This window comes from Ralstonia sp. SA306 (assembly GCF_054792405.1).
This window is the reverse complement of record NZ_CP096451.1, coordinates 2,679,885-2,791,887: the sequence shown is the minus strand read 5'-3', so window position 1 is coordinate 2,791,887 and position 112,003 is coordinate 2,679,885. Positions and strand designations below refer to the sequence as shown.

112 protein-coding genes and 2 pseudogenes (2 of these 114 only partly in view) are annotated in these 112,003 nt (G+C 64.2%); 50 read left to right on the top strand and 64 right to left on the bottom strand.

Features of this window, described 5'->3' with window-relative positions; all coding sequences use genetic code 11:
* From M1D44_RS13355 to M1D44_RS13275, 17 genes are all read right to left on the bottom strand, one after another.
* On the bottom strand, positions 1-228 hold the beginning of the coding sequence (locus M1D44_RS13355) for a hydroxymethylglutaryl-CoA lyase (protein WP_112186168.1). The gene continues 702 nt to the left of window position 1, outside the view; the window shows 228 of its 930 coding nt (coding positions 1-228); it begins with the start codon at positions 226-228; the stop codon falls past the left edge of the window.
* 1 nt (position 229) lies between these two features.
* The gene (locus M1D44_RS13350; RefSeq protein WP_316683824.1) at positions 230-1,171 is read right to left on the bottom strand and encodes a 2-hydroxyacid dehydrogenase; all 942 of its coding nucleotides are present in this window, start codon (positions 1,169-1,171) and stop codon (positions 230-232) included.
* A gap of 98 nt (positions 1,172-1,269) precedes the next feature.
* Positions 1,270-3,294, bottom strand: coding sequence for an acetyl/propionyl/methylcrotonyl-CoA carboxylase subunit alpha (locus M1D44_RS13345; protein WP_316852809.1), 2,025 nt, complete (start codon positions 3,292-3,294; stop codon positions 1,270-1,272).
* A 618-nt stretch (positions 3,295-3,912) separates the two neighbouring features.
* The gene (gene bioB, locus M1D44_RS13340) at positions 3,913-4,995 is read right to left on the bottom strand and encodes a biotin synthase BioB (protein ID WP_316852808.1); all 1,083 of its coding nucleotides are present in this window, start codon (positions 4,993-4,995) and stop codon (positions 3,913-3,915) included.
* Between the two features lie 43 nt (positions 4,996-5,038).
* Entirely contained in the window at positions 5,039-5,833 is a 795-nt protein-coding gene (locus tag M1D44_RS13335; protein ID WP_316852807.1) for an enoyl-CoA hydratase/isomerase family protein, read from the bottom strand.
* On the bottom strand, positions 5,830-6,768 hold the full coding sequence (locus M1D44_RS13330) for a dienelactone hydrolase family protein (RefSeq protein ID WP_316852806.1): 939 nt from the start codon (positions 6,766-6,768) through the stop codon (positions 5,830-5,832). The genes M1D44_RS13335 and M1D44_RS13330 overlap by 4 nt, the downstream gene beginning before the upstream one ends.
* 30 nt (positions 6,769-6,798) lie before the next feature.
* Positions 6,799-8,406 carry a carboxyl transferase domain-containing protein gene (locus M1D44_RS13325; RefSeq protein ID WP_112186154.1) on the bottom strand — a complete coding sequence of 536 codons (1,608 nt, stop codon included), beginning with the start codon at positions 8,404-8,406 and terminating at the stop codon, positions 6,799-6,801.
* Positions 8,407-8,434: 28 nt separating this feature from the next.
* Positions 8,435-8,875 (bottom strand): YchJ family protein, encoded by a 441-nt coding sequence (locus M1D44_RS13320; RefSeq protein WP_024976845.1) that lies wholly within the window; start codon positions 8,873-8,875, stop codon positions 8,435-8,437.
* Positions 8,875-9,564 carry an HAD family hydrolase gene (locus M1D44_RS13315; RefSeq protein WP_112186150.1) on the bottom strand — a complete coding sequence of 230 codons (690 nt, stop codon included), beginning with the start codon at positions 9,562-9,564 and terminating at the stop codon, positions 8,875-8,877. The genes M1D44_RS13320 and M1D44_RS13315 overlap by 1 nt, the downstream gene beginning before the upstream one ends.
* Before the next feature lie 63 nt (positions 9,565-9,627).
* Positions 9,628-10,233, bottom strand: coding sequence for a 2-hydroxychromene-2-carboxylate isomerase (locus tag M1D44_RS13310; RefSeq protein ID WP_045202366.1), 606 nt, complete (start codon positions 10,231-10,233; stop codon positions 9,628-9,630).
* 40 nt (positions 10,234-10,273) lie between these two features.
* Positions 10,274-11,404 carry an acyl-CoA dehydrogenase family protein gene (locus M1D44_RS13305; protein ID WP_316683820.1) on the bottom strand — a complete coding sequence of 377 codons (1,131 nt, stop codon included), beginning with the start codon at positions 11,402-11,404 and terminating at the stop codon, positions 10,274-10,276.
* 10 nt (positions 11,405-11,414) lie between these two features.
* Positions 11,415-12,137, bottom strand: a complete 723-nt coding sequence (locus M1D44_RS13300; RefSeq protein ID WP_316852805.1) for an SDR family oxidoreductase — start codon at positions 12,135-12,137, stop codon at positions 11,415-11,417.
* A 9-nt stretch (positions 12,138-12,146) separates the two neighbouring features.
* Positions 12,147-13,328: an acetyl-CoA C-acetyltransferase gene (locus M1D44_RS13295; RefSeq protein ID WP_024976840.1), complete on the bottom strand. Its 1,182-nt coding sequence runs from the start codon at positions 13,326-13,328 to the stop codon at positions 12,147-12,149.
* 669 nt (positions 13,329-13,997) lie between these two features.
* Positions 13,998-14,678 carry a carbonate dehydratase gene (gene can / locus M1D44_RS13290; RefSeq protein ID WP_024976839.1) on the bottom strand — a complete coding sequence of 227 codons (681 nt, stop codon included), beginning with the start codon at positions 14,676-14,678 and terminating at the stop codon, positions 13,998-14,000.
* A 23-nt stretch (positions 14,679-14,701) separates the two neighbouring features.
* A complete protein-coding gene (aceK, locus tag M1D44_RS13285) occupies positions 14,702-16,537 on the bottom strand; it encodes a bifunctional isocitrate dehydrogenase kinase/phosphatase (RefSeq protein WP_024976838.1) in 1,836 nt (611 codons plus the stop codon).
* A 159-nt stretch (positions 16,538-16,696) separates the two neighbouring features.
* Positions 16,697-17,878: an isovaleryl-CoA dehydrogenase gene (locus M1D44_RS13280; RefSeq protein ID WP_024976837.1), complete on the bottom strand. Its 1,182-nt coding sequence runs from the start codon at positions 17,876-17,878 to the stop codon at positions 16,697-16,699.
* A 178-nt stretch (positions 17,879-18,056) separates the two neighbouring features.
* Positions 18,057-18,554: a MerR family transcriptional regulator gene (locus M1D44_RS13275; RefSeq protein WP_024976836.1), complete on the bottom strand. Its 498-nt coding sequence runs from the start codon at positions 18,552-18,554 to the stop codon at positions 18,057-18,059.
* 185 nt (positions 18,555-18,739) lie between these two features.
* Here M1D44_RS13275 and M1D44_RS13270 point away from each other — a divergent pair, with 185 nt between their 5' ends.
* Together M1D44_RS13270 and M1D44_RS13265 are read left to right on the top strand one after the other, a co-directional pair.
* Positions 18,740-19,819, top strand: a complete 1,080-nt coding sequence (locus tag M1D44_RS13270; protein ID WP_024976835.1) for an MBL fold metallo-hydrolase — start codon at positions 18,740-18,742, stop codon at positions 19,817-19,819.
* Positions 19,820-19,852: 33 nt separating this feature from the next.
* On the top strand, positions 19,853-20,239 hold the full coding sequence (locus M1D44_RS13265; RefSeq protein ID WP_024976834.1) for an antibiotic biosynthesis monooxygenase family protein: 387 nt from the start codon (positions 19,853-19,855) through the stop codon (positions 20,237-20,239).
* A 72-nt stretch (positions 20,240-20,311) separates the two neighbouring features.
* Here the strand turns inward: M1D44_RS13265 and M1D44_RS13260 are convergent, their stop codons facing one another.
* From M1D44_RS13260 to argS, 5 genes are all read right to left on the bottom strand, one after another.
* Positions 20,312-21,157, bottom strand: a complete 846-nt coding sequence (locus M1D44_RS13260) for a helical backbone metal receptor (RefSeq protein WP_024976833.1) — start codon at positions 21,155-21,157, stop codon at positions 20,312-20,314.
* Positions 21,154-21,954, bottom strand: a complete 801-nt coding sequence (locus tag M1D44_RS13255; protein ID WP_024976832.1) for an SDR family oxidoreductase — start codon at positions 21,952-21,954, stop codon at positions 21,154-21,156. Before M1D44_RS13255 ends, M1D44_RS13260 begins: the two co-directional genes overlap by 4 nt.
* A 119-nt stretch (positions 21,955-22,073) precedes the next feature.
* Positions 22,074-22,730, bottom strand: coding sequence for a thiol:disulfide interchange protein DsbA/DsbL (locus M1D44_RS13250; protein WP_004633713.1), 657 nt, complete (start codon positions 22,728-22,730; stop codon positions 22,074-22,076).
* Between the two features lie 161 nt (positions 22,731-22,891).
* Positions 22,892-23,602 (bottom strand): SPOR domain-containing protein, encoded by a 711-nt coding sequence (locus M1D44_RS13245; RefSeq protein WP_024976831.1) that lies wholly within the window; start codon positions 23,600-23,602, stop codon positions 22,892-22,894.
* A gap of 60 nt (positions 23,603-23,662) precedes the next feature.
* Positions 23,663-25,453 carry an arginine--tRNA ligase gene (argS, locus tag M1D44_RS13240; RefSeq protein WP_112186144.1) on the bottom strand — a complete coding sequence of 597 codons (1,791 nt, stop codon included), beginning with the start codon at positions 25,451-25,453 and terminating at the stop codon, positions 23,663-23,665.
* A gap of 177 nt (positions 25,454-25,630) precedes the next feature.
* On the opposite strand from argS, the gene M1D44_RS13235 reads away from it, so the two are divergent.
* Positions 25,631-25,954: a DUF1840 domain-containing protein gene (locus tag M1D44_RS13235; RefSeq protein WP_024976829.1), complete on the top strand. Its 324-nt coding sequence runs from the start codon at positions 25,631-25,633 to the stop codon at positions 25,952-25,954.
* Positions 25,955-26,080: 126 nt separating this feature from the next.
* Here the strand turns inward: M1D44_RS13235 and M1D44_RS13230 are convergent, their stop codons facing one another.
* The 3 genes from M1D44_RS13230 to M1D44_RS13220 all read right to left on the bottom strand — a co-directional run bounded on the left by M1D44_RS13230 (position 26,081) and on the right by M1D44_RS13220 (position 27,421).
* Positions 26,081-26,638, bottom strand: a complete 558-nt coding sequence (locus M1D44_RS13230; protein ID WP_024976828.1) for a ferritin-like domain-containing protein — start codon at positions 26,636-26,638, stop codon at positions 26,081-26,083.
* A gap of 35 nt (positions 26,639-26,673) precedes the next feature.
* On the bottom strand, positions 26,674-27,105 hold the full coding sequence (locus M1D44_RS13225; RefSeq protein WP_112186141.1) for an ElaB/YgaM/YqjD family protein: 432 nt from the start codon (positions 27,103-27,105) through the stop codon (positions 26,674-26,676).
* A 142-nt stretch (positions 27,106-27,247) separates the two neighbouring features.
* Positions 27,248-27,421, bottom strand: a complete 174-nt coding sequence (locus tag M1D44_RS13220) for a DUF1328 family protein (protein ID WP_004633727.1) — start codon at positions 27,419-27,421, stop codon at positions 27,248-27,250.
* 223 nt (positions 27,422-27,644) lie between these two features.
* Here M1D44_RS13220 and M1D44_RS13215 point away from each other — a divergent pair, with 223 nt between their 5' ends.
* Positions 27,645-29,087: a sensor histidine kinase gene (locus M1D44_RS13215; protein ID WP_024976826.1), complete on the top strand. Its 1,443-nt coding sequence runs from the start codon at positions 27,645-27,647 to the stop codon at positions 29,085-29,087.
* A gap of 84 nt (positions 29,088-29,171) precedes the next feature.
* On the opposite strand, the gene M1D44_RS13210 is transcribed toward M1D44_RS13215, so the two are convergent.
* The 6 genes from M1D44_RS13210 to M1D44_RS13185 all read right to left on the bottom strand — a co-directional run bounded on the left by M1D44_RS13210 (position 29,172) and on the right by M1D44_RS13185 (position 35,335).
* Positions 29,172-29,312, bottom strand: a complete 141-nt coding sequence (locus M1D44_RS13210; RefSeq protein WP_024976825.1) for an entericidin A/B family lipoprotein — start codon at positions 29,310-29,312, stop codon at positions 29,172-29,174.
* Between the two features lie 73 nt (positions 29,313-29,385).
* Positions 29,386-29,826 (bottom strand): response regulator, encoded by a 441-nt coding sequence (locus tag M1D44_RS13205; protein ID WP_024976824.1) that lies wholly within the window; start codon positions 29,824-29,826, stop codon positions 29,386-29,388.
* A gap of 102 nt (positions 29,827-29,928) precedes the next feature.
* Entirely contained in the window at positions 29,929-30,561 is a 633-nt protein-coding gene (locus M1D44_RS13200) for a response regulator (protein ID WP_009277190.1), read from the bottom strand.
* 310 nt (positions 30,562-30,871) lie between these two features.
* A complete protein-coding gene (locus M1D44_RS13195) occupies positions 30,872-31,285 on the bottom strand; it encodes a hypothetical protein (RefSeq protein WP_316683817.1) in 414 nt (137 codons plus the stop codon).
* Between the two features lie 241 nt (positions 31,286-31,526).
* Positions 31,527-34,244, bottom strand: a complete 2,718-nt coding sequence (gene metH / locus M1D44_RS13190) for a methionine synthase (protein ID WP_024976822.1) — start codon at positions 34,242-34,244, stop codon at positions 31,527-31,529.
* A gap of 50 nt (positions 34,245-34,294) precedes the next feature.
* A complete protein-coding gene (locus M1D44_RS13185; protein ID WP_024976821.1) occupies positions 34,295-35,335 on the bottom strand; it encodes a homocysteine S-methyltransferase family protein in 1,041 nt (346 codons plus the stop codon).
* 152 nt (positions 35,336-35,487) lie between these two features.
* Between M1D44_RS13185 and M1D44_RS13180 the strand changes: the two genes are divergently transcribed.
* Positions 35,488-35,880, top strand: a complete 393-nt coding sequence (locus M1D44_RS13180; protein ID WP_439004508.1) for a rhodanese-like domain-containing protein — start codon at positions 35,488-35,490, stop codon at positions 35,878-35,880.
* Between the two features lie 113 nt (positions 35,881-35,993).
* Here M1D44_RS13180 and M1D44_RS13175 read toward each other — a convergent pair whose 3' ends face one another.
* From M1D44_RS13175 to M1D44_RS13160, 4 genes are all read right to left on the bottom strand, one after another.
* Positions 35,994-36,251, bottom strand: a complete 258-nt coding sequence (locus M1D44_RS13175; protein ID WP_012760982.1) for a BTH_I0359 family protein — start codon at positions 36,249-36,251, stop codon at positions 35,994-35,996.
* A 319-nt stretch (positions 36,252-36,570) separates the two neighbouring features.
* A complete protein-coding gene (gene pcaD, locus M1D44_RS13170) occupies positions 36,571-37,410 on the bottom strand; it encodes a 3-oxoadipate enol-lactonase (protein ID WP_316852804.1) in 840 nt (279 codons plus the stop codon).
* A 1-nt stretch (position 37,411) separates the two neighbouring features.
* The gene (locus M1D44_RS13165) at positions 37,412-38,548 is read right to left on the bottom strand and encodes a DUF3108 domain-containing protein (protein ID WP_428984642.1); all 1,137 of its coding nucleotides are present in this window, start codon (positions 38,546-38,548) and stop codon (positions 37,412-37,414) included.
* The gene (locus M1D44_RS13160) at positions 38,514-39,386 is read right to left on the bottom strand and encodes an IclR family transcriptional regulator (RefSeq protein WP_024976817.1); all 873 of its coding nucleotides are present in this window, start codon (positions 39,384-39,386) and stop codon (positions 38,514-38,516) included. Before M1D44_RS13160 ends, M1D44_RS13165 begins: the two co-directional genes overlap by 35 nt.
* An 82-nt stretch (positions 39,387-39,468) precedes the next feature.
* Here M1D44_RS13160 and M1D44_RS13155 point away from each other — a divergent pair, with 82 nt between their 5' ends.
* Positions 39,469-40,461 carry a fumarylacetoacetate hydrolase family protein gene (locus M1D44_RS13155; protein WP_024976816.1) on the top strand — a complete coding sequence of 331 codons (993 nt, stop codon included), beginning with the start codon at positions 39,469-39,471 and terminating at the stop codon, positions 40,459-40,461.
* Positions 40,462-40,464: 3 nt separating this feature from the next.
* Here M1D44_RS13155 and M1D44_RS13150 read toward each other — a convergent pair whose 3' ends face one another.
* Entirely contained in the window at positions 40,465-41,373 is a 909-nt protein-coding gene (locus M1D44_RS13150) for an IclR family transcriptional regulator (protein WP_024976815.1), read from the bottom strand.
* A gap of 104 nt (positions 41,374-41,477) precedes the next feature.
* On the opposite strand from M1D44_RS13150, the gene M1D44_RS13145 reads away from it, so the two are divergent.
* From M1D44_RS13145 to M1D44_RS13125, 5 genes are all read left to right on the top strand, one after another.
* The gene (locus tag M1D44_RS13145) at positions 41,478-42,482 is read left to right on the top strand and encodes an LLM class flavin-dependent oxidoreductase (RefSeq protein ID WP_316852803.1); all 1,005 of its coding nucleotides are present in this window, start codon (positions 41,478-41,480) and stop codon (positions 42,480-42,482) included.
* Between the two features lie 84 nt (positions 42,483-42,566).
* Positions 42,567-43,730 carry an ABC transporter substrate-binding protein gene (locus M1D44_RS13140; RefSeq protein ID WP_316852802.1) on the top strand — a complete coding sequence of 388 codons (1,164 nt, stop codon included), beginning with the start codon at positions 42,567-42,569 and terminating at the stop codon, positions 43,728-43,730.
* Between the two features lie 68 nt (positions 43,731-43,798).
* Entirely contained in the window at positions 43,799-44,617 is an 819-nt protein-coding gene (locus M1D44_RS13135; RefSeq protein WP_024976812.1) for an enoyl-CoA hydratase/isomerase family protein, read from the top strand.
* A 49-nt stretch (positions 44,618-44,666) separates the two neighbouring features.
* Positions 44,667-45,545: a PhaM family polyhydroxyalkanoate granule multifunctional regulatory protein gene (locus M1D44_RS13130; protein ID WP_024976811.1), complete on the top strand. Its 879-nt coding sequence runs from the start codon at positions 44,667-44,669 to the stop codon at positions 45,543-45,545.
* A 3-nt stretch (positions 45,546-45,548) separates the two neighbouring features.
* Positions 45,549-46,733 carry a patatin-like phospholipase family protein gene (locus tag M1D44_RS13125; RefSeq protein ID WP_051541470.1) on the top strand — a complete coding sequence of 395 codons (1,185 nt, stop codon included), beginning with the start codon at positions 45,549-45,551 and terminating at the stop codon, positions 46,731-46,733.
* On the opposite strand, the gene M1D44_RS13120 is transcribed toward M1D44_RS13125, so the two are convergent.
* Entirely contained in the window at positions 46,734-47,429 is a 696-nt protein-coding gene (locus M1D44_RS13120) for a glutathione peroxidase (RefSeq protein ID WP_024976809.1), read from the bottom strand.
* A gap of 404 nt (positions 47,430-47,833) precedes the next feature.
* On the opposite strand from M1D44_RS13120, the gene M1D44_RS13115 reads away from it, so the two are divergent.
* Both M1D44_RS13115 and rfaE2 read left to right on the top strand, forming a co-directional pair.
* Entirely contained in the window at positions 47,834-48,688 is an 855-nt protein-coding gene (locus M1D44_RS13115; protein ID WP_009239234.1) for a ferritin, read from the top strand.
* Positions 48,689-48,762: 74 nt separating this feature from the next.
* Positions 48,763-49,260, top strand: coding sequence for a D-glycero-beta-D-manno-heptose 1-phosphate adenylyltransferase (gene rfaE2 / locus M1D44_RS13110; RefSeq protein WP_316683814.1), 498 nt, complete (start codon positions 48,763-48,765; stop codon positions 49,258-49,260).
* A gap of 4 nt (positions 49,261-49,264) precedes the next feature.
* On the opposite strand, the gene M1D44_RS13105 is transcribed toward rfaE2, so the two are convergent.
* The 3 genes from M1D44_RS13105 to M1D44_RS13095 all read right to left on the bottom strand — a co-directional run bounded on the left by M1D44_RS13105 (position 49,265) and on the right by M1D44_RS13095 (position 51,911).
* The gene (locus M1D44_RS13105) at positions 49,265-50,050 is read right to left on the bottom strand and encodes an SPOR domain-containing protein (protein ID WP_112186129.1); all 786 of its coding nucleotides are present in this window, start codon (positions 50,048-50,050) and stop codon (positions 49,265-49,267) included.
* A gap of 101 nt (positions 50,051-50,151) precedes the next feature.
* Positions 50,152-51,033: a type III pantothenate kinase gene (locus M1D44_RS13100; protein ID WP_316852801.1), complete on the bottom strand. Its 882-nt coding sequence runs from the start codon at positions 51,031-51,033 to the stop codon at positions 50,152-50,154.
* Complete coding sequence (locus tag M1D44_RS13095; RefSeq protein ID WP_316683812.1) at positions 51,030-51,911, bottom strand: biotin--[acetyl-CoA-carboxylase] ligase; 882 nt, start codon at positions 51,909-51,911, stop codon at positions 51,030-51,032. Before M1D44_RS13095 ends, M1D44_RS13100 begins: the two co-directional genes overlap by 4 nt.
* Positions 51,912-52,097: 186 nt before the next feature.
* Here M1D44_RS13095 and M1D44_RS13090 point away from each other — a divergent pair, with 186 nt between their 5' ends.
* The 5 genes from M1D44_RS13090 (at position 52,098) to M1D44_RS13070 (ending at position 57,051) form a co-directional block, all read left to right on the top strand.
* Positions 52,098-53,222: an MlaE family ABC transporter permease gene (locus M1D44_RS13090; RefSeq protein ID WP_024976804.1), complete on the top strand. Its 1,125-nt coding sequence runs from the start codon at positions 52,098-52,100 to the stop codon at positions 53,220-53,222.
* Positions 53,219-54,097, top strand: a complete 879-nt coding sequence (locus tag M1D44_RS13085) for an ABC transporter ATP-binding protein (protein WP_024976803.1) — start codon at positions 53,219-53,221, stop codon at positions 54,095-54,097. The genes M1D44_RS13090 and M1D44_RS13085 overlap by 4 nt, the downstream gene beginning before the upstream one ends.
* Positions 54,097-55,065, top strand: a complete 969-nt coding sequence (locus tag M1D44_RS13080; protein WP_316852800.1) for an MlaD family protein — start codon at positions 54,097-54,099, stop codon at positions 55,063-55,065. Before M1D44_RS13085 ends, M1D44_RS13080 begins: the two co-directional genes overlap by 1 nt.
* 9 nt (positions 55,066-55,074) lie before the next feature.
* Positions 55,075-55,740 carry an ABC-type transport auxiliary lipoprotein family protein gene (locus M1D44_RS13075; RefSeq protein WP_112186121.1) on the top strand — a complete coding sequence of 222 codons (666 nt, stop codon included), beginning with the start codon at positions 55,075-55,077 and terminating at the stop codon, positions 55,738-55,740.
* A 120-nt stretch (positions 55,741-55,860) separates the two neighbouring features.
* Positions 55,861-57,051, top strand: a complete 1,191-nt coding sequence (locus M1D44_RS13070) for a VanZ family protein (protein ID WP_316683810.1) — start codon at positions 55,861-55,863, stop codon at positions 57,049-57,051.
* Here the strand turns inward: M1D44_RS13070 and M1D44_RS13065 are convergent.
* Together M1D44_RS13065 and M1D44_RS13060 are read right to left on the bottom strand one after the other, a co-directional pair.
* A complete protein-coding gene (locus M1D44_RS13065) occupies positions 57,039-58,283 on the bottom strand; it encodes a rhizoferrin export MFS transporter (RefSeq protein ID WP_316852799.1) in 1,245 nt (414 codons plus the stop codon). The genes M1D44_RS13070 and M1D44_RS13065 overlap by 13 nt on opposite strands.
* On the bottom strand, positions 58,280-60,244 hold the full coding sequence (locus tag M1D44_RS13060; protein ID WP_316852798.1) for an NRPS-independent rhizoferrin synthetase: 1,965 nt from the start codon (positions 60,242-60,244) through the stop codon (positions 58,280-58,282). Before M1D44_RS13060 ends, M1D44_RS13065 begins: the two co-directional genes overlap by 4 nt.
* 384 nt (positions 60,245-60,628) lie before the next feature.
* Between M1D44_RS13060 and M1D44_RS13055 the strand changes: the two genes are divergently transcribed.
* Both M1D44_RS13055 and M1D44_RS13050 read left to right on the top strand, forming a co-directional pair.
* On the top strand, positions 60,629-60,847 hold the full coding sequence (locus M1D44_RS13055) for a hypothetical protein (protein ID WP_024976797.1): 219 nt from the start codon (positions 60,629-60,631) through the stop codon (positions 60,845-60,847).
* An 86-nt stretch (positions 60,848-60,933) separates the two neighbouring features.
* Positions 60,934-63,036, top strand: a complete 2,103-nt coding sequence (locus M1D44_RS13050; protein WP_316852797.1) for a phosphocholine-specific phospholipase C — start codon at positions 60,934-60,936, stop codon at positions 63,034-63,036.
* A gap of 180 nt (positions 63,037-63,216) precedes the next feature.
* Here M1D44_RS13050 and M1D44_RS13045 read toward each other — a convergent pair whose 3' ends face one another.
* The 3 genes from M1D44_RS13045 to M1D44_RS13035 form a co-directional block, all read right to left on the bottom strand.
* On the bottom strand, positions 63,217-63,519 hold the full coding sequence (locus M1D44_RS13045) for a hypothetical protein (protein WP_112186114.1): 303 nt from the start codon (positions 63,517-63,519) through the stop codon (positions 63,217-63,219).
* The gene (locus M1D44_RS13040; protein WP_112186112.1) at positions 63,516-64,586 is read right to left on the bottom strand and encodes a DMT family transporter; all 1,071 of its coding nucleotides are present in this window, start codon (positions 64,584-64,586) and stop codon (positions 63,516-63,518) included. The genes M1D44_RS13045 and M1D44_RS13040 overlap by 4 nt, the downstream gene beginning before the upstream one ends.
* A gap of 187 nt (positions 64,587-64,773) precedes the next feature.
* A complete protein-coding gene (locus tag M1D44_RS13035; protein WP_024976793.1) occupies positions 64,774-66,219 on the bottom strand; it encodes a helix-turn-helix domain-containing protein in 1,446 nt (481 codons plus the stop codon).
* Positions 66,220-66,488: 269 nt separating this feature from the next.
* On the opposite strand from M1D44_RS13035, the gene M1D44_RS13030 reads away from it, so the two are divergent.
* From M1D44_RS13030 to M1D44_RS13010, 5 genes are all read left to right on the top strand, one after another.
* Complete coding sequence (locus M1D44_RS13030; protein ID WP_316683802.1) at positions 66,489-68,012, top strand: aldehyde dehydrogenase family protein; 1,524 nt, start codon at positions 66,489-66,491, stop codon at positions 68,010-68,012.
* 17 nt (positions 68,013-68,029) lie between these two features.
* Entirely contained in the window at positions 68,030-69,751 is a 1,722-nt protein-coding gene (gene betA, locus M1D44_RS13025; RefSeq protein WP_024976791.1) for a choline dehydrogenase, read from the top strand.
* A complete protein-coding gene (locus M1D44_RS13020; protein WP_112186106.1) occupies positions 69,751-70,560 on the top strand; it encodes a TorF family putative porin in 810 nt (269 codons plus the stop codon). The genes betA and M1D44_RS13020 overlap by 1 nt, the downstream gene beginning before the upstream one ends.
* Before the next feature lie 65 nt (positions 70,561-70,625).
* Complete coding sequence (locus tag M1D44_RS13015; protein WP_024976789.1) at positions 70,626-70,928, top strand: CBU_0592 family membrane protein; 303 nt, start codon at positions 70,626-70,628, stop codon at positions 70,926-70,928.
* A gap of 245 nt (positions 70,929-71,173) precedes the next feature.
* The gene (locus tag M1D44_RS13010) at positions 71,174-71,635 is read left to right on the top strand and encodes a hypothetical protein (RefSeq protein WP_316683800.1); all 462 of its coding nucleotides are present in this window, start codon (positions 71,174-71,176) and stop codon (positions 71,633-71,635) included.
* A gap of 78 nt (positions 71,636-71,713) precedes the next feature.
* On the opposite strand, the gene lipA is transcribed toward M1D44_RS13010, so the two are convergent.
* The 3 genes from lipA to M1D44_RS12995 all read right to left on the bottom strand — a co-directional run bounded on the left by lipA (position 71,714) and on the right by M1D44_RS12995 (position 73,966).
* On the bottom strand, positions 71,714-72,715 hold the full coding sequence (gene lipA, locus M1D44_RS13005; RefSeq protein ID WP_012761007.1) for a lipoyl synthase: 1,002 nt from the start codon (positions 72,713-72,715) through the stop codon (positions 71,714-71,716).
* A 42-nt stretch (positions 72,716-72,757) separates the two neighbouring features.
* Entirely contained in the window at positions 72,758-73,447 is a 690-nt protein-coding gene (gene lipB / locus M1D44_RS13000) for a lipoyl(octanoyl) transferase LipB (RefSeq protein WP_045202435.1), read from the bottom strand.
* A gap of 159 nt (positions 73,448-73,606) precedes the next feature.
* Positions 73,607-73,966 carry a DUF2917 domain-containing protein gene (locus tag M1D44_RS12995; RefSeq protein WP_024976786.1) on the bottom strand — a complete coding sequence of 120 codons (360 nt, stop codon included), beginning with the start codon at positions 73,964-73,966 and terminating at the stop codon, positions 73,607-73,609.
* A 150-nt stretch (positions 73,967-74,116) separates the two neighbouring features.
* Here M1D44_RS12995 and M1D44_RS12990 point away from each other — a divergent pair, with 150 nt between their 5' ends.
* On the top strand, positions 74,117-75,079 hold the full coding sequence (locus M1D44_RS12990; protein ID WP_316852796.1) for a transcriptional regulator GcvA: 963 nt from the start codon (positions 74,117-74,119) through the stop codon (positions 75,077-75,079).
* 89 nt (positions 75,080-75,168) lie between these two features.
* On the opposite strand, the gene M1D44_RS12985 is transcribed toward M1D44_RS12990, so the two are convergent.
* From M1D44_RS12985 to M1D44_RS12970, 4 genes are all read right to left on the bottom strand, one after another.
* A complete protein-coding gene (locus M1D44_RS12985; protein WP_024976784.1) occupies positions 75,169-75,468 on the bottom strand; it encodes a YbeD family protein in 300 nt (99 codons plus the stop codon).
* 20 nt (positions 75,469-75,488) lie between these two features.
* Complete coding sequence (locus M1D44_RS12980) at positions 75,489-76,691, bottom strand: D-alanyl-D-alanine carboxypeptidase family protein (RefSeq protein WP_024976783.1); 1,203 nt, start codon at positions 76,689-76,691, stop codon at positions 75,489-75,491.
* Between the two features lie 92 nt (positions 76,692-76,783).
* Positions 76,784-77,431, bottom strand: a complete 648-nt coding sequence (locus M1D44_RS12975) for an alpha/beta hydrolase (protein ID WP_024976782.1) — start codon at positions 77,429-77,431, stop codon at positions 76,784-76,786.
* 34 nt (positions 77,432-77,465) lie between these two features.
* A complete protein-coding gene (locus M1D44_RS12970; RefSeq protein ID WP_045202559.1) occupies positions 77,466-77,795 on the bottom strand; it encodes a (2Fe-2S) ferredoxin domain-containing protein in 330 nt (109 codons plus the stop codon).
* Positions 77,796-78,246: 451 nt separating this feature from the next.
* On the opposite strand from M1D44_RS12970, the gene M1D44_RS12965 reads away from it, so the two are divergent.
* The 3 genes from M1D44_RS12965 (at position 78,247) to M1D44_RS12955 (ending at position 82,998) form a co-directional block, all read left to right on the top strand.
* Positions 78,247-79,536, top strand: a complete 1,290-nt coding sequence (locus tag M1D44_RS12965) for a dicarboxylate/amino acid:cation symporter (RefSeq protein WP_024976780.1) — start codon at positions 78,247-78,249, stop codon at positions 79,534-79,536.
* Between the two features lie 101 nt (positions 79,537-79,637).
* A complete protein-coding gene (locus tag M1D44_RS12960; protein WP_316852795.1) occupies positions 79,638-81,656 on the top strand; it encodes a sensor histidine kinase in 2,019 nt (672 codons plus the stop codon).
* A 25-nt stretch (positions 81,657-81,681) separates the two neighbouring features.
* Positions 81,682-82,998 carry a sigma-54-dependent transcriptional regulator gene (locus tag M1D44_RS12955; protein ID WP_232041799.1) on the top strand — a complete coding sequence of 439 codons (1,317 nt, stop codon included), beginning with the start codon at positions 81,682-81,684 and terminating at the stop codon, positions 82,996-82,998.
* 57 nt (positions 82,999-83,055) lie between these two features.
* Here M1D44_RS12955 and M1D44_RS12950 read toward each other — a convergent pair whose 3' ends face one another.
* The 3 genes from M1D44_RS12950 to M1D44_RS12940 all read right to left on the bottom strand — a co-directional run bounded on the left by M1D44_RS12950 (position 83,056) and on the right by M1D44_RS12940 (position 85,114).
* A complete protein-coding gene (locus M1D44_RS12950) occupies positions 83,056-83,793 on the bottom strand; it encodes a DUF2278 family protein (protein WP_316852794.1) in 738 nt (245 codons plus the stop codon).
* 143 nt (positions 83,794-83,936) lie between these two features.
* The gene (locus M1D44_RS12945) at positions 83,937-84,497 is read right to left on the bottom strand and encodes a TlpA family protein disulfide reductase (protein ID WP_112186093.1); all 561 of its coding nucleotides are present in this window, start codon (positions 84,495-84,497) and stop codon (positions 83,937-83,939) included.
* Positions 84,498-84,598: 101 nt separating this feature from the next.
* A complete protein-coding gene (locus M1D44_RS12940; protein ID WP_024976775.1) occupies positions 84,599-85,114 on the bottom strand; it encodes an O-acetyl-ADP-ribose deacetylase in 516 nt (171 codons plus the stop codon).
* 86 nt (positions 85,115-85,200) lie between these two features.
* Between M1D44_RS12940 and M1D44_RS12935 the strand changes: the two genes are divergently transcribed.
* Together M1D44_RS12935 and M1D44_RS12930 are read left to right on the top strand one after the other, a co-directional pair.
* The gene (locus M1D44_RS12935) at positions 85,201-85,770 is read left to right on the top strand and encodes a hypothetical protein (protein ID WP_316852793.1); all 570 of its coding nucleotides are present in this window, start codon (positions 85,201-85,203) and stop codon (positions 85,768-85,770) included.
* Positions 85,771-85,866: 96 nt separating this feature from the next.
* On the top strand, positions 85,867-86,508 hold the full coding sequence (locus M1D44_RS12930; RefSeq protein WP_024976773.1) for a LysE family transporter: 642 nt from the start codon (positions 85,867-85,869) through the stop codon (positions 86,506-86,508).
* Positions 86,509-86,572: 64 nt separating this feature from the next.
* Here the strand turns inward: M1D44_RS12930 and M1D44_RS12925 are convergent.
* Positions 86,573-87,247, bottom strand: a pseudogene (locus M1D44_RS12925) (ATP-binding protein); the annotation flags it as partial.
* 151 nt (positions 87,248-87,398) lie between these two features.
* Here M1D44_RS12925 and M1D44_RS12920 point away from each other — a divergent pair.
* The gene (locus M1D44_RS12920) at positions 87,399-87,977 is read left to right on the top strand and encodes a TnsA endonuclease N-terminal domain-containing protein (protein WP_316852792.1); all 579 of its coding nucleotides are present in this window, start codon (positions 87,399-87,401) and stop codon (positions 87,975-87,977) included.
* Positions 87,956-89,179: a helix-turn-helix domain-containing protein gene (locus M1D44_RS12915; protein ID WP_439004507.1), complete on the top strand. Its 1,224-nt coding sequence runs from the start codon at positions 87,956-87,958 to the stop codon at positions 89,177-89,179. The genes M1D44_RS12920 and M1D44_RS12915 overlap by 22 nt, the downstream gene beginning before the upstream one ends.
* A 581-nt stretch (positions 89,180-89,760) precedes the next feature.
* Here M1D44_RS12915 and M1D44_RS12910 read toward each other — a convergent pair.
* The 3 genes and pseudogenes from M1D44_RS12910 to M1D44_RS12900 form a co-directional block, all read right to left on the bottom strand.
* Positions 89,761-90,657, bottom strand: a pseudogene (locus M1D44_RS12910) (YifB family Mg chelatase-like AAA ATPase); the annotation flags it as partial.
* A 214-nt stretch (positions 90,658-90,871) separates the two neighbouring features.
* Positions 90,872-91,384, bottom strand: a complete 513-nt coding sequence (locus M1D44_RS12905; RefSeq protein WP_024976771.1) for a hypothetical protein — start codon at positions 91,382-91,384, stop codon at positions 90,872-90,874.
* Positions 91,385-91,552: 168 nt separating this feature from the next.
* Entirely contained in the window at positions 91,553-91,810 is a 258-nt protein-coding gene (locus tag M1D44_RS12900; protein ID WP_024976770.1) for an accessory factor UbiK family protein, read from the bottom strand.
* 531 nt (positions 91,811-92,341) lie between these two features.
* Here M1D44_RS12900 and M1D44_RS12895 point away from each other — a divergent pair.
* The 10 genes from M1D44_RS12895 (at position 92,342) to bfr (ending at position 101,523) form a co-directional block, all read left to right on the top strand.
* On the top strand, positions 92,342-93,157 hold the full coding sequence (locus M1D44_RS12895) for a TorF family putative porin (protein WP_024976769.1): 816 nt from the start codon (positions 92,342-92,344) through the stop codon (positions 93,155-93,157).
* 46 nt (positions 93,158-93,203) lie between these two features.
* Complete coding sequence (locus M1D44_RS12890) at positions 93,204-93,542, top strand: P-II family nitrogen regulator (RefSeq protein WP_004637070.1); 339 nt, start codon at positions 93,204-93,206, stop codon at positions 93,540-93,542.
* A 30-nt stretch (positions 93,543-93,572) separates the two neighbouring features.
* Entirely contained in the window at positions 93,573-95,120 is a 1,548-nt protein-coding gene (locus M1D44_RS12885) for an ammonium transporter (protein ID WP_024976768.1), read from the top strand.
* 365 nt (positions 95,121-95,485) lie between these two features.
* A complete protein-coding gene (gene gshA / locus M1D44_RS12880; protein WP_024976767.1) occupies positions 95,486-96,781 on the top strand; it encodes a glutamate--cysteine ligase in 1,296 nt (431 codons plus the stop codon).
* Positions 96,782-96,812: 31 nt separating this feature from the next.
* Positions 96,813-97,784: a glutathione synthase gene (gene gshB / locus M1D44_RS12875; protein WP_024976766.1), complete on the top strand. Its 972-nt coding sequence runs from the start codon at positions 96,813-96,815 to the stop codon at positions 97,782-97,784.
* Between the two features lie 119 nt (positions 97,785-97,903).
* Positions 97,904-98,359 carry a PTS sugar transporter subunit IIA gene (locus M1D44_RS12870; protein WP_024976765.1) on the top strand — a complete coding sequence of 152 codons (456 nt, stop codon included), beginning with the start codon at positions 97,904-97,906 and terminating at the stop codon, positions 98,357-98,359.
* Positions 98,328-98,597 carry an HPr family phosphocarrier protein gene (locus tag M1D44_RS12865; RefSeq protein WP_004637085.1) on the top strand — a complete coding sequence of 90 codons (270 nt, stop codon included), beginning with the start codon at positions 98,328-98,330 and terminating at the stop codon, positions 98,595-98,597. Before M1D44_RS12870 ends, M1D44_RS12865 begins: the two co-directional genes overlap by 32 nt.
* A 44-nt stretch (positions 98,598-98,641) precedes the next feature.
* Entirely contained in the window at positions 98,642-100,393 is a 1,752-nt protein-coding gene (gene ptsP, locus M1D44_RS12860; RefSeq protein WP_024976764.1) for a phosphoenolpyruvate--protein phosphotransferase, read from the top strand.
* 230 nt (positions 100,394-100,623) lie between these two features.
* The gene (locus tag M1D44_RS12855; protein WP_024976763.1) at positions 100,624-100,899 is read left to right on the top strand and encodes a (2Fe-2S)-binding protein; all 276 of its coding nucleotides are present in this window, start codon (positions 100,624-100,626) and stop codon (positions 100,897-100,899) included.
* 144 nt (positions 100,900-101,043) lie between these two features.
* Positions 101,044-101,523, top strand: a complete 480-nt coding sequence (gene bfr, locus M1D44_RS12850; RefSeq protein WP_004637092.1) for a bacterioferritin — start codon at positions 101,044-101,046, stop codon at positions 101,521-101,523.
* A gap of 67 nt (positions 101,524-101,590) precedes the next feature.
* Here bfr and M1D44_RS12845 read toward each other — a convergent pair whose 3' ends face one another.
* From M1D44_RS12845 to gpmA, 3 genes are all read right to left on the bottom strand, one after another.
* Positions 101,591-102,340, bottom strand: coding sequence for a HesA/MoeB/ThiF family protein (locus M1D44_RS12845; RefSeq protein ID WP_316852789.1), 750 nt, complete (start codon positions 102,338-102,340; stop codon positions 101,591-101,593).
* Positions 102,341-102,409: 69 nt separating this feature from the next.
* Positions 102,410-104,026 carry a S41 family peptidase gene (locus M1D44_RS12840; protein WP_024976761.1) on the bottom strand — a complete coding sequence of 539 codons (1,617 nt, stop codon included), beginning with the start codon at positions 104,024-104,026 and terminating at the stop codon, positions 102,410-102,412.
* A 118-nt stretch (positions 104,027-104,144) separates the two neighbouring features.
* Positions 104,145-104,891 carry a 2,3-diphosphoglycerate-dependent phosphoglycerate mutase gene (gpmA, locus tag M1D44_RS12835; protein ID WP_024976760.1) on the bottom strand — a complete coding sequence of 249 codons (747 nt, stop codon included), beginning with the start codon at positions 104,889-104,891 and terminating at the stop codon, positions 104,145-104,147.
* 174 nt (positions 104,892-105,065) lie between these two features.
* On the opposite strand from gpmA, the gene M1D44_RS12830 reads away from it, so the two are divergent.
* The 4 genes from M1D44_RS12830 to M1D44_RS12815 all read left to right on the top strand — a co-directional run bounded on the left by M1D44_RS12830 (position 105,066) and on the right by M1D44_RS12815 (position 107,582).
* Positions 105,066-105,488, top strand: coding sequence for a rhodanese-like domain-containing protein (locus M1D44_RS12830; protein WP_024976759.1), 423 nt, complete (start codon positions 105,066-105,068; stop codon positions 105,486-105,488).
* A gap of 18 nt (positions 105,489-105,506) precedes the next feature.
* Positions 105,507-105,764 carry a glutaredoxin 3 gene (gene grxC / locus M1D44_RS12825; RefSeq protein ID WP_024976758.1) on the top strand — a complete coding sequence of 86 codons (258 nt, stop codon included), beginning with the start codon at positions 105,507-105,509 and terminating at the stop codon, positions 105,762-105,764.
* 173 nt (positions 105,765-105,937) lie between these two features.
* On the top strand, positions 105,938-106,456 hold the full coding sequence (gene secB, locus M1D44_RS12820; RefSeq protein ID WP_024976757.1) for a protein-export chaperone SecB: 519 nt from the start codon (positions 105,938-105,940) through the stop codon (positions 106,454-106,456).
* Between the two features lie 109 nt (positions 106,457-106,565).
* Complete coding sequence (locus tag M1D44_RS12815) at positions 106,566-107,582, top strand: NAD(P)H-dependent glycerol-3-phosphate dehydrogenase (RefSeq protein WP_024976756.1); 1,017 nt, start codon at positions 106,566-106,568, stop codon at positions 107,580-107,582.
* Positions 107,583-107,615: 33 nt separating this feature from the next.
* Here M1D44_RS12815 and trmL read toward each other — a convergent pair whose 3' ends face one another.
* Together trmL and M1D44_RS12805 are read right to left on the bottom strand one after the other, a co-directional pair.
* On the bottom strand, positions 107,616-108,086 hold the full coding sequence (trmL, locus tag M1D44_RS12810; RefSeq protein ID WP_024976755.1) for a tRNA (uridine(34)/cytosine(34)/5-carboxymethylaminomethyluridine(34)-2'-O)-methyltransferase TrmL: 471 nt from the start codon (positions 108,084-108,086) through the stop codon (positions 107,616-107,618).
* A 112-nt stretch (positions 108,087-108,198) separates the two neighbouring features.
* A complete protein-coding gene (locus M1D44_RS12805) occupies positions 108,199-108,921 on the bottom strand; it encodes a ComF family protein (RefSeq protein WP_316852788.1) in 723 nt (240 codons plus the stop codon).
* A gap of 108 nt (positions 108,922-109,029) precedes the next feature.
* Between M1D44_RS12805 and M1D44_RS12800 the strand changes: the two genes are divergently transcribed.
* The 3 genes from M1D44_RS12800 to ctaD form a co-directional block, all read left to right on the top strand.
* Complete coding sequence (locus M1D44_RS12800) at positions 109,030-109,971, top strand: methyltransferase domain-containing protein (protein WP_112186078.1); 942 nt, start codon at positions 109,030-109,032, stop codon at positions 109,969-109,971.
* 626 nt (positions 109,972-110,597) lie between these two features.
* A complete protein-coding gene (coxB, locus tag M1D44_RS12795; protein ID WP_024976751.1) occupies positions 110,598-111,854 on the top strand; it encodes a cytochrome c oxidase subunit II in 1,257 nt (418 codons plus the stop codon).
* A gap of 41 nt (positions 111,855-111,895) precedes the next feature.
* Positions 111,896-112,003 carry the start of a cytochrome c oxidase subunit I gene (gene ctaD, locus M1D44_RS12790; protein WP_092973475.1) on the top strand. It continues 1,497 nt past the right edge of the window, so only the first 108 of its 1,605 coding nucleotides appear in the window; it begins with the start codon at positions 111,896-111,898; its stop codon lies off the right edge, out of view.

Here is a 112,003-nt window from a genome sequence, read left to right as displayed (position 1 = left end):
CAGCGTGCCCGGCCGGCGCTGGATGCGCGCCATCACATCGGCGCCATCGGCCATGGCCGGCACCCACTTGGGCGACACGAACGACGCGGCTTCCACGTTCACGAAGCCGGCCTCGGACAGCCGGTTCACCAGTTCGACCTTGGTGTCGGTGGAAACCGGCGCCTTCTCGTTCTGAAGACCGTCGCGCGGGCCGACCTCGACCACTTTCACGAAATGCGGAGTGCTCATCTCAGTAACCTCGTTGCAGATCGACGATGCCGGCTATCGGTTCGCCGGCTTCCAGCGCGCGGATCTTGCGCGCGATCTGGGCAATGCTGACCTCGCGCAGCGTCAGCGCCGAAATGTGCGGCGTGATGTGGATGCGCGGTTCGGTCCAAAAAGGATGGTCGGCGGGCAGCGGCTCGGTGCGGAATACGTCGAGCGCGGCGCCGGCAATGTGGCCGCTGCGCACGGCGGCCAGCAGGTCGTCTTCCACCAGATGCTTGCCGCGCGCCACGTTGACAACGAACGCGCCGGGTGCGAGCTGACCGAGCAGCTTTGCGTCGATCACGTTTTCCGTGTCGGCGGTCAGCGGCAGCACGTTCACCAGCACGCGCGTGCCGGCCAGGAAGCCAGGCAGGGCTTCGCTGCCCGCACGGCAATCGACGCCCTCGACGTGCTTGGCAGAACGGCTCCAGCCGCGCACCGGAAAGCCGAAGCCCGCCAACGTCTTGGCGATGTGCGTACCGAGCACGCCCAGGCCCAGCACGCCCACGACAAACTCGTCACGGTTGAACGGCTTGAGGAAGCGCCACATCTTGGCTTGCTGCTGGCGCTCGTATTCATCAAGCCGGCGGAAGAAGCGCAACACGGCATGCGTGACGTACTCGCCCATCTGCGCGGCCATGCCGGCATCGTCCAGACGCACGATCGGCAGGCCTTCGGGAATCGCATCGGGCGATTGCGCGCGCAGGCCGAGGATGGCATCCACGCCCGCGCCCAGGTTGAACACGGCGCGCAGATCCGTGCGGCCGCGCAGCATCTCGGCGGGCGGCTGCCAGACCACGGCGTAATCAGCGTCCTGCGCCGCACCTTGCGCCCATACCGACAGCCGCGCCTCAGGCAGTGCCTGCGCAAAACCGTCGAGCCAGGGTTGGGGCTTGCCGTCGGGCGTGTAGATCTGGATGTGCATGTGGGGCGACTTCAATGCGGGTAGTTGACGTATACGTCAAGCAGTGTAGCAGGGGCCGGCAACGCGCGTTGCAGCCCCGCCTGCGCGTCATTCAGCCATCACTCCGCCGGCTTGAACGCCAGCAGTTGCACGCCTTCCGTTACCTGATCGCCTACGCCATACAGCACGGATTCGACGACGCCGTCGGCCGGTGCGGTGAGCGTGTGCTCCATCTTCATGGCTTCCATCACGACGAGCGGTGCGCCCTTGGTGACGGTCTGCCCCGGTGCGGCCAGCACGGCGATGACCTTGCCGGGCATCGGCGCGGTCAGCTTGCCGCCTTCGTCGTCGGCTTCGCCGGCATGGGCGAGCGGGTCGTGGCGCTCCAGCGTCCAGTGCGCGCCGCCGGTGAAGACGTGGAATGTGTCGCCGTCGACATGCACCTGACCAGTCGCCTTGTGCGAGCCCAGCGTGACGGTGAAGGTCTCTGCATGGCGCTGCGAGGTGAATGGCGCTTCATGCCCGTTTGCTTTCAGACGCGAGCCGTCGCGGCCATAGACGAGCGTGGCGTCGACGGCCTGTTCGCCGTGCGAGAAGCGCAGCGTGCGCTCAGCCGCGCCGTTCAGGCGCCAGCCGCTGCCGCGTGCCCACGGCGAATGCGGATCGCGTGTGTCCGTGCGCAGGCTGCGTGCCTCGCGGGCAAGCAGGGCAGCCACGGCCAGGGCGATGGCGTCTTGCGGAACGTCCGGCGCTGCCGGGAACAGCGTGTCGTGATTGCGCGCGATCAGGCCGGTATCCAGATCGGCGGTCGCAAACGGCTTCGATGCGACTAGGCGGCGCAGGAAGGCCACGTTGGATGACAGCCCCACCAGGTGGAAGCTGCCCAGCGCCTGCAGCATGCGCGCGAGCGCTTCTTCACGGTCACGGCCCCAGACGATGAGCTTGGCGATCATCGGATCGTAGTAAGGGCTGATGGCATCGCCTTCGCGCACACCCGCGTCGATGCGCACGGCCGCGGGTTCGCCATTGGCCTGCGCGCCCACGGTAAATTCCACCGCTGCCGGCGTGCGCAGCACCTTCAGCGTGCCGATGGACGGCAGGAAATCGCGCTCGGGGTTTTCTGCGTAGATGCGTGCTTCCAGCGCGTGGCCGTGGATGTGCAGTTCGTCCTGCGCGCGCGGCAGCGGCTCGCCGGAGGCCACGCGCAATTGCCATTCGACGAGGTCTTCACCCGTGATCATTTCGGTGACCGGATGCTCGACCTGCAGGCGCGTGTTCATCTCCATGAAGTAGAACGTGCCGTCTTCGTCGACGATGAATTCGACCGTGCCGGCACCCACGTAGCCCACGGCGCGCGCGGCAGCCACAGCGGCTTCGCCCATCGCGCGGCGACGGTCCAGCGTCATGCCGGGCGCGGGCGCCTCTTCCAGTACTTTCTGGTGGCGGCGCTGCACCGAGCAGTCGCGCTCGAACAGGTAGACGGCGCCGCCGAAGCTGTCGGCAAACACCTGGATCTCAATGTGGCGCGGGCGCGTGAGGTACTTCTCGATCAGCACGCGGTCATCGCCAAAGCTGGAGGACGCTTCGCGCTTGACGGAGGCCAGCGAGGCTTCAAACGCATCGCCCGATTCCACCACGCGCATGCCCTTGCCACCGCCGCCCGCACTCGCCTTGATGAGCACCGGGTAGCCGATGCGATCGGCCTGCGTGCGCAGGAATGCGGCGTCCTGGTTGTCGCCGTGGTAACCAGGGACGAGCGGCACGCCTGCCGTTTCCATCAACGCCTTGGCCGCACTTTTGCTGCCCATGGCTTCGATGGCCGAGGCCGGCGGGCCGACGAAGATGATGCCGGCGTCTGCGCAGGCCTTGGCGAAGGCTTCGTTTTCCGACAGGAAACCGTAGCCTGGGTGGACGGCCTGGGCGCCGGTGGCACGCGCCGCTTCGAGGATGCGGTCGGCGCGCAGGTAGCTGTCGCGGGCGGCGGGCTCACCGATGTGGATGGCTTCGTCGCAGGCCGCGACGTGGCGGGCATTGGCGTCGGCATCGGAGTAGACGGCGACTGTGCGGATGCCCAGCTTGCGGCAGGTGGCGGCGACTCGGCAGGCGATTTCGCCTCGGTTGGCGATGAGGAGCTTGGTGATCATGGTGTTGTTACGTCTCCTGGTTTTGGTTTTGCACTTGTGGTGCGTCCTTTGTTTCATCCCCTGCCGGGGCTGACTCACTTTCTTTGTCTTGCCAAAGAAAGTAAGCAAAGAAAGGCGCGCCCGAGATGGCGACACCTTCCTTGAATTTTCGTAACCGTGCGGAGACGGGAAAAACTCGCTGCGCTCAGACAGTTTCCCGTCTTTTTTCCGCCCGCTTACGAAAATTCAAGGCGCCATCAAGGGCAGGAACGTCAACGGCCAAACCGTTGGTGTGTCTGCTCTGTCAGGCTCTTGCTTGTTGCTGTGTTGCCTTTTGCTTCGCTCCGCGTTTTGCCGCGTACCCACTACTGCGTTTGTGCTGCGATGGTGTAGCCGTTGGAGCCCTAGATGGCGCCTTGAATTTCTGTTGCAGGGAGGAAAAAGAGGGGAGGCTGTTTGAGCGAAGCGAGTTTGCCTCTCCTCCCTCCCTGCGACATAAATTCAAGGAGTCTTTCGCCATCTCGGGCGCGCCTTTCTTTGCTTACTTTCTTTGGCAAGACAAAGAAAGTGAGTCAGCCCCGGCAGGGGATGAAACAAGGGATGGACCACCAACAGAAAACCATCCCCAAAACCAAAGCCTCAGTCCGCCGGCGTAATGTCGATATGACAATGCGAAGAATGCGAGTGCGAAGCCTCCGCACCCTGATGCATGTGATCCTGCACGTCCACCCGCATCCCCAACCGCGCCAGCAGCTTCCGATCCGCATCCGCCTCCGGGTTGTCAGTCGTCAGCAGCTTCTCGCCATAGAAGATCGAGTTGGCGCCCGCCATGAAGCACAGCGCCTGCAAGGCATCGTCCATCGCCTCGCGGCCAGCGGACAGCCGCACCATCGCCTTAGGCATCGTGATGCGCGCCACCGCAATCGTGCGTACGAAATCGAACGGGTCCAGTTCTTCGTTGCCGGCCAGCGGCGTGCCTTCCACCTTCACAAGGTTGTTGATGGGCACCGAGTCCGGATACGGTTCCATGTTCGCCAGCTCGGCGATCAGGCCTGCACGCTCGTGCACCGATTCCCCCAGCCCGACGATGCCGCCGCAGCACACGTTGATACCGGCATCACGCACATGATCCAGCGTGTCGAGCCGGTCCTGGTACGTGCGCGTCGTGATGATCTCGCCGTAGAACTCGGGCGCGGTATCGAGGTTGTGGTTGTAGTAATCCAGGCCCGCGTCCTTCAGTTGCGCGGCCTGTTCCTGCTTGAGCATGCCCAGCGTCACGCACGTTTCCAGCCCCATCGCCTTCACGCCGCGCACCATGTCGGCCACGGCATCGAGTTGATGCGGTTTCGGGTTGCGCCAGGCTGCGCCCATGCAGAAGCGGCTTGCGCCGTTCTGCTTGGCGCGCGATGCGGCTTCGAGCACGGCGTCGATCGGCATCAGCTTTTCCGCCTCGACACCCGTGTCGTAGCGGGCCGATTGCGGGCAGTACGAGCAATCTTCGGGGCAGCCGCCGGTCTTGATGGACAGCAGCGTCGAGAGCTGCACCGCATTCGCATCAAAGTTGGCGCGGTGCACCTGCTGTGCCTGGAACAGCAGGTCGTTGAACGGCAGCGCGAACAGCGCTTCGATGGCTTCGCGGCTCCAGCGCGCGTCGGGCGCCTGGCCCGGTGTGACGGGCGTCTTGGCGGCGTTCGGAACGAAGTTGAGCGGAGTGGATTGCATGAGGACTTCCTTCAAGTGATGCGTGGTTTCGTTGTTATGTGGATCAGGCCGGCAGCAGCCAGTTAGGCTTGCGCTTGCCCAGGAAACTTTGCACGCCTTCGCGGCCTTCTTCCGAAGCGCGAATGGCGGCGATGCGTTCAGCGGTATCGGCCAGCAGTGCGTCATTGACCGCGGCGCCAGACACCTCGCGCACGAGGCGCTTGCTCTCGCGCACGGCGTTCGGGCTGTTGGCGACGAGCGCAGCGGTGATGTCAGCCACCTTGGCGTCGAGCGCATCTGCGTTCACCAGCTCATGCACGAGGCCGAGGCGATGCGCTTCGGCAGCCGAAAAGCGTTCTGCGGTGATGAAGTAGCGGCGCGACGCCTGCTCGCCCAGAGCGCGGATCACGTACGGGCTGATGGTGGCCGGAATCAAACCGAGCTTCGCTTCCGACAGGCAGAAGTTGGCTGTGTCAACGGCAACGACGATGTCGCATGCGGCGACCAGGCCGACGCCGCCGGCATACGTATCGCCCTGCACGCGCGCAATGACTGGCTTGGGGCAGGTGTAGATGGCGCGCAGCATTTCGGCCAGACGCAGGGCATCGGCACGGTTCTCATCGTCCGAGTAGCCGGCCATCTTCTTCATCCAGTTCAGGTCGGCGCCCGCGCAGAACGCAGGGCCGTTGCCCGACAGGACGATGGCGCGCACGCTGGGCTCATTGGCCAGCGTGCGGAACGCGCCGGTCAGCTCGGCGATGACCGTTTCGTTGAAGGCGTTGCGCACGTCGGGCCGGTTCAGCGTGAGCGTGGCGACGGCGCCGTGCTGCGCGAAGGCGAGGGTCTCGAAAGCGTTCATTCGGGGTCCTTGTTGGTGTCGGACTTGGGGTCGTCTGCGCCGGAGGCTTCAGCGTTGCTGCCCGGTGCCACCGCTTGCAGCGGGCCTGCGGGCAGGCCGAGTTCGCGCAGGAAGGCATCCACCTGCGGCAGCCAGATGGCAAGCCCTGCATGGCTTGCAAACATGCCGTGCGAGTCGCTCTTGAAGTTGCCGAAATCCACCAGCCGGCCGTTGCCGCCGGCACTGGTGTAGGCGGCGAACATTCTCTCGGGCATCGGCTTGGGCCAGTAGCTGTCGTTGTCGCCGTAAAACCAGAGCGATGGGTAGCGTGACTGGCGGCCGTACGTCTCGAAGGCGCGCACGAGGTTGCCTTCCCAGTCGACGCAGGTGTCGTTGCGCAGGCCGCCGGCAAAGTTCACCAGCCCACGCACGCCGGGGTAGGCGATGGTGCCGAAGGCCAGCGTGGTCAGGCCGCCATGCGACTGGCCCATGACGACGATGCGGTTGCGGTCCACGTACGGCTGCGCGGTCATGTAGTCGAGCGCGGCCACCACGTCTTCGGCCTGGATGATGCCGTTGGCTTCGACGTTGCAACCGCTGCCGATATACGCGCCGCCGGATTTGGAAAACCCCTGCCGCATCGGAATGGCCACCACGTAGCCGCGTGCGACCAGTGCAGCAGCCTGCTCGCTGTAACGGGCACGCGCTTGGAATGCCGCCTTGCCGCGCGCCTTGCCATGGTTGAGCACGATGAGCGGGAACGGGCCGTCGCCGGCCGGCTTGTAGACGGTCGTCTCCAGCTTGAGGGTGAAGATACCCGCAGACTTGGGCACCTCCACGATGGTCTCGCTGATGCCGGACGGCGTGGTCTCGCTCGCATGCGCGGTCGCAAGCAGCAGCGCGCAGCCAACGGCTGCCCAGACGCTGCGCCACGTTCGCGCGGTGATGCTGTTCACTGCAAATTCCCTGGTCGATGGACGGCCCGCTTACATGCGGAACACGCCGAAGTTCATATCGCCGATCGGCGCGTTCAGGCTGGCCGACAGCCCGAGGCCCAGCACGCTGCGCGTGTCGGCGGGGTCGATCACGCCGTCGTCCCACAGGCGCGCGCTGGCGTAGTACGGGTGGCCCTGGCGCTCGTACTGATCGCGGATCGGTGCCTTGAAGGCGGCTTCTTCATCCGCGCTCCATTGGCCGCCCTTGGCTTCGATGCCGTCGCGGCGCACGGTGGCGAGCACGCTTGCGGCCTGTTCGCCGCCCATCACGGAGATGCGCGCGTTCGGCCACATCCACAGGAAGCGCGGCGAATACGCGCGCCCGCACATGCCGTAGTTACCCGCGCCAAACGAGCCGCCGATGATGACCGTGAACTTCGGCACCTGCGCCGTGGCCACCGCCGTCACCATCTTCGCCCCGTTCTTGGCGATGCCTTCGTTCTCGTACTTGCGGCCGACCATGAAGCCGGTGATGTTCTGCAGGAACACCAGCGGAATCTTGCGCTGGCAGCACAGCTCGATGAAGTGCGCGCCCTTGAGCGCCGCTTCCGAGAACAGGATGCCGTTGTTGGCGATGATGCCGACCGGGTAGCCCCAGATGCGCGCAAAGCCGCAGACCAGCGTCGTGCCGTAGCGTGCCTTGAATTCGTCAAACGCAGAATCGTCGACGATGCGGGCAATGACTTCGCGCACGTCGAACGGCTTGCGCGTGTCGGTCGGGATGACGCCGTAGAGCTCTTCGGCGGCGTAGCGCGGCTCGATGGGCGCGTGAATCTGCACTTGATCCGGCTTGCGGCGGTTCAGGTGCGCGACGATGCTGCGGGCCTGGGCCAGCGCGTGCGCATCGTTGTTGGCGAAGTAATCCGCCACGCCCGACAGGCGTGTGTGCACATCGGCGCCGCCGAGGTCTTCGGCGCTCACCACCTCGCCCGTGGCGGCCTTCACCAGCGGCGGGCCCGCCAGGAAGATCGTCCCTTGTTCCTTCACGATGATCGATTCGTCGCTCATGGCCGGCACATAGGCGCCGCCGGCGGTGCACGAGCCCATCACCACTGCAATCTGCGGAATGCCCTTCGACGACAGGTTGGCCTGGTTGTAGAAGATGCGACCGAAGTGATCGCGATCAGGAAACACGTCGTCTTGGTTCGGCAGGTTGGCGCCGCCCGAATCGACCAGGTAGACGCAGGGCAGGTGGTTCTGCTCGGCAATCTCCTGCGCACGCAGATGCTTCTTCACTGTCATCGGGTAATACGTGCCGCCCTTGACGGTGGCGTCGTTGCAGACGATCACGCATTCCTGCCCTGAGATGCGGCCGATGCCGGTGATGATGCCGGCGCCCGGCGCGGCGTCGTCGTACATGCCATACGCCGCCATCTGAGAGAACTCCAGGAACGGCGTGCCTGGGTCGAGCAGTTGCTGCACGCGGTCGCGGGGCAGCAGCTTGCCGCGGGCGAGGTGCTTGGCGCGGGCGTCTTCACCGCCGCCCTGGGCGATGCGTGCAACCTTGTCGCGCAAGTCGGCGACGAGCGCGCGCATGGCATCGGCGTTGGCCTTGAAGTCTTCAGCGCGGGGGTTCAGCTTGGTCTCTAGCGTCGGCATGGCAGCAGTGCAAGAAGGTCGGTGCGGTTCAGTCAGGGAAGGTGCCGTCGACGTATAGCCAACGGCCTTCGGCGGATTCAATGCCGCTGGCGTCCAGGCGGACGAAGCGGCTGGTTTCATGCAGGCGATGCGCGCGGCCGCCCACCTTGTAGCGCGCGACGAATTCCACCGTGGCATGCGTGGCGTCTTGCGGCGTGTGGCGCTTGACGTCCAAGCCAAGCCAGCGCGTGGCGGTGGCGTCTGCTTCGCTGGTTTCCAGGTCGGCAGGGCAGGTGGACGGATGCCACGTGCGGCGCAGATACGCCGTGTCGCCCAGCACGTAGGCGCTGTAGCGCGAGCGCATGAGCTGCTCGGCCGTAGCCGGCACGGCGTCGCCCGCGTGGAAAGGGCCGCAGCAGCGTGCGTAAGCGCTGTTGCCGCAAGGGCAAGCGTCGGCCGGGCCGATGGGCCTGGTTTGTGCGACAGGCATCAGCCCAGCAACTCCGGCAGTTCACGCATGTCGGTGAACGTGCGGGTGGCGCCAGCGGCGATCAGCGGGCCCGGCGCATTGCGGCCGGCGTACGCGAGCACCGTCATGCCGGCAGCGTGCCCGGCGGTGACACCCGTGGGGCTGTCTTCGATCACCAGGCAACGCGACGGCGAGACCCCGAGGCTGCTGGCGGCCAGCAGATACACATCGGGCGCGGGCTTGCTGCGCTCGACTTCGGTCGCCGAGAAGATGCGCACGTGCGTGGGCTGGAAGTGCTCGATCAGACCGGTGCGGTTGAGCTGCAATTCAACTTTCGTGCGATCGGCGCCCGAGGCGACCGCCATCGGCAGGCCCAGCCTGGAGAGCACATCAATGGCGTGCGCGATATGCGGCACGGCTTCCACCTCGGCTTCGAGCAGCGCGTTGCGGCGCGCGTGGAAGGTGGACAGCCAGTTCGGCGGCAGCGGTGCGCCGCGCATCTCGGCAATCGCATCCAGTTCTTCGCGGATGGCCTTGCCCAGGAAGCGCTCGATGGAATCTTCCGGGCTGATGTTGATGCCAAGCTCGGTCAGCATCTGCCAGATCAGGCGGTTGACGAGGGGTTCGCTGTCGACCAGCACGCCGTCGCAATCGAAGAGGATCGCGTCAAAGTGCGGGTGGTTCGAAACAGAGGAAGTCACTGCAGTCATGCTCTCTTCGTAGAGGGTTCGTCAGCGGCGGCTCGTACATCGGCCGCTGTTTTGGAATTCGTTTTATATGCGTCCGTCGCGCAGCAACGCTTCAATCTGGTCAAATCGGTCGAAGCCCCAGAACGCTTCGCCGTCGACGATCACGTAGGGCGAGCCGAACACGCCGCGCGACATGGCCAGGTCGATCTCGGCCTTGAGCTGATCCTTGATCTGCTGGCTGCTTGCGCCGGCGTTGAGCGCGGCACCGTCGATGCCCATGGCGTCGGCAATCTTCATGACCTCTGCCGGTTCGCCGATGTTGATGTCGTCCACGAACAGCGCGCGGTAGAGCGCACGCGCAAAGTCGATGGCGCGGTCGCCGCCGTGGTGGTCATGTACCCACAGCGTGGCGCGCGCCGCGTATTGCGTGGGCAGTGGGAAGTGCGTCGGCTTGCGGTATTCGATGCCGTTGAAGCGTGCAGTGCGCTCGAAATCGCGCCATGCGTAATCGCCCTTGAGCGGCACCTGCGGCAGCGGGGAGCCGCCGGTAGTTTTGAAGACCACCCCCAGCAGGATCGGGTGCCATGCTGTCGCCCGGTTGTACCGCTGGGCGAGCTCTTCCACGCGCGTGCTGGCGAAGTAGCCGTACGGCGATGAGAAGTCGAAGTAGAAATCGATGGCCCCGTTCATGATGTGCTCCCCTGTTGTGCTGCGCCTTCCCCGAAAATGCCTACGCCAGAGCGCGGGCGATCAAGATCTTCTGGATGTCGCTCGTACCTTCGTAGATCTGGCACACGCGCACGTCGCGGTAGATGCGCTCCACTGGGAAGTCGCTGACGTAGCCGTAACCGCCGAAGACCTGAATGGCATCGGAGCAGACGCGCTCGGCCATCTCGCTGGCGTTGAGCTTGGCCATGGCCGCCTCTTTCAGGCACGGCCGCCCGGCGTCTTTCAGGCTGGCGGCATGCCAGACCATCTGTCGTGCCACATCCACGCGTGTGGCCATCTCGGCCAGGCGAAACTGCACGGCCTGATGCGCGAACAGCGGCTGGCCGAAGCTCTCGCGCTCCTTGGCATACGCCAGCGCTGCTTCAAAAGCCGCACGCGCCATGCCCACGCTCTGCGCGGCAATGCCGATGCGCCCGCCTTCCAGCCCCGACAGCGCCATCTTGTAGCCCGCGCCTTCGTCGCCCAGCAGGCAATCGGCGGGGATGCGGCAATCTTCGAACACGATCTGCGCCGTGTCGGACGAGTGCTGGCCGAGCTTGTCTTCCAGCCGCGCGACGATGTAGCCGGGCGTGTTGGTCGGCACCAGGAACGCGCTGATGCCGCGCTTGCCTGCTGCCTTGTCGGTCACGGCCATGACGATCGCCACGTCGGCATGCTTGCCGCTGGTGATGAACTGCTTCACGCCGTTCAAGACCCAGCGGTCGCCATCTCGCACGGCCGTGGTGCGCAGCGCCGATGCATCGGAGCCGACATGCGGCTCGGTCAGGCAGAACGCGCCCAGCATCTCGCCGCGCGCCAGCGGCACGAGCCACCGCTGCTTCTGCGCGTCATTTGCAAACGCCATCAGCATGCTGCACACGGGGCAGTTGTTCACGCTGATGACGGTGGAGGTGCCACCGTCGCCGGCAGCAATTTCTTCCAGGATCAACGCCAGCGAAAGATAGTCGAGCCCCGCGCCGCCCAGTTCTTCCGGCACGGCTACGCCATAGGCGCCCAGCTCGCCCAATTGACGGTGCACGTCTTTCGGGAACGTCGCTTCACGGTCCCATGCGGCTGCGTGCGGCACGATCGCCTCGCGCACAAAGGTGCGGATGGCGTCGCGAATCATCTCTTGCTCTTGGGTCAGCAGCATCGTTCCGGCCTCACCATTCAATGACGCTGCCGTCGTAGTTGCGGAACCCGCCGTTGTCGGCGCGCGTGGCACCGGCAATGACGCGGCGGATACCGGCCACGCTCTCCTGCGGCGTGATGGCCGCGCCCGCGCCGCCCATGTCGGTCTGTACCCAGCCCGGGTGGAAGGTCAGGCACGTGGCGTTCTTGGCGTCGATCGACACCCCGCGCAGCACGGCATTCACCGCCGCCTTGCTGGCGCGATACAGCCAGCCTCCGTTGCCTGTCATGTCCCCAATGCTGCCCATGCGGCTGGAGATCACGGCGAGCACGCCGCCCGCTTCGTCCGCGCCACCCGCAACATGATGGCCGGCTTCCACCATCGGCAGCACCGCAGGCAGCACGCCCATCGGCGCCCACACATTGGTGTGCATCACGGCATCGAAATCCGCCTGGCTGACGGGCGTGGCGCCCTGCGTGCGCGGGCCGTAGATGCCCGCCACGTAGATCGCCACGTCCAGTGCTTCGCCGTCGAGCTTCCATGCCAGGCCGGCAACGGCGTTGGCGTCGGTCAGATCAAGCACGTGCGTTTCCGCACCCAATGCCTGCAGCGCCTGCGCTGCTTCTTGCGTGCGCACGGTGGCAATCACGCGCCAGCCATCCGCACGGTATTGCTTGACCGTTTCCAGGCCGATGCCGCGCGACGCACCCAGGATGAGCGCGGTGCGCGTGCGGCGGGACGTTGCGTTCGTCATGCGCGTGCCTTAGTAGAGTTCGATGCCGACAGCCGTGGCTTCACCACCGCCGATGCACAGGCTTGCCACACCGCGCTTGCCGCCGCGGTGTTGCAGCGCGCCCAGCAGCGTCGCGATCAAGCGCGCACCTGACGCGCCGATCGGATGGCCCAGCGCACACGCGCCGCCGTTCACGTTCACCTTTTCGTGCGGGATGTGCAGGTCGTGCATGGCGGCCATCGGCACCACGGCAAACGCCTCGTTGATCTCGAACAGGTCAACGTTGCCCGAGTTCCAGCCGAGTTTCTTGAACAGCTTGTCGATGGCCGTAACCGGTGCCGTGGTGAACCAGCCAGGCGCTTGCGCGTGCGTGGTGTGGCCCAGCATCACAGCGAGCGGCGTGATGCCGAGTTGCTTGGCAGTCGACTCGCGCATCATCACCAGCGCAGCCGCGCCATCGTTGATCGACGAAGACGACGCGGCCGTCACCGTGCCATCTTTCTTGAACGCGGGTTTGAGCGAGGGGATCTTGTCGACCTTAATGCGGCGCGGGCCTTCATCGGTGTCGATGACGGTGTCGCCAGCTTTGCTCGACACGGTGACGGGTGTGATCTCCCAGCGGAACGCGCCGGATTCGGTAGCCTCTTGCGCGCGGCGCACGGACGTCATCGCGAAGTGGTCCTGGGCCTCGCGCGTGAAGCCGTATTTCTCGGCGCAGTCCTCGCCGAAGGTGCCCATGGCCCGCCCCTTGTCGTAGGCATCTTCCAGGCCGTCGAGCATCATGTGGTCGTAGATCATGCCGTGGCCGATGCGATAACCGCCGCGGCCTTTCGGGATCAGGTACGGCGCGTTGGTCATGCTTTCCATGCCGCCCGCAACCACAACATCCAGCGACCCTGCCAGCAGCGCGTCGTACGCGTTCATCGCGGCGCGCATGCCCGAACCGCACATCTTGTTGACCGTGGTGCAGCCGACTGACAGCGGCAGGCCCGCGCCCAATGCGGCCTGACGTGCCGGCGCTTGCCCCTGGCCCGCAGGCAGGACGCAGCCCATGATGACTTCTTCAATCTGTTCCGGTTTCAAGCCCGCTCGCTCGACTGCCGCACGAATGGCGGCAGCGCCGAGTTGCGGAGCGGTGAGGCTGGCGAGTTCGCCCTGGAAGGCGCCCATCGGGGTGCGGGCGGCGGAGGCGATGACGATGCGGTCGGACATTGCTGCAATCTCCTGGAACTGTGCTTGGGACAAGTTCTGCACTTGTGGTGCAGGGGTTGTGTGTCTCTTGCTTTTTGGGTGGGCCTTGTTGGTCCATCTCCGTTTCGTACCCTGCCGGGCACGACCTACTTTTCTTTGTCTTGCCAAAGAAAAGTAGGCAAAAGAAAGGCGCGCCCGAGATGGCGACCCCTTCCTTGAATTTGTGTAACCGGGCGGAGATGGGGAAAACTCGCTGCGCTCAGACAGTTCCCCATCTTGTTTCCGCCCGCTTACACAAATTCAAGGCGCCATCTAGGGCAGGGTACGGCCACACAATCTGTGTGTTGACCTAGCTGGCTCTTGGTTGTTGCTGTGTTGCCGTTTGCTTCGCTCCGCGTCTTGCCGCGTACTCACTACTGCGTCTGTGCTGCGATGGTGTAGCCGTTGATGCCCTAGATGGCGCCTTGAATTTCTGTTGCAGGGAGGAAAAAGAGGGGAGGCCTGTTTGAGCGAAGCGAGTTTGCCTCCCCTCCCTCCCTGCGACATAAATTCAAGGGGAAGTCGCCATCTCGGGCGCGCCTTTCTTTGCTTACTTTCTTTGGCAAGACAAAGAAAGTGAGTCAGCCCCGGCAGGGGATGAAACAAGGGATGGACCACCAACAAAACAACCCACCCCAAACACAAAAAAAATCAGAACCCCACCGGACTAGGCGTACTCCCTTCCTTCCCATAATTCAGCCAAGCCTCACCAAGCTGAGCATGCAGTTCCTCATTGGAATTTGCCGCCATCCCCAGATTGCGCAACATCCCGTCCTTCACGCCGTAAATCCAGCCGTGAACGGTCAGCGGCTGCCCGCGATCCCATGCGTCCTGCACGATCGTCGTTAGGCACACGTTGTTGACCTGGTGAATCACGTTCAGCTCGCACAGCCGGTCATGCTGATCCTGCTCACGGACCACCGTACCGAGATACGTTTCGTGTTGCTCGGCCACGTCACGCACGTGACGAATCCAGTTGTCGGCCAGTCCGAAACGTTGCTTGGTCAGCGCGGCCTTCACGCCCGAACAGCCGTAGTGGCCGACCACCGTGATGTGCCGGATCTTCAGCACTTCCACCGCAAACTGCAGCACCGACAGACAGTTCAGGTCCGAGTGCACCACCACGTTGGCGATATTGCGGTGGACGAACACCTCGCCCGGCGGCAGACCGATGATCTGGTTGGCAGGCACACGAGAATCCGAGCAGCCGATCCAGAGGTATTCCGGGTTCTGCTGGTTGGCCAGGTTGGAGAAGAAATCCGGGTCTTCAGCGTGGACGCGCTCGACCCACTTCCGGTTGTTCTCGAACAGCTCTTTGATGCGATGTGGCATGGTTTCCCGTCGTGTTGAGAGAGTTAAGCGGCGGCGCGCTGCAGCGTCGTGTTGTCTTGCGCTGCGTTGTCGGGCGCGCTCGCGCCGTAGCGATTGACGAAGCGTTCGGCTGCGTCATACGCGTAGAAATCGTGCATCTGCCCGGAGAGCAGGCGCTCCTTGTACCCCTGCCACATGGAGGCTTCGAAGAAGTCCGCGTGGTGCTTCAGGAAGGCTTCGCGCACGCGCGTGTCGCCTAGCAGGAACGTGCGGTATGTCTCCGGGAAAATGTCATGCGGGCCGACGCTGTACCAGACCTCGCCGGACATCTCTTCTTCTTCCGTGCGCGGTTCGGGTACGGTGCGGATGTTGCAATCGGTGAGATATTCGATCTCATCGTAATCGTAGAAGACCACGCGGCCGTGGCGCGTCACGCCAAAGTTCTTGTACAGCATGTCGCCCGGGAAGATGTTCGCGGCGATGAGTTCCTTGATGGCGTTGCCGTATTCGATGATGCCGTGCTCGACCTGCGCATCGGTGCCTTCGTGCAGCCAGATGTTCAGCGGCGTCATGCGGCGCTCGATGTAGACGTGGCGGATGACGATCTCTTCGCCGCCGTCTTCGCTGCGCTGGTATTCCACCATCGACGGCGCGTGCTTCTCCAACTCCTTGATGAGGTCGTCATCAAAGCGCGAGAGCGGGAAGGCTACGTCCGAATACTCCAGCGTATCGGCCATGCGCCCCACCCGATCGTGGCGCTTCACAAGCTGGTACTTGCTCTTGATCAGCTCGCGCGTGGTTTCCTTCGGCGGCGGGAAGTAGTCCTTGATGACCTTGAACACGTATGGGTACGAGGGCAGCGTGAACACCAGCATTACGAGGCCCTTGATGCCGGGCGCGATGATGAACTTGTCCGACGAGTGCTGCAGATGATGCAGGAAGTCGCGATAGAACAGATTCTTGCCCTGCTTCTGCAGGCCGAGCGAGGTATAGATCTCGGCGCGCGGCTTGCGCGGCATCAGATCACGCAGGAAGGTCACGTAGGCAGACGGAATCTCCATGTCCACCATGAAATACGAGTGCGTGAACGAGAACAGGATCAGCAGTTGTTCTTGCTGCAGCAGCACCGTGTCGAGCGAGAGCTGGCCCGCGGCATTGCGCAGGATCGGTACGGCCAGCGGAAACGTTTTGTCTCCGTTGATCACGCGCCCGATGATGTACGCGGCCTTGTTGCGGAAGAACAGCGACGACAGCACATGAATCTGGAAATTCGGCGCGATGCGGAAATCGCCAAAGTGCTCGCCCACCGCGCGCACGATGTAGCCGATGTCGCGCTCCAGATCTTCAAACGGCGCGTTGAGCTGGAAGTTGTGGACGATGCGCTCGAAGCAGGCGCCCAGGCCGTCGCGTGTGCCGGGGTAGTAGGCGCGGTACGTCGGCTTGGTGGGCGATTCTTCGTTCTCGATGTATTCCGTCGAGATGGCCGGGCGCACGAAGATGAAATCGTTGTTGAAGTACGAGCGGTGCAGGATGCGCGTACACACCGAGTTGAAGAAGGTCTCGGCGCACTCGGGCTGGTGATGGTTGGTCAGCAGGCCGATGAAATGCAGCTTGATCTGACGCCAGATCTCGTCGTCGATGTTCTCGGCGTCGTATTCGTCTTCGAGGATGACCGACGCTTCGCGCACGCGCTCGTCGTAGTAGGCGATGCGGTCGCGCTGCAGTTGCTGCAGGCCGGCCCAGTCCCCGGTCTCGAACGCAGTCTTGGCCTGTACGCTGACTTCTCGGAACAAGCGGTAGTGCTTGTCGAAGCCGTCGAGCATCGTGCGGGCGACGTCAAAGGCGATCTGCGACGAGAGGAGCTTGGGGAAATGGGACATGGCGTGTGCGCGGGGAGGGGCAGGGAAGCGGCGAAACCAGCAAACCAGGCAGACCTAGATTGTATGGTCTTCGGTGCCGTGTTCGCGTCCTGAAACCGTTGCGCCTCCTTATCCGTTCGGCTGATGGCCCCGTGCCACCAGCCCGCCTGCTCTCGCCCGTTACATCGTCTCTGCGTACAGCTCCCGACCGATCAACATGCGGCGGATTTCCGACGTGCCGGCGCCAATTTCGTACAGCTTGGCGTCGCGCCACAGGCGGCCGACCGGGAATTCGTTGATATAGCCGTTGCCGCCCAGGATCTGGATGGCTTCGCCGGCCATCCAGGTGGCCTTCTCGGCCGTGTAGAGGATCACGCCGGCGCAGTCCTTGCGCACCTGGCGCACGTGGTCGCGCCCCAAAGAGTCGAGGTTCTTGCCGACCGTGTACAGATACGCGCGGCAGGCCTGCAGCGTGGTGTACATATCGGCCATCTTGCCCTGGATGAGCTGGAATTCGCCAATGCTCTGGCCGAACTGCTTGCGGTCGTGGATGTACGGCGTGACCACGTCCATGCAGGCCTGCATGATGCCGATCGGGCCGCCGGAGAGCACCGCGCGCTCGTAGTCCAGGCCGCTCATCAGCACCTTGGTGCCGCCGTTTTCCTGGCCAAGGATGTTTTCCACCGGCACTTCCACGTTCTCGAACACCAGCTCGCCGGTGTGCGAGCCGCGCATGCCGAGCTTGTCCAGCTTCTGCGCCACCGAGAAGCCCTTCATGCCCTTTTCGACGATGAACGCCGTCATGCCGCGCGCACCCAGTTCGGGATCGGTCTTGGCGTAGACGACCAGCACGTCGCAGTCGGGGCCGTTGGTGATCCACATCTTGGTGCCGTTGAGCACGTAGCGGTCGCCTTTGAGCTCCGCGCGCAGTTTCATGCTGACAACGTCAGAGCCGGCATTCGGCTCGCTCATCGCCAGGGCACCGACCCATTCGCCCGACACCAGCTTGGGCAAGTACTTGGCCTTCTGGGCCGCCGTGCCGTTGCGGTGGATCTGGTTCACGCACAGGTTCGAGTGCGCGCCATACGACAGGCCAACCGACGCCGAGGCACGGCTGATTTCTTCCATGGCGATCATGTGCGCCAGGTAGCCCATGTTGGCGCCGCCGTACTCCTCGGCCACCGTGATGCCGAGCACGCCCAACTCACCCATCTTGCGCCACGCGTCCATCGGGAACTGGTCGGTGCGGTCGATTTCGCCGGCACGCGGTGCCAGCTCGCCCTGCGCCCAATCGCGCACGGCCGAACGCAGCATCTCGATGTCTTCGCCCAAGTCGAATTTCAGGCCGGGCAGATCAATCATGGTGGTCTCCTTGGGCGCGGCTCAAGCCGCTGGTGTCTCTGAGTAATGGGTCTGGCGCTGTGCGGTGCACGCCGCTTGTGGCGGGCGCACCGGTGCCGGAAGGGTGCTTTAAGGTGTTGCGTATTGTATTGACGTTTACGTAAACGTCAATGACCGGTTGTTACGTAGATTTGCGGAATCAGGCGGCCTTGCGTCGCTTGGGCGGCTTGCCCGTGCCGCCCTGCGCGTCTTCCAGCAATCGACGGCACTGGCGCTCATGCTGGTCGATCTCGGCCAGTTGAGCGTTCAGATCTTCCAGTTGCTGTGTAAGCACCGCGCGGTGTTGCGCCAGCGACGCCAGGAAGCGTTCCAGTTGCGGCACCGTATCGCGCGGCGACTCATACAGATCCAGGATCTCCTTGATCTCGCCCAGCGACAGGCCGAGCCGCTTGCCGCGCAGGGTCAGCTTCAGGCGCGTGCGCTCGCCGGCCGAATACACCCGGCGACGCCCGCCCGGGCCTTGGCGATCCGGCGCCAGCAGCCCCTGGTCTTCGTAGAAGCGGATGGCGCGCGGCGTGATGTCGAACTCGCGGGCAAGGTCGGTGATGGTGAAGCTAGCGTCGGCAAGCTCACCGGCATCGCCCGATTCAAGATCGGCGGCGAGCGCGGCGGCGGCAGACGGAGTAGAGGCAGACATGCGGCGAGGAACGGAGTAACGACAGAGGTGTGATTGCGCATGCACGCCGGGCAGCGACATTAAGTTTTCGCTTAAGATGGAAGACCGGCGGCAAATTGACGTTTACGTTAGCGTCAATGGCGCCAAACCGCAATCGCAAAGACCGCCCCGAAGCACCCAAAGGCGGCGACCGAGACCACATCCCCATGAACGCGCTCGAACACCAACTCGACTATCCCTTTGGCGACACGCTTCCCGAAGGCGGCACGCGGTTTGAAGTCGCCCCCGGCGTCTACTGGCTGCGCATGCCGCTGCCGTTTGCGCTCGATCACATCAACCTCTGGCTGCTGCGTGATCGGCAGGACGGGAAGGAGGGCTGGACGATCATCGATTGCGGCATCAATCACGAAGCAATTCGCGGGTACTGGGAAACAATCTTCGCGAACCACCTCGACGGCTTGCCGGTGCTGCGCGTGCTGGTCACGCACTGCCATCCGGACCACGTTGGCCTCTCGAACTGGCTGTGCGAAGGCGGCGACGAAAAGCGCTGGAACGTGCGCCTGTGGATGAGCCTGGGCGACTACGCCTTCGCGCGCATGCTGGTGGGCGGCACCGGCGCGTCGAATGCAGGCGGCGAATTTGCCGCGCGCCATTTCGAGCGCCACGGCTTGACGGACCCGACCTCCATCGAAGGCATCCGCAACCGCAAGGATTACTACAGCACGCTTGTGCCGGGCGTGCCGAGCCAGTACCGCCGCCTGATGGATGGCGATGTCGTCGCCATCGGCGAGCACAAATGGCGTGTCATCACCGGCTTCGGCCACGCGCCCGAGCACGTCGCGCTTTACAGTGAAGATGCCAACGTGCTGATTTCCGGCGACATGGTCCTGCCGCGCATCTCCACCAACGTGAGCGTGTTCGATCTGGAACCGGAAGCGGATTCGCTCACGCTGTATCTGGATTCGCTGGGTAAATACGAGCCGCTGCCTGCGGATGTGCTCATCCTGCCGTCGCACGGGCGGCCGTTCCGCGGGCTGCATACGCGCATCCAGCAACTGCGCGACCACCATGCGGACCGGCTGGCCGAAACGTTGGCTGCGTGCAAGGCCGCGCCGCAATCGGCACGCGACATCGTCAATGTCATCTTCAAGCGCCAGTTCGATGTGCACCAGATGACCTTCGCGATGGGCGAGGCGCTCGCCCACCTGCATGCGCTGTGGCATCGCGGCGAACTGGTGCGCGAAACCGGCGCGGACGGTATCGTTCGATTCCACGCAACTGCATAACCGCACAACCCGTGCTTTCCACCGGAGCCGACCATGGCTGACCAGCATGACGTTCTCGACGACAGCGCCGTCGTCCTGCCGTTTCCCGCGCAAACGCCCACTGCGCCCTATTACGCCGTGATCTTTGCCTCCACGCGCACCGACGGCGACAACGGCTACGGCGCCATGGCCGACCGCATGGTGGAGTTGGCGCGCAGCATGCCGGGGTTCCTCGGCATCGAGTCCGTACGCGATGAACTGGCCGGCGATCAGGGGCGGCCGGGCATCACGGTGTCGTATTGGTCGTCGCTGGAGGCCATTCGCGAGTGGAAGAACCAAGGCGACCACCTTGCCGCGCAGAAGCTGGGGCGCGAACAGTGGTACGCGTCGTACCACCTGCGCATTGCAAAGGTGGAGTACGACTATGGGTTCGAGCGATAACGCATCGCTGCGGCCAACGGAAAACCCGCCAACCGGCGGGTTCTTTTTTGGCTGCGGCCTGATGATTTCACTTTAACGCAGCGTCTTCGCAAACTGCCCCAGATACCGCACGCCATCGATCGCGCGGCTGCCGTACCACGACACCATTTCGCCATCGACGAGATAGACCGGTTTGCCGATCTGCTTTTCCAGCGCGTCGACATGCTCTTCGGTAAAGCTGTAAGGCTCGGTGGAGAGCAGCACGCAGTCGATGTTGCGCACCACCTCATCGCTCCAGCGGAACGTCGGGTAGCGCGTGTCCGGCCGGTTGGGGCGGGCGCAATCGCCGCTCTTATCAGTGCCGCATTGCACAGGCGCCGGATCGTCCGGCCACGTATGGCAGTTCACGAGCTTGAGCATGCGCGAGATGTACGTATCGCGCGACACCGTCATCCACGGGTCTTGCCAGATGGCGTACAGCACGCGGTGCGGCAGGAAGTGGCGGGCGCGCAGCGCTTCCAGCTCCTGCGTGAGCGCGTCGGATAGCTTCTGCGCCTGCGCCTCGCGGCGGAAGATGCCGCCCAGCAGCTGGTATAGCGCGAGGTTGTCTTCCGGCGAGCAAGGATGCGTGACGATGATGTGCGGGATGAATTCGCGCAGCTTGTCGACGGTCGGGCGCGTGTTCTCGTCAATGTTGACGATGACGTGCGTGGGCGCCAGTTCGCGCAACTTGTCGAGTTTGACGGTCTTGGTGCCGCCGACCTTCGGTACGTTGCGCACCGCTTCGCGCGGGTGGATGCAGAAGCCGGTGCGGGCGACGAGTTGATCGCCCAGGTCAAGCGAGAACAGCAAGTCGGTAATCGAAGGGACCAGGCTGGCGATGCGCGGTGTGGTGTCGACAGGGGCGTGCGCGAGGCCAGCCGCATCGGTGTAAGTCATGACGAAATCTCGGGGTTGCGGGGTTTGCGCCCGGCGCGCGCAAATGCAAAGTCATAGAGCCCGCGCGGCAGCACGTGCAGCAGCTTGGCGACGACGCCCATCTGCCATGGCAGCACCGTGAAGCGCACGCCGCGATGGATCGCATTCACGGCTTTCTGCGCGAAGCGGTCCACCGGCATCAGGAAGGGCATCGGATACGGATTGTGTTCGGTCATCGGCGTCTGGATGTAGCCGGGGGCGATCGTCACCACGCGCAGGCCAAGCGGGCTGAACTCCACGCGCAGGCTCTCCATCAGCTTGATCACCGCCGATTTGGAGGCGCTGTACGCCGCCGCGCCCGGCAGCCCGCGCACGCCGGCCACGCTGGCAATGCCGACCAGCGTGCCGCCGGGCTGCCCAGGTTTGGCGCGTGCCAGCATCGGCCCGACGAACGGCTGGAACGTGTTGAGCACACCCATCCAGTTGGTGTCCATCACGATGGCAAAGGCTTTCAGGTCACCGGATTCGCGCAAGTCCGTGCCGACCGAGATGCCGGCGTTGGCGATCACCACATCGGGCAGTCCAACTGCGGCGATAAAGACATTTGCCGCATCGCGCATGGAATCGGCGCTGCGCACGTCGGCAGCGTAGCAATGGCAGCGGCTCCGGATACCGGCAGGCAGCGTCTGCACAAACTCATGGAGCGCGTCGACACGTCGTGCGACCAGCCCGATCGTGGCGCCCTGCGCTGCGTACTGACGTGCCAGTGCCTGCCCGATCCCGCTGGAAGCGCCCGTGATGAAGACGATCTCGCTCATGTCGATGTCCTGTTGGTGTGAAGATGTGAAGAAGGCCGACGCACAAAAAACGCCCGCACAGGGGCGGGCGTCGATGGCGGTGTCACGCCCGGGCAGAGGCCCGGAAACGCGGCAACCCGTCACATCTTGCGGTTGCGCACCTGGTCGACGAGGTAGTCGAGCGTTTGGGCGGCGCCCACGTTGCTGCCTGCATCTGCCGGCGAGGTGGTGTACTTGCCCTGCACGACCACGGTCGGCACGCCTTCGATCTTGTACTGATCGGCCAGTTGCGCGGCGCGTTTGGTATTGGCGTTCACACTGAACGAGTTGTAGGTGTCGCGGAACTGCTTTTCATCGACGCCGTTGGCGGCCATGAACTTGGCGATGTCATCCAGTTCGGACATCGAGCGGTAGTTCTTGTGCAGCTGGTCGAACACGCGGTCATGCAGCGTCTTGCCGCTGGCGTCCTTGGCGTCGAGCTTGCCCAGCGCTTCCAGCGTGTAATAGATGCGGGTATGCGGCTCCAGCTTGGCATTGAAAGCCACCGGCACGCGCTTGATCACCACGTCCTTGCCTTGCTTGGCGACCCACGCCGTCCAGGTGTTTTCAAAGTCGTAGCAGTGCGGGCAGCCGTACCAGAAGAACTCCGTCACTTCGATCTTGCCTGCGGGCACGGGCTGCGGCGTTTGCAGCACTTTGTATTCCTTGCCGGCGGTGGGTGCGGCATTGGCCGGCGCGGTCATCAGGAAGCCGGCGCCGGTGGCGAGAGCGATCAGGAAAGCAGCGAGTTTTTTCATGGTGAATGGACGACGGATTAGACGACGAACTGGACGAAGCAACGGAAAAACCAGCGAAATCGAGTGCCGAGCCGCTCGACGCGGGTGTCAGCGTAACTGAATCTCAGGTTTCTGACCGATCACAGCCCGCCGGGTTCACAGCGGGCTGCTCGGACTTCACGTTACTGGCGGGCGAAGCGGATGACCGATGATTCCACGCCCGTCGACTGCAGGCGGCTGCGCACGGCGGTCATCTCGTCGAGCGAGTTGAACGGCCCCAGGCGCACGCGATACATGGTGGCGCCGTTCACCTCGCGCTGCGTCACCTTGGCTTCAAAGCCTTGCATGGCCAGGTTGCCCTTCTGGCGCTCGGCGTCTTCGGAGGATTTGTAAGCGCCAACTTGCAGGAAATAGCCCGTCTTGGCGGCATCCTGGCGGGCGATCTCGGCAATCGGGTCCGTCACCGGCTTCTCGTTGGAGGCAGTGACCGGCGGCTTGGGCGGCTTGGCGCCCGGTGCGCTTGCCACCTGCGGGGTCGAGCCCGGCTGGGCCGGGTGGATGGTGATGCCCGGCGGCGGATTGTTCTGCTCGGCGGCCTGATCGACCGGCTTGGCCGGCACGCGGCTCCACAGCGGCGCGTTCGGGTCCGCCGCCTGCGGAGCGCTCGCCTGCGGCGCAGGTTGCACCGGCACCGGAAGCGTGTTGACCACGTTGCCCGCTTCGCTCGGCTTGGGTTGCGCGCCGCCACGCGAAACGAAGGGCACCGGGGCCTTGGTGATGTACACCGCCACCACCACGGCGATCGCCAAACCGACGATCAAGCCGAGCACCAGACCCAGAAACGTGCCGCCCCGTTGCGAGCGGGCACGGGAAGATTGCGTATTGCGTGCCATGTCGATCCTTCTAGAAGCGCCCGATTATAAGAGCGCCGTGTGATGCCAAATCGTGCGCATTTACATCTTTTGCGGCGCGGACACGCCAATCACCGCCAACCCGTTGCGTAGCACCTGTCGCGTGGCAGCTAGGAGCGCCAGACGGGCACGCTTGACGGCCTCGTCATCGACCAGCACGCGATCGGCGTTGTAGAACGCGTGGAAATCGCCCGCGAGGTCGCGCAGGTAGAAGGCCACGGCGTGCGGGGCCAGTTCGCGTGCGGCGTCGGCCAGCATGTCGGGGAATGCGGCCAGGCGTTGCACCAGGGCCGTCGCCTGCGGGCTGACGTCGGGGCCCGTCACCGCGGCCAGATCTGCGCTGGTGAGCGAGGCGGCGTCAACGCCTGCGCGTTCGAACACCGAGCAGATGCGGGCGTGAGCGTACTGCACGTAGTACACCGGGTTCTCGTCGCTTTGCTTGAGCGCCAGATCGACGTCGAAGACAAATTCGGTATCGGCCTTGCGGGACAGCAGGAAGAAGCGCACGGCGTCGCGGCCGCGCGTGAAGCGTGCGGGCCAGTTCGGCTCGCCGGCGTCCACGCAGGCGCGGATGGTGTCGACGCCGGCTTCGCTCTCGGCGTCACCGTTGGACCATTCGATCAGGTCGCGCACGGTTACGTACGAGCCGGCGCGCTTGGAAATCTTGACCTCGGCGCCGTCCTTCATCACCGTGACCATCTTGTGCAGGACGTAATCCGGATAGCCTTTCGGGATGCCGATGTTCAGGCCCTGCAGGCCGGCGCGCACGCGGGCGATGGTGCCGTGGTGGTCGCTGCCCTGCACGTTGATGACCTGTGTGAAGCCGCGGCCCCACTTGGTCGTGTGGTACGCAACGTCGGGCACGAAGTAGGTGTAGGCGCCGTCGGACTTGCGCATGACGCGGTCCTTGTCGTCGCCGTCGTCGGTGGTGCGCAGCCACAGCGCGCCTTCCTGCTCGTATGTCTTGCCGGCGGCAACGAGCGTATCCACCGTCTGCTGCACCTTGCCTTCGGTGTAGAGCGACGATTCCAGGTAGTAGCGGTCGAACTTCACGCCGAAGGCTTGCAGGTCGATGTCCTGTTCGTTGCGCAGATACGTCACGGCAAAGCGGCGGATGGCTTCGATGTTTTCAACGTCGCGCTCACCCGTCACTGGCTCGCCATCGGAGGCACGTACGGTCTTGCCGGCGAGGTAATCGGCGGCGATGTCGGCAATGTAGTCGCCGTTGTAGGCGGCTTCGGGCCAGTTGGCATCACCGGGTTTGAAGCCGCGCGCGCGGGCCTGCACCGAGACGGCCAGGTTGTGGATCTGCACGCCAGCGTCGTTGTAATAGAACTCGCGGTGGACCTTGTGGCCTTGCCAGTCGAGCAGGCTCGCCAGCGCATCGCCCAGCGCGGCCTGGCGGCCGTGGCCGACGTGCAGCGGACCGGTCGGGTTGGCCGAGACGAATTCCACCAGCACGGGCGCGCCGTCATGTGTATTGGCGGCGCCGTAGCGGTCGCCTTCCGCAAACACGGCGGCAATCACGTCGGCGCGCGCGGCGGCCGACAGGCGCAGGTTGATGAAGCCGGGGCCGGCGATCTCAACGGCGGACACCAGGCGCTGGCCGCGGGCATCGGCGCGGATGGCATCGGCGATCTTGCCGGCCAGCTCGCGCGGATTGGTGCCCAGCGGCTTGGCGAGCTGCAGCGCGACGTTGCATGCGATGTCGCCGTGCGCGGCCTGCTTGGGGCGCTCCAGGACGATCTCCGGTCGGGCTTGGCCCTCGGGCAGCAGGGAGCCGACGGCGTCGGACAACAATTGGGCGATCGTCTGTTTGTGGGAGGGCAGCATAAAGAAACCATGACGCCGACAGTGCTGAAATGGATTGAAATCCAGTTCTGGCGCCGCCAGTTGCGTTGTTCGGGGAAAAGTACGAAATTTTATCAGGTGAGCCGTGGTCTCAGAGGTATCCGCCCCCAGTCATGGCAATCTGCGGCTCCCCCACCCAACCAAGGGAAACAAGAAATCATGATCACCTTTACTTCGCACGCTTCGCAAAAATTCTCGATGCAGAAGGATCTCGCCATGGTGTTGCTGGGCGTGATCGGCAAGACGCTGGGCGAGCGCGGTGTCATTACGCCCGAAGAAATGCCCCACGCCATCGATCGCCTCAAGCGCGCCATCAAGGATGACACGCACCAGGCACATATCAAGGTGGCCGAACTTTCGGCGCCCGAGCTGGACGAAGACGGCGAAGAAGAGCCGCCACATCTCGGCCAGCGCGCCTATCCGCTGCTGCACATGCTGGAAGAATCGCTGGTCGAAAAATCCAGCGTGCTCTGGGGCGTCTGAGCTTCGGGCGCAGGCCCAAAAAAATGCCCGGCCGCCAAACGGGGCGGTCCGGGCATCCGGCCACACGGGCCGGGAGCGGGGGAGGGGCTGGCGCGTTGGCCGGTGTCTCGTCCTGCTGCGGTTGCGTTATTGGTCGTGGAGCATGTCGGACAGTTCGTCCGCGTGTTCTTCCTCAACGGCCAGAATCTGCTCCAGCACGCGCCGCGTGGTGGGGTCTCGGTCCCCGATGTAACGGATCATCTCCAGGTAGCTGTCGATCGCGATCCGCTCGGCCACCAAGTTCTCCTTGATCATGTCGACCAGGCCGTCGGCTTCCACGTATTCAGAATGGCTGCGCGTGGATAGGCCTTCCGGGTTGAAGTTGGGCTCGCCGCCCAGTTGCACGATGCGCGTGGCGATGCTGTCGGCGTGCGCCTGCTCCTCGTTGGCGTGCACAAGGAATTCTGCGGCGATCGGTTCTGCATTGATGCCCTTGGCCATGAAGTGGTGACGTCGGTAGCGCAGCACGCAGATCAGTTCCGTGGCCAGCGCCTCGTTCAGCAGCCGCAGCACGGTTTCCCGATCGGCTTTGTAGTCTCCGGTCACCGCGCCTTCCTCGATGTGCTTGCGGGCACGTTCGCGCAAGGTTTTGATGTCGGTGAGGAAGCCGCTTTCCGAGGGGGCGGCGACGTTGGTCCGGCTCATGTGGTTGCTCCTGCGAGGTGATTGGCGGGGGTGGTCTATTCGCTGCTGGCGTCGCGTCGGCTGCTGCCGCCGGCCAGCGCGACGACCAACCCGATCGCTGCGCCAATCGCCACGGCTACACCAACCGACTTGAATGGCGCCGCGGTAATGGTTTCTTCGGTGCGATCGAGCGCCCAGTCCATGCGTTCGCGGGCTTGCTGCGCGCGGTCGTTGGCGGCTTGGCGCAGTTGGTCGGCACGCGCATGCAGCGTGCGGCTGGCGCGCCGGGCTTCGGTGCTGCCTTCGTCGGTCAGTGTATGGATGGCGTTTTCGAGCGATCGCAGCAGGCTCTGCACGTCTTCCACGGCGGGGCGAGCAGCGTAGCGGGCGTGGTCGACGGCGTCGCTGGCACTGTTCATGGCGCGGTGCGCGCGATCATTGACGTCATCAATTCGGCTTCGGACGCGTTGGCTGGCAAAGAGTGACATGGTGAAGCTCCTCATCGTGGCGCCGCGGGAGACACACACCGGGCGCGGTTGGTTCGGGTGCGATTTCGGCTTTTGCGAAAGCGGGCCGTATGCCAAAGGGTCTAGCAAGACACGGGCCGCGCTACCGCCTGGGTGGTCCGCGCTAATCGACGGCCTTGAAGACGGTGACGCCCAGCACCAGAAACAGCACGAACAGCACCACGAAGATGAAGAACAGGACCTTGGCGATACTCGCCGCGCCTGCGGCAATGCCGGTAAAGCCCAGCACGCCGGCCACCAGGGAAATGATGGCGAAGATGAGTGCCCATTTCAGCATGTTGTCGTCTCCGGTTCGGATGGATGGAATGCAGGGCAGCCGCGTATTGGGTGAGAGGCCGGCGCCCTGTCGCGTACTCCCACGCACATCGCGTGCCTGACCGGGGTGCGCCCCAAGTGTCGCGCGGCGCGCCCACGCGGTATCATCCGAATTGCCAAAAAAACACAAACGCAACGCGCGCCGCGTCGGGCGGTTTGACGCGTTTCCTATGGGTCTGCATGCCATGCGGTCATCCTTGCGCTCCACTCTGCTGCTCGCCGGCGGCATTCTGCTGACGCTCGGGGTGCTGATTGCCTCGGAGACGGGCAACATCCGCCTGAGCCAGGGCTATCGGCAGGTGATTCAGTCGCAGCAGGCTGAAACCGCCATCAACGAACTGCTTGCCGAGCTGGTGAACGCCGAGGCCGGGCAGCGTGGTTTCCTGCTCACGGGCAAGGACGAATACCTCGATCCGTACAACAAGGCCATCCCGCATATCCACGCGTTGATGGCAGAAATTCGCGATCACTACGCCAACGATCCGGACGCGCTGAAGCTGTTCTCTGAGACGGCGCTCCAGGTGAGCCGCAAGCTCACCGAGATGGAACTCACACTGATCTACGGCAAGCGTGACCTGGAAGTTGCGCTCGATCTGGTGCGCACCGATTTCGGCAAGGCGTCGATGGAAGCGGTGCGCCAGGGTCTGGATCGGCTGCGTCAGCGCGAGATTGCCACGGTGGCCCGCAGCCTTGAACACGCCGAGCGCGATCTGGCGCTGTCGCGCTACGGCATTGCGCTCATCACGGCGGTCAACATCATCCTGTTGGTGGTGCTGGGCATGCAGCACGCCAAGCGTCTTGCCGTGACGGAGCGCGAGCGCGACATGGCGGAGGAGGAAAGCCAGAAACTCGACCGCATGGTGCGTGAGCGCACGCGGCAGTTGTCCGACTTGGCCGCCCACTTGCAGCGCGTGACCGAGGACGAGAAGACGCGCCTCGCGCGCGAGCTGCACGACGAGCTGGGCGCTATCCTCACCGCCACCAAGATGGACCTGCACTGGCTGCGTTCACGCATTCACGCCAACGAGCCGGCCGTGAGCGAAAAGATCACGCGCGTGATGGCCCACGTGGATCAGGGCATCCAGATCAAGCGCCGCCTGATCGAAGACCTGCGCCCGACGATCCTGCTCAACCTGGGTTTGGTGGAGGCGCTCTCGCAGTTGACGGAGGACGTCGGCACGCGCAACGGCTGGCACACGGAAGTGAGCCTGCCAGACGACATGCCCAAGCTGACCGACGATGCGGCCATCGCGCTGTATCGCATCGTGCAGGAATCGCTGACCAACGCATCGAAATACGCGCATGCGACCACGGTGTCGGTGGCGCTCGATGTGGATGACCAGGGCGTGCGTTTGCGCGTGCGGGACAACGGCCGTGGCTTCCCGGCCGACATCGAGCGGCGCCGCATGGTCGGCCATCACGGACTGCTGGGGATGGAGCAGCGCGCCATTGCGCTGGGCGGCACGCTCGTCATCGATTCGATGCCCGGTGGCGGCGTGACGATCATCGTCGAGCTGCCTCCCAGCGATGCGGTATTCGATCGAGGTGCGGCCAACGAACCATCGGGCATGCAGGCGCTGACTGGCGGTATTGCGCCCGCGCCGGGCCACGGCGGCGCGACGGTGTGAGTCGCCCAGCGTGATGTCAACGCCCAAACAAAAAAGCCCCATCGCGGGGCTTTTTTGTTTTTGATGCCGGTGTAGCTGACGGCGTTACATCTTCTGCTTGGCGTTGTCGGCCGAGTTCTCCAGCTTCTGGCCACCGGTCTGGAGGTCCTTGCCGGCACCGGCCATGGTGTTGCAGCCGGCCAGGAATACACACGTCAGTGCAAGTGCGGCACACAAGGTCTTCATCGAACGCTCCTTGGGGGTGAGAAATGGCGTTGGGCGCGCGCCACGACAGCAGACGCGGCGGGCGCGAAGAATCTCAGGGGTGGAAATGCTGCGCGGGCTGCTGGCGGGGGCGGCCGACGCCGGCGCGCTCTTCGATCACTTCGAACACCTTGTCGAGTTCGAGCGATTTGTCGAAGAAATAGTTGGCGCCTGCCTCAAAGCAGCGTTGCCGGTAGGTCGGCACTTGCGCGTGGTTGGTGTAGACGATGCGCACGCTGGGCGACGCTTGATCGCGCAACGTTTGGAGGACCTTGAAGCCATTGCCCTGCCGCAATTGCAGATCGACGATCACGACGTCATAGGGGCCCTGTCCGAGAAGGCCCAGCGCCAAGTCTTCGGTGTCTGCCCATTCGACCGTCGCCACGAAGGCGGAAGCCTTGAGGTATTCCAGCACCATGCCGCGAAGCACGGGGGAGTCCTCGATCAGGAGGACGCGCAGGCCACGGGTGGAGAGGGTGACGGCTTGATCCAGCATGGGTTGATGTTAGCCAGCGGGTTGCCGAGGTGGTATCAGGCGTTGTCCTACATGCCAGTTGGGTTTGCGGCGCGCCGAGGGAATTTGGCGCCCTACCTGATGCTACTCAACCAAGCCGTTCTTGATGGCGTAATACGTCAGATCGGCATTGGATTTCATGCCCATCTTTTCCAGAATCCGCGTGCGGTACGTGCTCACCGTCTTGACGCTCAGGAACAGCTCTTCCGCGATGATCGACACCGATTGCCCGCGTGCAAGCTTGCAGAAGATCTGGAATTCGCGTTTGGACAGCGTCTGGTGCAGGGGTTGGTCGGTCGGCTTTTCCAGGCCGCCAATCAGCAGCTCGGCCACCGTCGGGCTCACATAGCGACGGCCTTGCGACACGGTGCGAATGGCTTTCACCAGCTCATCCGGCGCGCTTTCCTTGGTCAGATAGCCCGATGCGCCCGCGCGAATCAGGTTGATGGCGTACTGGTCTTCCGGGAAGGTCGACAGGATCAGCACCGGCAGATCGGGATGGCGCTGGCGGGCGAGCTTGAGGGTGTCGATGCCGTTGCGATCGGGCATGGAAATGTCGAGCACCACGACGTCAAAGGCGCCGGTGCGGAGTTGCTCCATCACCTCTTCCCCGCTGGCCGCTTCCCCCGCGACTTCGATGTCCCGCTCTTCGGACAGGAACTGTCGAAGGCCGGCACGGACGATCTCGTGGTCGTCCGCAATCAGGACGCGAATCATGCTGCTCCTTATGAGCGCGCTGGGCGGGCTGCCCGGCTCCGCGCGCTGCGCTTGTTGGTTCGATACGACAGCAATTGTATCGGACTGTTGCGCCAAAACGGGGCTCCTCTTGCTGGCGCGGTCAGGGGGAGTTGTCAGCGTTTCCATAAAATACCTCGGGAATGTGCATGAATCGCAACATGTCGATGCCTGCCACTGAGCAATCCATGTGCCTGAGCGCGTGCGCCCAAAGAAAACGGGGCGGAAGAGTTCCGCCCCGGGGTCGCTAAGATGCGCCGGGCCGTGCCCGGCTATCCCACGTAGTGACGTGTTACTTGGTCTGGGTAGTGGCCGTGGCGTTTGCGCCGGCGTCGGCGCTCAGGCCAGGAGCGGTCTCAGCCTTGGCGGCCTTGCCCGACTTCTCTGCCGATTTTTCCGTCTTGCTGACCGACTTGCCGACCTTATCGGCGGTCTTGTCGATGCCGGCTTCCGCCTTGGCCTTGTGCTCGTGCGCGGCCTTGGCGCCGTGCTCAGCCTTGGTGTTCAGTTGGCTCTTCGTGGACTCGGTGTCCAGCTTGGTGCCGGCATCGGCCTTCAGGCCTGCGCCGGTATTGCCTTGTGCCGGAGCCACGGCAGCCGTGCCATTGGTTTGCAGCGATGCGCCGGCCGACGGGGTTTGCGCGTTGGCGTAAGCCGAAGCAGCAGCGATGGCGATGGCGGACAGGGAGATCAGCAGCTTGTTCATGGAAGAGACTCCTTTCGTTCTGAACGGCCACGCGAAGGATTCGTCGCGGCATCACTCTGTGTGTGTTGAGTGAATGGGTTCAGTCTATGGAGCTCTTCCGGTTACGACTGTTAGGGGGTGTAAGCCTTTGTAATGTAAGGATCGCCCCTCTTGAAACCCCGGCGAAACCAATGCCGGCAAGGGTTTGCGGACGTAAGACACAGTGTGGGTCACACCATGTCTTAAACGTCTTGTCACAGAATCAGAGATTCGGCGCGAGGGCGCGCTCCACAAACGCGCGGTCTTCACCGCTGCGGGCGATCATGTCGTCCACTTGATCCTGTCCGATCTTGCCCAGCGTGAAGTACGTGCTGTCCGGGTGCGACAGGTAGAAGCCCGATACCGATGCAGCGGGGGTCATCGCCAGCGCCTCGGTCAGGTTCATGCCGATCTCCTGCGCGTCCAGCACGCGGAACATGTCGCGCTTGACGGTGTGTTCCGGGCAGGCCGGGTAGCCGGGCGCGGGGCGGATGCCCTTGTACTCCTCGCGGATGAGCGCGTCGTTGTCGAGCGTTTCATCCGCCGCATAACCCCACAGGTCGCGACGCACGCGGGCGTGCAGGCATTCGGCAAAGGCTTCGGCAAAGCGATCGGCCAGGCCCTTGAGCATGATCGCGCTGTAGTCGTCGTTGTCGGCTTCGAACTGCTTCTCGCGCTTTTCCACCCCAATGCCGCCCGTCACGGCGAACAAGCCGATGTAATCGGCAATGCCGGTGCTCTTGGGTGCGATGAAATCCGCCAGGCAGCGGTTCGGGCGCATCACGCCGTCGATGATCGGGCGCTCGCTTTGCTGGCGGATGTTGCGCCAGGTGAGCGCGACTTCCGAGCGCGATTCGTCGGTGTAGATCTCGATGTCGTCATCGTTGACGGTGTTGGCGGGCAGCAGCGCGATCACGCCGTTGGCCGTGAGCCAGCGGCCGGCGATCAGCCGCGCGAGCATGCTCTTGCCATCGGAGAACACGCGACGGGCCGACTCGCCCACGATCTCGTCGTTGAGGATGTCGGGGAATTTGCCGGCCAAGTCCCACGTCTGGAAGAACGGGCCCCAGTCGATGTACTGCGCGAGTTCGTTCAGGTCGTAGTTGCGGAACACGCGGCGGCCGATGAACTTGGGCTTGGGCGGCGTGTAGTTCGACCAGTCGATCTTCGTCTTGTTGGCGCGCGCGGCAGCCAGCGACACCATCGGCTGGGCCTTCTTGTTGGCGTGCTGGGTGCGGATGCGGTCGTAATCCGCATGCAGCTCTTCGACGTAGCGCGCGGCGCCTTCGTCCGACAGCAGGCTCGACGCCACGCTCACCGAGCGCGAGGCGTCCGGCACGTAGACCACTGGGCCTTCGTAATTTGGGGCGATCTTCACGGCGGTGTGCACGCGGCTCGTCGTCGCGCCGCCGATCAGCAGCGGGATCTTCTTCACGCGGAAGTATTCGTCGCGCTGCATTTCCGATGCCACGTAGGCCATCTCTTCGAGCGACGGCGTAATCAGGCCCGACAGCCCGATGATGTCCGCGCCTTCCACTTTCGCCTTTGCCAGGATGTCGTTGCACGGGACCATCACGCCCATGTTCACGACTTCGAAGTTGTTGCACTGGAGCACGACGGTGACGATGTTCTTGCCGATGTCGTGCACATCGCCCTTGACCGTGGCGATGACGATCTTGCCCCGCGAGCGCACGTCGCCGCCGGCTGCTGCAATCTGGCGCTTCTCTTCTTCGATGAACGGAATCAGGTGGGCCACCGCCTGCTTCATCACGCGGGCGGATTTCACCACCTGCGGCAGGAACATCTTCCCGGCGCCGAACAGGTCGCCGACGATGTTCATGCCGTCCATCAGCGGGCCTTCGATTACCTGGATCGGGCGGCCGCCCGCGGCAAAGATTTTCGCGCGGACTTCTTCGGTGTCTTCGACCACGTAATCGTTGATGCCATGCACGAGCGCGTGGGCCAGGCGCTTTTCCACCGGCTCCTGCCGCCAGGCGAGGTTTTCTTCGCGCTTGGTTCCGCCTCCCTTGTAGCGGTCGGCGATTTCCAGCAGGCGATCGGTCGCATCCGGGCGGCGGTTGAGCACCACGTCTTCCACGCGGTCGCGCAGTTCGGGGTCTAGGTTCTCGTATACACCCAACTGGCCGGCGTTGACGATGCCCATGTCCATGCCCGCCTGAATCGCGTAGTACAGGAACACGGTGTGGATCGCCTCGCGCACCACGTCGTTGCCGCGGAACGAGAACGACACGTTCGACACGCCGCCGCTCACCTTCGCGTACGGCAGGTTCTGCTTGATCCAGCGCGTCGCTTCGATGAAGTCGACCGCGTAGTTGTTGTGCTCTTCGATGCCGGTGGCCACCGCGAAGATGTTCGGATCGAAGATGATGTCTTCCGGAGCAAAGCCGACCTTGTTGACCAGGAAGTCGTAGCTGCGCTTGCAGATCTGGGTCTTGCGCTCGAACGTGTCAGCCTGGCCCTGTTCGTCGAAAGCCATGACCACGGCCGCCGCGCCGTAGCGCCTGATCAGCTTGGCGTGGTGCGCGAACTGTTCTTCGCCTTCCTTGAGCGAGATCGAGTTGACGATCGCCTTGCCCTGCACGCACTTCAGACCGGCCTCGATCACTTCCCACTTGGACGAGTCGATCATGATCGGCACGCGCGCGATGTCCGGCTCGGAGGCGATCAGATTCAGGAAGCGAACCATCGCCGCCTTGGAGTCGAGCATCGCCTCGTCCATGTTGATGTCGATGACCTGCGCGCCGTTTTCGACCTGCTGGCGCGCCACGGCCAGCGCCTCGTCGAACTGGCTGTTCAGGATCATGCGCGCGAACGCCTTGGACCCGGTGACGTTGGTGCGCTCGCCGACGTTGACGAACAGGGTGCTCTCGCCGATGTTGAACGGTTCGAGGCCGGAGAGGCGCATGGGGTGGTCGGTCATGATCGTTTGATGCGAATGGGGACGGCGGTGTACGGGCGTGGGGCCTGTGCTCAGGCGGCTTCTTTGTATTGGCCGGGCCAAGCGCGCGGTTTGCGATTCGCCACGCGCTCGGCAATCGCCTTGATGTGCTCAGGCGTCGTGCCGCAGCAGCCGCCCACCAGGTTCACCAAGCCGGCCGACGCAAACTCGTCGACCAGGCTGGAGGTGACCTCTGGCGTTTCATCAAAGCCCGTGTCGCTCATCGGGTTGGGCAGGCCGGCATTCGGGTAGCACGAGACGGCCGTGTCACAGATCTTCGCCAGCTCGGCAATGTACGGACGCATCAGCGCGGCACCCAGCGCGCAGTTCAGGCCGAAGGTGATCGGCTTGGCGTGGCGCAGGCTGTTCCAGAATGCCTCGACGGTTTGGCCCGAGAGGATGCGGCCCGAGGCGTCGGTCACCGTGCCGGAGATCATCACGGGCACGCACTCGCCGGTATCTTCGAAAAGCTGATCGATGGCGAACAGCGCCGCCTTGGCGTTGAGCGTGTCGAAAATCGTCTCGACGAGGAATACGTCCGCGCCGCCTTCGAGCAGCGCTTTGCCCTGTTCGTAGTACGCATCGCGCAGCAGGTCGAAGCTGACATTGCGTGCGCCCGGGTCGTTCACGTCGGGCGAAATGCTGGCGGTCTTGGGCGTCGGCCCAAAGGCGCCGGCCACGAAGCGGGGCTTGTCCGGCGTGCTGTATTTGTCGCAGGCCTCGCGCGCCAAGCGGGCGGCCACGACGTTCATCTCGTAAGCCAGCTCCGCCATCTTGTAGTCTTCTTGCGCGATAGTCGTCGCACCGAAGGTGTTGGTTTCGATCAGGTCCGCGCCGGCCGCCAGGTACTGCTCATGGATTTCACGGATGACGTCGGGGCGCGTGAGCAGCAGCAGCTCGTTGTTGCCCTTCACGTCGATCGGGTGGTTGGCAAAGCGCTCGCCGCGGTATTGCGCCTCGGTCAGCTTGTAGCGCTGGATCATGGTGCCCATCGCGCCGTCCAGGATCAGGATGCGCTCGCGCAGCAGCGCGGGCAGGTTGGCGGCACGGGTGTAGGGCAGGGGCGCGGTCATGGGGAGGGACTCCGAGGTGCTGCGGCCGGTCAAATATTCCGGATTTGCGGCCAAAGGTGAATTTTACCAGTCGCATCAATGACTTGCCGCCGTTGTGGGCAATCGCGCTCCTATAATCCACATCACGCCATTTGCCCGCCCTGACGCTCGCCATGCAATTGCTCGATCCCACAGACGCCCACGCTTTCCTGGAGCGTACGCCCGCCGCGCTTTTTGTCGACTGCCGCAGCGAAATGGAACACCTGTTCGTCGGCCATCCGGCCGGCGCCCATCACGTCTCGTGGAACGATGGCCCGCATTGGGAGGTGAACCCCGAGTTCGTGCCGACCGTGCGCAAACTGACCGGCCATGGCGTCGAGCGTCCCATTGTGCTGATCTGCCGGAGCGGCAATCGCTCAGCCGCTGCGGCGCACGCACTGGAAGAGGCGGGTTTCCGTGATGTTTATGTCGTGTGCCACGGCTTCGAGGGAGACCTGGACAGCACGCGCCATCGCAACACGCTGAATGGCTGGCGTCATGCCGGCCTGCCGTGGGAGCAATGCTAGAAGGGCGCTATCGACCCGATAGTCGATCGACACATGAAAAAACGCCCGGCAGCGCCATGCTCCGGGCGTTTTTTGTTGATCCGTCTGGCGGGCGATCTTGCCCGCGCTGTAGGTCAGTGCATCGTCACCGGCTGCGTCATCACCGTGTCGAATTTGCCGAGAAAGTCGTCGACTTCTTCAACGGTGGGCTCGCTGGCGATGAGCTTTTTCACGTCCTCACGGAAATGCTCGGCTAACTCGCCGCCGAGGAAGATTTCACGTTTGAGGTTCTTGTCCACGATCTCGTAGCCACCCGCTGCCAGCATGGCGTGTTGGCCGTCTACACCGAACTCAACAACACAGTAGTTGTCGCTGTTGTAGATCATCTGCATGGTGCACCTCCGAGGCGTCAATCGTCTTGCTGTTGTGGGGACTGCTCTACTGCTGCACCGGGTAGATGGGGCCCACGACCATGACTTCAAGGGCCGATCAACTCCCGCCTCCTGACCGTTCTGCTCCATCTGCTCCTTGGGCTTTATGATCGGTCACAAAGTTCGCGAACGCGAGGCGAAATGTGTGACGTGCGTTGTGATCGCGTAACAAGACCTTTCCGCTCCTGCATCGAAAGAAGCAAGCGGCCTTCCGCCATTCGGCGGGTAGACGACGGGCCGTGTGCGGGGCGCCTGCAACTATCGGCAAGGCAAGCAGGCCTTATGGCGTGTCACATTGGCTCCCGCATCCTGCGTGCCCGAGGAATTCATCCAGATCGGTGAGGAAGGCCTCCTCCTGTTCGATAGGCGCCAGGTGCGCTGCGTGCGAAATCACTTTCAAACGGGCGTCGGGAATGAGCGAGGCGATCTCGCGCGCTACTTCCACTGGCGCGCCGGTGTCTTGTTCGCCGGTCATGACGAGCGTTGGGCAAGCGATGCGTGCAAGCGAGCTGCGTGTGTCGAGCGCCTTGATGGCCAGGCATGCACCGACATAGCCGTGCGGAGGCGTGGCGCGCAGCAAGCCGCGGATGTGTTCAACAACGTCGGGATGGGCTTCACGAAACGGCGTGGTCAGCCAGCGCTGCATCGTGGGTTCGACAATGCCGCTCATGCCGTGCGCTTCGACTTGGCCGATGCGTTCGTCCCACATGGCATGCGCTGACACCGGCGTGTAGCACACGGTGTCGCACAGCGTGAGCGAGAGCAGCCGCTGCGGGTATCGTACGCCCAAAACCTGCCCGACCATGCCGCCCATCGACAGGCCAACGAAATGCACCTGTTCAATCGACAGGGCATCAAGCAAGCCGGCCACATCATCCGCCAATTGGAACAGCGTGTAGGCGCCGTGCGGCGCGCTGGTCTTGCCGTGGCCGCGCGCGTCGTAGCGCAGCACGCGGTGGCGGCTCGCCAGGCGTTGGGCGATGCTGTCCCACAACCGGTGGTCCACGCCCAACGCGTGCGCAAGCACGACCCATGACCCATCTGTGCCGTCGGTACGGTAGTGGATATCGATGCCGTTGGCGCGCACCGTGCCGGAGTTGGAGAGGGCGTTGGCGTCCATGTCAGCCTCCTTCTTGGGACTGGTAGACCAGATCGAATTGCATGCCGTTGGGCTCGGTCTGGCGCAGGCGTACTGGGAGCCAACCGTGATCGGCAGACAGCCAGATCTCTACACGCCGTTTGTCGTCTGCACGGCGCGGCAGGCGTATGAAGTGTTGCGCACGAATCGTGCCGTTCGGGGTGTCGATGGTTTCCTCGCCAACGTGCTGGACGCGGGCCACTTCCACGCTGTCGGTATCGGCGATCGGGAATTCCAGCGTGAGGCCGGGGCTGGCGATCCGCTCGGGGCCGCCACGGGCCAATCCGGTCAATTGTAGGAAGACGCTGAAGCGGTCTTGCGTGCCCTCGGGCAACGGAAGCACGGCCGGCGAGCGGGTGAAAGTGACCGTGGGTGCGCTCTGTGCGCCGGATGCCGGTATGGGATCGGTCGCGTAATGGAACGTCGTCACGTCGGGTTGTCGGCGCCCGCGCACTTCTTCGTAGCGCGTGGGGGTGAGGCCATACGGGCCGACCACACCCGCGCTGCGAAACGCGAGTTTGCCGAAGAAGAGCGGCAACGGAATTTCCACGGCAAGCGTGTAAGTTTTGCCATCGGTGGCCCAGCGGATCACGCCATCTTCGTTGCGCACGCCGTTGACGTAAGTGGCGTACCGCAGCGTGGCTGAGGGCGGCAGCAAGAACGCGTCGCCCGGCGGTGCAGGCGGCCCGCTCGGGCCTTCGCCGCTCAGATCCTTGACCACGCCCGTATCGCCCGAGGCTTGAGCGCCAGCGCTGGTGAATTCGGACGGGTCCATGCTTGCCAGATCGGGCGCGGGCGGCGTGGGTGTCGGCGCCGGAGCGGGTGGGGTCTGAGAACGCGGACGGGGCGAAGCCGGGCGGGCCTTGGGCGCAGCCGGGGGCGTTGGCGGCTGCACGGGCTCGGGATGCAGCAACAGCGTGGGGATGATCTGCTCGGGCGCCGGCGGCCACGTCACCTGACGGCTGCGCGCGATCCACACGACGGCAATGATGTGCAGCACGAGCACGGCCAGCAGCACGAGCCCGAACCGGCCAAGCCGATAGAAGCGACGCCTGCGGGGTTGCACGCGGTCGGTATTCAGTTCGTCAGGATTGCGGGGCGTGGGGTGCAACGTATCCAAGATCGGCGGAAAGCTGTTGTGCGGCCAGCCGCAAGCGCCGCTCCAGCGGGCTGCTCCAAGTGGTGTCGAAGGTGCTTTGTGCGCCCAACGCGATCAGCACGAGACACAATTGGCCGTTGGCGTCGAACACAGGCAGCGACATCGCGTTGATGCCCGGCAATACGCCGCCGTGGATGCGCGAAGCGCCGTGCTTGCGCACGTCTGCGCAGATGGCGTCGTAGGCTTCGAGCGTTTGCGGCAGCTCGGGGTTCTCGGCGCTCGGGGTATTCCCTGCTGCCGTAATGCGGTCGAGTTCGCGCTGGATGAACGCACGCGTTTGCGCACGCGGCAAGTAAGCGCCGAACACGCGACCGGTGGCCGAGTTCAGCATCGGCATCACGTCGCCCAGGCGCAGGCTGACCGTTACGGGATGGCTGGCTTCTTCCCAGTGGACGATGGCTGGGCCCTGGTTGCCCCACACGGCCAGGCCGATGGTGTGATCGATCTCGTCGCGCAATGCGGCGGCTGCGGGCCGGGCGCGGCGCATCGGGTCTTGCCGGTTCAGGCTTACCAACCCCATTTCCAGCGCGAACGGCCCCAGGTCGTAGCGGCCTTCGGGCGTTTGCGTGACGAGCCCCAGACGCGCAAAGCTCACCAGATAGCGGTGCGCCTTGGCGGGGTTCATGGGCGCCGCACGCGCCAGGTCGCGCAGCATCATCGGGCCATCGGTGTGCGTGAGCACTTCCAGCAGCCGGAAGCCGACTTCGATGGACTGGATGCCCGAGCGCGCGGGCGCATCCAGTTCGCCATCGGCATCGGACTCCAGGTCGAGATCGGTGTCGGCGGGCAGCGGTGACATGGTGAGGGGTGAGGGATCAGTTCGGGCCAGTTTAGCCGATGCTAGGTGTACCATCCGCGCAGCCTTTTTCCATACAACGCACATGAAACTCGCCACCCTCAAGGATGGCTCGCGCGACGGCCAGCTGGCCGTGGTTTCGCGGGACCTGAAGACCGCTCACTTCGCCACGCACATCGCCGGCACACTGCAGCGCGCGCTGGACGACTGGGCCTTCCATGCACCGCAGTTGCAGGATCTGTACGACCAGCTCAACGCGGGCCGTGCGCGCCACCCGTTTGCGTTTGACGCCGGCAACTGCATGGCGCCGCTGCCGCGCGCGTACCAATGGGCCGATGGCTCGGCCTATGTGAACCACGTTGAACTGGTGCGCAAGGCACGCGGCGCCGAGATGCCCGCCGAGTTCTGGACCGACCCGCTGATGTACCAGGGTGGTTCGGATGACCTTGCCGGCGCGCATGACCCCATCATCTGCCGCAGCGAAGCGTTCGGCATCGATTTCGAGGCGGAGGTGGCTGTCATTACCGGCGACGTGCCGATGGGCACCGAGCCGGCCGCCGCTGCCGAGGGCATCCGCCTGATCGTGCTGGCCAACGATGTGTCGCTGCGCAACCTGATCCCGGCGGAGCTGGGCAAGGGTTTCGGCTTCTTCCAGAGCAAGCCGGCCACGTCGTTCTCCCCTGTGGCCGTCACGCCCGATGAATTGGGCGGCGCCTGGCGCGAACGCAAGGTGCATCTGCCGATGACGGTGCGCTGGAACAACAAGAAGGTTGGTCAGCCGGAGTGCGGTACCGACATGGTGTTCGACTTCGGCCAGCTGATCGCGCACATCTGCAAGACACGCAACGTGCGTGCGGGCAGCATCGTCGGCTCGGGCACGATTTCCAACGTGGACCGCAGCAAGGGGTACGCGTGCATCGCCGAGAAACGCATGCTGGAAACCCTCGAATCCGGCGCACCCGTCACCGAATACATGCGCTACGGCGACACCGTGAAGATCGAGATGTTCGACGCCAATGGCGTGTCGATTTTCGGGGCGATCGACCAGGAAGTCGTTGCCCCGGGCACGCAGGCGTAAGGCTTAAGCGGATTCGGGTGCCGTTTTCGGACGGCGCCCCCGCTTTGGCGCCGCGGCACCCGCTGTCAGCGCCTGCCCGTGATACCCCAGGCGCAGCGACAGCGTCCGCCCGGCTTCGCGCAGCAGCCGCGAGGCGGGACCTTCCAGGCTGGAATCGAACACGCTGGACAAGCCCAGGGCCGTGATCGCGCCCGCCAGCTTGCCTTGTGAATCGAGCACCGGCACGGCCACCGAATCGATGCCGTGCACCAACGTCCCGCCGATGCGGGCCACGCCTTCCTGCCGCACCGCCTGCCAGCGAGCGCGGCAGTTCAGCCAGTCGGTCAGGCCGGCCTTGCCGGCGCCGGGGCCGCGCAGTTCGCGGTCGATGAGCGAGACGATCTGGATTTCCGGCATCCACGCGGCGCACGCCTGGCCCGTGGCCGAGTTCAGCAGCGGCATGACCGAGCCGACCCGCACATTGACCGCCACCGGGCGGCCGCTGTCTTCCCAGCGCACGATGACGGGGCCGCGCGAGGTCCAGATCGACAGAAACACGCTTTCGTTCAGCCGTTCGGCCAGCTTGGGCAGCAGGTTGCTGCCTTCACGCACGAAATCCACGTCGGACAGCGCCGACAGCCCCACCTGCAATGCCTGTGCGCCCAACCGGTAGCGGGCGGAGGCGGGGTCCTGCTCCACAAAACCCATGCGCTCCAGCGACACCAGGTAGCGGTGAACCTTTGCGCGCGGCATGCCGAGCTGGCGGCCCAGTTCGGAGACGGCGTGTGCGCCACCGGCATGCGCCATCGCTGAAAGCACGCTCAGCGCGATCTCGGCGGACTGGATGCCGGCGCTGGTGCGTTCAGGCGCGGCGTCTTCTGCGGGCAAATCGTCGGGCGATGTATCCGGCGGCAGGGGAGCGTCGATGGGCATCTTGAAGTCTCGGGCGTCGCTTTATAAGATACGCGTTACGTTAAAAGATACAACCGGCGCGGCGGCCCGCGCGCTGGAAAAGACCTCGAAACCCGGGAGACGCCATGAAGCTGTCGATCTTTTCCGTGCAGGACCACTACCCCGACCGGCCCCGCAGTCTGCCGCAACTCTACGCAGACGTCATCGCCCAGGCGCGTCATGCCGAGGCGCTCGGCTACGACACCTTCTGGGTGGCCGAGCATCACTTTCACGAGTACGGCGCCGTTCCCAACCCTGCGGTCTTTCTCTCGCATCTGGCCGCGCAGACGCAACGCCTGCGGCTGGGCACGGCCATCTCCATCCTCACCTTCCACCATCCGGCCACCGTGGCGGAGAACTACGCGATGGTCGATGCGCTTTCGGGCGGACGGCTGTCGCTGGGCGTGGGCTCTGGCTATCTCAAGCACGAGTTCGAAGGCTACGACGTCGACCCCGCCATCAAGCGCGAGCGCTTTGACGAAGCATTGATGCTCGTCGAGCGCTTGCTCGCTGGCGAGCGCGTGCACCACGCGGGCCAGTTCCACACGCTGCGCGACGTGCGCCTCAACGTTCTGCCGGTGCAGGCCCGCGTGCCGATCCACGTGGCGATCCTGCGGCGCGAGGCGGCGTATCACATTGGCCGGCAGCGGCGGCGCATGCTCTTCGTGCCGTATGCCTCGGTCGACAGCTTCGACGACATCCGCACGTTGATGGACGATTACCGGCGCGGCCTGGCCGAAGCGGGCATTGCCGACACGCGCGGCATGGCGGCCGTCGCGCTGCACACGCACGTAGGCCCCACCGAAGCCGCCGTGCGTGCGACGGCCGCCGACGCGTTCGATCTGTACGTCGCCACGCGCCTCTACGCGCGCCGCCAAACCTACGACGATGTGCTGGCCAGCGGCCTGTCGTTGTTCGGCACGCCTGACGCGGTGGCCGAGAAGCTCGCGCGGCTGTCCGACATGGGCGTCGATCACGTGATGGCGCTGCATAACTTCGGCCTGATGCCGCAATCGGCCGTGCTCGAATCGATGCGCGCGTTGGTGGAGGATGCGTTGCCGCGTGCCGGCATCACTGCGCTCGCTGCCTGAACCTGTCTAGCCTGGGCGACTCCGCATCGCCAAACCGCCGCAAAACCGCTACGCTTTTTGCCAAACCACGGGAGGAGACCCCCAATGCAGCGACCGAAGTGGCGACATGCGGGCGTACTGGTCGGTTTGGCTTTGCTGTCTTCCGCCGCGCTGGCGGACATCCGCATCGGGGTGACGGTGTCGGCCACTGGGCCGCAGGCCTCGCTGGGGCAGCCCGAGAAGAACGCCACCACGCTGTGGCCGCGCGAGATCGGCGGCGAGAAGGTCGACGTGATTGTCCTGGACGACGCGTCGGACACCACGCGCGCTGTCACCAACACACGCAAGCTGATGAGCGAGTCCAACGTGGACGTGATCGTGGGCTCGTCCACGACACCGAATACGCTGGCGATGATCGACGCCGCGGCCGAGGGGAAGACGCCCGTGATTTCGCTGGCCTCATCCGCCAGGTTGGTCGAGCCGATGGATGCGAAGCGGCGCTGGATCTTCAAGACGCCGCACTCGGATTCGCACATGGCATCGCTCATTGCCGAGCACGCCGCTGCGCATGGCGTGAAGACCATCGCCTACATCGGTTTTGCGAATGCGCTGGGCGAGGCCTTCCTGGCGGAGGTGCAGCGCTTTGCTGATCTCAAGCACATCCGCATCACCGATACCGAGCGTTTTTCGCCCACCGACAACAGCGTGACCGCGCAGGTGCTGCATCTGCTGGCCAACAAGCCCGACGCGGTGGTGATTGGCGGCTCCGGAACGCCCGCCGCGCTGCCGGCCCGGGCGCTGGCCGAGCGCGGCTACACCGGCAAGATCTACTTCAATCACGGCGTTTCCAACAACGATTTCGTCAGGCTGTGCGGCAAGGATTGCGAAGGCGCCTACGTGCCGACCGGCCCCGTGATGGTCGCCGCCGAATTGTCCGACACCAACCCTGCCAAGAAGCAGGCGCTGGATTTTGCGCGTCGCTACGAGGCCGCCTTCGGCAAGGGAAGCGTGTCGATCTTCGCCGCCTACACGGGTGACATCGGCGTGCTGTTGCAGCGTGCGGTGCCGGTGGCGCTCAATCGGGCCAAGCCGGGCACGCCGGCCTTTCGCGAGGCGCTGCGCGACGCACTGGAGCAGGTGCGCGATCTGCCCACCAGCACCGGCGTGGTCAACATGAGCCCGCAAGACCACGTGGGCCTCGACCAGCGCGCCCGCGTGATGGCGCAGATCCGCCGCGGCCAATGGCATTTGGCCGATACCGCAAAGTGACGGCGGCGCACATCCCGCGTTGCACGTGCGATCTCATCCGCTATGCTTGATCCATTACCTCGGACGCCATGACCTCGCTCGCTCCCCGCTTTGCCCGCTATCAGGCGCTGACGCTCGTCCAGCACGGCCCCATCCTTGAAATCGTGATGGGCGCGGCGCAGTCGGCCAACCGCAAGCTGTCCACTGCCGATGCCGGCCTGCACCGCGAGCTGGCGGAGATCTGGCGCGATGTGTCCGCCGAGCCCTCGGTGCGCGTCGCGCTCATCCGCGGTGAGGGCAAGGGCTTCTCGGCCGGCGGCGATCTGCACCTCGTCGAGCAGATGGCCGAAGACTTCGACGTGCGCACGCGCGTCTGGCACGAGGCGCGGGACCTCGTCTACAACGTCATCAACTGCGACAAGCCCATTGTCAGCGCCATGCACGGCCCGGCCGTGGGGGCAGGGCTGGTCGCCGGATTGCTGGCCGATATTTCCATCGCCGCCAAGGACGCCCGCATCGTCGATGGCCACACCCGCCTGGGCGTGGCAGCGGGCGACCATGCGGCCATTGTCTGGCCGCTGTTGTGCGGCATGGCCAAGGCCAAGTACTACCTGCTGCTATGCGAGTCCATGACGGGCGAGGAGGCCGAGCGCATTGGGCTGGTCTCGCTAGCCGTGCCCGAAGCGGATCTCGTCAACTGCGCATTCGAAATCGCCGAGCGCTTGGCGGCGGGTTCGCAGACGGCCATCCGCTGGACCAAGTACGCGCTGAACAACTGGTTGCGCTTGGCGGGTCCAAGTTTTGATACATCGCTGGCGCTTGAATTCATGGGTTTTGCGGGCCCCGACGTGCGCGAGGGCATTGCGAGCCTGCGCCAGAAGCGTCCGCCCACGTTTGATGGCGCCTGATAGGAAACACGCCCGTGCGCCCGACCCCGACCGATTTGTAGGAGACACCATGTTCACCCAGATGCCCAATTTCGCCGAAGGCGGTTTCGATTTTCTGCGCAAGCTGTGGGGCGGCGGCTTTGCCGGGATGGCCGGTGGCGGCATGCCCAACATGGCCAGCTTTGCCGCGCCTCCGATGGATCTCGAGGAAATCGACAAGCGCATCCACGACCTGCGCGCTGTTGAGGGCTGGCTGCAACTGAACGCCAGCCTGCTGCGCACGGCAATCCAGGGCCTGGAAGTGCAGCGCGCCACGCTGGTGGCTTTGCAGACCTTCGGCTCCGCGCTGACGCCCGATGCCATGAAGTCCGCGTTCGACGGCCTGACGCCGAGCGCGTCCTCGACTGACGAAGAATCCAAGCCCGCGTGGCCGCACACGGCCGCCACAGCCAAGCCGGCCGAAGACGAACCGCCGCCCGAAGACGAGGCCGAGGCGGAAGAAGACACTGACGACGACCAAGCCGAAGCCCGCGCCGAGAATGTCCAGGCTCAGGCCCAGGCCGCCGCGCAGGCGCAAGCTGCCGCACGTGCCGCCGCAGCCGCGCTGGACCCCTCGCCGTGGTGGAACATGCTGCAGCAGCAGTTCAACCAGATCGCCAGCTCCGCTGCCGCCGCCATGCCGATGCCGCAGAACCTGATGCCGGGTTTCCCAGGAGGCTTCCCTGGGTTTGCGGGGGCTCCGGGCGCGGAAGGGCTGGACGCGGCGCCGGAAGACATCGAAGACAAGACGGCGCCGGCCAAGCCCAAGCGCGCTGCCGCCAAGCCGGCGCAGAAGCCGGCCACCAAGACGCCTGCGGGCAGCACGGCCAAGCCAGCCACCAAGAAGGCGGCTGCCAAGAAAGCGCCGGCGAAATCTGCGCCGCGCAAGCCCGCCAACGACACGCCCTGATCGATGTCGCCAGACTGCACTGCGCTCTTGATGATGGGCGGCGGCGCGCGGGCCGCCTATCAGGTGGGTGTGCTGCGCGGCATCGCGGAGTTGGCGCGGGAGTACGCGCCGGGGGTGGCTCGCACGCCGTTCGACGTCATTTGCGGTACGTCGGCGGGGGCGATCAACAGTTTGGGCCTCGCACGCGGCGCACAGGATTTCACGCTCGCCACCGAGGCGCTCACCCAGCTCTGGGGCAGCCTGCATGCCGATCGTGTCTATCGCACGGACGTGGGCCGCGTGGGCTCCAGCGGTGCCCGGTGGCTGACCGCGTTGGCGTTCGGCTGGATGACCGGCCGCACGCCGCGCGCGCTGTTCGACAATACGCCGCTGCGTGAACTGCTTGAGTCGCAACACGACGGTCAGCAGGTGCAGGCCGCATTCGATGCCGGAGCGCTGCGCGCGCTGGCCATCACCGCGCTGTCATACACCACTGGGCGCCATGTCACGTTCTATCAGTCGCCGCATGTGGTGCTGCCGTGGCGGCGTTCGCAACGGATTGCGGTATCCGACGAGATCGGCGTCTCGCACATGCTCGCCTCGTCGAGCATCCCGTTCATCTTCCCAGCCGAGCCGGTGCCGCTCGAAGGTAACGACGAATGGTTCGGCGACGGCACGATGCGCCAGATGTCGCCGTTGAGCCCGGCCATTCATCTGGGCGCGAATCGCATTCTGGTGGTGGGCGCCGCGTCTCGCTCGCAGCCGGGCTGGTACGACACGGTGCCGGCGTCCGGCTATCCGTCGCTCGCGCAGATCGCGGGGCAGGCGCTGGCGAGCATCTTTCTTGACGGGCTCTCGGCCGATATCGAGCGGCTGCAGCACGTCAACGCAGTGGTGGCCCGCAACCCCGAGATTGCCGACGCGCGCGACGGCTGGCGCAAGATCGAAGTGCTGGTGATGGCGCCGTCCGAGCGCATCGAGCTGATTGCCTCGCGCCACGTGCAGCGCCTGCCGGGCACGGTGCGTGCGCTCCTCAAGCCGCTGGGCGGCACCGAAGCGCGCGGTGCGGCATTCGCGAGCTATCTGCTCTTCGAACCCGAGTTCACGCAAGAATTGATCGACCTGGGCGAGCGCGACGTACAAGCCCGTCGCGACGAGCTGGCCGCGTTCCTGTACGGCGCGATTCCTGACACGATGCGCGCAGCCTGATCAGCGCGACGAGCGTGTCGACGGTTCAGCCAACAGCGCATCGATGCGCTTGATGAGCGCGGGGTCGCTCGGCTCGATGCTGCTCGGGAACACCGCCGCTACGCGGCCGGTGCGGTCCAGCAGATATTTGTGAAAGTTCCACTTGGGCGGCTGGCCCGTCTGCGTCGCCAGCCACGAATACAGCGGCGACGCGCCCGCGCCAACCACCGCTGTCTTCGAGAACATCGGGAATTTCACGCCATACGTGTTGTAGCAAAAGTCGGCGATCTGCTTGCTGTTGCCGGGTTCTTGCTGAAAGTCGTTCGACGGAAAACCCAGCACCGCCAGGCCCTTGTCGCGGTACTTCGCGTACAGCGCTTCGAGCCCTTCGTACTGATGCGTGTAGCCGCAATAGCTGGCGGTGTTGACTACCAGTACGACGCGGCCGGCGTACTGGCAGAGGTCTTGCGGCGCATCGTCCTGCAAGCGCTTGACGCGAAAGTTCAGGCTGGCGGGGCAGGCGCCTGCGGCAGCCGGTGCTTGCGCGGTGGTTGGGGCGCTCGAAGTGGCGGCATGCCCCGTGCGTGGCAGCAGCAACGCGATCACGGCAATGGCAATCGCAATGGCGATCATCAGCAGATGATGTCGACGCAGCACACCCGACGCGTGCAATTGCAGGCGCGGCCTACGCGCGGAAACGGTGGCAGAAAGCAACATGGCGAATCTCCAAAAGCGGACGCTCAGCCGGCGAGCCGGAATTTGTCTTCAGTCTAGGGTATAACGCCCCGGGGTCGCCTCAGGTGAAATGTGCGGTATGCGTTGCGCGCCATTCGCCCCACGAATTGCAGCGCTTCCTATACTGGAAACCTTGCCCGGCGGTGCCCGGTCTGACACAAAAGACGGACGGCCACCGCGCTGCCGATCACATCGCGGCGTACCGCGAGACAATGCGCGATCGCATCGCGTGTGAGGGGGTCGCCAAGCCACGTTGCGATTGTGGCGCCGGCAGGCCTGTTGTCACGAGGAAACGGGCGGCGCAGAACTTTGCTCCGGCAACCACGAAAATCGGGGGCTGGTCAAGCATGTCTGCTAGAATCCGCCTGCAAATTCAAAGGCTTACCATGCTCTATCCCGAATTGTTCAAGTCGTTGGAAGCGGTCCGCTGGAATATGGAAAAGGATATTCCGTGGGACACGTTCGATGCGTCGCTGCTGACCGACGCGCAAGCGCAGACCATCAAGATGAATGCCATCACCGAGTGGTCTGCCCTGCCGGCCACCGAGATGTTCCTGCGTGACAATCGTCACGACTCCGATTTTTCGGCGTTCATGAGCGTGTGGTTCTTTGAAGAGCAGAAGCACTCGCTGGTGCTGATGGAATATCTGCGCCGCTTCCGCCCTGAGCTCGTACCGACCGAAGAAGAGTTGCACAACGTGCGCTTCGAGTTCGATCCGGCCCCGCCGCTGGAAACGCTGATGCTGCACTTCTGCGGCGAGATCCGCCTGAACCACTGGTATCGCCGTGCCTCCGAATGGCACACCGAGCCGGTCATCAAGGCAATCTACAAGCATCTGTCGCAGGACGAAGCCCGCCACGGCGGCGCCTACCTGCGCTACATGAAGAAATATCTCGGCCAGTTCGGCGACAGCGCGCGCAGCGCATTCGCCAAGATCGGCGTCTTGATGGCTTCGGCGCGCCGCACCGAAAAGCCGCTCCACCCGACCAATCTGCACGTGAACAAGGCGCTGTTCCCGCAAGACACCGTGCAGTCGCGCCTGCCGAACCCGGACTGGCTGGAGCACTGGCTGGACGAGCAGATCAAGTTCGACGCCGGCTGGGAAAAGAAGGTCATCGAGCGCATCCTGCACAACATGGGTCTGCTGTTCGAGCGCACCTTCGAAACCGTGCAAGACCTGAACCGCTACCGCAAGGAACTCAACGCACGTCTGCTCGGCTCGGCCGAACAAGCTGCCTGATCCTTGCCACTGGCAGTGAGCGGCCCATCGATTCGATGGGCCGTTTTGTTTTCCACCCCGATTTCGCCTTCGCCATGACCGCTCGCCAGCCCGCGCCCGCCTTTGAACAGAAGATCTGCGACTCCGTCGATGTGGAAGCCCGCGTGCGTGCCTTGCCGCGCCCACTGGTCTTCACCAACGGCGTGTTCGACATCCTGCATCGCGGGCACGCCACGTATCTGGCGCAGGCGCGCGCACTGGGCGCTTCGCTGGTGGTGGGCGTGAATACCGATGCCTCGGTACGGATGCTGGGCAAGGGTGACGACCGCCCGCTCAATGCGGAGGACGATCGCCTGGCCGTGCTGGCTGCGCTGGAAGCGGTGAGTCTGGTGGTGTTGTTTGCCGAGCGAACCCCGGTCGAACTCATCCAGCGCGTGCGTCCTGACATCTACGTCAAGGGCGGCGACTATGACATCGATGCGCTGGAAGAAACGCGTGTCGTGCGTAGCTGGGGCGGCACGGCGCTGGCGATTCCCTTTGAGCACGATCGCTCGACAACGGCGCTGCTCAAGCGCGTGCGCGCGTCGTCCTGAACGCTTAGCGCGATGCCGTGACTGCCGCGCAAGCGTGCAGGTCTTCGGCTCCCAGCGTTTTCTTCAGTGCGGCCAGTTGGGCTACGACGCCCGATGCCGCATCGGCGGTGGTGGTCACGCGTAGCGAGGTCTGCGAGCCGAGCCGGCGCGTTTGCGTGACCACGGCCGTGCGCACATCCTTGGCGCGCAGTTCGTCCAGACGCTGCTGCGCGCGCTCCTTGTCGCGGAACAGACCGAGCGACACCACAAACGTATTGCCTTCCTGCACGATGGCTGAATCCGCCACGTTGCGGCGTTTGAGTTCGGCCACCTTGCGATCGGCGTCGTCGCGCGTGTCGCGGGCCGGCATGTGGACCCACCAGCGGTTGTCTTCCTGGCGCGTGATGCGCTCAACCTGCACGCCGGCCAGCTGCTTGAGCTGGTCGATGCCTCGCGTGGCCTGTGCTTCGGTCAGGCCGCCGAGTTCGGTGCAACTGCCGCCGCTGTCAGAGGTGGTAGTGGTGGTCAGAGCCGTATGCTCGATGTTCGCTTGCGGACTCGATGCGGCAGGCGCCGACGCCGCCGGCGGCGAGCCCGGCGCCGATTGGGGTAAGGCGGTGGCCGGTGCAGAAGCGGGTGCCGGTTCGAGAATACGGATTGCTTCGGTGCGGATCTGACGGCGCATGCGATCGGGCTCGCGCTCGCTCTCGAACCACGCCTTGGACACTTCTGGCCCGAACACGCCGGTATTGGCCGCGAGCAGAACGCCGTTGACGAGCAGCAGGAGCAGCAGGGCGAGGCGAAGCGTCATGGTGCGAACGGACGTGGATTCGGACGGTGGCTCGGAATGCAGGAACACAGCAGCAACAACGGTAAGACGTCAGACGAAAAATGCAGCCCGGCCGACCGAGGCTAGGCCAGCGTCGCGGCACCTTCCCGGCGCGCGCGCGCCAGCACCTGCAGGCCGAGCAGCACGAGATTATCGTGCATCTGGAACGGCATGCGCAGATGCGGCCCCAGCGCGGCGCGTGCTCCGCCGCTCAGCACGCAGCGTGCCGGGCCGGGGTATTGCTTCTGCAGTGCCATCCACGTCTGCGCAATTGCGCCCGCCTGTGCGATGACGCAGCCCAGCGCGATGGCGTCCTGCGTATTGTCGGCCCAGGGCGGCGCAACGACGTCGCCCGCACTCAGGTAGCTGACATCGACTTCGGGCAACTGCGCCGTGTTGCGCGACAGCGCGCGCATCATCAATGTGAGGCCGGGAAGGATCAGGCCGCCGGCAAACAGGCCATCGGGCGTGACGATGTCGAGTGTGGTGGCGGTGCCTGCGGTTACCAGCAGCAGGGCCGCGTCGGGCCACAAGTGGCGTGCGCCGACCGCGCCAACCCACCGATCAGTGCCAAGCTGCGTTGGGTCGCGATATCCGTTGCGCAGGCCGGCGGTGGCATCTTCCGACGCGGCAATGCGCACGCGTGCCCCGTCGAACACGCGGGCGATGCGCGCGGTGAGTGCATCGCGCAGTGCCGGGCCAGCCACTGCACTGATCCATACCTCGGGTGGGGCAACACCGGAGGCGTGGCAATCGCGCCAGTCTTCCACCAGTTCAGCCAATCGATCGTGCGCACGGGCGCCCGCATGCTGCCAGGGTGTGCCGCCGGGTTCTTCGGGCAGGGCGAGTTCGGCATCGGCACCACCGGCAATCCATGCCCACTTGATGCGCGTATTTCCCGCGTCGATCAGCAACAGCGGACGGGCGGGGGCGGCGTGCGCGGCAGAGACTTTCAGGCGCGTCATGGCTGTTCCGCGTCTGCGCTGCGCAAGGAAACCTCGCCGCTGTGGATCCACTGCACACGTCCGCCCGATTCGATCGCCAGCCGGCCTTGTGCATCGATGCCATGCGCCACGCCTTCGAGCACCATGGTGCCGTCCTGCCACAGGCGCACCCGCTCGCCGGCAAAGGCATCGCGGGCGGCAAACGGCGCAACGAACGGCGCCAGGCCCTGTGCGCCGAAGCGCTGCAGGTGTTCACCCAGCGACGTGAGCAGCGCCGAGAACACGGCATTCGGCTCTGGCGCATCCACCAGTTCTTCCACGCCTGACAGGCCGCGGCCCAGCGTGTTTTCCAGCACGCGCGGCCGTTCCAGGTTCAGGCCGATGCCGATGACGGCCCAGGTCCGGCCCGGCTCTGTCCGCACGGTCTCGACCAGGATGCCGGCCAGCTTGCGCCCCGCAATTTGCACATCGTTGGGCCATTTCAGTGCGAGCGCCTGTCCGCTCCCGCCCCGGGCGTCCGCGTACCCAGCCACGGCGTCGGCCACGGCCACACCCACGGCCAAGCTCAGTCCGCCAAGCTGCGCGGGCTCGCCCGCAAAGGCGCAGGCGATGGAGAAGGTCAGGCCGTGGTCGCCACCCCACGGGCGGCCTTGGCGACCGCGCCCGGCGGTCTGGCGCTGCGCGGCCAGCACGCGCGCGCCCAGCAGCGGCGCGGCGCTGGCTGGGGCGGGAATCGTCGTGCTGGCAGGCCAGGCGGCATCACGCACGGCGGCCATCAGGTCGGCGCTGGTGGAGCCGGTGGTCTCAACCACATCGACAGGCCAGTTGGCAGCCGGGCCGCTGGGCTGGATGCGCTCGCGCGCAAGGCGCCACCGCGCGGAGGGTTCGGCAAGAGACATAAAAAACGGGCGATCAAGTTCGCGCTAAGAATGCGCGCATTGTACGAGCGGTGCTGCAAACACGGGGCTGGCGCTTGCTTCAAGCGATGCAAAGGCCTCACAGTGTGGCAGCCAGTGTGACAGCGTTTGGCGGCGCGTTGGCTACAATTCGACCGATATCCGGCATCACCGCTTACGGAGAACCGTTTGATCACCTGCCGTACACCGCAGCTTGAGGTGCGCGTTGTCGATGGACGCTCCGTCGCCTTTCTCTCCGGCGACTGGACCACGCTCGCGCTGGCCGAGCGCGCAGGCGTGCGCAGCGCACGTCAGCAGATCCGCGCCGGGCTGGACAACGCCAACGCGTGGTGCCTGACCGAAGTCGGCCGTATCGACCACTTTGGCGCGCAACTGCTCTGGCGCGCCTGGGGCAACCAGTGGCCCGAACACCTGGATGCCCGGCCCGACCAGCGCCGCATGCTCGATCGCGTTGCCAAGCTCGACCCCGGCGGCTGGAAGCAGCGCTTGGCGCCGCGCATGAACCCGGTGGCGATCCTCGGCGAGGGCATGCTCGATTTCTTCGATCACGCCCGTAACGGCATCGCCATGGTTGGCCAACTGATGTTCGACTTCGGCAGGTTCGTGCGCGCGCCGCATCGCGGGCCGTGGCGCGAGATCTCCGCCAACATCTACAGCACGGGCTACAAGGCGCTGGGCATTACGGCGCTGGTGGGTTTCCTGATCGGCATCGTGCTGAGCTATCTGTCGGCCAACCAGTTACGCGTGTTCGGGGCCAGCATCTTCATCGTCAACATTTTGGGGATGGCCATCATCCGCGAGCTTGGACCGGTGCTGGCTGCGATTCTGGTGGCCGGGCGTTCGGGGTCAGCCATCACTGCGCAGATCGGCGTGATGCGGGTGACTGAAGAGCTGGATGCGATGCGCGTGATGGGCATCTCCCACGGCTTTCGGCTGATTCTGCCCAAGGTGATTGCGCTGGCGATTGCCATGCCGCTGCTGGTGGCGTGGACGGATCTGCTGGCGCTGGCGGGCGGCATTCTTGCGGCCAAGTTCCAGCTCGATATCAGCCCCACGTATTTCATCACCTCGTTGCCCGATGCGGTGCCGGTGGCCAACCTGTGGCTCGGCATCGGCAAGGGCGTGGTGTTCGGCATGCTGATTGCGCTGGTGGCGTGCCACTTCGGTCTGCGCATCCAGCCCAACACGCAGAGCCTGGGCGAGGGCACGACTACGTCGGTGGTGGTGTCGATCACCATTGTCATCCTCGCGGATGCCGTGTTCGCCATCCTCTTCAAGGACGTCGGGATATGACGCGCCCCCGCCATCCGCATATCGAGCATGCCGGGGCGCCGCCGGCGATCACGCCCGCGCGCGAACGCGTGATCGAGGTGCGCAGCGTCACCAAGCGCTATGGCAAGGTGACCGTGCTGGACAACATCGATCTGGACGTGTTTCGCGGCGAAGTGCTTTCCATCGTCGGCGGCTCGGGCAGCGGCAAGACGACGCTGCTGCGCCAAGTGGTGGGGCTGGAGAAACCCACCTCGGGCACGATCCACATCTTTGGCGAAGAGCTGACCTGCCAGGTGGGCAACGATCTGCAGTCGATGCGCAACCGCTGGGGCATGCAGTTCCAGCACGGCGCGCTGTTCTCTGCGCTGTCCGTGATCGACAACGTGGCGTTGCCGATGCGCGAATTGCGCACATTGCCCGACGCGTTCGTCCAGCGCGTGGCGATGCTCAAGCTGCAGATGGTGGGGCTCAAATCGACCGATGCCGACAAGATGCCGTCGGACCTGTCGGGCGGCATGATCAAGCGCGTGGCGCTGGCACGGGCGTTGTCTCTGGAGCCGGAGTTGGTGTTTCTGGATGAGCCGACCGCCGGGCTGGACCCGCGCGCATCGGACGATTACGTTGCGCTCATCCGCGAGTTGCGCCAGGAGCTGGGCCTGACCGTGGTGATGGTGACGCACGATCTCGACACCCTGGTAGCGCTGTCCGACCGCATTGCCGTGCTGGCGGATCGCAAGGTGGTGGCGGCCAAGCCGCTGGAGCAGATCATTCAGATCGATCATCCGTTCATCAAGGAATACTTCCTGGGTGAGCGGGGCAAACGGGCCCTGATGGCGCTGGGCCCGCAGATGACGGAGGCGGTGGCTGCAGCCTCGCTTTCGACGCAGGAGGATTGATGGAAAACAAGGCCCACGCATTCCTGGCCGGGCTGTTCACGATCGGGCTGGTCATCTTCATCGGGCTGGCCGTCATGTGGTTCAACCGCGACCAGACCGTACGCGTGCCGTACGACGTGGTCACGCGTTCCACCGTCAACGGGCTGAACCCACAGGCTTCCGTGAAATATCGTGGCCTGGACGTCGGCAAGGTCGACAGCATCCGCTTTGACGACAAGGTGCCGGGGCAGATCGTCGTGCGCGTGCTGGTCGACAAGGATGCGCCCATTACCACCACGACGTATGGCCGCTTGGCGTACCAAGGTGTGACGGGTCTGGCCTACGTCCAGCTCGACGACCGCGGCTTCGACAACAGCCAGCACGCGCCCAGCCCGGTGCGCCTGGCCACATCCCAGAAGGACCCCGCTCGCATTCGCATGGAAGCCGGCTTCCTCGACGAACTGGACAAGCGCGGCGACCAGATGCTCTCTAAGCTCGATCAGACGCTGAACTCGCTGTCGATCATGTTTGACGACGAGCACCGCCAGCAGGTCACGGCGTCGCTGCAATCGTTCCAGAAGACGATGGACGCCTACAGCACGCTCGCGCAGCAGGCAGAGCCGACCGTGCGCCGTCTGCCCAAGATTGCTGACAACCTCGATTCCACGCTGGTGGCCACGCGCAAGCTCACGCAATCGCTGTCCGACCCGAAGGGGCCGTTGATGACGACGCTTTCCGGCGCCGGGACCGATCTGACGGCGGCGACGCAATCGATGCAATCCGCCGCCAACGTGCTGACCTACGAAACGCTGCCGCAACTCAACGGCTTTGCGCGTGAGGCTCGCCAGGCTGTGCGCGGCTTCGACCATGCCGTGACCGACTTCAACGCCCGGCCGCAGAGCGTGCTGTTTGGCCCCGCGCCCGGCGCGCCCGGCCCCGGTGAGACCGGCTTCACCGCGCCCGCCGGCCGCGCTTCGGCCCAGCCCTGAGGAGATTCCATGCCGATGTTCTCTGCTGTGTTCCGCCGCTCGCACGCGCTGCCTGCTTTGATGGCGCTGTCGCTTCTGGCAGCTTGCTCAAGCGCCCCCGTGGCGCCCGCCGCGCTGTATGACTTTGGGCTCGCGCCGGCCACCAGCGCAGGCGCACGCCTGCCCACCGCCTTGCGCGTGGCCGACGTGGCCGGCCCCGGCTGGATGGATGGCAACGCCATCTACTACCGCCTCGCCTATGCGCAAAGCCAGCGCACCGACGCGTACGCCAACAGCCGCTGGGTGGAATCGCCTGTGAGCCTGTTCGACGCGCGCTTGCGCAATGCGGCGGCCGCGCGCGGCCATGTGGTCGGCTATCCCACGCCCGATGTGCCGAGCTTGCGTATCGAACTGGTCGACTTTTCACAGGTGTTCGACAGGCCTGAAGCCAGTCGGGGCGTGGTGCGTCTGCGGGCAACGGTGTCACTGGCGCGCGGGGTGATCGACCAGCGCGTCGTGCAGGCCGATGCGCCTGCGCCCAGCCCTGACGCTGCGGGTGGGGTGACGGCGCTCACGCAGGCGTCGGACAAGGCCATCGGCGAGGTGCTCGACTGGGTGGCGGGTTTGCCGCTGGCGGCGCCAACCCCGGCCGCGCCCACAACGCCCGGGGCCGCATTTGGCACACGCCGACGCTGATACCTCGACCTCTCCACCGGATGGAGGAACCATCCGTGAAGAGCGGCATCGGACGCTATCATGGGCGGCTTCTTCCGGGCATGTCCGCTCCTCCTCCTAGATAGATAGCTGCTTCTTCCGGTGACGGACTTCCACTCGCAACCCGCCGCACCCACTCCGCATCGCCACTCGCCGCTTGCACGCGCCGGGCTGGGGTGGTTCGTGCTGCTGGTCGTCTACGCCAGCCTGTATCCGTTTGCCGGCTGGACGGACACCGGCGTGTCGCCGTTTGCCTTCCTGAGCGCACCGCTGCCGCGCTACAACACCGGCTTCGACCTGCTCACCAACGTGTGGGGCTACATGCCGCTGGGCATGCTGACGGTGCTGGCGCTGCACCCGCGCATCACGGGCTGGCGTGCGGTGTTGCTGGCCCTGCTGGCGGGGTTGCTGCTCTCGGGCGCCATGGAAGCGATCCAGACCTATCTGCCCACGCGCGTATCCTCCAACGTCGATCTGGCGACGAATACGCTGGGCGCGCTGCTGGGCAGCATCGTCATGCTGCCGTTTGCGGCGCGGCTGATCGACCGGGGCGGGCTGCGCCGCCTGCGCCGCCGCTGGTTCGAGCCGCATGCGACCTTTGCGATCCTACTGATGCTGGCGTGGCCGTTTGCGCAGATTTTTCCGCAGGAATTTCTCTTCAGCATGGGTGGGGTGATCCGCAGCATCCTGCTCGATCCATCGCCGGATGCCTTTGTGGTCAATTTCCTCAACGGGTGGTTTCCGGAGCTGTTCGACTGGCAGGACAAGCTGACTGCGCACCCGGAAGCGCTGCAGCGCCAGGAACTGCTGGAAGCCCTCATCACCGCTTGCAGTTGGATCGGCACGGGGCTGCTGGCCAGCGTGGCCATGCGCCGCGGGGCGCCCATGCTGCGCCTGCTGGCCGCGTTGCTGGCGGGCGCGCTGCTGGTGAAGGCGGGGGCGACGGTGCTGCAGTTTCCGCTGGGCGGCGCGTGGGATTGGCTTTCATCCGGTGCGCGTTTCGGGCTGGTCGTCGGCTCGCTGGTGCTGGTGCTGCTGGTGCGCCTGCCGCGCTGGCTGCGCGGGGCGCTGGCCATGGCCCTGCTGATCGCGCTGATCATCCTGTCCAACGTGCTGCCGCCGAGCCCCTATTCGTGGGTGTCGGCGCAAAGCTGGCGGCTGGGGCGCTTCGTCCACTTCAACAGCCTGTCGCAATGGATCGGCTGGCTGTGGCCGTTTCTCGGCCTTGGCTACCTCGCCTGGCGCGCCGAGCAGACACAGCTGCAGCGGCGCGCCGGACGTCAGGCGCGTTGAGTCTGCCCCACCGCCGATGCTGCGTGTGGTGAGGCTGCGCGGCGTATGACCAGCAGGGCAAGCAGTGCCGCCAGGTACATGGCGGTCATGGCGACAAAGCCCGCACGCCATCCGAACAGGCCCGTCGACAACGCCGCCACGCCCAGGCCGATGAGCGCGCCGCCCTTGGCTGCACTGCTGCACAACCCCAAAGCAAAGCCTTGACGATCTTCCGGGCTGGTTTCTGCCACCAGGCTGTTGAGGACCGGCAGCAGGCCGCCCAGGCACAGGCCCCACGCCAGGCGCGCAGCAATAAATGCGACCTCCCCTTGCGCAACCCCTTGCCAGAGTGCGGTGACGCCGCAGACGGCGGTCAATGCGCAGACACGCCCTAGCGTGACGTGCACGGGCAGGCCCGCAAAACGCTTTGCCCACCAGCGCGCAGACAGCGCCAGTGTCGCGGCCGTGGCGCTGTACGCCAGACCGGCCAGCATCACCGAGCCATGCAGCGTCTCGGTGATATACGGCGCGAGGAAGCCTTGCGGCATGACGCGTGCCGCCTGCACCGCCACTGTGCCGAGCAACAGGCCGATCACCAGGGCGCCCAGCGGAGCGCGACGTATCTGGCGAGCATCGGCGTCCGGCTCGTCTACGGACTGCGCGGCGGGCTTGATCGCGGGCAGGCAGAACATCGCCAGCGGAATGCACGCCAGGATCACGACCGCGCCCGCCGTGTTGGCCATGCGAAAGCCCATCCACCCCACGAGCCACGCGCCAACCGGCGGCGCCATGAAGCTGCCGCACGCCGTGACGGTCTGCAGATCGGCGAAGACTCGCCGGCGCATGTCGGCCGGCGCCACGCGCATGGCGTAGATCTGGGCGGCGGCCAGAAAGCCCGCCAGCCCGCCTTGCACCGTGCGCGCCAGCAGCACGCTTGCTGCTGAGTCTGCATAGACCGACCACAGTTGTGACGCGGCCAGCGCGACCAGCGCCCGCAGGATCATCGGCTTGGGCCCGACACGGTCGGCCAGGCGCCCCCACCATGGCGCGGTGACGAGCGTGGCGGCCATCGGCGCAAAGTACGCTGCGCTCGCCACCCACGCGAACGGCACGTGCGGCACCGGCGACAGCTCACGCAGGAACAGCGGCCAGAACGGCCCCGTCATTTCCATCGCGCCCATTGAAAGGGCCTGGATGACGAGGAGCCACCGGATGGCCCCCCGCCACGCGTCCACAGTCGTTGCCGGGTTCATGCGCGAGCGGCTGCAGCCAGCGGGTTGGGCAGCGCGGCGTGCATGTCGTCGGACTGGTCGCGCAGACGCATGCGGACGAACGTCTTGAACGTCCACGGTGCGTCGAGCAGCGCGTGGCGCTCGCGCGCCCAGGTGTCGGCATCCAGCGCTGCGCGGTTGGCTTCAAACACGGCCTGCATGGCGTCATGCCATTGGTGCAGCCCGACGGCGCTACCGTGCTCGGGAAACAGCGCCAGGGCTAGTTCACCGATATGGCACAGCAGGAAGGCGTGGATGAGCTTCTTGCGCGGAATGTCCCGATCGGGATACGTGGTGTGGCCGGCACGGAACGGCTCGATCGAAAAGCCCTGTGCCTGCAGCGTCGGCAACGCGATCTTCACGTCGCCAAAGTCACGCACCACCAGCCGCACCGGCATGCCGGCCTCGTCGATGACGACGAAGGTGTTCTGCTGATGCGCCTCCAGAGCAATGCCGTAACGCAGATAGAGGCCGACGATGGCCGGAATGGCGACGCGCAGGTACGCGTTGAAGAAACGCGCGGCCCGCTCGGCGCGCGTGCCATCGGCTTGGCGCGCCAGCACTGTGTCAAGCAGCAGGGGCGCCGCTGCGTGCGTCATGTCCGCGGTGAAGTCCGGCGTGAAGAGGGCACCGACCGGCAGCAACCGCGCGGTTCCGGCAATGCGTGTGGTGGGGTTGTCGCGCACGATCATCGACAGATGCCGGGCGCGATCGTCCTCCGTGCCGGCCACGTGAATGCCGTGGCGTTCGGGCACGATCGACAGGACGTTCGCCAGTCCTGCGTCGGTCGCGAGGATGCGTTCCAGCAGGGCGCTCACGCGCGGCCCCATCACGGCCGATTTGGGCGACACGGTGCGCTCAACGCTGGTCAGCCGCATGCTGACCGGCAGCTTGAGCATCGGGCCGCCCGGCGCATCGGTCGCGGCCACCGTGCGGAATGACATCGTCGGACGGGCGGCAATGCTGATATCCGGCAGATTGATCAATTCGCCGGCGGCGAATTCAGGTGCGAAGGTCTCGCCGAGCGTCGTGTCGCGCTGCCACGGATGTACGGGCAGCGGCAGCCACGCTTCGGGCGCGAGCTGGCGTGCCAGCAAGGCTTTGCGAAACGCCGCCATCGCGTCGGGGAAGGTTGCCGCGAACCAGTGGGTGTACGGCTGCACACCCTCCATCGTGGTGACCTGCAGGCGATGCGCCGCGACGGCCACCACGCCGATGGGCACCTGCGCTTCGAACTCCGGTGAGAGCGCGATGACCTGTTCAGGCGCGAGCCCCAGTCGCGTCTTGTAGGCCGGATGCCATGGGTGGCCACCGGTGCCCCACTGCTCGGTGCGCGCCAGGGTGTGCGGCGTGCCATCGCCGCAGAGCAGGGCCAGCGCGTCTTGCGACGCTGCGGTGCGATGTTCGGCGGCGAGACGTTCGCCCCAGGCCAGCCGATAGGCCTGACACAGCGTGTCGTTGTCCTGGCTGTTGTCCAGTTCCGTCGCGAGGCGGGCAATGGCGGCCAGGCGGTGGGCGTCGGTGGCATCGCCAATGTCCAGCATGGGCGCGAGCCAGTTGAGCAGGGCGGACGGACGTTCAATGGGTGCCGGCGGGCGCTCGTGCGCCAGCACGGCGATATCACCGGTCAATGTCCAGCTGCCGAGCGCGCCCGGACGCAAACCAGTGAAACGCAACAGCACGCGCTGCTGCCAGATCGGCAGCAACGTCACATCGGCGCGTGTATCGGCGATGAGCTGGTCGGCATTGAGCAGCGCTTCACGAAACAGCGCCTGCAGCAGGCGCGACAGCACGCGCCGCCGTGCCAGTTGTTGTGCCGCTGACCAATGCTCGGCCTGCACGCCAACTTCGAGCAGCGCGGGAATGGATTCAAGACGGAAGTTGCCGGCCGCAGCTGCGGGTGCGGTTTGGGTCTTGGCGGCGGTATCGGATCGACGTTGCATGAGGGCTCCTACGGGACATGAGCGTGTGCAGGCGAGCGGGGGCTCGACCCTGCAGCACAGGGGGTCCTGATGTAGGGGCCGCTTCAGAGACAGGCGGGAATGCAGCGCTCCCATGGGGAAGCTGCAAGGGAGGCTCGTTCTTCTAGGTATGTGCGCAATGCAAGCAGCCTGATCGGCTGCACGGTGGCGCCATTTGGTGCGCTGCAGTGTAGATGAGAATGATTCGCACTTGCAACACTATTCCATCAATCTGCGAGTTCGGGTGACGGAGCCGGCGCGTGCCGTCGTCACGTAACCGACATGAATCCTTTCTACCTTAGCGCGTGGTGAGTAGACGGCGCGCGCAGCACAGTCGGGCTCGCCGATGTCATCTGGAGGTCATCTGTGTCTGCCAACCGAAATGCCAGCGCTTCACGCCGCGTGCCTGCGTTTGTGGCGGGTGCGGCTGTGCTGTTCGCGCTCGTGTTGAGCGGTTGCGATGCTTCTGACCCACATGTGCCTGCCGTGGTGCGCGCGCCGGCTTCCGTGCCGCCCGCCTCGCCGCCGCCCGCCGTTGCCTCGCAAAACGTCTTGGCACCGCCTGTGATTCATACCGTCGACTGACTTTGCGCGTTGCGTTCAGTCAGTCGCTGCCCCGTGTTGTTCCCCCCCCCACCACCCCCCAAATACACAGACATCAGGACGAGAACATGACCTCCAACAGTCGCCGTGGTTTTCTCCGCTCCGCCGCCCAGTTGGCTGCTGCATCCGCAGCCATGGGCGCGGTGCCCGAAGGCATTCGCCAGGCGCTGGCGATTCCCGCCCATAACGCGCACCGCAATATCGAAGACGTACAGCACATCGTGATCCTCATGCAGGAGAACCGCTCGTTCGATCATTACTTCGGCACGCTCAAGGGCGTGCGCGGGTACGGCGATACGCGCACCGTCACGCTGCCGACGGGCAAGAGCGTGTGGCACCAGCCGATGGCCGGCGGCGTGGGCGAAGTCCTGCCGTTCCGCCCGAGCGCGCCGGATCTGGGCCTGCAGTTCCTGCAAGACCTGCCGCACGGCTGGAACGACACCCACCTCGCCGTCAATGGCGGGCGTTACGACGGCTGGGTCCCGCACAAGGGCACCACGACGATGGCGTATCTCACCCGCCAGGACATTCCGTTCCACTACGCACTGGCTGACGCCTTCACCATCTGCGACGCCTATCACTGCGCCACGCCCACGTCGACCGACCCGAACCGCTATTACATGTGGACGGGCTATGTCGGCAACGACAACGTCGGCGGCGGCCCCGTGATCGACAACGCAGAAGCCGGCTACGGCTGGTCGACGTATCCGGAAGTGCTGGAAGCCGCCGGCATCTCGTGGAAGATCTATCAGGACATCGGCACGGGCCTCGATGCGGCCGGCTCCTGGGGCTGGACGAGCGACGCCTACATCGGCAACTACGGCGACAACTCGCTGCTCTACTTCAAGCAGTATCAGAACGCGCAGCCCGGCAACCCGCTGTACGACAAGGCGCGCACCGGCACCAACGCAGCGGCCGGCGACGGCTACTTCGATATCCTCAAGCGCGACGTGCAGAACGGCACGCTGCCGCAGGTGTCGTGGATTGCCGCTCCCGAGGCTTTCTCCGAACACCCGAACTGGCCGGCCAACTACGGCGCCTGGTACATCGATCAGGTCTTGCAGGTCCTGACCTCCAACCCCGAGGTGTGGAGCAAGACCGCGGTGTTCATCACCTACGACGAGAACGACGGCTTCTTCGACCACCTCGTGCCGCCGTTTGCCTCGTCGGGCAGCAATGGGCTGTCGACGGTCGACACCACGGGCGAATACTTTCCGGGCAACAGCACGTACGGTGCCGGCAGCTACGGCCTGGGCCAGCGCGTGCCGATGCTGGTGGTATCGCCGTGGTCCAAGGGCGGCTACGTGTGCTCGGAAACGTTCGACCATACGTCGATCATCCGTTTCATCGAACAACGCTTCAAGCGCACGCACGGCGTGAAGTCGCCGAACATCTCGAAGTGGCGTCGCGCCGTGTGCGGTGATCTGACGTCTGCGTTCAACTTTGCTACGCCCAACGAGGTGGTGCCTGCATTGCCAAGCACCGCCGCCTACGTGCCGAAGGACAAGCTGCGCCACGCCAGCTACGTGCCGCTGCCGCCGCTGGTGCAGGCCGTGCCGAAGCAGGAAACCGGTGTGCGCCCGTCGCGCGCCCTGCCGTACGAACTGTTCGTGCGCGGCCGCCAGGATGAGGCGGCCGGCAAGTTCCAACTGGAATTCGTGAACACCGGCGACGTGGGCGCTGCCTTCCTCGTCTACACCGCCGGCAGCACCGACGCGCCGCGTACCTACACGGTGGAAGCGGGCAAGCGCCTGTCGGACAAGCTGGCCGTGAACGCCGGTGGCGCGTACGACTTCACGGTGCACGGCCCGAACGGCTTCCTGCGACGCTTTGCAGGCAAGCTCGCGCTGTCGGGCTTGCTGCGCCCGCATGGCCGTGCGTTGGAAGTGAAGGAGGGCTACGACGTGGCCAACGGCAACCTGCAACTGCGTCTCATCAACCACGGCCGTACGCCCACCGTCTTCACGATCAAGAGCGCGTACACGGGCGAGAGCGTGCAGCGCGAAGTGCGCGGCGGTGACGATGCGTCGGTGTACCTCGACCTGCGCAGCCAGTACGCCTGGTACGACTTGACCGTCACGGCCAGCACCGATGCCGGCTTCGAGCGCCGCCTCGCCGGTCACGTTGAGACCGGCCGCGTCAGTGTGTCCGATCCGGCGCTGAGCGCATAAGCGGTATCCAAGTAAAAACGGCCCGCCGGCGTGGTCTGCCGGCGGGCCGTTTTTCTTTTTTGATGCTCCAGTGTCAGAGCTGCTTCGTGTACGTGCGTGCCTGATACAGCGCCAGTGCGCTCAGCCCGACGATCACCACGATCGCCAACACATCGGCAAACGGATAGCCCCAGTAATCGGTCATTGCGTGGTCTCCTTCGGTTCGAGGTCGAGCAGGCCGGTGTCGGCCATGCGTTGACGGCCAAAATCGGTGATGGCGTAGCGGAAGTGCACCTTGCCCGTGGCTTCGTCCAGCGTGTCTTCAGCCGTTTGCACCAGCCCGCCGGAGTAGAGATCCGCGAGGATGGCACGGATGCTGCCCGTCCAGTATTCGTCTTCGGGTTTGCCGTATTCGATGCAGGTGCGATGGGCGATGTCGCTGTCCCACAGCGTGTCGTTGCCCGCGAGCAGTTGCAGGATGTAGCCCTTCGTGTGCAGTTTCATGCGTGCGTCTCCGTGGATGCAGGGGTGGCACCGCCGCGGATCACTTCCAGGTTTTCCGAGCGCTCCGACACCATCACGAAGCCGCCGAAGATCACCAGCGCCAGGCCGATCAGGAAGTACCACTCCGGAAACTGCAGCGTGAAGATGGCGGTGAAGAGGGTGGCGAACATCGCGTAGAACGCGCCCAGCGCTTGCCCGCGCCCCACGCCGATCAGCGGGAACGACTTGTACCAGGCCACCGCGCAGAACGAGAAGGTGACGCCGCCCACGACCAGCCACAGCAGCGCCTTGCTGTGGACAATGCCTGAGGCAATCTCCGTTACCGGCACAGGCACATGCGCAAACAGGGCGATGGCCGGCAGGATGAGGACGACCCAATAGATGGCCTCGGCGGTGTAGCGGATGGAGACCCCGCAGTCAGGGTCGGTCACGTCCATGGCACGGCCCACGATCGCGCCTTCCAGGCCCCAGCCGATCGCCGCCATGGCGCCGCCCAGGTAGCCGATCCACTGATTGCCGCCGCTGTGTGATTCGGCCATCAATGCCGGCGCATAGATCGCCACGCCGCCCAGGATGATGATGGCGATGCCCACCGCCGCCCGCGCGCTGATGCGCTCGTTGTACCAAAGCTTGGCGACCGTCGCGCCCACCACCGGATACAGCAGCCCGGCCACTGCCGCGAACACGGCGCCGACATAGCCCATCGCCAGATACGAGCCGAAGTTGGCCATCAGCCCGCCGACGACTGCCGCAATGAAGTACCAGCGCGAGATCTTGCGGAACTGGCCGATGGTGCGGAAGTAATCGCCCAGCTTGCCGAGAGAGCCGAGCCACACCCACTGGAAGACCGTCACCATGACGCTATGGAACGCCGTGATGACGGCCGCGCAGACCAGGAATGCGCGCGGATCGGACAGGTCCATCGTGGCAAACGGAGATTCATGCCAGACAGCCGTGCCCGGCACGTACCAGGCGCCCCAGAGGATGGCCGCCCATAGCGCCCAGCGGTAGCCCCATTGCAGAGTGCGTTGATGATGTGCCGCGCGGGCGGCGGAGGAAGAGGCCAAAACCGATCTCCTTGTTCTGTAGGCGCCAGGTGCAGGGAAAACGCGTGTGACGCCTTAGTTACTGGAGGTTAAGAAATTAACTGATAGTTCTTTGGAGTCTATGCCGGCCCTCCAGGCGTGCCGGAAAAATCGTGATGGATTGGAAATGTCAGGCGTTGACGTTCGCGACGTCAGTTGACGCCGTAGGCTAGGACGCGCCCGCCTCGGGCACCGTATTGACCACGGTGATCATGTGCAGCGGGGCATCTGTGGCCGGGTCACGCGCCAAGGACGTGGTCATGCGCACCGGCACTGCCGAGCCATCGCCGCGTACCAACTGCAGCGTGAGCGCATACGTGGGCACCGTCCCGGCGAGCAACTCGCCGTATTGGCGCAGATGGCGCGCGAGGTCACTGCGGTGCGTGAGGTCCAGCAGCGTGCGTTGCTGCAGCGCCGCTTCGGACTGGCCCAGCAGCTTGCACAACCACGGGTTGGCGCTCAGGCATCGGCCTTCCAGGCTCACCTGCGCGATACCGATCGGTGCTTGCTCGAACAGCGTGCGCAGTTTGGACTCACTGTCACGGAACGCGGCCTGCGCTTGCACTTGCGCGGTAATGTCCTGCGCCGCGCCGATCATCGTGGGCGTGGCCGCGGAAGGGTCCTGCGCCTCGCCTTCCTCACGAAGGTGGCGGCGCGTGCCATCGGGCAGGGTGATGGTGTATTCGACGCGATACGGCTGCCGTGAGGCGACGGCCCGATCCAACACGGCCTGCACACGGGCGCGGTCTGCGGGAACGATGGCGTCCAGATAACGTGCCATCGTCACCGGCGTGACTTGCGGCGCCCAGCCGAAGAGGCGGTAGGCCTCATCCGTCCAGCGGCAGGCGTCGCTGCCGGGTTCCCAGATCCAACTGCCGAGGTGGGCGATCTGCTGCGCCTTGGCCAGCAGCGCCTCTGAATCACGCAACGCGGCTTCGGCCGTGTGGCGCTCGGTGGTGTCGAGGCTCAGGCCGATCATTTTGACCGGCCGGTCCTGTGCGTCGCGCACGAGCGTGGCGCGTGAGACGATCCAGCGCACCACGTCGGGTGCCGGTGCGATGCGGAATTCATGGGCGTAGACGCCGCCCGCGGTCAGGTTCTGAGCGATTGCCGCCTGCACACCCGGCACGTCTTCGGCAACGACGCATTGCCAGAAATCCTCCAGCGTGCGGATCGGCCGTCCAAACAGGCGCGCGACATTCGGCGAATACGCCACCGCATCCGTCAGCAGGTTCCACTCCCACGTAACCACGCCGGAAATCTCCTGCGCGAAGGTCATGCGCGCCTCACTTTCCATGATCGCGGCGATGTGCTTCTGGCGGCCTTCGCGGGCGCGGGCGTCGGTGGCTAGGCTGGCTTCCAGGTCGGCCAGAGCCCGGTCGCCGTAGCGCAGCCAGAGCCAGTTCACGTTCAGGAAGCGCGCCAGCGCGAGCAGGTTGGCGTATTCGATCTCGCCGCCGCGCGTCCATTTATGGACGGCAGATGGTGACACGCCCAGCGCCGCCGCCACTTGCTTGAGCTGGATGCGACCGCGCGTCAGCACGCCTTTAAGGCGGCCAGCAAAGCTGTCGTCATCAAGTGGGCCGTCGGACGGCGGAAGTGCTGCGGCGGTCATGGGGGCGGATTGACTGGAAGTGATTCGCGACAGTATAGCGTGACAAAAATAGCGAGAATTTATCGATAAATTGCAGCGTTAGGTCATAACGATTGGCCTGGTGCAACTAATTTTTTCTAGACTAGTCGAAAATTCTCCAAAGGTAAATAAAAACACCATCAGTGAATTTCAGGGTCGCCGCATCGGATGGGTGTCTGATAAGACGCCTCGGTGCCGGCATTTCGGGCGCCGACTTCTTTGCGCGCCCATCATCCACCGGGGTACTGGATATGACGCAAGCTTCCCTTTCCACCGATTTCCGTTCCGCCGCACTGGCTCCCCGTCTTGATCTCTATATCGACGGCCAGTGGGTGCAGCCCGAAGGCGGCGTGTACCGCGACATCGTCGATCCCGCCAACGAAAACGTCCTGACGCAGGCGGCCGACGCCTCCGTGGCCGATGCGCAGCGCGCCATCGCCGCCGCCCGTCGCGCATTCGACGAAGGCCCGTGGCGCCAGACCGGCCCGCGCGAGCGTGCACGCCTGCTCAACCGGATTGCCGACGCCATCGACGCCGACGCCGAGAACCTGGCGACGCTCGAATCGCTCAACACCGGCAAAACCATCATCGAAAGCCGCTGGGACATGGACGGCATTGCCGCGACGTTCCGCTACTTCGCGGGCCTGGTCGCCACGGAATCCGGCCTCATCAACGAGGCACCGGACACCGTCATCAGCCGTACGCTGCGCGAGCCGGTGGGCGTGTGCGGCCTCATCACGCCATGGAACTACCCGCTGCTGCAAGCCGCCTGGAAGATCGCGCCGGCGCTGGGCGCGGGCAACACCGTCATCGTCAAGCCGAGCAACCTGACGCCGCTGACCACGCACCGCTTTACCGAGCTGCTGGTTGAGGTCGGCGTGCCGGCGGGCGTGTTCAACCTCGTCACGGGCGCGGGTGAAGCCGGTGCCGAGCTGTCGCGCAACCTGGACGTGGATCTCGTGTCGTTCACGGGCGGCGCGGTTGCCGGCGCGGCGGTCATGAGCGCGGCCATCGGCAACTTCAAGAAGATCGGCCTGGAGTTGGGCGGCAAGAACCCGAACATCATCTTCGACGATGCGGACTTCGATACCGCCGTCGATTACGCGGTCAACGCGGCGTTCTTCCACGCGGGTCAAGTGTGCTCGGCCGGATCGCGCCTGATGCTGCAAGACGGTATCCACGACCGCTTTGTCGATGCGCTGGTCGAGCGCGTCAAACGCATCCGCGTGGGCAATGGCTTCGCTGAAGGCACGGAGATGGGCCCGGTGCAATCCGCCTTCCAGCGCCAGAAGATCATCAACATGATCCAGGCCGGCGTGCAGGAAGGTGCTGTGCTGCGCTGTGGCGGCAAGGCACCGGAAGGCGAGGCATTCCAGCGTGGCTTCTGGCTCGAGCCGACGGTGCTGACCAACGTGCGCGACGACATGAAGATCGCCACCGAAGAAATCTTCGGCCCGGCGCTGACCGTTGAGCGCTTTTCCACCGAAGAAGAAGCCGTGCGCCGCGCCAACGCCACGCCGTTCGGTTTAGCCGGCGCCGTGTGGACGGCCGACCTGAACCGCGCCAACCGTGTGACCCGCGCACTGCGCTTCGGCACCGTGTGGGCCAACGACTATCACCCGTACTTTCCCGAGGCACCGTGGGGCGGCTACAAGGCCAGCGGCATCGGCCGCGAACTGGGCCGCGGCGGCCTGGACGAGTACACCGAACTCAAGCACAGCTACATCAACCTCGCTCCGCAGCCGATGGGCTGGTTCGGCGCGGACGCTGCGTAAGAACGGGAGGGCATCTTTTGACCACAAACACCGTACAGGAATACGACTACATCATCGTGGGCGCGGGCTCTGCCGGCTGCGTGCTGGCTGCGCGCCTCACTGAAGATCCGGACGTGACCGTGCTGCTGCTCGAAGCGGGCGGCCCTGACCATCGCTGGGATTTCCGCACGCAGATGCCGGCGGCACTGGCGTATCCGCTGCAGGGCACCGCGTACAACTGGGCCTACGAAACCGAGCCCGAGCCGCACATGAATAACCGCCGCATGTCGCAAGGCCGCGGCAAGGGCCTGGGCGGCTCATCGCTCATCAACGGCATGTGTTTCATTCGCGGCAACGCGATGGACTATGAGCGCTGGGCGAGCGATTTTCAGTTGGACGACTGGACCTATGCCGACTGCCTCCCGTACTTCCGCAAATCGGAAACGTATGACAAGGGCGCCAACGACTGGCACGGCGACGCTGGCCCGCTGCAGGTCACCACGCCCAAGCACGACAACAGCCTGCTGTTCCACGCCTTTATCGAAGCCGGTGAGCAAGCCGGCATCCCGGCTACAGACGATCTGAACGGCTATCGCCAGGAAGGTCTGGGCCCGATGGATCGCACCGTGACCGCCAAGGGCCGACGTGCCAGTACATCGCTGTGCTACCTCGACAATGCGCGCAAACGGTCCACGCTGACCGTGCTGCCACGCGTGCTGGCCGATCGCGTGATCTTCGATGGCACGCGTGCCGTGGGCGTCGAAGCGCTGATGGATGGCAAGCGCGAAACATGGCGTGCGCGCCGCGAGGTAATCGTCACCAGTGGCGCCATCGCTTCACCGCAGTTGCTGCAGCGCTCGGGCGTGGGCAATGCGGATGACCTGCGCGCGATGGGCATCCACTCGGTCGCGCACCTCCCGGGCGTGGGCGAGAACCTGCAGGACCACCTGGAGATGTACATCCAGTACGAGTGCATCCGGCCGGTGTCGATCTACGAAAACACGCTCTGGTACAACAAGCCGAAGGTCGGCCTGGAGTGGTACATGCACGGCACTGGCCCCGGCGCCAGCAACCACTTCGAGGCGGGCGGCTTCATCCGCAGCGATGACAGCTTCGAATGGCCGAACATTCAGTACCACTTCCTGCCGCTGGCCGTGAACTACGACGGCAGCAACCCCGTGAAGATGCATGGGTTCCAGTGCCACGTGGGTTCGATGCGTTCGCCATCCAGGGGCTACGTGAAGCTCGCCTCGCGCGATCCGCGTGACAAGCCGCGCATCCTCTTCAATTACATGGCGCACGATGTGGATTGGCGCGAGTTCCGTGCCGGTGTGCGCATCACGCGCGACATCATCGCGCAGCGTGCCTTCGATCAATACCGCGGTCGTGAAATCAGCCCCGGTCCGAGCGTGCAGACCGATGCCGAGATCGATGCCTTCGTCCGCCATCACGCCGAGACCGCACTCCATCCGTCCTGCACCTGCAAGATGGGGCCCGCAGACGACCCGATGGCCGTGGTCGACAACGAGGGCCGCGTGCATGGACTCGACGGACTTCGCGTGGTCGATGCGTCGATCATGCCGCGCATCGTCACCGGCAACCTGAATGCGCCGACGATCATGATGGCCGAGAAGATCGCCGACCGGATTCGCGGTGTGGCGCCGCTCGCTCGCTCCGATGCGGCGTTCTATGTGCATGGCAAATCGCCGCTGCAGGCGCCGGCCAAACCGCTGGTCGCCAGTGAACTGGTGGTGGCGTGATGCGCTGGCGCAAGGTCGCGACAATGCTGGGTGGGGCGGCGGCGTGCGCTGCTGCCCTGCCCGCACTGGCGGATGACGTGCCGGCCGGCGAGGACAAGCGCTGGTCGGCCAATGCATCGGTTGTCTCGCAATACGTCTCGCGCGGCCTGCGCCAGACCTGGGGAAAACCTGCCCTGCAGGCCGGCGTCGATTACACCGCACCGAGCGGTTTCTATGCCGGTGCATGGGGTTCCCAGGTCAGCGATCACGTCATTGCAGGGGCACATGCCGAGATCGATACCTACCTCGGCTATGCCACCACCGTTGCGCATGGCGTCGAGTTGACCACCGGGCTCTACCGCTACTGGTACCCCGGTGCCCGCTACGACAAGGCGGTCGGCGGCGGCCCCGGCACGGGCTACGACTACACGGAATGGATGGTCGGCGCCGGCTGGCGCGGCGTGTCGGTCAAGGTGTGGACATCCCTGTCGAACTACTTCGGCTTCGATGGCAATTCGCTGGCCGACGGCATCGATCGCGGCAGCCGCGGTTCCACCTACGCCGAAGCCAACTGGGCCGTGCCCTTGCCCAACGACTTCACACTCGGCCTGCATATTGGCCACGAGCACGTGCGCAACCACAGCGCGTTCAGTTTCACTGACTACCGCATTGAACTCTCGCGCCCCATCAACAAGTTCTTGACGCTGTCCGCTGCGTTGACCGGTGCGGACGCATCTGCCTACGCCCGTCAGTTCTCCGTGCGCAACGGCACTGATCGCATGACGCTCGGCCGACGCACGGTCGCCCTCAAGCTGACGGCCACGTACTGAGCGGCAGGCGACGGCGCGCTACCTGCAACCCTTTCTCCACAACCTCTGCTTTCAAAGCACACACCATGGCCTCCCTGGGTTTTACCGACGTTGTCGGTCTGGTCGGCGTCGCCGCTTATGTTTCTGCGCACTTTGGCGTGCAGGTCCTGCATAAGCCGCCGACCGGCGCATTTGCCGTTCGCCTCAATTTGCTTGGACCGATTTGCATCCTGATTTCGCTGATGGGCGCGTTCAATCTCGCGTCGTTTCTCACCCAGTTCTTCTGGCTGGCGCTGACGCTGATGGGCTGGTGGCGGAATAAGCAAGCGGGGCGGCCGGTAGCGGAACCCGCTGGCGCGCCGCGCCCGGGGCATCCCGCGCAGCAGTAGGTTCGCCCCTCACGGTTAAAACCGCGTCTACGTACGCGTTTTTTTTGCGGGACCGATTTGGGATCGCCGCTAGATATATGGCTCAAGAGTCTCTTTTCCCGGCACGGGTGCTGAACAATTGTTGATGTATGAAGAACAGTATTTTCTTAAATTGAGTATTTATTCATCATGGGCAACGATCTATTCTGATCACAAGCGCAACGAACTGAGCGCAACCGAATATCCAGACAGATCAGGAGCCCATCATGAACACCCGTCTCGCAACCGCTTTCTCCCGTAACGCTCTGCTGGCCCTGGTGGCCACGGTTTCGGCTTCCGCAGCGCTGCTGTCGGCCCAACCGGCCGCCGCTGCCGTCCAAAGCAGTGCTGATCCGTACACGCAAGGCGCTGTCGCCAAGGCTGATCCGTACACCCAGGGCGCTGCCGCCAAGTACGACGTCTATACCCAAGGCGCCGATCGCCAAGCCGATACCTACGGCTACCTGTCGTGGAAGAACGACCGCTTCGATCCGTACACCCAAGGTGCTGTCGGCAGGGCTGACCCGTACACCGATGGCGCAATCGCCAAGGCCGATCCGTACACTGACGGCGCTGCCGCCAAGTACGACGTCTACACACAGGGCGCTGATCGCCAAGCTGATACCTACGGCTATCTGTCGTGGAACGGCGATGCCTCGTATCCGAAGGACGCCGCTTCGCAAGCCTGATCGAGCCGCATCAAAGCAAAAGGGCCTTGGGGTACAACCCAAGGCCCTTTTTGTTTGTGCTGCGTTTCTGCTTCGTGATCAGACCACGCCGGCTTCGTGTGCCTGCTGATCCGCGTGGTACGAGCTGCGCACCATGGCGCCCACGGCCGCGTGCGTGAAACCCATCTCGTACGCCTTCTCTTCGAACATCTTGAAGGTGTCCGGGTGCACGTAGCGCAGCACCGGCAGATGGTGGCCCGACGGCGCCAGATACTGGCCGATCGTGAGCATGTCGATGTCGTGCTCGCGCATGTCGCGCATGACTTCGAGGATTTCCTCATCCGTCTCGCCCAGGCCCACCATCAGGCCGGACTTGGTCGGCACGTTCGGGTTGCGGGCCTTGAAGTCCTTCAGCAACTTGAGCGAGTGCGCGTAGTCCGCACCGGGGCGGGCCTGCTTGTACAGACGGGGCACCGTTTCGAGGTTGTGATTCATCACGTCGGGCGGGCATTCCTGCAGAATGTCCAGCGCCTTCTCCAGACGGCCCCGGAAGTCCGGTACCAGCACCTCGATGCGCGTGGCTGGCGACAGGGCGCGCGTACGCGAGATGCAATCGACGTAATGCTGGGCGCCGCCGTCACGCAGGTCGTCGCGGTCGACGCTGGTGATGACGACGTAGTTGAGCTTGAGTTGAGCGATCGTCTTGGCCAGGTTTTCCGGCTCGTTCACGTCGAGCGGGTCTGGGCGGCCGTGCCCGACGTCGCAGAACGGGCAGCGGCGCGTGCACTTGTCGCCCATGATCATGAACGTAGCCGTGCCCTTGCCGAAGCACTCGCCAATGTTCGGGCAGCTTGCCTCTTCGCACACCGTCACGAGGTTGTTGGCGCGCAGGATGTCCTTGATTTCGTAGAAGCGCGAGTTGCCGGTGGCGGCGCGCACGCGAATCCAATCCGGCTTCTTGAGCTTCTCGGCCGGCACGATCTTGATGGGAATGCGTGCGGTCTTGTCGAGCGACTTCTGCTTGGCCGTCGCGTCATACGGCTTGTTCGACGGGGTGGCAGGGGTGGCGACTTCAGTGGCGCCGGCGGCGGAATCGGTCATCGTGTTCTCCGCACGGGCTTGCGGCTCGTGCATTTCAGGGCGCTATGCGGTAGCGGCCTCGGCGGGGTGCGCTTGCGCGCGTTGCTGCAATTGGGCGACCAGCGCATTGGCCAGGCCGCGGGAAACGGGTTGCCAGTCGTTCGCATCGACGGCGCGTCCGGACGCATCACGGGCGCCGGCGGTCACCATATCGACGGTTTCCAGGCCGGCATAGCCACACGGGTTGATCTGCGTGAAGGGCGACAGGTCCATCGCCAGGTTCAGGCTCACGCCGTGGTAGCTGCAGCCGTTGCGGATCTTCAGGCCTAGCGCTGCGATCTTGGCGCCAGCATGTGGCCCGCTCGACAGGTAGATGCCGGGGGCGCCAGCCTTGCGTTCGGAGGCGACATTATACGTGGCGAGCGTCTCGATGACGGCCGCCTCGATGGCGTCGACCAGCGCCTTCACGAACAGCCCGCGTCGGCGCAAATCCAGCAAAAGGTAAGCGACGACTTGGCCGGGGCCGTGGTAGGTGATCTGGCCGCCACGATCAACTTTCACCAGCGGGATGTTGCCGGGAGCCAACAGATGCGCCGGATCGCCGGCCAGGCCGAGCGTGAACACCGGCGGGTGTTCGACCAGCCAGATCGTGTCGGGCGTATCGGGGCCCCGCTGCGCGGTGAATGTCTGCATTTCGTCGAAGCAGGCGGCGTAGTCCTGCAAGCCGCGCTCGACGATGTCAATCGGAATCATGCCCGCGAGTGTAGCGCAGGGCCGCTAACGGCGCCCTGTGCCTTTGCCCGCTTCGGTCGCAGGGTCGGGCAAAAAAAAGCCGGCGCGATGGGAGGCATCGGCGCCGGCGTCGGCTTTTGCAGCAGATGCCGCAAAGGAGGCTAAGAACAGGTTTCGGGCTCAGGCGGCCACGACCGGTGTGTCGGCGTGCTCGTTCCAGCCGAGTGCGGCGAGTGTGTGGCGCCATCCGTTCGTGACGTGCCACGGCTGGCGCGGCATGTGACCGTCGGTGGCTTCCACGGCCAATGCGACTGGGCCGAGGGCTTTCGGGTCTACCGAGACGACGATTTCTTCACCGCGTTTTACGGCAACGCTGCCGCCCGCGTGCAGCCATTCGTCGCCGGCTTTGTTCTCGTGTGTGATCCATACGTCGTGCCCGTAGGCTTCTTCGACGCGCAGATTCTGGTTGGCCGGCATGCGCAATGCCACCACTTCGCCGGGCTGCAGAGTGAATACAATTTTTGTTAGTACAGCTTTCATGATCGGCTCCTTCACGGCAGTGGGATGGGGCCTTGCCGTTGAAGGAATTCTAGGCGCTTGGTTGCCTTGTACCAAACGATATATATTGCGTTTCTTGATAGTGCAGCTCACATAAAAACCACGCCGCGCTACGAAAATCCGGAGGGAAAGATGACTGAAATCCGCGAGCCGATGCGCTTGCCGTCACTTGGCGCGCTGCGGGTGTTCGAGGCGGCGGCACGCTATGAGAGTTTTTCGCGTGCGGCGACGGAGTTGTTCGTTACGCACGGTGCCGTCAGCCATCAGATGCGCACGCTGGAAGACGAGCTGGGCGTGCCGCTGTTCGAACGGCGCGGCAAGCGCGTCATGCTCACCCACGCGGGCCGCGCCTATGCCGATCGCGTGCGCGAGGCGCTCGACCAGATCGCCCAGGCCACGCACCAACTGCGCGCCGGCAACCGCGATAACCGCCTGGCCATCAGCACGATGCCGTCGTTTGCCGCGCGCTGGTTGACGCCGCACATCGGCACCTTCATCGAGCGCCATCCCGAGTTGGAGGTGGAGCTATTCTCCAGCCCCGCACTGGTCGACTTCGCGCGCGAAGAGGTGGACGTGGCGCTGCGCATGGGTTCGGGCAACTATCCTGGCCTGTACGTGGAAAAGCTGCTCGACGATGTGTTCTTCCCGATCTGCAGCCCCGCGTTCAACGGCGGACGTCTGCCGCGCACGCTGGCCGAGATGGCGAGCATGACCCTGCTGCGCAGCGAGGGCGAGGCATGGAAACCGTGGTTCGATGCGGCCGGCGTGGAGGGGTTTGTGGAGCCGCGCGGCGGGCTGATGTTCCAGGATTCGTCGTTGCTGTTGCAGGCAGCAGCAGCGGGGCAGGGTATTGCGCTGATCCGCCCGACGTTGGCCTTCAATGACCTGCTGACCGGTCGCGTGGTGCGCCTGTTCGAGACGACGATCCCGTGCCCGTGGAACTACTACTTCGTGTGTCCGCACAGCGCGCTGCAGACGCCCAAGATGCAGGCGTTCCGCGCGTGGCTGCTACCGGAGATTGCGGCGTTCAAGCTCAAGCTGGCGGGGCTGATGAACGACAACGCGGTGTGCCTGGGGCACGTCTCGAAGGGCTGAGCCCGGCCATCGAAAAAAACTCGCTGATAAAGCAAACGCCCCGGCATGACCGGGGCGTTTTGCTTTCTGCTTGGTGGCGCAGAGGTGCGCTACAGCACGATCTTCACCATCGGGTGGCTTGTCAGCGCCTGGTACAGCGCGTCGAGCTGTTCGCGGCTCGTCGCACGCACGATCACCGTCAGGCCCAGGTAGTTGCCGCTCGAAGACGGGCGTGTTTCCAGGCGCCCTTCGTGGAACTCCGGATCGTGCAGGCGGACCACCTCGACAATGGTCGCGGCAAAGTCGTCATGCATCGGCCCCATCACCTTGATGGGGAAATCGCTCGGGTACTCGATCAGCGACTGTTCGGGCGGAATGTGGCCCGGCGGGGTGGTGTGAGAGGAGGTCATGTCGAAGTAAATGGGGGTGATTACTTCTTTTTAAACCACAGCTTGACCGCGTCAATCGTGCGGCCGACGAAGCCGGCTTCCGGCACGGCTTCGAGCGCCACCACCGGGAACTCCGATACCACGGTCGAGCCGTCCATCACCTTGACCATGCCCAGTTGCTGGCCTTGCGCGATCGGGGCGATCAGCGGGTCCTTGCGCTCCAGCACAGGCTTCAGGCGCGCACCTGCGCCCTTGGGCACCGTGATCCACTTGTCTTCCGACACGCCCAGTTTCACGTTTTTGGCCTGGCCCTTGTACACGTCGGGCGTCTGCAGCGCTTCCTTGGCCTTGTACAGGCGCACCGTATCGAAGAACTGGTAGCCGTAGTTCAGGACTTTCAGGCTCTCCTGTGTGCGGATAGCGTCGCTCTTGGTGCCGATGATGACCGACAGCAGGCGACGGTTGGCGCCCGGCACATCCGGCAGCGGACGGTTGGCCGAGGTGACGAGGCAGTAGCCAGCCGACTTGGTGTGGCCGGTCTTGCCGCCGTCCACGGTCGGGTCGAGCCACAGCAGGCGGTTCCGGTTGGACTGCTTGATGTTGTTATAGGTGAAATCCTTCTGCGAGTAGAACTTGTAGTCCTGCGGGAAATCCTTGATCAGCGCCGCGGTCAGGATCGAAAGATCACGTGCAGTCGAGTAGTGATTCGGATCGGGCAGGCCCGCGGCGTTCGCGAAATGTGTGCTCTTCATGCCCAGACGCTCGGCTTCGCGGTTCATCAGCATCACGAAGTTGCTCTCGGTGCCACCTACCGCCTCGGCTAGCACGAGGGCTGCATCGTTGCCCGACTGGATGATCAAGCCTTGCGTCATCTCGCGCACCGATGCCGGCTTGCCGGCTTGCAGGAACATGCGCGATTCGTCGGTCTTGACCGAGCGCACGGTCTCGGTGGGCGTGATCATCTGGTCGTACTTGAGCTTGCCGTCGCGCACGGCTTCGAAGACCAGATAGGCCGTCATCAGCTTGGTGAGCGAGGCGGGCTCGATGCGTTCGTCCATGTTCGCGCCGCCGAGCACCTGGCCGCTGGTCACGTCGGTCAGCATCCACGAGCGGGCCGCGACCTGCGGGGCAGGTACCGGTTGCGCCATGGCGGGCAACGCGGTGACCAGCACGGCGGCTGCTACAGCGGTTGCGGCGGCGGAATGGAAGGCGAGGGGCGTGAAATGGGCGAAGCGGGTCTGCATGTCGGGTCCTGCGGTCTGCTTGGAGTTCAATGGCGCCGCCTGCCAGAAAAAAGGGGGGAGGCGCGGCGTCCGGAAAATCAACGGGTTTGGTGTTACGGCTGCGGCGCCCAGGCGCCGGTAATGAGCTGCCGGATCAGATGCAGCTTGCGGTGGAAGAAGTGATCGGCGCCCGGGATGACGATCACGGGCAGCTCCTGAGGTCGCGCCCAGTTGAGCACGTCGATCAGCGGCACGGTGTCATCCTGTTCGCCGTGAATGATGATGGTGTCGGCCGGCACTGGCGCGACATCCCAGCGGGAGGTGGCGGTGCCGACCAGCGCCAGACGCTCGGCGGGCGTGCCCGCTTCGGCCAGACGGCGAGCCACTTGCGACACGACAAAGCTGCCAAACGAGAAACCGCCCAGCGCCAGCGGCAGCGTGGCCACGTCGGCGGACCATTCGGTCTGCGTACGCATCCAGTCGAGCACGGCCAGCATGTCGTCCTGCTCGCCGATGCCGTTGTCGTGCGTGCCTTCGGTCTTGCCCACACCGCGAAAATTCAGGCGCACCGTCACATAGCCCAGGCCAACGAAGGTGCGTGCCAGCGTCTGCGCGACCTTGTTGTCCTTGGTGCCGCCGAACAGCGGATGTGGATGGCCGATCAGCGCCAAGCCGCGCGGCGCGGTGTCCGGCTGGTCGATCGACAGGTCGATCTGCCCGACCGGGCCGGGAATCAGGCGTTCTTCGGTATGAACGTTCATGGAAAAGGGGAAAGCAGATGCAGTAAAGCTAGGCTCACGCGTTGGCAGGGCGGTCGACCATCAGCCGTTCGACCGGTTTGCCTTCAACCAGATGGCTCTGGATGATCTCGTCGATGTCTTCCTTGTCGACAAAGGTGTACCAGACGGCCTCGGGGTAGACCACCATGACCGGACCGAGTTCGCAGCGGTCCAGGCAGCCGGCCTTGTTGATGCGCACGCGGCCTTCGCCGTTGATGCCGAGTTCCTTGCAGCGCTTCTTGGCGTATTCCTGCATGGCTTTCGCGCCGAAATCTGCACAGCAGCGCGAGCCGTCCTCGCGTTCGTTCAGGCAGAAGAAAACGTGGTGCTTGTAATGGCTGCTCATGGGCGGACCGAGAAGGCTGGGAGGGCTGCGTGACGGCACGTGCGGCAGGATGCGAATGGCTTCCTGGCGTCGCGCACCCATGTGGATTTGCGTAACGAGCCGGCATTATACGGCCCCGATGTCACCGTTCCCGCAGGATGCCGGTGCGACGCGACGGCGCGATGCTGCGTCGCAACACGTTTTCCGGATGTCTGGACGCCTTCTGTGCGCGGATTCCGGGATTGACGACGGCTGAGGCGGGTGCCATCGTAGTCACACCAAGGTGGGGCAAGGGTTGGCGGGCCGCCAGTGCTTGAGTTTGACGTTGGCATAGCCCTTGCAATAAAGAGCAACCTGCTGCGGGAGGCGCCGGACACATCGGCGTATCGAGGCAGGAGAGAGACCACACCAGGGCGGGTCGGACCGGGCGAGCAGTTGAGCGCACGGCCGGTCTGTGACACTCGAGGAAGACATGAAAAAACCGTTCTATAAAATCCTGTACGTACAGGTGCTGGCGGCCATCGTCATCGGCGTTCTGCTGGGCCATTTTTCGCCCGCACTTGCCGTCAAGATGAAGCCGCTGGGCGATGGCTTCATCCAACTGATCAAGATGGTGATTGGGCCGATCATCTTCTGTACCGTCGTCTCCGGCGTTGCCGGCATGCGCGACATGAAGAAGGTGGGCCGCGTGGGCGGCAAGGCGCTGCTCTACTTCGAGGTCGTCTCGACTTTCGCGCTGGTGATTGGCTTGGCCGCGGGCCACATCTTCAACCCGGGCTCGGGCTTCAACGTTGATGTGAACACCATCGACGCCAAGGCCGTTGCCCAGTACGCCGCCAAGGCGCATTCGGCCAGCACGGTCGACTTCTTGCTCAACATCATCCCGAGCACGGTTGTCGACGCCTTTGCCAAGGGCGACATCCTGCAGATTCTGCTGATCGCGTTGCTGTTTGGCGGTGCGCTTTCGGCGATCGGTGACCGTGCACAGATCGTCACGGACTTCATCGATCAGGTCGCGCACGTGTTCTTCCGCATCGTGCACATCATCACGCGCGTGGCCCCGATCGGTGCCTTTGGCGCCATGGCATTCACCATCGGCAAGTACGGCGTGATCTCGCTGGTGCCGCTGCTCAAGCTGGTCGGTACGTTCTACCTGACGGCCATCATCTTCGTGGTGGTGGTGCTGGGCATCATCGCGCGGCTGGTCGGCTTCAACATCTTCCGCTTTGTGTCGTACATCAAGGAAGAATTGCTGATCGTGCTGGGCACGAGCTCGTCGGAATCGGCGCTGCCGCACCTGATGGAAAAGATGGAGAAGCTGGGCTGCTCGAAGTCGGTGGTGGGCCTGGTGGTTCCGACCGGTTACTCGTTCAACCTGGACGGCACCAACATCTACATGACGATGGCGGTGATCTTCATCTCGCAGGCGCTGAACATCGAGCTGACCTGGACGCAGCAGCTGACCATCCTGGCCGTTGCCATGCTGACGTCGAAGGGCGCATCGGGCATCACCGGTGCGGGCTTCATCACGCTGGCCGCAACGCTGGCCGTGGTGCCGGATATTCCGGTGGCGGGCATGGTGCTGATTCTCGGTATCGACCGCTTCATGAGCGAATGCCGTGCCCTGACCAACATCACCGGCAACGGCGTGGCCTGCGTGGTGATCTCGGCCTGGGAACGTGAACTGGATCGCGCCAAGCTGGCTCGCGTGCTGTCGGGCGACCGTAGCGATGAGCGCGTGCCGGCCACCCCGGCAGTTTGATCGATCCAATCTGGCTGGCGCCTGCGGGCGCCGGCGCTTGAAAGCGCAAAGCGTATGATTGCGGGGCCTGTCCTTCCAGACGGCCCCGCTTCTTTTTTGGCATGCACCTCGTGAAGCATCTCGGCGACATGCCGACTTCGGGCACGGCGTTGGAAGGCACGGCAACACTCTCTGCCGCCGACCTCCAGCCGATGTCCGATCCCGATTTCTCTTTGAGCAGCGCTTCCGGCTCGCGACGCGGCTTCTGGTGGCTGGTGGCGCTCGGGCTCGTGGTGGTGATGGCCGTGGTGTGCGCGACCACGTTTGTGGTGGCGTGGAACCGGGGGCTCACGCAGGCCCAGCAGGCAGCCGGGGGGCGGGTCGATCGCTATGCCGCCAACCTCAAGAGCACGCTCGACCGCTACGAATACCTGCCGGCGCTGGTGGCGTTGCATCCGTTCATCCACGATCTGCTCTCCAATCCGACGCCTGCCAACGTTGACCGCGCGAACCGCTATCTGCGCGAAGTCAACGATCGCGCTCACGCCACTGCTACGTATGTGATCGCCCCCAACGGCAAGGCACTGGCCGCATCCAACTACAACCAGCCCGACAGCTTCGTTGGTGCTGAATATCTGTTCCGGCCGTATTTCCAGCAGGCGGCGGAAGGCCACGTCGGGCGCTTTTACGGCATTGGCATCACGCGCGAAGAGCCCGGCTATTACATCTCGCAGCCTGTCATGCAGGACGGTCGCGTGATCGGCGTGACGGTCGTCAAGCTGAACCTCGAATGGTTCGGCCGTGCCAGCCACGACGCGTCGGAACCCGTGATGGTGGCGGACGAGAACGGTGTGATTTTCCTGTCGTCCGTGCCCGCGTGGCAGTACCGCACAGTGGAGCCGCTCACCTCCAAGCTGCAGGCGCAGTTGGAGGCGACGCGCCAGTATTACCGCAAGCAGATCACGCCACTGCCGTTGCAGCCTGAGGCACCTGCCTTCCTGCGATTGACCGGACGGTTGCCGGAAGGTGCAGAACTGATTCGCGTTGGCGAGCGCACGAACGCTACGCGCTATCTGCAGGTTTCGCGTGACCTCGTCGAGCCTGACTGGACGCTGATGTACCTCACACCGGTGGACCCTGTGATGAGCGCCGCCCGCAGCGCCACCGTGGCGGCGGCGTTTGCCTTTGCGTTTGCCTGCCTGCTGCTGTTCTACTGGCGCCAGCGCCGCCTGCGCATGATGGAGATGCTGCGCAGCCGCCGCCTGCTCGAAGCCGCGTATGACCAGCTCGAACGCCGCGTCGAAGACCGCACGGCCGACCTGATGGCCACCAACGAACAACTGCAACACGAGATCGTCGACCGCACGCGCGCCGAGGCCGAGTTGCGCGCCACACAGGACGAACTCGTGCAGGCCAGCAAGCTCGCTGCGCTGGGCCAGATGGCCGCAGGCATTACGCACGAACTCAACCAGCCGCTGGCCGCGCTGCGCACGTTCTCAGACAACACGCGCATCCTGCTTGAACGCGGCCAGCACGGCGCCGCCACGGACAACCTGCAGGCGATTGCCGACCTGACCGAGCGCATGGGCAAGATCACCGCGCAGCTCAAGCTGTTCGCGGGCCGCTCCCGGCGCAAGGTGGTGGATGTGCAGGTGCGCGTGGCGCTCGATCACACGCTCGCGCTGCTGCGTCCGCGCCTGGGCGACGTGGCACTCGAACTGCACTGGCATATCCCCGAAGCAGATGCCGTCGTTCGCGCGGATGAACTGAAGCTGGAGCAAGTGCTGATCAATCTGATTGGCAACGCGCTCGATGCGATCAACGCCAATGAACCCGCCTGCGCCGGACGCATCGACATCAGCATCGGGCCCCCCGAGGGGGCGCCGGCGCAATCGAATCAACTGACCATTGCCGTGCGCGACAACGGCCCTGGCATTCCGCCAGACGCCATGCCGCACCTGTTCGAGCCGTTCTTCACCACCAAGGAGATCGGCCAGGGGCTCGGCCTTGGGCTGGCGATCTCCACCAGCATCGCGCGCGACTTTGGCGGCTCGCTGTCGGCTGCGAACATGCCGGGTGGCGGTGCGCAATTTACGCTGACACTGGTACGCGCCGACGTCACCTCCGTGGCGTCCACCTGATCCGATTTCTACACAGATACGAACCATGTCCGAAGGCTTGAACGTTCTCTTCATCGAAGACGACCCGCCTGTGCGCCAGGCCACCGCGCAGAGCCTGGAACTTGCCGGCTTCAACGTGCAGGCGTTCGGCAGCGCCGAAGAAGCCGTCGGCAAGATCGACGCGAACTTCCCCGGCGTGGTCGTGAGCGACCTGCGCTTGCCGGGCGCAAGCGGCCTGGACGTGCTCGCGCACTGCCAGTCGTTTGGCACGGGGATTCCCGTGGTGCTCGTCACGGGCCACGGCGACATCACGATGGCCGTGCAGGCGATGCGCGAAGGCGCATTCGATTTCATCGAGAAGCCATTTCCCGCCGAGCGCCTGACCGAAACCGTGCGCCGTGCCGTCGAGCGTCGCGCGCTTGAGCTGGAAAACCGCGCGCTGCGCCGTGAACTGGCCGGCCCGGCGGCAGGCACGCGCATCATCGGGCGCTCGCCTGCGATGGGCGCAGTGCGCGCGCTGATCGAGAACGTTGCGACCACCGATGCGCCGGTGCTCATCAACGGCGAGACCGGCACGGGCAAGGAGCTGGTCGCGCGCAGTCTGCACATGCTCTCGCCGCGTCACGACAAGCCGTTCATCGCGCTGAACTGCGGCGCCGTGCCTGAACAGATTTTCGAGAGCGAGATGTTCGGCCACGAAGCCGGTGCCTTCACCGGCGCGGGCAAGCGGCGCATCGGCAAGCTCGAACATGCCTCGGGCGGTACGCTGTTCCTCGACGAGATCGAGAGCATGCCGATCGCGCTGCAGGTCAAGCTGCTGCGCGTGCTGCAGGAGGGCGCGCTGGAGCGGCTTGGCTCGAATGCTTCGGTGCGCATCGACGTGCGCATCGTTGCGGCCGCCAAGGGCGATATGGAAGCGCTGATTGAGGCGGGTGGTTTCCGGCGCGATCTGTACTATCGCCTGAACGTTGTCGTCATTGACCTGCCGCCGCTGCGTGAACGCCGCGAAGACATCATCCCGCTGTTCGAACATTTCCTGCTTGAGGCCGCCGTGCGCTATCAACGCCCGCTGCCGATGCTGGCTGAGCGCCAGCGCCACGAGCTGATGCAATCGAACTGGCCCGGCAACGTGCGCGAACTGCGCAACGCGGCCGATCGTCTTGTGCTTGGCGTCGGCCGCACGCCGGTCGTGCCGGATGCATCGGAAGACGGCATGCCGCTCAAGGAGCGCGTCGAACGCTACGAGCGCACGGTTATTGCGGAAACCTTGGCGCGCACGGGCGGCTCGGTGCACCAGGCGGCGGATATTCTGCAGGTTGGCCGTGCGACGCTGTATGACAAGATCAAGCGATACGGCCTTTGACTTGGCATGCCCGCACGCAACAACGCCCGGCATCGACCGGGCGTTTTCTTTTCGTGCTCAACCCAGAATTGGATGGGCATCCGCCACCGGGTATCCACGGTCGTCCGTCGGAATCCGCTGGGTTTGGAATGCGATCAGCAATGCCTGAAACTTGCCGTCGATTTCCACAATGACAGCACCGTCCTGCTGTGTGCCGTTCTCGCGCGAATGGTCCTTCACCCCCGGTGTATGCACGACCGGGTTGCCCTGGTTCATGTGGGTTTCGTGCAGGCCGTTGTGCTGCGGCTCGAACAGGAAGCCGAAGCCGTAAACCATCACGTCGGTGCGCGGCGGCCAGCCTTTGCGGTCGTCGTCGCCGGAGCTGCCGTGGTAGACGTAGTCGATCGGCGTGGCGGTGCGGTCGAGGTTGAGCATGTCGTCAACGAGCGCGTTGATGTCGTTGTGCTCGGTCTCGGTATCCAGCGCGATCGGCCGCATGTTCGGAAAGTCGACCAGCCCGGCGTCGCGCACGTAGTCCAGACGCGGGAAACCGCTCTCGTGCAGCCCGGGGGCCAGCGCAGTCAGGTCGGCGGTGATCGGCAACTGCAGATCGGCCGTCCACTGATACAGCACGTGATAACCGGCGGCACCCGCGCCCGGCATGCTGGAGTCGGATTTCACGTTGGCGAGCACCACGAACTCCGAACCATCCGGCGCTTCCACCACGATCGCGTAATGCGGATTGCCGTTGTAGCCCTCCAGATAGGGCACGCCGAATTTCAGCTTGCCCTTGAACATGCAGTAGTGATTGGCCATGCAAACTCCATCGAACCTAGGATTGACGGACCGCCATTGCAACAGGCCCGCGTGAACCTAGTGTGGAACGTGCGTCGCCCAGAAACAAAAACGCCCGGCGTTGACCGGGCGTTTCGTTTGAACTGCGGGGAGGCGCGGACCGCTCAGGCCTGCTTGCCCAGCGTCTGCTTGAGCAGCGCGTCGAACGACGACCATTCCGGTTCGCCCACGTAGCGCTTGAGGATGCGGCCGTCGCGGTCGACCAGGAACGTGGTCGGCGTGAGCTGCACGTCGCCGAAGGCCTTGGCGGCCGAGCCGTCGGCGTCCATTGCAACCTTGAAGGGCAACTGACGCGTCTGGCTGAAGTTCATCACGTACATTGGCGCGTCGTAGTTCATCGCCACGGCCACGTATTCCAGGCCTTCGCCCTTGTACTTGTTGTACGTCTGGATCATGTTGGGCATTTCCTTGATGCACGTGGCGCAGCTCGTGGCCCAGAAGTTGACGAGATAGACCTTGCCCTTCAGGTCTTGCGTCGAGAGCTTTTTCCCATCCAGCAACGTGAAGGTGGCGGCGGGCACCTGCTGCGACGGCGAGAACGCTCGCCAGCCGAACCAGCCGGCCACTGCCAGCACCAGCACGATCAAGGGGAGCAACCAACGGCGGCCGCCGGACGTGGCGGTAGCTAGCGGTGAGGTTGCGGAGGAAGTCAGGGTCGAGGCCATGGCGGCAACGGGTCCGGAAGGAAAATCAAGCTCCATTGTAGGCCCGCCGTGCCAGCGCCGCATGTCGGCCGCGACAATCCGTCCACGATGGGATTTTTGCGTCACTTTTCATTGGCGAGGGCGGCTTCATACAAGGCCAGGTCTGTGGGGGAAAAGCAGCAAAAGCTGATCGTGTCCAGGCCGGCGCCGTGTTCTCGCGCGGCACGTACGGCAATCGGCGCAGCCAATTGGGGCGGGAAGCCGTACACGCCGGTGCTGATGCATGGGAATGCGATGCTGCGAACGTCGTGCTTGCGCGCCAGTTCCAGACTGTTTCGGTAACACGCGGCCAGCAACCCAGCCTCGTCTTGCCGGCCGCCGCGCCAGATCGGCCCGACGGTGTGGATGACGTAGCGGGCGGGTAGTCGAAAACCGGGCGTGAGCTTGGCCTCACCGGTGCGGCAGCCGTGGAGCGCGCGGCATGCCTCCAGCAGTTCCGGCCCCGCCGCGCGATGGATAGCGCCGTCCACGCCGCCTCCGCCGAGCAGCGAGCTGTTCGCCGCATTGACGATGGCGTCGCAGTCCAGCGTGGTGATGTCGGCGCGCAAGGCACGCAGGGTGACGGAGGGGATTGGCATGGCGCGGTCCTTGGCGAGCGAAGGGCGGGCATCTCTGTCCGATAATAGGCGGCTCGAAAACGGACAGAAAACCTACAGGAGGCCATGTGGCAGTCACAGCAACGGCAGGCCGGCGGATCGGGTTGGGTGCGGTGGCGTGTGCGCTGCTGATGGCCTGCTCCCCCAAATACGACTGGCGCACGGTCCATTCCAACGAGGGCGCCTACGCCGTGGATTACCCCGCCAAGCCCACCGCAGAAGCCAGGCCCATCGCCATCAACGGCCAACGCATGCCGATGACGATGCAGGCCGCCAGCGTTGACGGCACGCTGTTCGCCATCGGTGTGGTGGAACTGCCCGAGGATGATCCGGTCTGGCGCCAGCGCGCGGTGGAGGCGCTGCGCAATGGCTTGTCCGCCAATCTGAAGGGCCGTGTGACCGAACGAGACATCGCCGTGCAGACCGCCGCACAGCCGCCTTTGTCATTGCCGGCGGTGGAATTGATCGCCCAGGGGGCGGGCGGGGACGATCCCGCGCCGCGCCGGCTGACCGCGCGCGTGGTCGCGACGGGCAAGCGCGCGTATCAAGCCGTCGTGCTGGAATCGGGTGATGCCGCACGCGATGTCCGCCAGCAGGAGCAGGTCGACCAGTTTCTCTCCAGCTTCCATCCGTACTAGGCCCTAATCAGGCCCGAGCGCACTGGCCGCAGCCGGTGCACAATCGCCGTCTTCCGCTTTACCGCAACACAACTCACCACATCACGGGGAACCATCATGACGTTGCAAGTCTGGCTGGCCTTCTTTTTGGCTGCCTGGGTGATCGCCATCTCGCCGGGGTCGGGCGCCATCCTTTGCATGAGCCACGGCCTGACGCATGGCGTGCGCCGCACGTCGGTCACGATTGCGGGGCTGGAACTGGGCATTGTCGTGATCCTGTTCATTGCGGGTGCCGGTCTGGGCGCGTTGCTGATCGCGTCGGAGCACGCCTTTACGGCCATCAAGATCGTCGGTGCGATGTACCTGATCTACCTCGGCATCGTGCAATGGCGCACACCCATTCAGATCGCCAAGCCGGCTGAGAGCGAGCCCGTGAAGGTGTCGGGCAGCGGTGCGCGTCGCCGCTTCCTAGTCGGGTTGCTGACCAATCTGACGAACCCAAAGGGCATCCTGTTCATGGTGGCCGTGCTGCCACAGTTCATCGATCCGGCCAAGCCGCTGCTCTCGCAGCTCGGCATCCTGGCGGCGACGATGGTGTTCGTCGACTTGATCGTCATGCACGGTTATGCGCTGCTGGCCTCGCGGGCGCAGCGGCTGTTCCGCAATCCGCGTGCGCTGCGTTGGCAGAGCCGCTTCTTCGGCGGCATGCTGATGAGCATCGGCGCAGCGCTGTTTTTCGTGAAGCGGCAGACTGCCTGAGTTTCACACGCCGCCCCCAGGGCGACTCGCCAAGTGGGTTGAAGGCGCAGCGCGTGGATGGAAGCTAATCCGCCTTCACCCCGCGTCGATACTGAATTGCCTCGCCCACATGTGCTGCATCGATCTGCTCGTCGCCTGCCAGGTCAGCAATCGTGCGGGCGAGCTTGAGCACGCGCGCATAGGCGCGGGCGGACCACGAGAAGCGCGTCATCGCGTGGCGCAGCAAGCCATCGGCTGCATCGGTGCGGCTGCAATGCAGATCGATTTCATGACCACCCAGCAAGGCGTTGCGTTTGCCTTGCCGTGCAAGTTGTCGCGCGTGTGCAGCAGAAACCCGCTCGGCTACGTTGAGCGTCGGTTCACCAGGCGGCCCGTCGAGCAACTCTTCCTGCGATGGCGTCGGCACTTCGATCTGCACGTCGATGCGATCCAGCAGCGGCCCCGAAATGCGCGCCTGGTATCGCTCCACTTGATCCGGCGTGCAGCGGCACGCCCGCAACGGATGCCCGCGATAGCCGCACGGACACGGGTTCATTGCGGCAATCAGTTGGAAGCTGGCAGGGAAGTCTGTCTGATGCGCGGCGCGTGAGATGGTGATGTGGCCCGTCTCCAATGGCTCACGCAGGACTTCGAGCACGCGGCGCTCGAACTCTGGAAGTTCGTCAAGGAAGAGCACCCCCTGATGCGCCAGCGAGATTTCGCCCGGTCTTGGCGTGTTGCCCCCTGTAAATTCCAACGCTAAGTGCGAGAATCGGCCAACCTTACATGGTTAGACGCGAATGAGCATCCAGAATCCCTCTCCCGTCCGCCGCATTGGCCTGAGTTCTCGTTGCATGACGGGCACCGTGCCCAATCTAGGGCAGTACGAATCATCCCTGGAGCGAGACTTCATGGAGCTGATTCGCTTCGACAAAAATATCCTCACCTACTCCCCGCAGCCTTTGACTATCCGCTATCTGGATCACGATGGCCGCCGATCCAGATACACCCCGGACGGCTTGATCGAGTATCGGCGGGACATCGAGCCGGCTAGGGATATGCGCCACGTTTTATGTGAAGTGAAGTACAGGGCAGACTTCCGAGCGAACTGGAGATCGTTGCTTACGAAGTTCAGGGTTGCGAAGCGCTATGCCTCCGAGCGAGGGTGGGATTTTCGAGTTTTTACCGAGAATGAGATACGTACGCCATATTTGGCCAACGTCCGGTTCTTGGCGGGTTATTTGGCGGCGCCGGGTAGCGTCAACGACAAAATGCGGATGCTGGACAAGCTCGCGGATTTGCGCGAGTCGGATCCAGAAGCGTTGATCACGTCATTGTTCCCAGACGTATGGAAGCGTGCTGAAGCTCTGCCTAGCCTGTGGAACTTGATCGCAAACTTTGAGATCGGCTGTGATTTATCCGAGCCCATTACCATGCGGTCGCGCATCTGGACGAAGGGGGGCCTTACATGCCGGCACGTGGGCGACTGATTCCAGGTGTGCCGGTGCGTTGGCACAATCGAGACCATATTGTTCTGGACCTGGCCAATCTAGGGCAGGCCGTTGTTCGCGACGCAGCAACTGGCGAGACTAATCTCGCGCCGATTGGCGAGCTTGTACCTGCAGCAGTCGAGCAGACGTTTGTGCGCCAGGATCTGATGCTCGTTGAGGACGAGGACTGGCGGGAGGCATGGACGAGGTACGAGATGATTCTTCCACTGCTCGAAGCTGGTTCGAGCCGATCAGCGGAAGCAGTCCGCGCAGTGGCAGATGCGGCTGGCCGGAACCCGGCTACGATCTATCGGTGGATCCAGCGATATGAGGAGACAGGCCGAGTTTCGGCCTTGTTGCGCAGCGGGCGGCAAGACAAGGGTAGCCGGCGTTTAGCGCCAGAGATCGAAAAGCTGATCGACGAGGTCATCAACACATTCCATCTCACGAAACAGCGGCGACCTGTTAGCGAAACGTGCCTTGAAGTTGCGCGGCGCTGCCGGGAGCAGAATCTTGCCGAGCCCCATCCAAACACAGTGCGCAATCGCATCGCTCTGCTTTCCGAGAAGTTGCTCATGTCTAAGCGACTCGGCCACAAGGCCGCGCGCGAGCGATTCCAACCGATCAGAGGCGAGTTCCCAGGTGCAGATTTCCCGCTCGCTGTGGTGCAAATCGACCACACACCAGTCGATTTGATCCTGGTTGACGATACGCATAGGCTGCCGATCGGTCGCCCCTATCTGACGATCGCAATTGATGTCTACTCGCGAATGATCGCTGGGTTTTACGTCACGCTCGACCCGCCGGGCGCTCTTTCAGCTGGGCTTTGTATCGCGCGCGCGATCCTCAAGAAGGATATGTGGCTCGCAAAATGCGAACTAAGCACACCCTGGCCAATATGGGGACGGATGAGGAAGATCCATGTTGATAACGCGAAGGAATTTCGCGGCTCCATGCTTGAGCGAGCTTGTAACGAGCATGGAATCATCCTTGAGTACCGCCCGAAGGGGCAGCCCAACTATGGGGGACATGTCGAGCGGGCCTTCCGGACGTTCATGAGCAAGACCCACACGGTTTCAGGTACAACGTTCTCCAATGTCGGAGAACGCGGGGATTATGGCTCTGATGACGCCGCGAGCATGACGCTGGACGAGTTCGAGCGGTGGTTCACCACATTCGTTGTGGAGGTCTACGTCGCTTGAGCACAGATAGTAGGTCCGTAGAAGTTCCGCCGGGGGGATGAGCACAAATTTGAATGACTGCCGCTCCACCGGATACACCCAGAGAGGGGTGTTGGCCAAATGCTTGAAATTGCCTCCGACCTCGTAGTAGGCCTTAGGCATGCACTTCACCAATCGCCCATTAGCTTCCACGTTTCCTGCAAACGTGTTTCGCAAGCGGTTGGTCGGGTTAATCGTGAGTGTTTCAAGGCGCCCGCCCGCGTTGCCGTCGTTGATGACGGAGTGCAATTTTCGCCTATGCCAGACTGACCCTACGCTGACCAGCGGCAACTGCCCGACACCGATCCACGCCTCGTCATAGCACTTGCCTGTACGGCTAGTGTTCTTGAGCGGGTCTCGATAGTTATCGTGAAGCGCACTCAGCAATATGTGGACCTTGGGCTCGCTATCAACATGAGGGTTGTGGGCAACCTTTCCGATCCAGTCGACGCGCCAATATTGGTCATCGTTGGGGAACTCACTGATTCGGAACCCTGTGGCCATCTATAGCAATCTCCTTGCATTTATCCATGTAAATCTGCATGGAAATGTGGAGCCTTGCAACCATTTTTGGTTCTTACACCCCCGCCCACCATCGCCACTGCAGACGCCGTGTGGTGTGGCGAACGGAATGGCCGCACCTTCCAGCGCCGCGCGTCGAAGCCGCGCGTGGTCAGGCTCATCACGGCGGCGGCAGAAAGCGCTTCGTCATCGCTCATGTCCGGCAGCAAGCCGGGAAACCGTTGTGCGAGCATCGACTTGCCGGTGCCAGGCGGCCCGATCATCAGCATGGAATGACCGCCGGCGGCGGCGACTTCCAGCGCGCGCCGCGCTTGCGGCTGCCCGCGCACGTCCGCCAGGTCGGGATAGCGGATGTCCATGTCGACCGGCGCGGGCAGCGCGGCGGCGAGCTTGCGGTCCGGCGCGCTCAAGTGGTCGCATACCTCGATGAGCGTGCGTGCCGGGAGGACTTTTGTGCCGCTCACGAGCGCGGCTTCGGCGGCGTTCTCGGCGGGCAGCACGAAGGCGCGGGCAAGCGGTGTGTCGCCATCGGCCAGTACGGGGTTGCGCGATAGCGCATACGCCATCGCCAATGCACCGCGAATCGGCCGCAGATCGCCGGACAGCGACAGCTCACCCGCAAACTCGTGCGCGTCCAGATGCGTGTGCGGAATCTGGCGGCTCGCGGCGAGGATTCCCAGCGCGATCGCCAAGTCGAACCGGCCCGATTCTTTCGGGAGATCCGCGGGCGCCAGGTTAACGGTGATACGCCGTGCCGGAAATTCAAAGCGGCTGTTTTGGATGGCCGCCCTTACGCGATCCTTGCTCTCCTTCACCTCGGTGTCGGGCAGACCGACGATGGTGAACGAAGGCAGGCCATTCGCCAGATGGACCTCCACCGAGACGGCCGGTGCATCGATCCCCGAGAGCGCGCGCGAACGCAGTACAGCAAGGCTCATCGCGCGGCCCTCCGAGAGAACTCACGAGCAAGGCGGTGGGCGTGGCATCGGTGCATGGCGTGACGGAGCGTGGCGGTTGCGGAACCCTCCACTGTGCCAGCCGCGTTGCGCCGCCATGTTCACCGGCATCCAAATTTGACGATCGCCGTCGGCATGAGAAACGGGCAAAAAAAACCGGAGCACTGGGCTCCGGCTTCGTTGTCGGCAGATCAACTCAGGGGAAGGCCGGCATGGCCGTGTCTTCGCCGCTGAAGTGGCCTTCGGGATGCGTCTTCTGCAGCAGCGCGCGTACCTCTTTCACGCGCGAGCGCGGCACATCGACCATCAGCAGGATCTGCCCATCCTCCACTGCCTGCTTGAACGGTTTCAGGCGGCTGTTTGGCACCGAGCTGCCGATCATGCTCGAGGCCCAGGCGCCAAACAGCGCGCCAACGACGGTGGTAATGCCGACCATGCCCCACTGCGGCCCTTCGCCGATGATCGGGAAGATGGCTGCCACGATGCCCGCCAGCACGCCCGCACCCCCGCCGATCACCAGCCCATTCTGAGTGGCGTGGACGATGTCCGAAGTCTGGAGGATGTTGGCTTCGTGCAGGCCGGTGAGATCGATGCCGGGCTTGGAGACGAAGTGGATGTGGCGCTCGGTGATGCGCGCCAGCAGGAGGTCGTTCATCACGCGCCGGGCGCTGACGACGTCCGGCATCAGGAAGTAGAGACGATGTTGCATGATCTTCTCCTCAAGCGCGGTGCGCGCGCGTCTTAAGGACGTTCTAGATCAGTTCGTCAGCCGCAACAAGGCGGCGCATCGATCTTTTCGCTGTGCGCCGCAGCAAGGGTGCGGCGGCCGGCACCGCAGCCTTGCAGATGCGCGCCAGGCGCAACACCCGGCGGCGGATTACTGATCAGCCGGGGTAGCTGACTTGAGTTGCGCTTCCAGCGCGGCCACGCGCGTTTCCAGTTCTTCCAGACGCGCACGCGTACGCGCCAGCACTTGCGATTGCACGTCGAATTCCTCACGCGTGACCAGATCGAGCTTGGAGAAGCCCTGGGTCATCATCGCGCGGACGTTCTTCTCGATATCAGCCGCCGGCGAGTTACGCAGGGCTTCGCTTACGCGGTTTTGAAAGTCGGAAAAGAGATCGGTCGGTTTCATGTGTTTGCTCCGTGGGTCGTGCTGTCTGCGCCAAGCCGGTGCATGCACCGCAACTGTGCGTGAAAATTGCTGTGCCGTGGTGCGAAGGCCTGTGCTTGGCGCGTGGTTTCGGTGCTGCCGGTCGCGATGGTACCGGCTGGGCGCTCTGAACGGCACACCTTGCGTCAAATCTCGCTGCGATGCGGCATTGGCGGCGCCATACAAACGGGGACAGAATCGGTCTTCACAGTTTCCGCACCCGGCCGTGCGAGCCATTGCATGGGGCTGAAATCACTCTATCACATGGTTTTTATCGCGCCATGACGGTGTAGGCCCCCGTGCATGAATCCGCCTGCGGCAAGCGTTGGCGGCCAGCAGGCGGTGCCAGGAGAGACCCGTCCCCAATTTCCTGCGGTTTTGCGCCCTGGCGCAGCGCGACGCTGTGACCGAAGACACCCTCCAATCCGACGACATCAACATGGCATGACAGTTGCAGAACTGGTGCGATTTTTTTCCATTGCCGTTGCGACTTTCTAAAGGGGGAGAGCCGTTATGAAGAAGTTTGCGTACGCAGCCAGCCTTGTACTCCTGACCGGTGCCGTTGCCGGTGTGAGCCAATCTGCCATCGCGCAGTCCGCACCTGCGGCTGATGCACCGGCCGCAGCACCCGCGCCTGCACCGGCCGCGCTTACGGCCAACGTGACGCTGGCCAGCCAATACCGCTATCGCGGCATCATGCAGACCAACAACAAGCCCGCCATCCAGGGCGGCTTTGACTACGCCATTCCGGGCGGTGTGTTGCCCGAAGGCTTCTACATCGGTAACTGGAACTCGTCGATCAGCTGGTTGAGCGATTCGAACTCGAACGTCTCCGCGCCGATCGAGATGGATTTCTACGGCGGCTACAAGACCGAGATCGTCAAGGATGTGCCGATCGACGTGGGCGTGCTCCAGTACTACTACCCGGGCAGCTATCCTGACGGTTTCACGCGTCCGCACACGACCGAAGGCTATGCGCAGATCGGCTACGGCCCGGTCACCTTTAAGTATTCGCACGCGTTCTCGAACCTGTTCGGCACGCCTGATTCGCATCACAGCCAATACTTCGATCTGTCGGGCAACTTCGATACCGGCTTCTGGGGCCTGACGCTGAACCTGCACGCCGGCTACCAGCAAGTGCCGCATCAGACCGTGCGCGCCTCGTATGCCGACTGGAAGGTCGGTGTGACGAAAGACTTCGGCAACGGCTGGGCGGCGTCGCTGGCCTACATCGATACGAACGCTTCGCGCGCGTTCTATACGAACACGCGCGGCAACTACATGGGCAAGGCCACGGCCCTGCTGTCGATCACCAAGACTTTCCAATAACGATGCGCGGCGGCGCTCCGGTGCCGCCGACCGAGGAGGAACCAGCATGAAACTCATCATGGCCATCATCAAGCCGTTCAAGCTCGACGAGGTCCGCGAGGCGTTGTCCGAAGTGGGGGTGTCGGGCATTACCGTCACGGAAGTCAAAGGCTTCGGACGTCAGAAGGGTCATACCGAGCTTTACCGCGGCGCGGAGTACATCGTCGACTTCCTGCCTAAAGTAAAGATCGAAGTGGCCGTGCCCGACGACGTGGTCGAGCGCGCCGTCGAGGCCATCGAAAAATCCGCGCGCACCGGCAAGATTGGCGACGGCAAGATCTTCGTGGCCGACGTCGAACAAGTCATCCGCATCCGCACCGGTGAGACCGGCGGCGACGCCCTATAAGCCCCAATCCGCCAAGGAAGAGGTCAAAACATGAAAACCTGGTTCACACGATTCCTGACGGCTGGGGCCGTCGTTGCCGTGCTCGCGGGCGCCGTGATGTCGGCGCCGGCCGTGGCACAGGACAAGCCGGCAGCTGAAGCTTCGGCGCCGGTTGCAGCCGCCGCTGCTTCCGAGCCGGCCGCTGCTGCACCGGCTGCAGCCCCCGCCGCTGCAGCAGCTCCGGCCGCCGCAGCTGCTGCGCCTGCTGCACCGGCTGCCGCTACACCTGTCCCCAACAAGGGCGACACGGCGTGGCTGCTGATCTCCACCGCGTTCGTCATCCTGATGACGCTGCCGGGTCTGGCGCTGTTCTACGGCGGCCTGGTGCGCAAGAAGAACATGCTGTCCGTGCTGATGCAGTGCATGGGCATCTTCTCGCTCATCATCATCCTGTGGGCCGTCTACGGCTACAGCTTCGCGTTCACCGAGGGCAACGCGTTCTTCGGCGGGCTGGATCGTCTGTTCCTCAAGGGCCTGACGCCGGATTCGGTTGCCGCCACCTTCAGCAAGGGCGTGGTGGTGCCGGAATACGCGTACTTCGCCTTCCAGGGTGCGTTTGCGGCGATTACCTGCGCGCTGATCATCGGCGCCTTCGCCGAACGCGCGAAGTTCTCGGCTGTTCTGCTGTTTGTGGTGCTGTGGTTCACCTTCAGCTACCTGCCGATCGCGCACATGGTCTGGTTCTGGCCGGGTCCGGACGGCTTTACCGACGCCAAGGCGGCCGAGGTGATGACCGCTAAGTCGGGCTGGCTGTTCCAGAAGGGCGCGCTGGACTTTGCCGGCGGTACCGTGGTGCACATCAACGCCGCCGTGGCGGGTCTGGTGGGTGCCTTCCTGTTCGGCAAGCGCATCGGTTTTGGCCGCGAGGCGCTCAAGCCGCACAGCCTGACGCTGACGATGGTCGGTGCCTCGCTGCTGTGGTTCGGCTGGTTCGGCTTCAACGCCGGTTCGGCCCTGGAAGCCAACGGCAGTGCCGCGCTGGCCTTCGTCAACACGCTGCTGGCGACCGCCGCAGCCGTGCTGTCGTGGAGCTTCGGCGAGTGGTTCGGCAAGAGCAAGCCGTCGATGCTGGGTGCTGCATCCGGTGCCGTGGCTGGCCTGGTGGCCATCACGCCGGCTGCTGGCTTTGTCGGCCCGATGGGTTCGATTGCGCTCGGCATCATCGCCGGCCTGCTGTGCCTGTGGGGCGTGAATGGCCTCAAGCGCATGCTGGGCATGGACGACACGCTCGACGTGTTCGGTGTGCACGGCGTGGGCGGTATCCTCGGCGCGCTGCTGACCGGCGTGTTCGCGGCACCGAGCCTTGGCGGCACCGGCATCTACGACTATGTCGCCAACAAGGTTGCCGACGATTACTCGATCGGCGGCCAGCTGTGGATCCAGTTCCAGGGCGTGGCGACCACGGTCATCTGGTCCGCGGTGGTGGCGTTCGTCTCGTACAAGATCGTCGATGCCATTGTCGGCCTGCGCGTGCCGGAAGAAGAGGAGCGCGAGGGTCTGGACATCACGTCGCACGGCGAAACCGCCTACGAAGACTGATCGTCCGCCTCATCCTGCAAAAGACCCGGCTGTGCGCCGGGTTTTTTGTTACGCAGCCCCTGAGCTGGACGTCCTTAAGTCCGATGTAAAAAACCTTCAATTGCCTCTCGTTATGCGGACGCTTACATTGCAGACGTGGTTTCCTCCACCTGCAGAACGCTCCCCGTATCTGTCAGGCTATTCCCCAAGCGCGGCAGCCCCGCGCTTTTTTTTGCCCGTTTTTTGTGTGGCTTGCTGCACTGCCGCACTGCGCCTCTTGCGAATCCTCTTTCCTGACCGCATATCGATAGCCCGCTGTCGTCTGCAAGCTATTGCCTGTTCCTCTACAATCGGAGTGGGCGATAAATAACATCAATAGGAAGGGTATGGTTCCGCACTTGATCACCGCGCTGAACGGGCCGCTGCTCGAGCTCGAGCAGAAGATTCTTGACGCCACGCCCGCCATCGAACGCTGGTTCCGCCTGGAGTGGCAGGAACACACGCCGCCGTTCTACTGTTCCGTCGATTTGCGCAACGCCGGCTTCAAGCTGGCGCCGGTCGACACGAACCTGTTCCCGGGCGGTTTCAACAACCTCGCGCCCGAGATGCTGCCCCTGGCCGTGCAAGCCGCCATGGCCGCCATCGAAAAGATCTGCCCGGACGCCAAGAACCTCCTGCTGATCCCCGAGCGCCACACGCGCAATATGTTCTATCTGCAGAACGTGGCGCGCCTGTCGCAGATCATGCGCCAAGCCGGGTTGAATGTGCGCCTCGGATCGCTTTCAGAGGACATCACCGAGCCGACGCCGATCGACTTGCCTGATGGGCAACGGCTGGTGGTCGAGCCGCTCAAGCGCATCGGTACCAAGGGCCGCCGGCTGGGCATGGAAGACTTCGATCCGTGCTCGATCCTGCTGAACAACGATCTGTCAGCCGGCGTGCCGCCCATCCTCGAGAACATCAACGAGCAATATCTGCTGCCGCCGCTTCATGCTGGCTGGTCGCAGCGTCGCAAGACCAACCACTTTGCTGCCTACGACGAAGTGGCCAAGAAGTTCGCCAAGCTGATCGACATCGACCCGTGGATGGTCAACCCGTACTTCACCAAATGCAGCGGGCTGGATTTCCATGAGCGGGCCGGCGAGGAAGAACTCGCCCACGCAGTGGAGACGGTGCTCAAGAAAACCGCCAAGAAGTACAAGGAATACGGCGTGAATGAGACCCCGTATGTGGTGGTCAAGGCCGACGCCGGCACCTATGGCATGGGCGTGATGACGGTGCGCGATCCTTCCGAGGTCAAGGGCCTCAACCGGAAGGAGCGCAACAAGATGAGCGTGGTCAAGGAAGGCCTGGAGGTTTCCGAGGTGATCGTGCAGGAAGGCGTGCACACCTTCGAGAAGATCAACGAAGCTGTGGCCGAGCCCGTCGTCTACATGATCGACCGCTATGTGGTGGGCGGTTTCTACCGGGTTCACACGGGCCGTGGCGTGGACGAGAATCTCAACGCGCCGGGCATGCATTTCGTGCCGCTGCCGTTTGCGTCGAATTCGCTGCCGGACAGCCATGCCAAGCCGGGCGCCGGCGAGCCGAACCGCTTCTATATGTACGGCGTGGTGGCGCGCTTGGCGCTGCTGGCTGCCTCGCTCGAGCTTGAGAAGACCGACCCGAACCCGCTGATCTGATCGGCTGTACCCCGCTGCAGAAGGAGCCGCCATGCGCATCCTGTTCATCGTCGATCCGCTGTCGACGTTCAAGACTTACAAGGATTCCACCTTTGCGATGATGCGCGAGGCGGCAGCGCGCGGCTATGCCATCTACACGTGCCTGCAGTCACAGCTCACGCTGGCGAACAACGTGGTCGAAACCGTTGCCACGCCGATCGCCCTGACCGGCGACGAGCACGACTGGTATCGCGCCGGTGATGCGCGCCTGCTGCCGCTCACTGGCTTTGACGCGGTGCTGATGCGCAAGGACCCGCCGTTCGACATGGAGTACGTCACCAGCACGTGGCTGCTGGAGATTGCCGAACGTCAGGGCGCGCGCGTGTTCAACAAACCGCAGGCGATTCGTGACCATTCGGAGAAGCTCGCCATCGCGCAGTTCCGCGAATTCACCGTGCCGACCGTCGTGTCGCGCGATGCCAAGCGCCTGCGCGAATTCCACGCCGAGCAGGGCGACGTCATCTTCAAGCCGCTCGACGGCATGGGCGGCGCGGGCATCTTCCGCGTGGGGCCGGATGGCATGAACCTCGGGGCGGTCATCGAATCGCTCACCGACAACGGCGCGCGCACGATCATGGCTCAGCAGTACATTCCTGCGATCCGTGAGGGCGACAAGCGCATTCTCCTGATCGGCGGTTCGCCGGTGCCGCATTCGCTGGCACGCGTGCCGATGGCCGGCGAGGTCCGCGGCAATCTGGCGGCGGGTGGTACGGGCAAGGCGCAACCGCTGTCCGAACGTGATCAGGTGATCGCACATGCACTTGCACCCGTGCTCTGGCAACGCGGCCTGCTGCTCGTCGGCCTGGACGTCATTGGGGATTACCTCACCGAGGTCAACGTCACCAGCCCGACGTGCTTCCAGGAAATCACGCAACAGACGGGCTTCAACGTGGCCGGAATGTTCATCGATGCACTGGAGCGCGCCGCAGGCAAGAGCAGTGGATTGGCGCGTAAGCCCGCCTGATATGGCGGCATGGCCCCTCCGCCGAGGGTCCTCCACAAGGGGGAGGACCAGTACACGGCCGCACAATTGCGCCAAATGGCCCTGATACAATCAGCGTTATACCCATTCGCTTTTCGATCATGGCAGGGATTCTGATCATCGCTCATGCGCCGCTGGCCAGCGCACTGCGCGATTGCGCTGCACACGTCTATTGCGGTCCGCCCGAGCGGCTGGGCGCAATCGATGTCCTGCCCGATGCCGAGCCGGCTGCCGTGCTGGCTCAGGCGCGCGACAAGCTTGCCGAACTCATTGAGGCCAATGGCGCGCTGGTGCTGACCGACATCTTCGGAGCCACACCTGCCAATATCGCCTCGCGCCTGGCCGATCCCGGCCGCGTGCGCGTGCTGGCCGGCGTGAATCTGCCGATGCTCGTGCGCGCCATCTGCTATCGCTCCGAAAAACTCGAACAACTTGCCGCCAAGGCTCTGGCCGGCGGCGCGCAAGGCGTACTGCAGGTCGGCTCGACAGCCGTTCAGAACCAGGTTGCCAATCATCCAGACAAATATGCTGCAGAGGGATATCACCATCATCAATAAGCTCGGGCTGCATGCTCGCGCCTCCGCCAAACTCACGCAGCTCGCCAGCAAGTTCGACAGCCAGATCAAGATGTCGCGCAACGGCCGTCAGGTCGACGCCAAGAGCATCATGGGCGTGATGATGCTGGCTGCGGGCATCGGTTCCACCGTCACTCTGGAGATCGACGGGCCCGACGAGCACGACGCCATGGATGGTCTCGTCGCGCTCATCAACGATCGCTTCGGCGAAGGCGAATAACCCGCCCGCCGCATTCCACTTCAACGCCGCTCCGGCCAGCGTCTATGCCTTTTACCCTGCACGGTATTCCGGTCTCGCGCGGCATCTCCATTGGCCGCGCCCACATGCTGGCGCGTGCGGCGCTTGACGTGTCGCACTACCTCGTCGATGAAGACAAGGTTGAGGCCGAGGTCGAGCGTTTGCGCAGTGCCCGCGCCACCGTGCGCGCCGAGTTGGCCGCACTCAAGCGCGACCTGCCCACCGACGTGCCCGAAGAGATGGGCGCCTTCCTCGATGTGCACGCGATGATTCTGGATGACGCGTTGCTCTCGCAGGTGCCAGAGACGTTGATTCGCCAGCGACGCTACAACGCAGAGTGGGCGCTCACAACGCAACTTGAAGAACTGATCCGCCAGTTCGGCGAAATCGAAGACGAATACTTGCGCGAGCGCAAGGCCGACATCGAGCAGGTGGTCGAACGCATTCTGAAGGTGCTGGCCGGCGCGCCCGCGTTGGCGCCCGCGCCGGTGGCGGTCGGCTGTGATCCGGATGCCGGCATGATTGTCGTCGCGCACGATATTGCGCCGGCCGATATGCTGCAGTTCCGTGGCCAGACCTTCGCCGGCTTTGTGACCGATCTGGGCGGCCGCACTTCGCACACCGCCATCGTGGCGCGCAGCCTCGACATTCCGGCGGCCGTGGGGGTGCATAACGCGAGCACGCTGATTCGCCAGGACGACATCGTCGTCATTGATGGAGACAACGGCATCGTCATCGTCGATCCGAGCGCGTCCATCCTCGAGGAATACCGCCACCGCCGCAGCGAAGGCGAATTGCAGAAGAAGCGTCTCGAACGCCTGCGCCATACGCCCACCGTCACGCTCGACGGTACGCAAATCGATCTGCACGCGAACATCGAAATGCCGGAAGATGCGGCCGCGGCCGTCAAAGCCGGTGCCGTGGGCGTGGGCCTGTTCCGCTCCGAGTTTCTCTTCATGAACCGTCGTGGCGCGTTGCCCGACGAGGAGGAACAGTTCCGCGCTTACCGCACCGCCGTCGAATCGATGATGGGCCTGCCCGTTACGATCCGCACCATCGATATCGGGGCTGACAAGCCGTTGGACATCCGCGACGACGTGTTCGAGACTGCGCCCAATCCGGCGCTGGGTTTGCGCGCGATCCGCTGGTCGCTGTCGGAACCGGCGATGTTCCTGACGCAGTTGCGCGCGCTGTTGCGGGCGTCTGCGTTTGGGCCTATCAAGATTCTCGTGCCGATGCTCGCGCACGCCCGCGAAATCGACCAGACGCTCGATTTGCTGGCACGCGCCAAGGCTTCGCTCGACGCCGATGGCGTGGCCTACGACCCGACCATCAAGGTCGGCGCCATGATCGAGATTCCGGCCGCCGTGCTGATCCTGCCGGTGTTCCTGCGCCGCTTGGATTTCCTCTCGATCGGCACAAACGACCTGATCCAGTACACGCTCGCCATCGATCGTGCCGACAACGCGGTCGCGCATCTGTACGACCCACTGCACCCAGCGGTGCTGCAATTGATCGCGCGCACCATTCGCGAAGCGCATCAGGCGGGCACGCCGGTTTCAGTGTGCGGTGAGATGGCGGGGGACGCCACCATGACACGCCTGCTGCTGGGCATGGGTCTCACCGAATTCTCGATGCATCCGTCGCAGTTGCTGAGCGTCAAGCAACAGATCCTGCGCTCGGACCGCCCACGTCTGATGCGCGAGGCCGAACGCCTGCTGCACGCGTGCGAACCGGCCGAAATCGAAGAGGCGCTGAGCGCGCTGGCGCGGGCCTGATTCAGGCATTTCCAACGCGCCGGCTGTAACCGCGTGTCGTACCGGAGCATCGCCTTCCCGGGGCCAACCCTTCTTTAAGTGATTGAAATTGCACGTTTTCTCCGGAAAGACGGCTCCCGTGCACCCGCATGACCCTCCGCTCAGAATGGGGTAGAACAAGAATTGTTCTCATTTCCATTCTCTGTTATTCTGGTTTTACAGCGCGTTCTGAGCGCTGCGGAGGAATCCCCGTGTACGTCTGCATTTGCAACCAAGTGACCGACCGCGAAATCCATGGCGCCGCCCGTCTGGGCGTGTCGACGATGGACGAACTCGCCGAAACGCTCGGCGTGGGTACGTGCTGCGGACAATGCCGGGACTGCGCCAAGCAGGTGCTCGCCGAAGCGGTGAGCTGTGTCCCTGTCGACCAGATTTTGGGCCGCGCAAGCACGCATGCCATAATCGAGCGTCGCGACGAGCCCGTCGCCAATGATCAGGCCCTCGTGCCCGGTGCATTGGCTGCCTGATTTCCCGTCTTTCCCTGTCGCCGCGAATTGCCGCCCAGGCGTTGAGCCTCGGTGGCATGTGTTGCTTGCTGGTCAGGCACAGGGCTCGCCTTGAGCGGACGCGTGCGTCCATCACCGCAGTTGCACTTTGCTGGAGCCCCAAGAATGAAAGGCGATAAGAAGGTCATCCAATATCTGAACGCCCAGCTCAAGAACGAGCTGACTGCCATCAACCAGTATTTCCTCCACGCGCGCATGTACGGCCACTGGGGGCTCAAGCGCATCGGGGACCACGAGTACAAGGAGTCGATCGGCGAGATGAAGCATGCCGATCGCTTGATCGAGCGCATCCTGATGCTCGACGGTCTGCCCAACCTGCAGGACCTGGGCAAGATCTTCATCGGCCAAGATACGAAAGAGATCATCGAGTGCGACCTGAAGCTCGAGCGCGCCGCACACGGCACCGTGGTCGAGGGCATCGCTTACTGCGAATCGGTCAAGGATTACGTGAGCCGCGAAATCTTGGTCGACATTCTGGACGACACCGAAGAGCACATCGACTGGCTGGAAACGCAGCTCGAGCTGATCGACAAGGTCGGCATTCAGAACTATCTGCAATCGCAGATGGAGCCCGAGGGCGAGTAAGCCTCGTCAACCGACGAAAAAGAAGGAGGCCTTGGCCTCCTTTTTTTGTTGCGCGTGTTCCGGCGCTTCAGTGCGCGCCGCCACAGACGGTGCATGACGGCTCACGCGCAATGCGCATCGTCGTCCATTCCATCGATAGACCGTCGAGCATCAGAAGACGCCCGGCAAGCGAACGGCCAATGCCGGTGATCAGCTTGAGCGCCTCGGCGGCCTGCACCGTACCCACCATGCCCACCATCGGCGAGAACACGCCCATCGTTGCACACGCCACATCGGGCGCAGGCTCGTCGGGCGGGAACAGGCAGGCGTAGCAGGGGCCCCCGGCACGGCTGTCGAATACGCTGATCTGTCCATCAAAGCGGATGGCGGCGCCCGATACCAGCGGCGCGCCAGCCCGCACGCAGGCAAGGTTGGTGGCTTGGCGGGTGCCGAAGTTATCGGAGCAGTCCAGTACCACGCTCACGCCATCGAGGAGCTCGCCGATTGCATCGGCATCGAGCCGGCGCTGCACGGCATTCACGCGCACGTCCGGGTTCAGCCGAGCGATGGCCGCCTGCGCGGATGCCACCTTCGGTTGCCCGACCGATTCCGTTGTGTGGATGATCTGGCGCTGCAGGTTGGTCAAGTCCACCGAGTCGTCGTCGACGATAGTGAGCGTGCCCACGCCCGCCGCCGCCAGATAAGGCAGGGCTGCAGCGCCCAGCCCGCCCATGCCGATGACAAGCGCGTGGCTCTCAAGCAGGCGCGTCTGCCCCTCGATGCCGATTTCGTCGAGCAGGATATGGCGTGAGTACCGCAGCAGTTGATCGTCGTTCATGGTGATGCAATGAAAAAGGCCGTGCAGTGCACGGCCTCGTAAGTTTGCCAGTATTTGCCGGCCGGTGTCTTATCGGGCGCCGGTGGGCTCCGGTGCAGGCTGCACGCCGCTGGCCGGAACATTGGGCTTCGGGGCAGCCGGCTCGGACGCCGGTGTCGCCTTGCCCTTGGGCAGCTTGGCCGGGGCGCTCGATTCCTTGGCCGCCGGCGACTTCACTGCCTTATCCGGCACCGCGGCAGCCGCGGCTTCCAGCACCGACTTCGAGCGTTTGACCGGCTGACCCTTCAGGTCGGCAATGGCCTGTTGCAGCATGAAGTCTTCAGCCGAACCGAACTCGATCGGCTTCTTGTTGCGCTCCTTCTCGCGCTGCTCGGGCGTCTTCTTGGCGTTTTCTTCTTCCAGACGACGTAGTTCTTCGATGCGGCGCTTTTCGCGCTCGGTCATCTCGGCTTCTTCCGACTCCTGCTTGTTGTGCAGGTGGCGTTCGGTGTCGATTTCGCGCGTAATCAGCGCATCGTCCGGGTCGCCGTCCGGGTTTTGGTCAACCGGAATATCCGGGCGGATGCCCTTGGCCTGGATCGACTTGCCCGACGGCGTGTAGTAGTACGCAATGGTCAGCTTGATGCCGGTGTCGTTCGACAGCGGACGCACGGTCTGCACCGAGCCCTTGCCGAACGTCGTCTTGCCCATCGTCTTGGCGCGGTGATGATCCTGCAGCGCACCGGCCACGATTTCCGAGGCCGAAGCCGTGTAGGCATTGGTCAGCACGATGATCGGCACGGTCTTGAACTCGGGGTCCAGGCCGACCAGGGGATCGGAATCGAAGTTGCTCAAGCGGTAGTTGGCGAAGCTCGCCTTGTACGTGCGCTTGGCATCCGGCACCTGGCCGTTGGTCGAAACCACCGTCGCGTCCGGCGGCAGGAACGCTGCCGACACGCCAACCGCAGCTTGCAGCACGCCGCCGCCGTTGTTGCGCAGGTCCAGGATCAGGCCCTTCAGGTGGGCGTCTTGTTTGGCCAGGTCATTGAGCTTCTTGGCCAGGTCCGGCACGGTGCGTTCCTGGAAGCTGGTGATGCGCACCCACGCGATGCCGTTGTCCAGCATCTTGGCCTTGACCGACTGCACCTGGATTTCGGCGCGGGTGATGGTCAGCGGGAACGTGCGTTCTTCCTTCTTGCGATAGATCGTGAGCGTGACCTTGGTGCCCGGCGCGCCGCGCATGCGTTTGACGGCTTGCTCCAACGGCATGCCACGCACGGGTTTGTCGTCGATGCGGGTGATCAGGTCGCCCGGTTGCACGCCGGCGCGGAAGGCGGGGGTGTCTTCGATCGGATTGATGACCTTGACCAGGCCTTCTTCCTGCGAGATCTCGATACCCAGACCGGCGAAGCGGCCCTGGGTCCCTTCCTGCAGCTCCTGGAAGTCCTTCTTGTCCAGGTAGGCCGAATGCGGGTCGAGGCTGGCGACCATGCCCTTGATGGCTTCGGTCAGCAGCTTGTCATCGTCCACCGGCTCGACATATTCACGCTTGATCTGGCCAAAGATGTCCGCCATGAGCCTGAGCTTCTCCAGCGGAAGCGGGCCGACCGTCGCGTTTTGCGCAGTGGCGGAGAGCTGGAGCGTCGCCAGAACCCCGGTGACGAGGCCGATGGCGATCAAGCTGATGTTCTTGAGCGAAGTTCGCATGTGTCGAGCGTGGACGTGGGAACAGTAGATAAACATGGCCCGGGACGGCTCGCGCACATCCCGGGCTACAGGCTTCGACAGTATAAAGGCGTTGGAGTGCCGTAGCGCCCGTTACGGTTTATTTCGACTTGCCTTGGCTGGCCACCGCCGCGAGCGAAGCGGCAATCGCTTCCTGGTCACCCAGGTAGTAATGGCGGATCGGCTTGAGGTTGGCGTCCAACTCATACACAAGCGGCGTGCCGTTGGGGATGTTCAGGCCGACGATGTCTGCGTCGGAAATGCCGTCCAGGTACTTCACCAGCGCACGGATGCTGTTGCCGTGCGCGGCGATGACCACGCGCTTGCCGCTCTTGATGGCCGGTGCAATCGATTCATCCCAAAGCGGCATCACGCGTGCGACGGTGTCCTTCAGGCATTCGGTCAGGGGCACCTGCTCGCGCGTGAGGCCCGCGTAACGGGGGTTGCCGAAGGCGTCGTTGTCGGCGCCAGGCTCCAGCGCGGGTGGCGGCGTGTCGTAGCTGCGGCGCCACACCAGGACTTGCTCGTCCCCATATTGCGCGGCGGTTTCGGCCTTGTTCAGGCCCGACAGCGCGCCGTAGTGGCGCTCGTTCAGGCGCCACTCATTACGGGTCGGGATCCACATCAGATCCATTTCATCCTGCACATGCCACAGCGTGCGGATCGCGCGCTTGAGCACCGAGGTGTAGGCCAGATCGAAGGTGAAGCCGGCTTCGCGCAGCAGTTTGCCGCCTTGGCGGGCCTGGGCGACGCCCGTGTCGGTCAGGTCGACATCGACCCAGCCGGTGAAGCGGTTCTCCAGATTCCACGTCGATTCGCCGTGGCGGATGAGGACGAGCTTGTGCATGACTGCCATGATGAGAAGTGAGAAAACCTGCGGGCGGCTGCTGCGACGTGTCGTACGTCATCGTGCAGCCGCTGAAACCAACTATTTTATAATGCCGCGGGCATTGGGCCCCCGAATCGTTCGGCTGATGTTCGCCCATAAGACTTGCCCGACCCATCCCAGGAAACCGATACCGTGAAGTTCTTCGCCGATTACAACAACCTCGCACTGCTTGCCGTCGCCATCGTTTCGGGTCTGCTGCTGCTCTGGGCGCCCATCCAGCGCCGCATTGCGGGCGGCGGTGGCGCCAAGGTGGGTGCTTCGGCGGCCACCCAGCTCATCAATCGCCGCAATGCCGTGGTGGTGGATGTGCGTGAAAGCGCTGAATACGCCGCCGGCCATCTGCCGCAAGCCAAGCACGCGCCGCTGGGGGAGCTTGCAGGCAAGGCTTCCGGGCTTGCAAAGAACAAAGAGACCCCCATCATCCTCGTATGCCAGACCGGCCAGCGCGCTGGGCGGGCGCAAGCAGTCCTGAAGCAGGCCGGTTACAGTGAGGTGTATTCGCTCGAGGGCGGATTGGCCGCCTGGCAACAAGCTGGCCTTCCGGTTGTGAAATAAAGATACGAGGTTGAAGTTATGGCGCACGTGGTCATGTACAGCACCACCGTCTGCCCCTATTGCGTGGCAGCGGAACGACTCCTTAAGCAACGCGGTGTCGAGCAGATCGAGAAAATCCTGATCGATCGCGAACCCGGCAAGCGCGAAGAGATGATGACGCGCACGAACCGCCGCACGGTTCCGCAGATTTATATCGACGAGCGCCACATCGGCGGCTTCGATGATCTGTCTGCGCTGGACCGCGACGGTGGCTTGGTTCCGTTGCTGGCTGCCTGATTCGGCGGCCCGGTCTGGCGACCTGCGCGCCACACAGAAACGCCCGGTTTTGACCGGGCGTTGTACTTTTGGGCCGGCTCTTATAGCGGGCCCCATTTGGTCATGTACCATACGCGTTTTGTGCGGCGGAGGCTTCCGCCAAGCACTGACCACATCCCATTTGAAGGCGAGTCATGAGCGACCAGCAACAGCAGCAACCGGGCCAGGATGGCCAGCCGTTCTTCAACATCCAGCGCGTCTACCTGAAGGACCTGTCGCTGGAGCAACCGAACTCGCCGCACATCTTCCTCGAGCAGGAACAGCCGTCCGTGGAAGTGCAGGTGGACGTCGCCGCTTCGCAACTGGCTGAAGGCGTGTTTGAAGTGACCGTCATCGGTACGGTGACGACCAAGGTGCAAGAGAAGGTCGCGTTCCTGGTGGAAGCCAAGCAAGCGGGCATCTTCGATATCCGCAACGTGCCGGCCGAACAGATGGACCCGCTGCTGGGCATCGCCTGCCCGACCATCGTGTACCCGTACCTGCGCTCGAACATTGCCGACACCATCGGCCGCGCTGGCTTCCAGCCGATCCACCTGGCTGAGATCAACTTCCAGGCCCTGTATGAGCAGCGTTTGACTGCCGCCATGGAAGAGGCACAAGCTGGCGGCAATGCTGGCCTCGTGATGCCGGACGGCTCGAAGGCTACTCACTAAGTACGAGGCGCACTGCGCCAGAGGCCCGCGCCAGCCGCACGCTTGCGCGGGCTTTTTTTTTTGCCCGACCTGTTGCTCGACTTTTGCCTGACCGATGTTGAATACGCGCATGCGAATTTCCGTTTTGGGTGCCGGTGCCTGGGGCACTGCCCTGGCCAGCCACGCCGCGCAATCGCACGACGTCGTGCTGTGGGGGCGCGACGCGAACCTCGTCGCGCAGATGGCCGCCACGCACATCAACGCACTGTATTTGCCGGGCATGGCGCTGCAGGCATCGTTGCATTTTTCTGCTGATTTGCAGGCCGCGCTCGACCATGCGGCGGGCGACGACGGACTCGCCGTCATTGCTTCACCCGTCGCCGGGCTGGCAGACCTGGCGCGCACGATTGCCGCGCACGGCGGTGTGCGCAACGTGATCTGGCTATGCAAGGGTTTCGACCCCGAAACCAGTGCACTGCCGCACGCCATCGTCGCCGATGTGCTGAAGGCGTCGGGCCGTACCGACCTCGCTGTCGGTGTGTTGTCTGGGCCGAGTTTCGCCAAGGAAGTCGCGCAGGGTTTGCCGTGCGCCATGACCGTCGCTTCGACCAGCGAGGCGCTGTGCAAGCTCACGCAGCGCGGTTTTCACCATCACGCGATGCGCGTGTACGCAAGCGATGACCTCGTCGGCGTGGAAGTGGGCGGTGCCGTCAAGAACGTCCTGGCCATTGCAACAGGCGCCGCGGATGGCCTGGGCCTGGGGTTGAACGCGCGCGCCGCTCTCGTGACGCGCGGGCTGGCTGAGATGACGCGCCTTGGCCTGGCGCTGGGCGGTCGGCCCGAAACATTCATGGGGCTGACCGGCATGGGCGATCTGCTGCTGACCGCCACCGGCGATCTGTCACGCAACCGCACGGTCGGGATGCAGCTTGCGCAGGGCCGCTCGCTCGACGACATCCTCCACAGCCTCGGCCACGTCGCCGAAGGCGTGCGCTGTGCGCGTGCCGTGGCCGCCCTGGCTCGCGCCAAGGGCGTGGACATGCCGATCACCTTTACCGTCTGCGAAGTCTTGTTCGAAGGGCTTGCTGTTGCGAAAGCGGTCGAGCGTCTACTGCAGCGCGACGCCAAATCCGAATCGGCGCGTTAGTCACGCCGCAATCAACGGCGCGTCTGGTCTGAATCAGGCGCCGCCCGCGAACCCGTTCTGGCGCCACGCTTCGAACACGACCACCGCCACGGTGTTCGATAGATTCAGGCTGCGGTTATCCGGCCGCATCGGCAGGCGAATCCGCTGGGAAGCGGGAAACCACTCGCGTCGCGCTTCCGACAACCCACGCGTTTCCGACCCGAAGACAAACCAGTCGCCCGGCTGGAACGCCATGCTGGCAAACGGCGTCGAGCCGCGCGTGGTGAGCGCGAACATGCGCGTGGGATCAGGCTGCGCAGCGCGCAGGAAGGCGTCCCAATCGGCATGCACGCGCATCGTCGCGTACTCGTGATAGTCGAGCCCCGCGCGGCGCATGCGGGCATCTTCGAGCGGAAAACCTAGCGGTTCAATCAGATGCAGCTGTGCGCCCGTGTTGGCGCACAGGCGGATCACATTGCCCGTATTGGGCGGGATTTCGGGTTCGACAAGGACGACGTTGAACATGATCGGGCGGCAGGGGGGAATTTCGGCGGCGAGCTTATCCACATTGGGAAGGGTTGTCACCTCGCCACAGCTTGGCACAGGTGGCGCGACACAATGTCGCATAAGCACGTAATCAGGGCGTGCGCAAGGCGACAACGTTGGTGACGCGGGTGGCGCCGGCGCGTTTGAGTTGCGTGGCAATCTCGCCGAGGGTTGCGCCGGTGGTCATCACATCGTCAACGACGCCGACGTGGCGCCCCGCGATGCGCGCAGGCTCGGCGACAACGAATGCACCGTGCAGGTTGGTCAGCCGCTCGGCACGGTCCAGCGTGGCCTGGGCGGGGTTGTCGCGCACACGGTGCAGGGCGTTGGCCTGGGCGGGAATGTCCAATTGGCGCGCCAGCCTGCGGGCAATCTCCCACGCCTGGTTGTAGCCGCGCGAGCGCAGGCGTGCGGGCGAGAGCGGCACCGGCAGAAGCACGTCCGGCAAGCCGCCGGGCGCAGCGGCGAGTGCGTTGCGCAATTGGTCCGCCAGCCAAGATGCCAACGGCAATTGCGCCCGAAATTTCAACCCAGTGACAAGGTGGTCAAGCGGCCAGCCGTAGTCGGCAATGACGACGGTGGCGTCAAAGTCGGGCGCGCCGGCCAAACAGGCGTGGCAATGTCGAGCGGCATGCCGTGCCTCCAGTGCGATCGCACATTGGATGCAGCGCCGCCTGTGCAGATGCGGGGCCAGATCGCCCATGCAGCCGCTGCAGACAAGGCCGCTCTGCACCGCGCCGCAAAGCGCGCAGGCACACGGCAACAGATGACGCAGGCCGGCACGAAACCATGCCGATAACGCGTGTTTGTGCATACAAAAAGCCGCTATCCAAGCCGATTTGCGGCCACTGCGCTATCGGACGGCGCCTCAAACTGCGGGCCGGTATACTTGGCAACCGCAGTATTCCGCCCGGTCTTGTCGATGTCTGATCCCGCTCTTGCTCGTCCTGCCGCCTTGCGGCGCGCCTTTGATCGCCGCGCCGCGCGTTTCGCCGACGTGGATTTCCTGCTGCGCGAAGTCGGCAGTCGCATGCAGGACCGGCTGTCCTACATCAAAGCCACGCCCACGCGTGCGCTGGATTTGGGCTGCGGCCTGGGACAAGGCTTGGCGGTACTGCGCGCGCAATATCCGGACGCACAGATCTGCGGGGTCGACTGGTCGTCCGCCATGCTGGCGCAGGCGCAGAAACTCGACCCGCAGCGCACCGATGCCGGGTGGCTCGGACGGCTTCTGAAGAAGCGGCCGGTCTTTGATTTTGCCCAGGCGGACTTTCGCGCGCTGCCGTTCGCCGGGGCGTCATTCGATCTGCTGTGGTCGAATCTCGCGCTGCACTGGGACCCGGCGCCGCACGCAATCTTTCCGGAATGGCACCGCATCACCACGGAGGGCGGGCTGCTGATGTTCAGCCTGTTCGGCCCCGACACCTTGCGCGAGCTGCGCAGCGCTCTGGCCGGCATCGACGCGGGCGTCCATACGTTGCGCTTTGTTGATATGCATGACATTGGCGACATGCTGGTGCATAGCCGCTGGTCCACGCCCGTCATGGACATGGAGCAGCTCACGATCACCTACGAAACGCCGCAGGCGCTGCTGGCCGATGTGCATTTGCTTGGCGGCATGGCTGGTTTGACGGATGAGGCGGGTCGCAGCCTCGCCGGCGCTGGTCTGCACACGCCGCGCTGGCGCCAGCGGCTATTCGACGCACTCGATGCGCAACGCAATCCCGACGGGCTGATTCCGCTCACCTTCGAAATCGTTTACGGCCACGCCTGGAAGCTTGCGCCGACCCAGCGGCAGGCGTTGGACGAGCAGGGCCGGGCGATGATTCCAATCGATCAGATCGGTCGCAAACCGCGCGTCTGAAACGGTTTTAATGCGGGAACGGCATTGGCTCCACGTTGTCAAGCCGGGACTTGCATAAAGGCGCTTTACCTTGTTTGGGGTCAATCGCGGCCATATAATGCGCCAGTTTGTCGCAGCAGTCCCCCCAAAGGCCTATCCCGTTTTTTGCCACGGGCGAACCGTTCGGGTATGCATCCGAGGCAGGAGTGGTTCAATGCACGACATTGAAACCGCGCTCCACCCAGCATGCGGCGCGTCCACCATCTCGGAATCGCCGCGCAAGAACTGGCTCATGAAGCGAAACTGCTCGCTTTCAACCTGCCAGATTGGCTGGTCCACTCCCTTGGTCGTCATTCCCCCGTTCGTAATCGCTTGGTTTTCTGTCTGGCAACGCGCGTGATTGGTGTTGCCTGACGCGGGGCTGGAGGTCGCGATTCTCGGATGGGCATTGCTGTACTATGCCCGCCACGCCTCCGATTATGGGCAAGTCAAGCTGGAGATGGCCGGCCCGTGATCTAGCAGGTGAGCGTCAGGCGGCGCAAGCTTGCGGACGAGCTTTCCCGGTGTTTGGGACACGGGCAACCAACCCAGGTCTCATGAGCCGCGCACCGGGGCAGAGTGGAATCTGTCAATTGGGTAGATAAAAAATGAAAATGTTGAATAAGACATTGGCAAGTTTGCTGGCGGCAGGCTCTCTCCTCGCCCTCAGTCAAACGGCCCTGGCAGTGGAAGACATGCCGGGCGGCCCCGCAGTGCGGCAGCTCAATCTCGCGCCTCCGGTCACCAAGATCGCCGCCGAGATCCATTGGCTGCACTGGATGATGCTGATCATCTGTATCGTGATCTTCATCGGTGTATTCGGGGTGATGTTCTACTCCATTTTCAAGCACCGTAAGTCGGTCGGCCACAAACCGGCGACGTTCCACGAAAGCACCACGGTTGAAATCATCTGGACCATCGTGCCGTTCCTGATCGTGATCGGGATGGCGCTGCCGGCCACCAAGGCCGTGGTCGCAATGAAGGACACCACCAATTCCGACCTCACCATCAAGGCCACCGGCTACCAGTGGAAGTGGGGTTACGACTACCTGAAGGGCGAAGGCGAGGGCATTTCGTTCCTCTCCACGCTCACCACGCCGCGTGACCAGATCAACAACCAGGCGCCCAAGTCGAACACGTACCTGATCGAAGTCGACAACGAACTTGTCGTGCCGGTCAATCGCAAGGTGCGCATCGTCACCACCGCCAACGACGTGATCCACTCGTGGATGATCCCGGCGTTTGGTGTGAAGCAGGATGCGATTCCGGGCTTCGTGCGCGACGCATGGTTCAAGGCTGAGAAGGTCGGCGTGTATCGCGGCCAGTGCGCCGAACTGTGCGGCAAGGAACACGCCTTCATGCCGATCGTGGTGCGCGTGCTTTCGCAGGACGACTACACCAAGTGGGTCGACGGCAAGAAAAAGGAAATGGCCGCCAAGGCCGATGACCCGAACAAGACCTACACGCTTGAAGAGCTGAAGTCGCGCGGCGAGAAGGTCTACACCGCCAACTGCGCGGTCTGCCACCAGCCGAACGGCAAGGGCGGCGGTCCGTTCCCGGCGCTCGATGGTTCGAAGATCGCGAATGGTCCGCTGGCTGACCACGTGAATATCGTCCTGCATGGCAAGAATGCGATGCCGCCCTGGGCTTCGGCACTCAACGATGTGGAAATCGCCTCGGTCATCACTTACGAGCGCAACAACTGGGGCAACCACACGGGTGACCTGCTGCAGCCGACGCAAGTGAAGGATGCGCGCGGCGGCAAGATGCCCGAAGGCGGCGGCGCCAAGACCGCTGCAACTGAATCCGCCGGCAAGGTGGCGTCCCAACAAGCGAACGCGGCCGAAGACCGCAACGCTGGCTGATTGATCGTCTGCGTGACGAACCGAACCCTAGGAGTTCCTCGATGAGCACCGCTGTTACGCACCCGCAAGATCACGCGCACGGTCATGGAGACGACCACGCGCACGACCATCCGCATGGCTGGCGCCGTTGGCTGTTTGCGACCAACCAC

Coding starts and splice junctions, on each gene's coding strand:
- M1D44_RS13350 (WP_316683824.1), bottom strand. CDS start 1,171: ATGCACATCCAGATCTACACGCCCGACGGCAAGCCCCAACCCTGGCTC.
- M1D44_RS13345 (WP_316852809.1), bottom strand. CDS start 3,294: ATGATCACCAAGCTCCTCATCGCCAACCGAGGCGAAATCGCCTGCCGA.
- bioB (WP_316852808.1), bottom strand. CDS start 4,995: ATGCAATCCACTCCGCTCAACTTCGTTCCGAACGCCGCCAAGACGCCC.
- M1D44_RS13335 (WP_316852807.1), bottom strand. CDS start 5,833: ATGAACGCTTTCGAGACCCTCGCCTTCGCGCAGCACGGCGCCGTCGCC.
- M1D44_RS13325 (WP_112186154.1), bottom strand. CDS start 8,406: ATGCCGACGCTAGAGACCAAGCTGAACCCCCGCGCTGAAGACTTCAAG.
- M1D44_RS13320 (WP_024976845.1), bottom strand. CDS start 8,875: ATGCCTGTCGCACAAACCAGGCCCATCGGCCCGGCCGACGCTTGCCCT.
- M1D44_RS13315 (WP_112186150.1), bottom strand. CDS start 9,564: ATGACTGCAGTGACTTCCTCTGTTTCGAACCACCCGCACTTTGACGCG.
- M1D44_RS13310 (WP_045202366.1), bottom strand. CDS start 10,233: ATGAACGGGGCCATCGATTTCTACTTCGACTTCTCATCGCCGTACGGC.
- M1D44_RS13305 (WP_316683820.1), bottom strand. CDS start 11,404: ATGCTGCTGACCCAAGAGCAAGAGATGATTCGCGACGCCATCCGCACC.
- M1D44_RS13300 (WP_316852805.1), bottom strand. CDS start 12,137: ATGACGAACGCAACGTCCCGCCGCACGCGCACCGCGCTCATCCTGGGT.
- M1D44_RS13295 (WP_024976840.1), bottom strand. CDS start 13,328: ATGTCCGACCGCATCGTCATCGCCTCCGCCGCCCGCACCCCGATGGGC.
- can (WP_024976839.1), bottom strand. CDS start 14,678: ATGCCACATCGCATCAAAGAGCTGTTCGAGAACAACCGGAAGTGGGTC.
- aceK (WP_024976838.1), bottom strand. CDS start 16,537: ATGTCCCATTTCCCCAAGCTCCTCTCGTCGCAGATCGCCTTTGACGTC.
- M1D44_RS13280 (WP_024976837.1), bottom strand. CDS start 17,878: ATGATTGATCTGCCCGGCCTGAAATTCGACTTGGGCGAAGACATCGAG.
- M1D44_RS13275 (WP_024976836.1), bottom strand. CDS start 18,554: ATGTCTGCCTCTACTCCGTCTGCCGCCGCCGCGCTCGCCGCCGATCTT.
- M1D44_RS13270 (WP_024976835.1), top strand. CDS start 18,740: ATGAACGCGCTCGAACACCAACTCGACTATCCCTTTGGCGACACGCTT.
- M1D44_RS13265 (WP_024976834.1), top strand. CDS start 19,853: ATGGCTGACCAGCATGACGTTCTCGACGACAGCGCCGTCGTCCTGCCG.
- M1D44_RS13260 (WP_024976833.1), bottom strand. CDS start 21,157: ATGACTTACACCGATGCGGCTGGCCTCGCGCACGCCCCTGTCGACACC.
- M1D44_RS13255 (WP_024976832.1), bottom strand. CDS start 21,954: ATGAGCGAGATCGTCTTCATCACGGGCGCTTCCAGCGGGATCGGGCAG.
- M1D44_RS13250 (WP_004633713.1), bottom strand. CDS start 22,730: ATGAAAAAACTCGCTGCTTTCCTGATCGCTCTCGCCACCGGCGCCGGC.
- M1D44_RS13245 (WP_024976831.1), bottom strand. CDS start 23,602: ATGGCACGCAATACGCAATCTTCCCGTGCCCGCTCGCAACGGGGCGGC.
- argS (WP_112186144.1), bottom strand. CDS start 25,453: ATGCTGCCCTCCCACAAACAGACGATCGCCCAATTGTTGTCCGACGCC.
- M1D44_RS13235 (WP_024976829.1), top strand. CDS start 25,631: ATGATCACCTTTACTTCGCACGCTTCGCAAAAATTCTCGATGCAGAAG.
- M1D44_RS13230 (WP_024976828.1), bottom strand. CDS start 26,638: ATGAGCCGGACCAACGTCGCCGCCCCCTCGGAAAGCGGCTTCCTCACC.
- M1D44_RS13225 (WP_112186141.1), bottom strand. CDS start 27,105: ATGTCACTCTTTGCCAGCCAACGCGTCCGAAGCCGAATTGATGACGTC.
- M1D44_RS13220 (WP_004633727.1), bottom strand. CDS start 27,421: ATGCTGAAATGGGCACTCATCTTCGCCATCATTTCCCTGGTGGCCGGC.
- M1D44_RS13215 (WP_024976826.1), top strand. CDS start 27,645: ATGCGGTCATCCTTGCGCTCCACTCTGCTGCTCGCCGGCGGCATTCTG.
- M1D44_RS13210 (WP_024976825.1), bottom strand. CDS start 29,312: ATGAAGACCTTGTGTGCCGCACTTGCACTGACGTGTGTATTCCTGGCC.
- M1D44_RS13205 (WP_024976824.1), bottom strand. CDS start 29,826: ATGCTGGATCAAGCCGTCACCCTCTCCACCCGTGGCCTGCGCGTCCTC.
- M1D44_RS13200 (WP_009277190.1), bottom strand. CDS start 30,561: ATGATTCGCGTCCTGATTGCGGACGACCACGAGATCGTCCGTGCCGGC.
- M1D44_RS13195 (WP_316683817.1), bottom strand. CDS start 31,285: ATGAACAAGCTGCTGATCTCCCTGTCCGCCATCGCCATCGCTGCTGCT.
- metH (WP_024976822.1), bottom strand. CDS start 34,244: ATGACCGACCACCCCATGCGCCTCTCCGGCCTCGAACCGTTCAACATC.
- M1D44_RS13185 (WP_024976821.1), bottom strand. CDS start 35,335: ATGACCGCGCCCCTGCCCTACACCCGTGCCGCCAACCTGCCCGCGCTG.
- M1D44_RS13180 (WP_439004508.1), top strand. CDS start 35,488: ATGCAATTGCTCGATCCCACAGACGCCCACGCTTTCCTGGAGCGTACG.
- M1D44_RS13175 (WP_012760982.1), bottom strand. CDS start 36,251: ATGCAGATGATCTACAACAGCGACAACTACTGTGTTGTTGAGTTCGGT.
- pcaD (WP_316852804.1), bottom strand. CDS start 37,410: ATGGACGCCAACGCCCTCTCCAACTCCGGCACGGTGCGCGCCAACGGC.
- M1D44_RS13160 (WP_024976817.1), bottom strand. CDS start 39,386: ATGTCACCGCTGCCCGCCGACACCGATCTCGACCTGGAGTCCGATGCC.
- M1D44_RS13155 (WP_024976816.1), top strand. CDS start 39,469: ATGAAACTCGCCACCCTCAAGGATGGCTCGCGCGACGGCCAGCTGGCC.
- M1D44_RS13150 (WP_024976815.1), bottom strand. CDS start 41,373: ATGCCCATCGACGCTCCCCTGCCGCCGGATACATCGCCCGACGATTTG.
- M1D44_RS13145 (WP_316852803.1), top strand. CDS start 41,478: ATGAAGCTGTCGATCTTTTCCGTGCAGGACCACTACCCCGACCGGCCC.
- M1D44_RS13140 (WP_316852802.1), top strand. CDS start 42,567: ATGCAGCGACCGAAGTGGCGACATGCGGGCGTACTGGTCGGTTTGGCT.
- M1D44_RS13135 (WP_024976812.1), top strand. CDS start 43,799: ATGACCTCGCTCGCTCCCCGCTTTGCCCGCTATCAGGCGCTGACGCTC.
- M1D44_RS13130 (WP_024976811.1), top strand. CDS start 44,667: ATGTTCACCCAGATGCCCAATTTCGCCGAAGGCGGTTTCGATTTTCTG.
- M1D44_RS13125 (WP_051541470.1), top strand. CDS start 45,549: ATGTCGCCAGACTGCACTGCGCTCTTGATGATGGGCGGCGGCGCGCGG.
- M1D44_RS13120 (WP_024976809.1), bottom strand. CDS start 47,429: ATGTTGCTTTCTGCCACCGTTTCCGCGCGTAGGCCGCGCCTGCAATTG.
- M1D44_RS13115 (WP_009239234.1), top strand. CDS start 47,834: ATGCTCTATCCCGAATTGTTCAAGTCGTTGGAAGCGGTCCGCTGGAAT.
- rfaE2 (WP_316683814.1), top strand. CDS start 48,763: ATGACCGCTCGCCAGCCCGCGCCCGCCTTTGAACAGAAGATCTGCGAC.
- M1D44_RS13105 (WP_112186129.1), bottom strand. CDS start 50,050: ATGACGCTTCGCCTCGCCCTGCTGCTCCTGCTGCTCGTCAACGGCGTT.
- M1D44_RS13100 (WP_316852801.1), bottom strand. CDS start 51,033: ATGACGCGCCTGAAAGTCTCTGCCGCGCACGCCGCCCCCGCCCGTCCG.
- M1D44_RS13095 (WP_316683812.1), bottom strand. CDS start 51,911: ATGTCTCTTGCCGAACCCTCCGCGCGGTGGCGCCTTGCGCGCGAGCGC.
- M1D44_RS13085 (WP_024976803.1), top strand. CDS start 53,219: ATGACGCGCCCCCGCCATCCGCATATCGAGCATGCCGGGGCGCCGCCG.
- M1D44_RS13080 (WP_316852800.1), top strand. CDS start 54,097: ATGGAAAACAAGGCCCACGCATTCCTGGCCGGGCTGTTCACGATCGGG.
- M1D44_RS13075 (WP_112186121.1), top strand. CDS start 55,075: ATGCCGATGTTCTCTGCTGTGTTCCGCCGCTCGCACGCGCTGCCTGCT.
- M1D44_RS13065 (WP_316852799.1), bottom strand. CDS start 58,283: ATGAACCCGGCAACGACTGTGGACGCGTGGCGGGGGGCCATCCGGTGG.
- M1D44_RS13060 (WP_316852798.1), bottom strand. CDS start 60,244: ATGCAACGTCGATCCGATACCGCCGCCAAGACCCAAACCGCACCCGCA.
- M1D44_RS13050 (WP_316852797.1), top strand. CDS start 60,934: ATGACCTCCAACAGTCGCCGTGGTTTTCTCCGCTCCGCCGCCCAGTTG.
- M1D44_RS13045 (WP_112186114.1), bottom strand. CDS start 63,519: ATGAAACTGCACACGAAGGGCTACATCCTGCAACTGCTCGCGGGCAAC.
- M1D44_RS13035 (WP_024976793.1), bottom strand. CDS start 66,219: ATGACCGCCGCAGCACTTCCGCCGTCCGACGGCCCACTTGATGACGAC.
- M1D44_RS13030 (WP_316683802.1), top strand. CDS start 66,489: ATGACGCAAGCTTCCCTTTCCACCGATTTCCGTTCCGCCGCACTGGCT.
- M1D44_RS13020 (WP_112186106.1), top strand. CDS start 69,751: ATGCGCTGGCGCAAGGTCGCGACAATGCTGGGTGGGGCGGCGGCGTGC.
- M1D44_RS13015 (WP_024976789.1), top strand. CDS start 70,626: ATGGCCTCCCTGGGTTTTACCGACGTTGTCGGTCTGGTCGGCGTCGCC.
- M1D44_RS13010 (WP_316683800.1), top strand. CDS start 71,174: ATGAACACCCGTCTCGCAACCGCTTTCTCCCGTAACGCTCTGCTGGCC.
- lipA (WP_012761007.1), bottom strand. CDS start 72,715: ATGACCGATTCCGCCGCCGGCGCCACTGAAGTCGCCACCCCTGCCACC.
- lipB (WP_045202435.1), bottom strand. CDS start 73,447: ATGATTCCGATTGACATCGTCGAGCGCGGCTTGCAGGACTACGCCGCC.
- M1D44_RS12995 (WP_024976786.1), bottom strand. CDS start 73,966: ATGAAAGCTGTACTAACAAAAATTGTATTCACTCTGCAGCCCGGCGAA.
- M1D44_RS12990 (WP_316852796.1), top strand. CDS start 74,117: ATGACTGAAATCCGCGAGCCGATGCGCTTGCCGTCACTTGGCGCGCTG.
- M1D44_RS12985 (WP_024976784.1), bottom strand. CDS start 75,468: ATGACCTCCTCTCACACCACCCCGCCGGGCCACATTCCGCCCGAACAG.
- M1D44_RS12980 (WP_024976783.1), bottom strand. CDS start 76,691: ATGCAGACCCGCTTCGCCCATTTCACGCCCCTCGCCTTCCATTCCGCC.
- M1D44_RS12975 (WP_024976782.1), bottom strand. CDS start 77,431: ATGAACGTTCATACCGAAGAACGCCTGATTCCCGGCCCGGTCGGGCAG.
- M1D44_RS12970 (WP_045202559.1), bottom strand. CDS start 77,795: ATGAGCAGCCATTACAAGCACCACGTTTTCTTCTGCCTGAACGAACGC.
- M1D44_RS12965 (WP_024976780.1), top strand. CDS start 78,247: ATGAAAAAACCGTTCTATAAAATCCTGTACGTACAGGTGCTGGCGGCC.
- M1D44_RS12960 (WP_316852795.1), top strand. CDS start 79,638: ATGCACCTCGTGAAGCATCTCGGCGACATGCCGACTTCGGGCACGGCG.
- M1D44_RS12955 (WP_232041799.1), top strand. CDS start 81,682: ATGTCCGAAGGCTTGAACGTTCTCTTCATCGAAGACGACCCGCCTGTG.
- M1D44_RS12950 (WP_316852794.1), bottom strand. CDS start 83,793: ATGGCCAATCACTACTGCATGTTCAAGGGCAAGCTGAAATTCGGCGTG.
- M1D44_RS12945 (WP_112186093.1), bottom strand. CDS start 84,497: ATGGCCTCGACCCTGACTTCCTCCGCAACCTCACCGCTAGCTACCGCC.
- M1D44_RS12940 (WP_024976775.1), bottom strand. CDS start 85,114: ATGCCAATCCCCTCCGTCACCCTGCGTGCCTTGCGCGCCGACATCACC.
- M1D44_RS12930 (WP_024976773.1), top strand. CDS start 85,867: ATGACGTTGCAAGTCTGGCTGGCCTTCTTTTTGGCTGCCTGGGTGATC.
- M1D44_RS12920 (WP_316852792.1), top strand. CDS start 87,399: ATGGAGCTGATTCGCTTCGACAAAAATATCCTCACCTACTCCCCGCAG.
- M1D44_RS12915 (WP_439004507.1), top strand. CDS start 87,956: ATGCCGGCACGTGGGCGACTGATTCCAGGTGTGCCGGTGCGTTGGCAC.
- M1D44_RS12905 (WP_024976771.1), bottom strand. CDS start 91,384: ATGCAACATCGTCTCTACTTCCTGATGCCGGACGTCGTCAGCGCCCGG.
- M1D44_RS12900 (WP_024976770.1), bottom strand. CDS start 91,810: ATGAAACCGACCGATCTCTTTTCCGACTTTCAAAACCGCGTAAGCGAA.
- M1D44_RS12895 (WP_024976769.1), top strand. CDS start 92,342: ATGAAGAAGTTTGCGTACGCAGCCAGCCTTGTACTCCTGACCGGTGCC.
- M1D44_RS12890 (WP_004637070.1), top strand. CDS start 93,204: ATGAAACTCATCATGGCCATCATCAAGCCGTTCAAGCTCGACGAGGTC.
- M1D44_RS12885 (WP_024976768.1), top strand. CDS start 93,573: ATGAAAACCTGGTTCACACGATTCCTGACGGCTGGGGCCGTCGTTGCC.
- gshA (WP_024976767.1), top strand. CDS start 95,486: ATGGTTCCGCACTTGATCACCGCGCTGAACGGGCCGCTGCTCGAGCTC.
- gshB (WP_024976766.1), top strand. CDS start 96,813: ATGCGCATCCTGTTCATCGTCGATCCGCTGTCGACGTTCAAGACTTAC.
- M1D44_RS12870 (WP_024976765.1), top strand. CDS start 97,904: ATGGCAGGGATTCTGATCATCGCTCATGCGCCGCTGGCCAGCGCACTG.
- M1D44_RS12865 (WP_004637085.1), top strand. CDS start 98,328: ATGCTGCAGAGGGATATCACCATCATCAATAAGCTCGGGCTGCATGCT.
- ptsP (WP_024976764.1), top strand. CDS start 98,642: ATGCCTTTTACCCTGCACGGTATTCCGGTCTCGCGCGGCATCTCCATT.
- bfr (WP_004637092.1), top strand. CDS start 101,044: ATGAAAGGCGATAAGAAGGTCATCCAATATCTGAACGCCCAGCTCAAG.
- M1D44_RS12845 (WP_316852789.1), bottom strand. CDS start 102,340: ATGAACGACGATCAACTGCTGCGGTACTCACGCCATATCCTGCTCGAC.
- M1D44_RS12840 (WP_024976761.1), bottom strand. CDS start 104,026: ATGCGAACTTCGCTCAAGAACATCAGCTTGATCGCCATCGGCCTCGTC.
- gpmA (WP_024976760.1), bottom strand. CDS start 104,891: ATGCACAAGCTCGTCCTCATCCGCCACGGCGAATCGACGTGGAATCTG.
- grxC (WP_024976758.1), top strand. CDS start 105,507: ATGGCGCACGTGGTCATGTACAGCACCACCGTCTGCCCCTATTGCGTG.
- secB (WP_024976757.1), top strand. CDS start 105,938: ATGAGCGACCAGCAACAGCAGCAACCGGGCCAGGATGGCCAGCCGTTC.
- M1D44_RS12815 (WP_024976756.1), top strand. CDS start 106,566: ATGCGAATTTCCGTTTTGGGTGCCGGTGCCTGGGGCACTGCCCTGGCC.
- trmL (WP_024976755.1), bottom strand. CDS start 108,086: ATGTTCAACGTCGTCCTTGTCGAACCCGAAATCCCGCCCAATACGGGC.
- M1D44_RS12805 (WP_316852788.1), bottom strand. CDS start 108,921: ATGCACAAACACGCGTTATCGGCATGGTTTCGTGCCGGCCTGCGTCAT.
- M1D44_RS12800 (WP_112186078.1), top strand. CDS start 109,030: ATGTCTGATCCCGCTCTTGCTCGTCCTGCCGCCTTGCGGCGCGCCTTT.
- coxB (WP_024976751.1), top strand. CDS start 110,598: ATGAAAATGTTGAATAAGACATTGGCAAGTTTGCTGGCGGCAGGCTCT.